The 115,343-nt window shown below is 45.2% G+C and carries 107 protein-coding genes and 7 tRNA genes; 70 read left to right on the top strand and 44 right to left on the bottom strand.

Going from position 1 to position 115,343, the window contains the following annotated elements; translation table 11 throughout:
* Window positions 1–2: 2 nt before the first annotated feature.
* Complete coding sequence (gene nudC / locus JQC93_RS18050) at window positions 3–782, top strand: NAD(+) diphosphatase (protein ID WP_205159753.1); 780 nt, start codon at window positions 3–5, stop codon at window positions 780–782.
* Between the two features lie 247 nt (window positions 783–1,029).
* Window positions 1,030–2,097 carry a uroporphyrinogen decarboxylase gene (gene hemE / locus JQC93_RS18045; RefSeq protein WP_205159752.1) on the top strand — a complete coding sequence of 356 codons (1,068 nt, stop codon included), beginning with the start codon at window positions 1,030–1,032 and terminating at the stop codon, window positions 2,095–2,097.
* A 63-nt stretch (window positions 2,098–2,160) separates the two neighbouring features.
* Here hemE and lpxL read toward each other — a convergent pair whose 3' ends face one another.
* The 3 genes from lpxL to coaBC form a co-directional block, all read right to left on the bottom strand.
* Window positions 2,161–3,105 carry an LpxL/LpxP family Kdo(2)-lipid IV(A) lauroyl/palmitoleoyl acyltransferase gene (lpxL, locus tag JQC93_RS18040; RefSeq protein ID WP_205159751.1) on the bottom strand — a complete coding sequence of 315 codons (945 nt, stop codon included), beginning with the start codon at window positions 3,103–3,105 and terminating at the stop codon, window positions 2,161–2,163.
* Window positions 3,106–3,120: 15 nt separating this feature from the next.
* Window positions 3,121–3,711 carry a nucleoid occlusion factor SlmA gene (gene slmA / locus JQC93_RS18035; protein WP_205159750.1) on the bottom strand — a complete coding sequence of 197 codons (591 nt, stop codon included), beginning with the start codon at window positions 3,709–3,711 and terminating at the stop codon, window positions 3,121–3,123.
* Between the two features lie 139 nt (window positions 3,712–3,850).
* The gene (gene coaBC, locus JQC93_RS18030) at window positions 3,851–5,053 is read right to left on the bottom strand and encodes a bifunctional phosphopantothenoylcysteine decarboxylase/phosphopantothenate--cysteine ligase CoaBC (RefSeq protein WP_205159749.1); all 1,203 of its coding nucleotides are present in this window, start codon (window positions 5,051–5,053) and stop codon (window positions 3,851–3,853) included.
* Between the two features lie 211 nt (window positions 5,054–5,264).
* On the opposite strand from coaBC, the gene radC reads away from it, so the two are divergent.
* Window positions 5,265–5,939, top strand: coding sequence for a RadC family protein (gene radC / locus JQC93_RS18025; protein ID WP_205159748.1), 675 nt, complete (start codon window positions 5,265–5,267; stop codon window positions 5,937–5,939).
* Here radC and trmH read toward each other — a convergent pair.
* From trmH to gmk, 4 genes are all read right to left on the bottom strand, one after another.
* Entirely contained in the window at window positions 5,936–6,622 is a 687-nt protein-coding gene (gene trmH, locus JQC93_RS18020; protein ID WP_205159747.1) for a tRNA (guanosine(18)-2'-O)-methyltransferase TrmH, read from the bottom strand. The genes radC and trmH overlap by 4 nt on opposite strands.
* A 50-nt stretch (window positions 6,623–6,672) precedes the next feature.
* On the bottom strand, window positions 6,673–8,793 hold the full coding sequence (spoT, locus tag JQC93_RS18015; protein WP_205159746.1) for a bifunctional GTP diphosphokinase/guanosine-3',5'-bis pyrophosphate 3'-pyrophosphohydrolase: 2,121 nt from the start codon (window positions 8,791–8,793) through the stop codon (window positions 6,673–6,675).
* 39 nt (window positions 8,794–8,832) lie between these two features.
* Window positions 8,833–9,105: a DNA-directed RNA polymerase subunit omega gene (gene rpoZ / locus JQC93_RS18010; protein WP_084885489.1), complete on the bottom strand. Its 273-nt coding sequence runs from the start codon at window positions 9,103–9,105 to the stop codon at window positions 8,833–8,835.
* A 134-nt stretch (window positions 9,106–9,239) separates the two neighbouring features.
* On the bottom strand, window positions 9,240–9,863 hold the full coding sequence (gene gmk / locus JQC93_RS18005; protein ID WP_205159745.1) for a guanylate kinase: 624 nt from the start codon (window positions 9,861–9,863) through the stop codon (window positions 9,240–9,242).
* Between the two features lie 518 nt (window positions 9,864–10,381).
* Here gmk and JQC93_RS18000 point away from each other — a divergent pair.
* Window positions 10,382–11,389, top strand: coding sequence for a porin (locus tag JQC93_RS18000; RefSeq protein ID WP_205159744.1), 1,008 nt, complete (start codon window positions 10,382–10,384; stop codon window positions 11,387–11,389).
* Window positions 11,390–11,469: 80 nt separating this feature from the next.
* Here JQC93_RS18000 and JQC93_RS17995 read toward each other — a convergent pair whose 3' ends face one another.
* The gene (locus tag JQC93_RS17995; RefSeq protein WP_205159743.1) at window positions 11,470–12,345 is read right to left on the bottom strand and encodes an EamA family transporter; all 876 of its coding nucleotides are present in this window, start codon (window positions 12,343–12,345) and stop codon (window positions 11,470–11,472) included.
* 80 nt (window positions 12,346–12,425) lie between these two features.
* Complete coding sequence (locus JQC93_RS17990) at window positions 12,426–13,769, bottom strand: MATE family efflux transporter (protein ID WP_205159773.1); 1,344 nt, start codon at window positions 13,767–13,769, stop codon at window positions 12,426–12,428.
* Window positions 13,770–14,014: 245 nt separating this feature from the next.
* Between JQC93_RS17990 and JQC93_RS17985 the strand changes: the two genes are divergently transcribed.
* Together JQC93_RS17985 and groL are read left to right on the top strand one after the other, a co-directional pair.
* Window positions 14,015–14,305, top strand: a complete 291-nt coding sequence (locus tag JQC93_RS17985; RefSeq protein WP_205159742.1) for a co-chaperone GroES — start codon at window positions 14,015–14,017, stop codon at window positions 14,303–14,305.
* Window positions 14,306–14,348: 43 nt separating this feature from the next.
* Entirely contained in the window at window positions 14,349–15,998 is a 1,650-nt protein-coding gene (gene groL / locus JQC93_RS17980) for a chaperonin GroEL (protein WP_205159741.1), read from the top strand.
* 106 nt (window positions 15,999–16,104) lie between these two features.
* Here the strand turns inward: groL and JQC93_RS17975 are convergent, their stop codons facing one another.
* Both JQC93_RS17975 and gpmM read right to left on the bottom strand, forming a co-directional pair.
* A complete protein-coding gene (locus tag JQC93_RS17975; RefSeq protein WP_205159740.1) occupies window positions 16,105–17,244 on the bottom strand; it encodes a murein hydrolase activator EnvC family protein in 1,140 nt (379 codons plus the stop codon).
* Window positions 17,245–17,304: 60 nt separating this feature from the next.
* Entirely contained in the window at window positions 17,305–18,843 is a 1,539-nt protein-coding gene (gene gpmM / locus JQC93_RS17970) for a 2,3-bisphosphoglycerate-independent phosphoglycerate mutase (RefSeq protein ID WP_205159739.1), read from the bottom strand.
* 320 nt (window positions 18,844–19,163) lie between these two features.
* Here gpmM and JQC93_RS17965 point away from each other — a divergent pair, with 320 nt between their 5' ends.
* The 6 genes from JQC93_RS17965 (at window position 19,164) to JQC93_RS17940 (ending at window position 24,153) form a co-directional block, all read left to right on the top strand.
* Window positions 19,164–19,604 (top strand): rhodanese-like domain-containing protein, encoded by a 441-nt coding sequence (locus tag JQC93_RS17965; protein WP_205159738.1) that lies wholly within the window; start codon window positions 19,164–19,166, stop codon window positions 19,602–19,604.
* A 58-nt stretch (window positions 19,605–19,662) separates the two neighbouring features.
* On the top strand, window positions 19,663–20,130 hold the full coding sequence (gene secB / locus JQC93_RS17960; protein ID WP_084885471.1) for a protein-export chaperone SecB: 468 nt from the start codon (window positions 19,663–19,665) through the stop codon (window positions 20,128–20,130).
* Between the two features lie 95 nt (window positions 20,131–20,225).
* The gene (gene gpsA, locus JQC93_RS17955; RefSeq protein WP_268980186.1) at window positions 20,226–21,251 is read left to right on the top strand and encodes an NAD(P)H-dependent glycerol-3-phosphate dehydrogenase; all 1,026 of its coding nucleotides are present in this window, start codon (window positions 20,226–20,228) and stop codon (window positions 21,249–21,251) included.
* A gap of 80 nt (window positions 21,252–21,331) precedes the next feature.
* Window positions 21,332–22,150, top strand: coding sequence for a serine O-acetyltransferase (gene cysE, locus JQC93_RS17950; protein ID WP_205159771.1), 819 nt, complete (start codon window positions 21,332–21,334; stop codon window positions 22,148–22,150).
* A gap of 83 nt (window positions 22,151–22,233) precedes the next feature.
* A complete protein-coding gene (locus JQC93_RS17945) occupies window positions 22,234–23,400 on the top strand; it encodes a nucleotide sugar dehydrogenase (RefSeq protein WP_205159737.1) in 1,167 nt (388 codons plus the stop codon).
* Window positions 23,401–23,517: 117 nt separating this feature from the next.
* Window positions 23,518–24,153 (top strand): TetR/AcrR family transcriptional regulator, encoded by a 636-nt coding sequence (locus tag JQC93_RS17940; protein ID WP_205159736.1) that lies wholly within the window; start codon window positions 23,518–23,520, stop codon window positions 24,151–24,153.
* 61 nt (window positions 24,154–24,214) lie between these two features.
* On the opposite strand, the gene asd is transcribed toward JQC93_RS17940, so the two are convergent.
* Together asd and rsgA are read right to left on the bottom strand one after the other, a co-directional pair.
* A complete protein-coding gene (gene asd, locus JQC93_RS17935; RefSeq protein ID WP_205159735.1) occupies window positions 24,215–25,096 on the bottom strand; it encodes an archaetidylserine decarboxylase in 882 nt (293 codons plus the stop codon).
* Window positions 25,097–25,192: 96 nt separating this feature from the next.
* Complete coding sequence (rsgA, locus tag JQC93_RS17930; protein WP_205159734.1) at window positions 25,193–26,251, bottom strand: small ribosomal subunit biogenesis GTPase RsgA; 1,059 nt, start codon at window positions 26,249–26,251, stop codon at window positions 25,193–25,195.
* Window positions 26,252–26,324: 73 nt separating this feature from the next.
* Between rsgA and orn the strand changes: the two genes are divergently transcribed.
* The 8 genes from orn (at window position 26,325) to JQC93_RS17890 (ending at window position 28,284) form a co-directional block, all read left to right on the top strand.
* Entirely contained in the window at window positions 26,325–26,873 is a 549-nt protein-coding gene (gene orn / locus JQC93_RS17925) for an oligoribonuclease (protein WP_205159733.1), read from the top strand.
* Window positions 26,874–27,023: 150 nt separating this feature from the next.
* Window positions 27,024–27,099 (top strand) — tRNA-Gly (locus JQC93_RS17920).
* Between the two features lie 126 nt (window positions 27,100–27,225).
* Window positions 27,226–27,302 (top strand) — tRNA-Met (locus JQC93_RS17915).
* Between the two features lie 32 nt (window positions 27,303–27,334).
* Window positions 27,335–27,410: transfer RNA gene (locus JQC93_RS17910), tRNA-Gly, on the top strand.
* A 166-nt stretch (window positions 27,411–27,576) separates the two neighbouring features.
* Window positions 27,577–27,653 (top strand) — tRNA-Met (locus tag JQC93_RS17905).
* Between the two features lie 117 nt (window positions 27,654–27,770).
* A tRNA-Gly gene (locus tag JQC93_RS17900) sits at window positions 27,771–27,846 on the top strand.
* Between the two features lie 164 nt (window positions 27,847–28,010).
* Window positions 28,011–28,087, top strand: a tRNA-Met gene (locus JQC93_RS17895).
* Between the two features lie 121 nt (window positions 28,088–28,208).
* A tRNA-Gly gene (locus JQC93_RS17890) sits at window positions 28,209–28,284 on the top strand.
* A gap of 557 nt (window positions 28,285–28,841) precedes the next feature.
* Here JQC93_RS17890 and queG read toward each other — a convergent pair.
* Entirely contained in the window at window positions 28,842–29,951 is a 1,110-nt protein-coding gene (gene queG / locus JQC93_RS17885) for a tRNA epoxyqueuosine(34) reductase QueG (protein WP_205159770.1), read from the bottom strand.
* A gap of 180 nt (window positions 29,952–30,131) precedes the next feature.
* Between queG and tsaE the strand changes: the two genes are divergently transcribed.
* The 11 genes from tsaE (at window position 30,132) to motX (ending at window position 41,769) form a co-directional block, all read left to right on the top strand.
* Window positions 30,132–30,587: a tRNA (adenosine(37)-N6)-threonylcarbamoyltransferase complex ATPase subunit type 1 TsaE gene (gene tsaE / locus JQC93_RS17880; protein WP_205159732.1), complete on the top strand. Its 456-nt coding sequence runs from the start codon at window positions 30,132–30,134 to the stop codon at window positions 30,585–30,587.
* A 14-nt stretch (window positions 30,588–30,601) separates the two neighbouring features.
* Window positions 30,602–32,290 carry an N-acetylmuramoyl-L-alanine amidase gene (locus JQC93_RS17875; protein ID WP_328838180.1) on the top strand — a complete coding sequence of 563 codons (1,689 nt, stop codon included), beginning with the start codon at window positions 30,602–30,604 and terminating at the stop codon, window positions 32,288–32,290.
* Between the two features lies 1 nt (window position 32,291).
* Window positions 32,292–34,253 carry a DNA mismatch repair endonuclease MutL gene (gene mutL / locus JQC93_RS17870; RefSeq protein ID WP_205159731.1) on the top strand — a complete coding sequence of 654 codons (1,962 nt, stop codon included), beginning with the start codon at window positions 32,292–32,294 and terminating at the stop codon, window positions 34,251–34,253.
* A 10-nt stretch (window positions 34,254–34,263) separates the two neighbouring features.
* On the top strand, window positions 34,264–35,196 hold the full coding sequence (gene miaA / locus JQC93_RS17865; protein WP_205159730.1) for a tRNA (adenosine(37)-N6)-dimethylallyltransferase MiaA: 933 nt from the start codon (window positions 34,264–34,266) through the stop codon (window positions 35,194–35,196).
* Between the two features lie 149 nt (window positions 35,197–35,345).
* Window positions 35,346–35,606, top strand: a complete 261-nt coding sequence (hfq, locus tag JQC93_RS17860) for an RNA chaperone Hfq (protein ID WP_205159729.1) — start codon at window positions 35,346–35,348, stop codon at window positions 35,604–35,606.
* Between the two features lie 46 nt (window positions 35,607–35,652).
* A complete protein-coding gene (gene hflX, locus JQC93_RS17855) occupies window positions 35,653–36,945 on the top strand; it encodes a ribosome rescue GTPase HflX (RefSeq protein ID WP_205159728.1) in 1,293 nt (430 codons plus the stop codon).
* 42 nt (window positions 36,946–36,987) lie between these two features.
* On the top strand, window positions 36,988–38,202 hold the full coding sequence (hflK, locus tag JQC93_RS17850) for an FtsH protease activity modulator HflK (protein WP_205159727.1): 1,215 nt from the start codon (window positions 36,988–36,990) through the stop codon (window positions 38,200–38,202).
* A 2-nt stretch (window positions 38,203–38,204) separates the two neighbouring features.
* A complete protein-coding gene (gene hflC, locus JQC93_RS17845; protein ID WP_205159726.1) occupies window positions 38,205–39,185 on the top strand; it encodes a protease modulator HflC in 981 nt (326 codons plus the stop codon).
* A 109-nt stretch (window positions 39,186–39,294) separates the two neighbouring features.
* Window positions 39,295–39,480: a DUF2065 domain-containing protein gene (locus JQC93_RS17840; RefSeq protein ID WP_084885445.1), complete on the top strand. Its 186-nt coding sequence runs from the start codon at window positions 39,295–39,297 to the stop codon at window positions 39,478–39,480.
* A 133-nt stretch (window positions 39,481–39,613) separates the two neighbouring features.
* Window positions 39,614–40,930, top strand: a complete 1,317-nt coding sequence (locus JQC93_RS17835; RefSeq protein WP_205159725.1) for an adenylosuccinate synthase — start codon at window positions 39,614–39,616, stop codon at window positions 40,928–40,930.
* A gap of 203 nt (window positions 40,931–41,133) precedes the next feature.
* Window positions 41,134–41,769, top strand: coding sequence for a flagellar protein MotX (motX, locus tag JQC93_RS17830; protein ID WP_205159724.1), 636 nt, complete (start codon window positions 41,134–41,136; stop codon window positions 41,767–41,769).
* Between the two features lie 148 nt (window positions 41,770–41,917).
* On the opposite strand, the gene JQC93_RS17825 is transcribed toward motX, so the two are convergent.
* Window positions 41,918–43,543, bottom strand: a complete 1,626-nt coding sequence (locus tag JQC93_RS17825; protein ID WP_205159723.1) for a methyl-accepting chemotaxis protein — start codon at window positions 43,541–43,543, stop codon at window positions 41,918–41,920.
* A gap of 297 nt (window positions 43,544–43,840) precedes the next feature.
* Between JQC93_RS17825 and rnr the strand changes: the two genes are divergently transcribed.
* From rnr to rplI, 5 genes are all read left to right on the top strand, one after another.
* Window positions 43,841–46,294 (top strand): ribonuclease R, encoded by a 2,454-nt coding sequence (rnr, locus tag JQC93_RS17820; RefSeq protein WP_205159722.1) that lies wholly within the window; start codon window positions 43,841–43,843, stop codon window positions 46,292–46,294.
* 9 nt (window positions 46,295–46,303) lie between these two features.
* Window positions 46,304–47,041 carry a 23S rRNA (guanosine(2251)-2'-O)-methyltransferase RlmB gene (gene rlmB / locus JQC93_RS17815; RefSeq protein WP_205159721.1) on the top strand — a complete coding sequence of 246 codons (738 nt, stop codon included), beginning with the start codon at window positions 46,304–46,306 and terminating at the stop codon, window positions 47,039–47,041.
* 425 nt (window positions 47,042–47,466) lie between these two features.
* Entirely contained in the window at window positions 47,467–47,862 is a 396-nt protein-coding gene (rpsF, locus tag JQC93_RS17810) for a 30S ribosomal protein S6 (RefSeq protein ID WP_084885436.1), read from the top strand.
* Between the two features lie 35 nt (window positions 47,863–47,897).
* Entirely contained in the window at window positions 47,898–48,125 is a 228-nt protein-coding gene (gene rpsR / locus JQC93_RS17805; RefSeq protein WP_000090472.1) for a 30S ribosomal protein S18, read from the top strand.
* Window positions 48,126–48,155: 30 nt separating this feature from the next.
* Window positions 48,156–48,608, top strand: a complete 453-nt coding sequence (gene rplI / locus JQC93_RS17800; protein WP_205159720.1) for a 50S ribosomal protein L9 — start codon at window positions 48,156–48,158, stop codon at window positions 48,606–48,608.
* Between the two features lie 222 nt (window positions 48,609–48,830).
* Here rplI and JQC93_RS17795 read toward each other — a convergent pair whose 3' ends face one another.
* Window positions 48,831–49,556 carry a DUF481 domain-containing protein gene (locus JQC93_RS17795; RefSeq protein ID WP_205159719.1) on the bottom strand — a complete coding sequence of 242 codons (726 nt, stop codon included), beginning with the start codon at window positions 49,554–49,556 and terminating at the stop codon, window positions 48,831–48,833.
* A gap of 220 nt (window positions 49,557–49,776) precedes the next feature.
* On the opposite strand from JQC93_RS17795, the gene JQC93_RS17790 reads away from it, so the two are divergent.
* Window positions 49,777–51,171, top strand: a complete 1,395-nt coding sequence (locus tag JQC93_RS17790) for a replicative DNA helicase (protein ID WP_205159718.1) — start codon at window positions 49,777–49,779, stop codon at window positions 51,169–51,171.
* 5 nt (window positions 51,172–51,176) lie between these two features.
* The gene (gene alr, locus JQC93_RS17785) at window positions 51,177–52,259 is read left to right on the top strand and encodes an alanine racemase (protein WP_205159717.1); all 1,083 of its coding nucleotides are present in this window, start codon (window positions 51,177–51,179) and stop codon (window positions 52,257–52,259) included.
* Between the two features lie 28 nt (window positions 52,260–52,287).
* Here the strand turns inward: alr and JQC93_RS17780 are convergent, their stop codons facing one another.
* Complete coding sequence (locus JQC93_RS17780; protein ID WP_205159716.1) at window positions 52,288–52,707, bottom strand: secondary thiamine-phosphate synthase enzyme YjbQ; 420 nt, start codon at window positions 52,705–52,707, stop codon at window positions 52,288–52,290.
* Between the two features lie 239 nt (window positions 52,708–52,946).
* Here JQC93_RS17780 and pgi point away from each other — a divergent pair, with 239 nt between their 5' ends.
* Window positions 52,947–54,599: a glucose-6-phosphate isomerase gene (pgi, locus tag JQC93_RS17775; protein ID WP_205159715.1), complete on the top strand. Its 1,653-nt coding sequence runs from the start codon at window positions 52,947–52,949 to the stop codon at window positions 54,597–54,599.
* A gap of 127 nt (window positions 54,600–54,726) precedes the next feature.
* Here pgi and JQC93_RS17770 read toward each other — a convergent pair whose 3' ends face one another.
* The 11 genes from JQC93_RS17770 to JQC93_RS17720 all read right to left on the bottom strand — a co-directional run bounded on the left by JQC93_RS17770 (window position 54,727) and on the right by JQC93_RS17720 (window position 66,484).
* Window positions 54,727–55,188: a chemotaxis protein CheX gene (locus tag JQC93_RS17770; protein ID WP_205159714.1), complete on the bottom strand. Its 462-nt coding sequence runs from the start codon at window positions 55,186–55,188 to the stop codon at window positions 54,727–54,729.
* A gap of 500 nt (window positions 55,189–55,688) precedes the next feature.
* Complete coding sequence (locus JQC93_RS17765; protein WP_205159713.1) at window positions 55,689–56,579, bottom strand: acyltransferase; 891 nt, start codon at window positions 56,577–56,579, stop codon at window positions 55,689–55,691.
* 239 nt (window positions 56,580–56,818) lie between these two features.
* Window positions 56,819–57,115 (bottom strand): DNA-binding transcriptional regulator Fis, encoded by a 297-nt coding sequence (gene fis, locus JQC93_RS17760; RefSeq protein ID WP_084885409.1) that lies wholly within the window; start codon window positions 57,113–57,115, stop codon window positions 56,819–56,821.
* Between the two features lie 22 nt (window positions 57,116–57,137).
* Window positions 57,138–58,106: a tRNA dihydrouridine synthase DusB gene (dusB, locus tag JQC93_RS17755; protein WP_205159712.1), complete on the bottom strand. Its 969-nt coding sequence runs from the start codon at window positions 58,104–58,106 to the stop codon at window positions 57,138–57,140.
* A 127-nt stretch (window positions 58,107–58,233) separates the two neighbouring features.
* Window positions 58,234–59,118, bottom strand: coding sequence for a 50S ribosomal protein L11 methyltransferase (gene prmA / locus JQC93_RS17750; protein ID WP_205159711.1), 885 nt, complete (start codon window positions 59,116–59,118; stop codon window positions 58,234–58,236).
* Window positions 59,119–59,233: 115 nt separating this feature from the next.
* A complete protein-coding gene (gene accC, locus JQC93_RS17745; RefSeq protein WP_205159710.1) occupies window positions 59,234–60,577 on the bottom strand; it encodes an acetyl-CoA carboxylase biotin carboxylase subunit in 1,344 nt (447 codons plus the stop codon).
* A gap of 12 nt (window positions 60,578–60,589) precedes the next feature.
* Entirely contained in the window at window positions 60,590–61,042 is a 453-nt protein-coding gene (accB, locus tag JQC93_RS17740; protein WP_205159709.1) for an acetyl-CoA carboxylase biotin carboxyl carrier protein, read from the bottom strand.
* 56 nt (window positions 61,043–61,098) lie between these two features.
* Complete coding sequence (aroQ, locus tag JQC93_RS17735; RefSeq protein ID WP_205159708.1) at window positions 61,099–61,548, bottom strand: type II 3-dehydroquinate dehydratase; 450 nt, start codon at window positions 61,546–61,548, stop codon at window positions 61,099–61,101.
* Between the two features lie 375 nt (window positions 61,549–61,923).
* Complete coding sequence (gene acs / locus JQC93_RS17730; RefSeq protein WP_205159707.1) at window positions 61,924–63,873, bottom strand: acetate--CoA ligase; 1,950 nt, start codon at window positions 63,871–63,873, stop codon at window positions 61,924–61,926.
* A 136-nt stretch (window positions 63,874–64,009) separates the two neighbouring features.
* On the bottom strand, window positions 64,010–64,648 hold the full coding sequence (locus tag JQC93_RS17725; RefSeq protein ID WP_205159706.1) for a 3'-5' exonuclease: 639 nt from the start codon (window positions 64,646–64,648) through the stop codon (window positions 64,010–64,012).
* Between the two features lie 9 nt (window positions 64,649–64,657).
* Window positions 64,658–66,484 carry a putative nucleotidyltransferase substrate binding domain-containing protein gene (locus JQC93_RS17720; protein WP_205159705.1) on the bottom strand — a complete coding sequence of 609 codons (1,827 nt, stop codon included), beginning with the start codon at window positions 66,482–66,484 and terminating at the stop codon, window positions 64,658–64,660.
* Between the two features lie 173 nt (window positions 66,485–66,657).
* Between JQC93_RS17720 and JQC93_RS17715 the strand changes: the two genes are divergently transcribed.
* The 3 genes from JQC93_RS17715 to JQC93_RS17705 all read left to right on the top strand — a co-directional run bounded on the left by JQC93_RS17715 (window position 66,658) and on the right by JQC93_RS17705 (window position 72,593).
* Entirely contained in the window at window positions 66,658–67,821 is a 1,164-nt protein-coding gene (locus tag JQC93_RS17715; protein WP_205159704.1) for a 3-phenylpropionate MFS transporter, read from the top strand.
* Window positions 67,822–67,888: 67 nt separating this feature from the next.
* On the top strand, window positions 67,889–71,320 hold the full coding sequence (locus tag JQC93_RS17710; RefSeq protein WP_205159703.1) for a hybrid sensor histidine kinase/response regulator: 3,432 nt from the start codon (window positions 67,889–67,891) through the stop codon (window positions 71,318–71,320).
* An 85-nt stretch (window positions 71,321–71,405) separates the two neighbouring features.
* The gene (locus tag JQC93_RS17705; RefSeq protein WP_205159702.1) at window positions 71,406–72,593 is read left to right on the top strand and encodes an iron-containing alcohol dehydrogenase; all 1,188 of its coding nucleotides are present in this window, start codon (window positions 71,406–71,408) and stop codon (window positions 72,591–72,593) included.
* A gap of 14 nt (window positions 72,594–72,607) precedes the next feature.
* Here the strand turns inward: JQC93_RS17705 and JQC93_RS17700 are convergent, their stop codons facing one another.
* Window positions 72,608–73,435 (bottom strand): DUF4037 domain-containing protein, encoded by an 828-nt coding sequence (locus tag JQC93_RS17700; RefSeq protein ID WP_205159701.1) that lies wholly within the window; start codon window positions 73,433–73,435, stop codon window positions 72,608–72,610.
* A 220-nt stretch (window positions 73,436–73,655) separates the two neighbouring features.
* Between JQC93_RS17700 and JQC93_RS17695 the strand changes: the two genes are divergently transcribed.
* Window positions 73,656–74,324 carry a sulfotransferase family 2 domain-containing protein gene (locus JQC93_RS17695; RefSeq protein ID WP_205159700.1) on the top strand — a complete coding sequence of 223 codons (669 nt, stop codon included), beginning with the start codon at window positions 73,656–73,658 and terminating at the stop codon, window positions 74,322–74,324.
* A gap of 130 nt (window positions 74,325–74,454) precedes the next feature.
* Window positions 74,455–75,651, top strand: a complete 1,197-nt coding sequence (locus tag JQC93_RS17690; RefSeq protein ID WP_205159699.1) for a threonine/serine exporter family protein — start codon at window positions 74,455–74,457, stop codon at window positions 75,649–75,651.
* A gap of 61 nt (window positions 75,652–75,712) precedes the next feature.
* Here the strand turns inward: JQC93_RS17690 and JQC93_RS17685 are convergent, their stop codons facing one another.
* Both JQC93_RS17685 and JQC93_RS17680 read right to left on the bottom strand, forming a co-directional pair.
* Window positions 75,713–76,552: an isopenicillin N synthase family oxygenase gene (locus JQC93_RS17685; RefSeq protein WP_205159698.1), complete on the bottom strand. Its 840-nt coding sequence runs from the start codon at window positions 76,550–76,552 to the stop codon at window positions 75,713–75,715.
* 215 nt (window positions 76,553–76,767) lie between these two features.
* Entirely contained in the window at window positions 76,768–79,548 is a 2,781-nt protein-coding gene (locus tag JQC93_RS17680) for a glycoside hydrolase family 3 protein (RefSeq protein ID WP_205159697.1), read from the bottom strand.
* A 918-nt stretch (window positions 79,549–80,466) separates the two neighbouring features.
* On the opposite strand from JQC93_RS17680, the gene JQC93_RS17675 reads away from it, so the two are divergent.
* From JQC93_RS17675 to JQC93_RS17650, 6 genes are all read left to right on the top strand, one after another.
* Complete coding sequence (locus JQC93_RS17675) at window positions 80,467–80,682, top strand: hypothetical protein (RefSeq protein ID WP_205159696.1); 216 nt, start codon at window positions 80,467–80,469, stop codon at window positions 80,680–80,682.
* Between the two features lie 261 nt (window positions 80,683–80,943).
* The gene (locus JQC93_RS20525) at window positions 80,944–81,219 is read left to right on the top strand and encodes an AraC family ligand binding domain-containing protein (RefSeq protein ID WP_205159695.1); all 276 of its coding nucleotides are present in this window, start codon (window positions 80,944–80,946) and stop codon (window positions 81,217–81,219) included.
* A 114-nt stretch (window positions 81,220–81,333) separates the two neighbouring features.
* Complete coding sequence (locus JQC93_RS17665) at window positions 81,334–82,131, top strand: hypothetical protein (protein ID WP_205159694.1); 798 nt, start codon at window positions 81,334–81,336, stop codon at window positions 82,129–82,131.
* Window positions 82,132–82,294: 163 nt separating this feature from the next.
* Window positions 82,295–82,738, top strand: a complete 444-nt coding sequence (locus JQC93_RS17660; RefSeq protein WP_205159693.1) for a hypothetical protein — start codon at window positions 82,295–82,297, stop codon at window positions 82,736–82,738.
* A 332-nt stretch (window positions 82,739–83,070) separates the two neighbouring features.
* Window positions 83,071–83,904: a hypothetical protein gene (locus tag JQC93_RS17655; RefSeq protein ID WP_236009657.1), complete on the top strand. Its 834-nt coding sequence runs from the start codon at window positions 83,071–83,073 to the stop codon at window positions 83,902–83,904.
* A 285-nt stretch (window positions 83,905–84,189) separates the two neighbouring features.
* Window positions 84,190–84,336: a hypothetical protein gene (locus JQC93_RS17650; protein ID WP_205159692.1), complete on the top strand. Its 147-nt coding sequence runs from the start codon at window positions 84,190–84,192 to the stop codon at window positions 84,334–84,336.
* Window positions 84,337–84,427: 91 nt separating this feature from the next.
* On the opposite strand, the gene JQC93_RS17645 is transcribed toward JQC93_RS17650, so the two are convergent.
* On the bottom strand, window positions 84,428–85,582 hold the full coding sequence (locus tag JQC93_RS17645) for a hypothetical protein (RefSeq protein WP_205159691.1): 1,155 nt from the start codon (window positions 85,580–85,582) through the stop codon (window positions 84,428–84,430).
* Between the two features lie 1,091 nt (window positions 85,583–86,673).
* Between JQC93_RS17645 and JQC93_RS17640 the strand changes: the two genes are divergently transcribed.
* The 6 genes from JQC93_RS17640 to JQC93_RS17615 all read left to right on the top strand — a co-directional run bounded on the left by JQC93_RS17640 (window position 86,674) and on the right by JQC93_RS17615 (window position 90,795).
* Complete coding sequence (locus JQC93_RS17640) at window positions 86,674–87,303, top strand: LysE family translocator (protein WP_205159690.1); 630 nt, start codon at window positions 86,674–86,676, stop codon at window positions 87,301–87,303.
* 161 nt (window positions 87,304–87,464) lie between these two features.
* A complete protein-coding gene (locus JQC93_RS17635; RefSeq protein WP_236009656.1) occupies window positions 87,465–87,890 on the top strand; it encodes a GNAT family N-acetyltransferase in 426 nt (141 codons plus the stop codon).
* Window positions 87,891–88,031: 141 nt separating this feature from the next.
* Window positions 88,032–89,000, top strand: a complete 969-nt coding sequence (locus JQC93_RS17630; RefSeq protein WP_205159688.1) for a hypothetical protein — start codon at window positions 88,032–88,034, stop codon at window positions 88,998–89,000.
* A gap of 558 nt (window positions 89,001–89,558) precedes the next feature.
* Window positions 89,559–90,041 carry a hypothetical protein gene (locus JQC93_RS17625; protein WP_205159687.1) on the top strand — a complete coding sequence of 161 codons (483 nt, stop codon included), beginning with the start codon at window positions 89,559–89,561 and terminating at the stop codon, window positions 90,039–90,041.
* Window positions 90,042–90,070: 29 nt separating this feature from the next.
* A complete protein-coding gene (locus tag JQC93_RS17620) occupies window positions 90,071–90,373 on the top strand; it encodes a hypothetical protein (RefSeq protein ID WP_328837055.1) in 303 nt (100 codons plus the stop codon).
* Between the two features lie 221 nt (window positions 90,374–90,594).
* Window positions 90,595–90,795, top strand: a complete 201-nt coding sequence (locus JQC93_RS17615; protein ID WP_205159685.1) for a hypothetical protein — start codon at window positions 90,595–90,597, stop codon at window positions 90,793–90,795.
* Window positions 90,796–90,813: 18 nt separating this feature from the next.
* On the opposite strand, the gene JQC93_RS17610 is transcribed toward JQC93_RS17615, so the two are convergent.
* The 8 genes from JQC93_RS17610 to JQC93_RS17575 all read right to left on the bottom strand — a co-directional run bounded on the left by JQC93_RS17610 (window position 90,814) and on the right by JQC93_RS17575 (window position 97,037).
* The gene (locus JQC93_RS17610) at window positions 90,814–91,410 is read right to left on the bottom strand and encodes an HGGxSTG domain-containing protein (protein WP_205159684.1); all 597 of its coding nucleotides are present in this window, start codon (window positions 91,408–91,410) and stop codon (window positions 90,814–90,816) included.
* Window positions 91,411–91,771: 361 nt separating this feature from the next.
* Window positions 91,772–92,608 carry a YagK/YfjJ domain-containing protein gene (locus JQC93_RS17605; protein WP_205159683.1) on the bottom strand — a complete coding sequence of 279 codons (837 nt, stop codon included), beginning with the start codon at window positions 92,606–92,608 and terminating at the stop codon, window positions 91,772–91,774.
* Window positions 92,609–92,749: 141 nt separating this feature from the next.
* A complete protein-coding gene (locus JQC93_RS17600) occupies window positions 92,750–93,010 on the bottom strand; it encodes a helix-turn-helix transcriptional regulator (RefSeq protein ID WP_205159682.1) in 261 nt (86 codons plus the stop codon).
* 4 nt (window positions 93,011–93,014) lie between these two features.
* Window positions 93,015–93,527 carry a hypothetical protein gene (locus tag JQC93_RS17595; RefSeq protein WP_205159681.1) on the bottom strand — a complete coding sequence of 171 codons (513 nt, stop codon included), beginning with the start codon at window positions 93,525–93,527 and terminating at the stop codon, window positions 93,015–93,017.
* 38 nt (window positions 93,528–93,565) lie between these two features.
* The gene (locus tag JQC93_RS17590) at window positions 93,566–93,784 is read right to left on the bottom strand and encodes a helix-turn-helix transcriptional regulator (protein ID WP_205159680.1); all 219 of its coding nucleotides are present in this window, start codon (window positions 93,782–93,784) and stop codon (window positions 93,566–93,568) included.
* Window positions 93,785–93,880: 96 nt separating this feature from the next.
* A complete protein-coding gene (locus JQC93_RS17585; protein WP_205159679.1) occupies window positions 93,881–94,726 on the bottom strand; it encodes a DUF6387 family protein in 846 nt (281 codons plus the stop codon).
* A gap of 25 nt (window positions 94,727–94,751) precedes the next feature.
* A complete protein-coding gene (locus tag JQC93_RS17580) occupies window positions 94,752–95,972 on the bottom strand; it encodes a tyrosine-type recombinase/integrase (RefSeq protein WP_205159678.1) in 1,221 nt (406 codons plus the stop codon).
* 198 nt (window positions 95,973–96,170) lie between these two features.
* Window positions 96,171–97,037 carry a YicC/YloC family endoribonuclease gene (locus JQC93_RS17575; protein ID WP_205159677.1) on the bottom strand — a complete coding sequence of 289 codons (867 nt, stop codon included), beginning with the start codon at window positions 97,035–97,037 and terminating at the stop codon, window positions 96,171–96,173.
* Window positions 97,038–97,191: 154 nt separating this feature from the next.
* On the opposite strand from JQC93_RS17575, the gene rph reads away from it, so the two are divergent.
* Window positions 97,192–97,908, top strand: a complete 717-nt coding sequence (rph, locus tag JQC93_RS17570; RefSeq protein WP_205159676.1) for a ribonuclease PH — start codon at window positions 97,192–97,194, stop codon at window positions 97,906–97,908.
* A gap of 91 nt (window positions 97,909–97,999) precedes the next feature.
* On the top strand, window positions 98,000–98,644 hold the full coding sequence (pyrE, locus tag JQC93_RS17565; RefSeq protein WP_205159675.1) for an orotate phosphoribosyltransferase: 645 nt from the start codon (window positions 98,000–98,002) through the stop codon (window positions 98,642–98,644).
* A 109-nt stretch (window positions 98,645–98,753) separates the two neighbouring features.
* Here the strand turns inward: pyrE and JQC93_RS17560 are convergent, their stop codons facing one another.
* Window positions 98,754–99,680 carry a D-2-hydroxyacid dehydrogenase gene (locus JQC93_RS17560; RefSeq protein WP_205159674.1) on the bottom strand — a complete coding sequence of 309 codons (927 nt, stop codon included), beginning with the start codon at window positions 99,678–99,680 and terminating at the stop codon, window positions 98,754–98,756.
* Between the two features lie 82 nt (window positions 99,681–99,762).
* Here JQC93_RS17560 and JQC93_RS17555 point away from each other — a divergent pair, with 82 nt between their 5' ends.
* Entirely contained in the window at window positions 99,763–100,350 is a 588-nt protein-coding gene (locus tag JQC93_RS17555) for a YjaG family protein (protein WP_205159673.1), read from the top strand.
* A gap of 66 nt (window positions 100,351–100,416) precedes the next feature.
* Here JQC93_RS17555 and JQC93_RS17550 read toward each other — a convergent pair whose 3' ends face one another.
* Window positions 100,417–101,472, bottom strand: coding sequence for a CNNM domain-containing protein (locus tag JQC93_RS17550; protein ID WP_205159672.1), 1,056 nt, complete (start codon window positions 101,470–101,472; stop codon window positions 100,417–100,419).
* A gap of 263 nt (window positions 101,473–101,735) precedes the next feature.
* Here JQC93_RS17550 and hupA point away from each other — a divergent pair, with 263 nt between their 5' ends.
* Together hupA and JQC93_RS17540 are read left to right on the top strand one after the other, a co-directional pair.
* Window positions 101,736–102,008, top strand: coding sequence for a nucleoid-associated protein HU-alpha (hupA, locus tag JQC93_RS17545; protein ID WP_084885339.1), 273 nt, complete (start codon window positions 101,736–101,738; stop codon window positions 102,006–102,008).
* A gap of 40 nt (window positions 102,009–102,048) precedes the next feature.
* Window positions 102,049–102,744, top strand: a complete 696-nt coding sequence (locus JQC93_RS17540) for a DUF1481 domain-containing protein (protein ID WP_205159671.1) — start codon at window positions 102,049–102,051, stop codon at window positions 102,742–102,744.
* A 67-nt stretch (window positions 102,745–102,811) separates the two neighbouring features.
* Here JQC93_RS17540 and purD read toward each other — a convergent pair whose 3' ends face one another.
* Together purD and purH are read right to left on the bottom strand one after the other, a co-directional pair.
* The gene (gene purD / locus JQC93_RS17535) at window positions 102,812–104,101 is read right to left on the bottom strand and encodes a phosphoribosylamine--glycine ligase (protein WP_205159670.1); all 1,290 of its coding nucleotides are present in this window, start codon (window positions 104,099–104,101) and stop codon (window positions 102,812–102,814) included.
* 101 nt (window positions 104,102–104,202) lie between these two features.
* Window positions 104,203–105,795, bottom strand: a complete 1,593-nt coding sequence (gene purH, locus JQC93_RS17530) for a bifunctional phosphoribosylaminoimidazolecarboxamide formyltransferase/IMP cyclohydrolase (protein WP_205159669.1) — start codon at window positions 105,793–105,795, stop codon at window positions 104,203–104,205.
* 307 nt (window positions 105,796–106,102) lie between these two features.
* Here purH and zntR point away from each other — a divergent pair, with 307 nt between their 5' ends.
* From zntR to JQC93_RS17485, 9 genes are all read left to right on the top strand, one after another.
* On the top strand, window positions 106,103–106,528 hold the full coding sequence (zntR, locus tag JQC93_RS17525; protein WP_328837046.1) for a Zn(2+)-responsive transcriptional regulator: 426 nt from the start codon (window positions 106,103–106,105) through the stop codon (window positions 106,526–106,528).
* Window positions 106,525–107,646 carry an SO_0444 family Cu/Zn efflux transporter gene (locus JQC93_RS17520; RefSeq protein WP_205159668.1) on the top strand — a complete coding sequence of 374 codons (1,122 nt, stop codon included), beginning with the start codon at window positions 106,525–106,527 and terminating at the stop codon, window positions 107,644–107,646. Before zntR ends, JQC93_RS17520 begins: the two co-directional genes overlap by 4 nt.
* 133 nt (window positions 107,647–107,779) lie before the next feature.
* Window positions 107,780–108,802 carry a tRNA dihydrouridine(20/20a) synthase DusA gene (gene dusA / locus JQC93_RS17515; protein WP_205159766.1) on the top strand — a complete coding sequence of 341 codons (1,023 nt, stop codon included), beginning with the start codon at window positions 107,780–107,782 and terminating at the stop codon, window positions 108,800–108,802.
* A gap of 178 nt (window positions 108,803–108,980) precedes the next feature.
* Window positions 108,981–109,190: an envelope stress response protein PspG gene (pspG, locus tag JQC93_RS17510; protein ID WP_084885325.1), complete on the top strand. Its 210-nt coding sequence runs from the start codon at window positions 108,981–108,983 to the stop codon at window positions 109,188–109,190.
* Window positions 109,191–109,286: 96 nt separating this feature from the next.
* Window positions 109,287–109,940 carry a TIGR04219 family outer membrane beta-barrel protein gene (locus JQC93_RS17505; protein ID WP_205159667.1) on the top strand — a complete coding sequence of 218 codons (654 nt, stop codon included), beginning with the start codon at window positions 109,287–109,289 and terminating at the stop codon, window positions 109,938–109,940.
* A 112-nt stretch (window positions 109,941–110,052) separates the two neighbouring features.
* On the top strand, window positions 110,053–110,283 hold the full coding sequence (locus tag JQC93_RS17500; RefSeq protein ID WP_084885320.1) for a hypothetical protein: 231 nt from the start codon (window positions 110,053–110,055) through the stop codon (window positions 110,281–110,283).
* 110 nt (window positions 110,284–110,393) lie between these two features.
* A complete protein-coding gene (locus JQC93_RS17495; RefSeq protein WP_205159666.1) occupies window positions 110,394–112,247 on the top strand; it encodes an assimilatory sulfite reductase (NADPH) flavoprotein subunit in 1,854 nt (617 codons plus the stop codon).
* Window positions 112,247–113,968 (top strand): assimilatory sulfite reductase (NADPH) hemoprotein subunit, encoded by a 1,722-nt coding sequence (gene cysI / locus JQC93_RS17490; protein ID WP_205159665.1) that lies wholly within the window; start codon window positions 112,247–112,249, stop codon window positions 113,966–113,968. Before JQC93_RS17495 ends, cysI begins: the two co-directional genes overlap by 1 nt.
* Window positions 113,961–114,737 carry a phosphoadenylyl-sulfate reductase gene (locus JQC93_RS17485; protein ID WP_084885314.1) on the top strand — a complete coding sequence of 259 codons (777 nt, stop codon included), beginning with the start codon at window positions 113,961–113,963 and terminating at the stop codon, window positions 114,735–114,737. The genes cysI and JQC93_RS17485 overlap by 8 nt, the downstream gene beginning before the upstream one ends.
* The last annotated feature ends 606 nt before the right edge of the window (window positions 114,738–115,343 follow it).

The following is a 115,343-nucleotide window of genomic DNA, read 5'->3' as shown; positions in this document are numbered from 1 at the left end:
CGATGTTAAGAAAAAGTAACCATGAGCAATCGGAAAAAGCTTATTGGTTGAGCGTGCTTAATACAGATATAGCAACGCGTGATGGCGAATTGTTGTTTGGGACATCCGATGAGCTGAATATCGATAAGAGCGCCGCAGTAAAACTGGATCACTACCAAGGGTATCAAGTGTACTGGCTACCAAGTGAGGATGCGGAGTCTTTGCCTGAGGTAGAGTATTTGTCTATGCGAGAGTTTTTAACCCTAGATAAACCGCTTTTTCATTTAGCGAGCAAAGCGATGGTGCTCGAAAATATGCTTCATACTCAGCGTTTTTGTAGCAGTTGTGGGGGCCGAACTCACTTTAATCGTCGTGAGCTGTCCATGCAGTGCAGTGACTGTCGCACTCAGCATTACCCACGCATATACCCCTGCATAATTGTCGCTGTAGTGAAACAAGGAAAGATTTTGCTCGCTAAGCACCATAGGCACAAAAAACCGTTTTACACCGTGTTAGCGGGCTATCTAGAAAGCGGAGAGACACTTGAAGAGTGTGTCGAGCGTGAAGTCTACGAAGAAAGCCAAATTAGAGTGAAGAAGATCGAATATGTCGGCAGCCAGCCTTGGGCGTTTTCAAACAGTCTTATGGTCGGTTTTACTGCAGAATATGAATCTGGTGAGATTAAAATAGATCAGCACGAGTTGGTGGATGCGCAGTGGTTTGACTTCAATGACTTACCAGAGATGGCTCCTCCGGGGACTATTGCGCGGGAATTGATCGATCTGGCAACTGGCCAGGGATAACTTATAGGCAAAAAAAAACCCTCCGGTAAGGGAGGGGGTAAGTAAGATGTCGTTATGAGATTTCGAACTCGTTAGAGTTTCAATTATAGTTTTCGCTAGCGAACAAATTTTTAACATGGACAAACTTTAGACGCAAATTGTTATTGCACTCTAAGGCTTAGAACATGATCCATAGCTCAAACCCGCGTTAAAACTGCGTATAAAAAAGTGTTAATATAACGCTTTCGTCAATGGAAAAAGAAGAACAATGACTGAACTAAAAAATGACCGTTATCTACGAGCGTTGCTAAAGCAACCTGTAGATATGACCCCAGTATGGATGATGAGACAAGCGGGTCGCTATCTACCTGAGTATCGAGCTACACGCGCAGTGGCAGGCGACTTTATGTCGTTATGTAAAAATGCCGAGTTAGCGTCAGAGGTGACCCTTCAGCCATTGAAACGTTTCCCATTAGATGCCGCGATTTTGTTTTCGGACATTTTGACCATTCCTGATGCGATGGGTTTGGAACTGCGTTTCGCTCAAGGTGAAGGCCCAATTTTTGATAAACCTATAACCTGTAAAGCCGATGTAGATAAAATTGGCTTACCGGATCCAGAAGGCGAACTTCAATATGTCATGAATGCGGTGCGCCAGATCAGAAAAGATCTCAATGGCGATGTACCGCTCATTGGTTTCTCTGGAAGTCCGTGGACGCTGGCGACCTATATGGTTGAAGGAAGTGGCTCTAAAGCATTCACAAAGATCAAAAAAATGATGTATGCCGAGCCGCAGACATTGCATGCACTGCTCGATAAGCTTGCAGATAGTGTGATCGAGTATCTCAACGCGCAAATTAAGGCGGGTGCACAATCAGTAATGGTGTTTGATACTTGGGGTGGAGTACTCACGCCTCGTGATTACAACCTATTCTCACTTCAATACATGCATAAGATTGTTGATGGCCTTATTCGAGAAAACGAAGGTCGTCGAGTTCCGGTGACACTATTTACTAAAAATGGTGGTATGTGGCTGGAAAAAATTGCCGCGACAGGTTGTGATGCTGTAGGTCTAGATTGGACCATTAACATTGCAGACGCGAAAGCGCGCATCGGCGATAAAGTTGCTTTACAAGGCAATATGGATCCATCAGTGCTTTACGCGCCAAAAGAACGTATTCGCGAAGAAGTAGGTACGATCTTAGAAGGATTTGGTGACGCTGGGACTGGTCATGTCTTTAACTTGGGGCACGGTATTCACTTAGATGTGCCACCTGAAAACGCAGGTGTGTTTGTTGATGCCGTTCATGAACTGTCAAAGCCGTACCATAAGTAGTTGACTGTTCGAGCGTAAAAAAGGGACCAATAGGTCCCTTTTTTGTTGAAGCGTCTAAATGAATTACATATAACGAATCCCTTTCCGCTGGGACTCATCTTGCATTGTTTTATACCGCTTATGCAGCCACATCCACTGATCTACTTGGCGCAATATAACTTGCTCGTAGGCTTTATTCATAATTGCGGCCCCCGCGACTTCGTCTTTCTTGGGGTAATCATCGGAAATAGACGGGGCGAGATTCAGCTCATAAAACCCGTTTTGGTCTCTAAATCCAGTGACGGGCATCATTGCGCAGTCGGTGACACTAAATAGAATGTTAGCACCCGTTGTTGTACAAGCGTCTTGTACAGCAAAGAAAGGCACAAACACCGATTTGTTACGACCATAATCGTGATCGCCAAGATAGAACAGTCTATGGCCTTGCTTAAGCGTTCTGATCATCGCCTTGACGTCTTTGCGGTCAATAAGTTTGTTGCCATTGTGGGTGCGACCCCAAAATTGAATAAAGTCGTAGGCGGGGTTGTCATGTGGCCGATATACGCCATAACCGGGATAGCCTAGTATCGCAAAACCACGTGCACTGATTTCTAAGTTAAGTGTGTGGGGATGGCACAACAGAACGCCGCGCCCTTGTTTGCCGTATTCGATCACTTCGTCGAGGTTGACTGACTTTAGACGTCGTTTCAGTCGCCACGTAGGCCAGAACCATGTGATCCCACTTTCAAACAGTGCGAAACCAGTATTTTTAAAGTTTTGAACAACGATCGATTCGATTTCATCCTGAGGCATGTCAGGAAAGGCCAGCTCTAGGTTACGTCTGGCGATATGGACACGCCCCTTTGCATATCGCATAGAGAGTTTACCTAGGGAGAATCCCATTGCTCTCAAAACCTTATAAGGGAGTACATTGACTATGATGGCTAATAAACCAAAGCCAAACCATACGCTCCAATACCTTGGATGGAGTAATGATAGAGAAAACGTTGGCGGGGCGTATTTGCTCATAGTGTTCCTTAACAATTATTGTAGCTGTTGGCTATATAAAGCCCAAAACTCATCAAAATTTGCGGTTGGTGGCGCGGTGAAGTCCGAGCGAACGAATCGGTTGAGCTTGCCTTCGATATGCGCGAGTAGCGTCGCGGCGATTAAACGCTCATCGATACTAAAGGCTTCACCTTCTCGCAAAGCGCGTTCGCGTAAAATTTGTTTAAGTTGAGATTCAATTTTATCAAAAAACTGATTAATTCGATCGCGTAAACGATCGTTTTCAAACATCAACGCATGTCCAGACATAATCCGCGACAAGCCTTTATTGTGCTCGGCAAAGAGTAAAATAAATGCCATGACCTTCTCTAATCGAGTTAAGGTTTGTTTTTCTACCGCCATAATATGATTAATGCGTGAAAATACAGACTCTTCGATAAACTCGATTAAGCCTTCGAACATTCTGGCTTTGCTGGGAAAGTGGCGATAAAGCGCGGCTTCTGAGACGCCGACTTGTTGCGCTAACTTTGCGGTGGTTATGCGTGACGCACCTTCACTCGACTCCAGCATTTCTGCCAAGGCTTGTAATATCTCTTCTCGACGATTACTTCTACGACTGCCCGACATTATGATTCCTTTACCAATATTGGGTTGATGTTAAGGACATAATTTACAATAAATTTACTTAGAAGACAGGTGATTTGCACAATGCAAAGGCGATGATGAGCACATCTTAAGCAAAATATGTGCTCTGCAGCTTATATCGTTATAGAAGAGTCTCAGAAATGTGGTTGAGGATCTCGGAAGCAAGTTGCTTTTTGGCTTGCAAAGGTAGTGAGCGTTCACCATCTTTCCAAATCAGGTGCAAAGCATTCTGATGACTATTAAACCCTTGCCCTTCGATAGATACATCATTCGCACAGATTAGGTCGAGATTCTTTCGCGTTAGTTTTTGCTTGGCATAGCCAATCACTTCTTGTGTCTCGGCAGCAAAACCCACGGTGATAGGGCGTTGCTGTTGCAAACCCGCTACATCGGCAATGATATCGGGGTTTTTTACCATGGTAATGTTCATGTCATCTTTACCGTCTTGCTTTTTCAGCTTTTGGTCGGCGATGTGTTCTGGGCGGTAATCAGCGACGGCAGCACACCCAATAAATAGGTCTGACTGTTTGGCAAGTTCCATCGACTTTTGGTGCATTTGCATCGCACTGTCGACCCTATGTAGTTGAACGCCAACAGGTGCTTCTAGTTCAACCGGGCCTGATATTAGATTTACTTCTGCGCCAAGATCGAGCGCTGCCTGAGCTAAGGCATAGCCCATTTTCCCCGAGCTGTGATTCGAGATATAGCGAACAGGGTCTATCGCTTCACGAGTTGGGCCTGCTGTGATCGTAACGCGTTTCCCCAACCAAGCCTTAGGCGTAAAAAATCGTTCGCACAGTGCAACTAACTCCATGGGTTCGAGCATTCTTCCTGGACCAACATCCCCACAAGCCTGTTCTCCCTGTGCTGGGCCCCAGATGTTAAACCCGCGCTGGTTAAGCGCAGCAATATTCTCTTGCGTCGCTTGATTACGATACATCTGCTGGTTCATCGCAGGTGCAATGGCAATAGGGGCTTCACTGGCTAAGATTATAGTGGTCAGTAGGTCGTTGCCCATACCCGCTCGAATGCGAGCGATTGAATCAGCGCTGGCAGGAGCAATGACGATAAGATCGGCCCATTTGGCAAACTCAATGTGGCCCATCGATGCTTCTGCTGCGGGATCAAGCAAGCTATCTGCAACCGGTGAACCCGACACGGCTTGCATAGTCAGTGGCGTGATAAACTCTTTTGCAGCGGCTGTCATAACCACTTTTACCGTTGCACCACGTTCGCTAAGGCGACGAGTTAACTCTGCACATTTATAGGCGGCAATTCCGCCAGTAATCCCTAAAACAATGCGTTTTCCAGCCAGGGTTGTCATGCCATTCTCCTCATTCTTCTGCTGCGGCTCACTTTATCACAAATTTATGACCGGATAACCTTTGCGGAAATTTCTTACTCCCTGAATTCATTTCAAATTTGTGTAACAGATGTAACGCACCTAGTGAAAACAGAGCATCGCTCGTAAATTCAGGTTTAGTCGTTCAAACCCTGAGGAGTGAAGAGCAATACTAATTAAAAAAGGAGACTCTATGAGCCTAAAAGCGTTGCCAAATACGCTAAAACCACGAGAGAAACTACTGTCAAAAGGGGCTCATAATTTGAGTGATAGTGAACTGTTGGCTCTTCTATTGGGTACCGGCACAAGAGGCGTCGATGTATTGCAGTTGGCGCAGCAGATCATTGAACAACATGGGTCGCTTCGAAATTTACTCAGTGCGCCGAAGGCGCAGTTTTGCCAAACGAAAGGGCTCGGCGAAGCGACGTACGCACAATTACACGCAGTCGCAGAGTTGATGCGCAGGCAGCTATCAGAAACACTTACGCGGGGTGATGCTTTATGCAGTCCAGAGCAGAGCAAATTGTTTTTGATGTCGATATTACGAGGACGTGAAAGAGAAGCTTTTTATGTGCTGTATTTAGACAATCAAAATCGCATGATCAGCTATGAAATGTTATTCGAAGGCACATTAGACAGTGCGTCTGTTTACCCAAGGGAAGTGGTAAGTCGTGCTTTGGAATGCAGCGCTGCCAGTATACTCGTGGCTCACAACCATCCATCTGGGTTGGCAGAGCCAAGCCAGGCAGATAGAAGGATCACCGAAAGACTGATTAACGCATTGCGCCTTGTTGATATTCGCTTGCTGGATCATTTTGTCATCGGTGATGGGGAGGTTGTTTCGTTTGCTGAGCGAGGTTGGGTTTAGCGTCGCTGCATCTCTGCCCACCATGATTCTGGTGCGTCAATCTGTCCCAATTCATCCAGTGGTGGATAGCTCAGCCCCTTTCTCTTTGCGACTTTGGCTAATACTGGGTGGCCTCGCTCAAATAAGGTTCTATGGATCACTTCGTCAGAGAGCGCAGACTGTTCGCGATCGTAGTATCCGGCCATTTGACGCTGCCTTTGAGCTTCATAGAGTATTAGCGCACTGGCCACTGACACATTAAGTGACTGCACCATGCCGACCATTGGGATAATAATGTCCTGATCCGCTAATGATAGGGCATGCTTTGATATACCGTGCTTTTCCCCACCTAATAATATTGCGGTTGGTTTCGTATAGTCGACGTCCCGATAATCGACTGCACTGTCGGACAAGTGAGTCGCTAAGATCTGCATGTTCTCAGACTTGAGCGTAGCAACTGCATCGTCTATATTTTCGTGAGTCTCTACGTCTACCCAGTTTCTCGCACCCGCAGAGGTATGGCTGAGGGTGCGCATCTTTGGATCGGGCCAAACCGCGTGGATTTTATGTACGCCGGTTGCATCGGCACTACGAATAATGGCCGATACGTTGTTGGGTTTGTGCACTTCTTCAAGGCACAAAGTGAGATCAGGCTGTCTTGATTTAAGAACCTGTTGGATACGGTTGTAACGTTCTAAATTCATGGATTTTGTCGCGTAAAAAAGTAATCCCTAGCGAAGCTAGGGATTATAAGTTAACGTTTTCTTCGTCTGACTCTAAGTACTTGAGGCATCACTCGTATTTTCCTAACGATGCCAGCGAGGTGTACACGGTCTTTCGTCGTCAATGAGACATTCACGGCATATAAGCGGCCATCTTTCTCTTCTGTCGAAATACCATGTATGTTCGAGCCGGTGCGAGAAATGACGTTCGTTAGTGCTGCTAATGCACCCTGTGAGTTTTGCATATCGACTTGCAGTTCGGTGATGAACTCCTGCTCGTGTTCATCAGACCATTGCACTGCCATATATTTGTCTGGCTCTTTTTGGTAGCCACGTATATTTGGGCAGGTCTCAACGTGAACAACAAGACCGCGTCCAGGTGAAACGTGAGCAACAATGTGATCGCCTGGAATAGGGTGACAACAGTTAGCGTATGTCAGCAAGATCCCATCGGCACCTTTGATCGATAGTTTCTTATCAGAACGTTTCTCCACGGAGCTGGTTTCGGTCAGTTCGTCAGCATCACCAAGCAAGCGACGCGCGATGACAATACTCATCAACTCACCTAAACCAATCGCAGCAAGCATATCGTCTACTGATTCGAGTTTGAGCTCGGTAAGCACGTGATCCAGGTTTTGTGGATAAACCGAATCGATGTTATGACGTCCCAACGCATGGTTAAGTAGGCGACGACCCAGCATAATAGACTCGTCACGACGCATGGTTTTGAGCACTTGACGGATTTTTGCTCGGGCTCGAGAAGTCACTACATAGTTAAGCCAAGCCGCGTTAGGGCGAGCGCCTGGAGCCGAGATAATCTCAACTGTCTGGCCATTTTTAAGTGCTTTACTCAGTGGGTAAGGATTTCGATCAACGCGCGCACCGACACAGGTATTACCTACATCGGTATGTACTGCGTACGCAAAGTCTACCGCCGTTGCACCAACTGGCATTTCAACGATGCGACCTTTTGGTGTGAATACGTAAATCTCGTCTGGGAACAGATCTGACTTCACGTTTTCTATAAACTCAAATGAGTTACCGGCACTTTGTTGCAGCTCGAGTAAGCTTTGCATCCAGCGCTGCGCTTTTATTTGTGCAGTGGTACCAGTGCGATCAGAATTACTCTTATACGACCAATGCGCTGCAACACCTTTGTCTGCCATTTGATCCATATCTTCGGTTCTAATTTGAACCTCGACAGGAACACCGTGTGGCCCAACCATTGAGGTGTGGATAGACTGGTATCCATTCGCTTTTGGTACTGCTATGTAGTCTTTCATCCGGCCAGGACGCGGCTTATACAGACTATGGACTTGGCCGAGTACTCGATAGCAAGTGTCTGCGGTATCGACAATGACACGAAAAGCATAGATGTCCATAATGGTATGGAATCGCTGCTCTTTGGTTTTCATTTTATTGTAGATAGAGAACAGGTTTTTCTCACGCCCCACCACTTTTGCATTTAGACCGCATTCAGCCAATCGCCCCTCTAGCTCAGAGTGAATTCGAGCTATCATCTCTTTGCGGTTACCACGTGCCGTTTTCACGACTTCTTTAAGTACGCGATAACGATTTGGGTATAAGGCTTCAAAACCGAGCTCTTCGAGTTCGCTTTTAATGTTATGGATGCCTAAACGATGGGCCAATGGAGAGTAAATTTCGAGAGTTTCGCGAGCAATACGGCGACGCTTGTCTGGGCGCAATGCACCTAGCGTACGCATATTATGTGTACGGTCGGCAAGTTTGATCAATATGACGCGAATGTCTTGTACCATGGCCAAAACCATCTTGCGAAAGTTTTCCGCTTGGGCTTCTTTACGGTCACGAAATTTAAGTTTGTCTAGTTTGGAGACACCATCAACCAATTCGGCAACCGCCGTTCCAAACTGCTCTTGCAGTTCTTCTTTGGTGACTTCGGTATCTTCAATGACGTCATGCAATAGTGCGGCTTGCAGCGTTTCAAGGTCGAGACGCATCTCGGCAAGGATCCGTGCCACTGCGACAGGGTGGATGATGTAAGGTTCACCGCTGGAGCGGGTCTGACCTTCGTGAGCGTCCTTTGCTACCACATAAGATTGACGCAGAGCCTCAACTTGAGGCTCTGAGAGATAGTCTTGGGCAACATCTTTTAGGCTATCGAATAGATACAAACTAAGGCCTTAACTATGTTGTCTTAAAGTATGGTCGGATTAGTGCCCGTGAGTAATGCTGCTTACAGCGGCCAGTTCTGCGGCTTCTTGCTCTTGCTGCTCTTGGCGCTCACGTGCGTCTAAAATGTCTTTTGTGATAAGACCTTCTTCGATTTCGCGTAGTGCGATAACCGTTGGCTTATCATTCTCTTCAGGCACCAATGAATCTTTTCCACCAGTTTGCATCTGACGTGCGCGACGAGCAGAGATCAAAACAAGATCGAAACGGTTACCAACTTTTTCTACAGCGTCTTGAACGGTTACGCGTGCCATGAGAACTCCAAAATTTGATTAATTTACAGGTTGACGGGAAATTATACTCACTTCACAGTAATTCTGCTAGTCATTTGCTAATGAATCTAACGCGCTTTGGTGTTGTGATTGTAATTTTTAAGATTGTTTATCGCTTATTCTGACAGCAGTGCCGTAAGCATTCCGCTGTATTTCGCTGCTTGTTTGTCTTGTTTCAGACGTTCAGCACGGATCACAGCTTTAAGATCGACCAAAGCAGAATCAAAGTCATCGTTAACAATCACATAATCATATTCGTGGTAATGAGACATCTCTGATTTTGCTTCACTCATGCGCTTGGCAATCACGTCATCACTATCTTGCCCACGAACATTAAGTCTACGCTCAAGCTCTCCGTTGGATGGAGGAAGAATAAAAATGCTTTTTGCTGCCGGCATTTGTTCACGAATCTGTCGCGCACCTTGCCAATCAATATCTAAAAATACGTCGATGCCACGTTCAAGGTTTTCTTCAATCCATATGCGTGAGGTGCCGTAAAAGTTACCAAACACTTCTGCGTACTCAAGAAAGCTGTTTTCTTTTATTAAGGCTTTGAAGTTGTCTTTCTCTATAAAGTGATAATGCTGACCATCAACTTCACCTGGGCGAGCTGCGCGGGTGGTATGTGAGACAGACACTTTCATATCATAAGTTGGATTGGTCTCTAATAGAGCCGAGATTAGACTGGATTTTCCGGCGCCGCTGGGGGCCGATACGATATAGAGAGTACCTTTGCTCATGAAATGTTCCACTTAACTAACTGTTGTTTGAAACTGCAACGTCAATATGGCGAGCCAAATGACACAAGCAGTTTTGAAAAGTTGCGCAGCATACCACGCACGCCAATGTTATCACATATTGAATTACTCAAGTTAGAGCACAAACTGAGCGTTTCCTTTGGCTATTACACTCCATTGTCATGACAGTGTCAGAAAAAATTTGACGCTGCTCACTTCCATTTTAGAACAGTGTTTTTGGGAACTTTTTATAACTCTGGTTTTTTAGAAGGTGCGGCAACAGTCTTTTAGAAGATATTTACATTTAAATGCATTTAAATTCAGTCTCTTACATTGTGGATGCTTGGTTTTATATTGTTTTATTTATTTCTTTTATTTTTTTTGTTGGGTTGTAACAAGGTGTTTCTTAATGTGTCCGCAGCGCTGAGGGGCACTTTGAGAACCTAAATACCTCAATTGGGTAATCGCGGCACTTCAGATAGAAAAATAATTTATACGAATCCAACAGTAGGATAACCATAATGAAAAAATTAGCTCTAGCTATCGCAGCGGTACTAGCATCTGGCGTCGCATTTGCAGAAACAGCTGCAACTGACATCTCAAATCTTTCGTCTACTGCTGACGCGCCAAATAATCTTTATGACTTCATCGACAACGACAAGTTAAGCGGTGTTGCTTACGGTGGTGCTGAACTGGGTATGAATGTTCTACTTGGCGATCAAGATGGAAGCATTGACCACTGGGATATGTTCAAAGTGGGTGCTGATTTTACATATGCATACTCTGAAAACCTTTCATTTTTGATCGGTGGTGAAGCGCGTTATGCTTGGGGGGGCGTCGACACTCTAGACGCTCAAAACTATGTTGATCGCTTCCAGTTTGGTATCGAAACTGTTGCAGGTAAAACTACTTGGGGTAAACAGTGTGGTATCGCCGATGTCTACCTTGGCTTTGCTGATATCTCTAAAGAGCACGGTCTAGGCGCTGAAGCTGATGAGGTCGCTTGTACAGAAGAGCAGCTTAACCATCACTACTTTGGTAACAACTTCGATATCGGTGCGGCATACGAGCACACGACTGATGCATGGGCGCTAGGCGGTTCGTACACAGTAGGACCTGTTGTGATTGGTGGTACGTTTGTTGACATCGGTAAAGGCGAGCACTCAGTTGCAGGCGTAGACCACGGTGAGTCAGTTTATACTCTTGGTGCGGTTGTGGTACTGGACAAATTTAACGTAGCGGCTAAATACGCGTACGGTGAAGCGGAGACTGGTGCAGAGACTGAAGAAGTGGCTGGTTATGCACTTGGTGTTGCTTATCAAGCAACGACAAACCTTTCTCTAGCAGCGACTTACAACAACGAAGATTACAATGATGCATACGCAGCAGTAATGAACATGGATTCAGATGACTGGTTCACTCTTGGTGCATCATACCGTCTAAACGAGCACATTGAACTTGTAACAGATTACAAAGTGGCGTCTGAGCAAGACGACAAGCTATTCCTACGCGCGAACGTTTCGTTGTAAGAACCTGCTGACCTTTTTTCTAAGTGAATCATGGATGATGCAGCACGAGCGGCTTGGGCCGCTCGTTTTGTATTTGGCGTTTATTGAAGCATAACTAGCATTGCCGCTATGGCAATTAAGATTAGCCCAATGATGTCTTTCCTAGCCACTTTTTGCCCCAACCAAAAGGTGGATATTAGCAAAGTGAACAGCACTTCAATCTGACCTAAAGTTTTCACGTACGGCACAGCTTGCAGCGACATCGCACTAAACCAGCCTAATGAGCCAATACAACTGGTAAAACTGGTCGCAACGGTGTAGCGAGAATGCGATCGCAAATCCTGCATGGTATTGGGTTCACGTTTCAATATGTAAATCAGCAGCATCAGAGTCTGTAATGAAATCACCACAAACAGAACCCAAGCGGCACGGTGCGGAAAAGGCAGACTCAGGTTTAATGATGCTTCTCTAATCCACAGTGAAGTGATGGCAAATGACCCACCGCAAGCTAAGCCAATTAACAGTGTTTTATAAGATAGGGACTGAATGCCTTTCCCTGCACTCAAGATAAATACTGCGACTCCGCCAATCAATACCCCAATCCAGCCCATGGCTGTTAGTGCGGTGCCAAAAAAGAGTAACCCCAGTATGGCGGCAACTAAGGCTTCGCTTTTAGCAAGACCTGCACCTATAGCGTAGTTTTTTTGTTGGAACAGCTTAACCATTAAGGCCGTTGCGACAATTTGCATGATCGACGCGCCGACGATAAAACTGGCACCTTTAAGGGTGACGCTGGGTAAAGGAGCAGGCTCTATCCAATATAGAATCATTAGATAGAGTAGGGCAATTGGGCTTGCCCAAAGAAATCGGGCTAAAGTGACACCGGCGACGCTAACATGAGCGCTCAATTTACTTTGTAGGGCATTGCGCCAAGATTGCATAAAGGCGGCGAGAAGGGTGAAGCCAATCCATTCCATGGTCGAGCCTAATTATTTAACAAGGCCTTACTATTGATTCATCGTCGTTAGAAAGCAAGCCTTGCATCATTGAGCGTTGATTAACTCTCAGAGGACAAGATAGTTTCTCTGATTCGAATCGCTTCTTTATAGGCTAATACTCCACCGGCAATGTTGCCCATGGTTAGCCCTACAAATAGCCCGTCAACACCCCAAATAAAGGAAAACAGCAGTGCCAGTGGCAGAGTAAATACGAATAAGCGCAATAGACTCCACTTTAGAGCGTTAAGAGGTTGATGCAAAGAATTAAAGGTGCTGACCACCATCATCATGATCCCTTGAAAACCATAACTAACAGGAACTAAGACTAGGTATAGCCAAAGATAATCCGCAACCGCCACGTCACTGGTGAATAGGGTAGTAAAGCTGCTACTGAGCGGCACCATTACAATAAACACAAACAGCTGAAACAATACTGAGAATCGCATTGCCATAAACAAACCATCAAAGCTGCGTTTATCATTTCCAGCCCCAAAATTTTGAGCCATAAATGGATTAAGCACTGAGTTCAACGCCATGGTGGCAAGCAGCAGAACTGACTCGATGCGTTGTGCAGCACCATAGGCAGCAATGGCGGCAATACCGTGGTTTGAGATGACTTTCATCAATATAGCCGTGGAAAGTGGGGCAAGTGCGTTAGACAGTGCTGCGGGTGTACCTAACTTTAAAATATTAAAGCCATCTTGCACTACATACAGCGGGTTGGGGAGTGCAAGCAATTTCTCACGGCGTACTAATATAGTCAGAGACCAAATTACGGCAATCAACCAACTGATGGCACTGGCTATGGCGGCGCCCATAATTCCGTACCCTTCGAAAGAACCAACCCCAAAGATCAGTAAAGGATCAAATATGGCATTGACCAAAGCGGCAACCATCATGATCTGTGCAGGTGTTTTCGTGTCCCCAGTGGCTCGTATTGCGGCATTACCCGTCATCGGGATCACCAGCAGTGGAATGGTGGCAAAAAACACCAGCATATATTCCCGAATGAGGGGAATAAGAGCAAACTCCGCGCCCAGAGCGATAAATAAATTGTCGTGGTAGGTAAAGCCAAAATAGGATGCAATGATCACCAACCCAACGGCAAGTAAAATCCCGTGGCTGGAATAACGAGCCGCTACGGCATGATCACCTTTGCCCAAATTGCGACCCACGTAGGTGGATAAACCAAGCCCCACGCCCATGGTAATGCTGTTGATCCCAAACGTGACTGGAAAGGTGTAGCTGATGGCCGCCAGTGCTTCAGTACCGAGCAGTGAGATGAAATAGGCGTCGACTAAGTTCATCAATAGGATGGCAACGATACCAAACATCATCGGTATCGTTTTATTGGTTAGCACCTGCCCAATGGGAGCCGTGAGTAAACTTTGGTTGTCGCGCATCACACCTAGCCGAGTTACCTTTAGCCAAACAGAATACAAGGTTGCGGCAATGATGCACAGAGAAAACCACGGACATGCTGGCACAAACAGGCTCCAATACTGACTAGCATTTGAATTCAGTCACAAAATTTTAATGGTTGCGCCCTTGGGTTCACTGAAAGCGACCCCACATAGTCTACATACTATGATCGCACAGGCTGTGTGGATCACCCTTAAAAACGAAGAGCAATCAGGAGAATTGACCAATGAACATTCGTCCTTTACACGACCGAGTAATCGTTGAACGCCAAGAAGTAGAATCTAAGTCTGCTGGCGGCATTGTACTTACCGGTTCTGCCGCGGAAAAATCGACTCGCGGTGTTGTGCTAGCAACCGGCAAAGGCCGTATTCTAGAGAACGGAACTGTTCAGCCACTGGATGTAAAAGTTGGCGACACCGTAATCTTCTCAGAAGGCTACGGCACCAAAACAGAAAAAATTGACGGCAAAGATGTGCTGATCCTATCTGAAGGCGACATTCTCGCAATCGTAGAATAATCTCGCCCATCCACGGTTTAATAAGAATTTAAAGGAATTAATCATGGCTGCTAAAGACGTGAAATTTGGTAACGACGCTCGCATCAAAATGCTTGAGGGCGTAAATGTATTGGCTGACGCGGTAAAAGTAACGCTGGGTCCTAAAGGCCGTAATGTTGTCCTAGATAAGTCATTTGGTGCACCGACTATCACTAAAGATGGTGTATCAGTGGCGCGCGAAATCGAGCTGGAAGACAAGTTCCAGAACATGGGCGCGCAAATGGTAAAAGAAGTAGCATCACAAGCTAACGATGCTGCTGGTGACGGAACCACCACTGCGACAGTACTTGCACAGTCTATTATCACCGAAGGCCTAAAAGCGGTTGCTGCGGGTATGAATCCAATGGATCTTAAGCGCGGCATCGACAAAGCCGTTATCGCGGCCGTTGAAGAACTAAAAGGTCTTTCTGAGCCGTGTGCCGATACTAAAGCTATTGCCCAAGTTGGTACTATTTCAGCGAACTCTGATGCGACGGTTGGTAACATCATCGCTGAAGCGATGGAAAAAGTAGGCCGTGACGGTGTTATCACTGTAGAAGAAGGTCAAGCACTGCAAGACGAGCTTGATGTAGTAGAAGGTATGCAGTTTGATCGCGGTTACCTGTCGCCTTACTTCATCAACAACCAAGAAGCGGGCTCTGTTGACCTAGAAAACCCATTTATCCTTCTTATCGACAAGAAAGTATCAAACATCCGTGAGTTGCTGCCAACGCTAGAAGCGGTTGCTAAAGCATCACGTCCACTGCTAATCATTGCAGAAGACGTTGAAGGTGAAGCGCTAGCGACATTGGTTGTGAACAACATGCGTGGCATCGTTAAAGTAGCGGCTGTTAAGGCGCCTGGCTTTGGCGATCGTCGTAAAGCTATGCTTCAAGACATTGCGGTATTGACTGGCGGCACAGTAATTTCTGAAGAAGTGGGTCTAGAGCTTGAGAAAGTGACTCTTGAAGATCTTGGCCAAGCGAAGCGTGTGAGCATCACTAAAGAAAACACCACCATCATCGATGGCACTGGTGAAGAAGCGATGATCCAAGGTCGCGTTGCTCAAATCCGTGGTCAAATCGAAGAAGCGACTTCTGACTACGACAAAGAAAAACTTCAAGAGCGCGTTGCAAAACTTGCTGGTGGTGTTGCCGTTATCAAAGTAGGCGCAGCGACTGAAGTTGAAATGAAAGAGAAGAAAGATCGCGTAGAAGATGCACTTCACGCAACACGCGCCGCTGTTGAAGAAGGTGTAGTTGCTGGTGGTGGTGTGGCACTTATCCGCGCTGCATCTAAGATTGTTGACCTTCAAGGTGACAACGAAGAGCAAAACGTAGGTATTCGCCTTGCACTTCGTGCGATGGAAGCTCCGCTTCGTCAAATCGCATACAACTCTGGTGACGAAGAGTCTGTTGTTGCTAACAATGTTAAAGCGGGCGACGGAAGCTACGGCTACAATGCTGCAACGGGTGGCTACGGAGACATGCTTGAGATGGGTATTCTTGATCCAACGAAAGTAACGCGCAGTGCACTACAGTTTGCAGCATCAGTTGCAGGTCTTATGATCACAACTGAAGCGATGATCACTGACCTTCCGCAAGGCGACGCACCAGCGATGCCTGACATGGGCGGAATGGGCGGCGGCATGGGTGGCATGCCTGGAATGATGTAATCATTCGACCCTTGATGAAAAGCCGAAGCATTTGCTTCGGCTTTTTTGTATGCGTTGTGTAAGAACGCAATCTATCCCAATCTAAGCGAGGTGTTAGGCCTAAGCGCTATTGCAACCACTGTGTCGGGTTTTGCGTTTTGCTGTTGCGTCTTACCTCGAAGTAGAGCGAAGGACGCGTTTGACCACCGGTATCACCCACCAAAGCGATGGTTTCGCCGGCAGTAACCTTATCGCCTTCTTTTTTGGTGAGCACTTGGTTATAACCATAGAGCGTCATATCCCCTTTGCCATGGTCAAGCAGAACGACTAGGCCATAACCTCGCAAATACTCTGCAAACACTACAGTCCCTGAGTAGACAGCTTTTACCGGTTGTTCGTATTTACCGTCAATGACAATGCCTTTTAGGTTGACCTGTCCTTCAAGATTACTTCCATAGCGTTGTAAGACGTTTCCTTTCACAGGCCAAGGCAGCTTTCCTTTGTAGCGGGCTAGTCCGTCCATTGGGACTGCATTACGTTTCGCCGCTTTTGCAATTTCAGCTTTTAGGCGCGTTTCATTACGTTGCAGCTCGGCCAGTTGTGTTTTACTGCCTGAGATGGTTTTGCTGATTTTACTGACCGTCGACTTTCTAGCTTGTTGTGAGCCGCGTAATTTGTCGCGCTCGCTAGTCTGTTTGGCCAATAGCGTCTGTATTTGCTGCTGCTCATTGATCAGCTGTTTGTTCTTTGCCTCTAAACTGGCTTCGGTTTGTTCAAGCTCTGAGATGGCTTTCGCGCGGGCTTTTGCCAAGTGCTGATAATAATAGCTGAGTCGCTGTGCTTCGGGAGATTGATCGCCGTTCCACATTTGCGTGGCACTTTTACCGTGCTGCTGGGTCGCATAAAACGTACTCAATAGCTTTTCTAATGTGTCGGTTTGCTGCTGCTTTGTTTGCTCCAAAGTGGCTTTTTGCTGTTCAAACTCATTTAGGTTGTTGTTCGCTTGGGTAAGTTTCTTTTCTGTGGCTTGAATCGAGCTCGTCAATGAGGAGATGGATAACTCCTCTTTTTTAAGCGAAGCTTGCAGTGAATTCAGTTCTTTTTGCTTAGCTGACAAGCTCTGCTGCTGCTGGCTGATCTGGCTTTTTACACCCTTAAGCTCTTCTTGTGAGGCCGCCACGTTACTCGCAGACAGGCATAGCAAAGCGCCAGTGCAAATCACACTGGCGCTTTTTATCCAATTTGATGCTGTTTTTAACAGATCCATCTAAACAACCGCCAAAAAAAGGAGCGCCTCGAGCGCCCCTTTGTTATCTCTTATTTAGCATTATTTCAGATTTACAATAACCTGACCAGACATCTCGGCTGGGATTTCCATATCTGTTAGGCTCAGCATGGTTGGCGCTAAGTCAGACAGTTTGCCACCTTCAACAAATTCCAGGTCGCGGTTACCGACGTAAACTAGCGGTACTGGTAGGTTGGTGTGCGCGGTATGGATACCACCTGTTTCTGGGTCAACCATCATTTCTGCGTTACCGTGGTCAGCAGTGATAAGCAATTGACCATCCACTTCTTTAATGGCTTCAACGACTTTACCAACACAAGCATCAACAGCTTCAATTGCTTGGCGAGCAGCTTCGTAAACGCCAGTATGACCTACCATGTCTGGGTTCGGGTAGTTACAGATAATGGTGTCGTATTTGCCAGACTTGATAGCCGCAACCATTTTTTCAGTCAGTTCTTCAGAGCTCATCTCTGGCTGAAGATCGTAGGTCGCTACTTTTGGAGAAGCAACAAGTTGACGCTCTTCACCAGCAAACTCGTCTTCTTTACCACCGTTGAAGAAGAACGTAACGTGCGCGTACTTTTCGGTTTCAGAAATACGTAGCTGAGTTTTACCTTGTTTAGACAACCACTCACCGTAAGTGTTTTCTAGCGATGCTGGTGGGAAAGCGATAGCTAGAGGGATGTCTGCAGCGTATTGCGTTAGCATCACAAAGTTACATGCTGGGAATACTTTACGCTCAAAACCATCGAATGATGGAACGAAAGTGCGAGTGATCTGACGAGCACGGTCAGCACGGTAGTTCATGAAGATAACAGCGTCGCCGTCAACGATAGCAGCATCAGCTTGATCATCTGTTTTTAGTACGGTTGCTTTTACGAACTCGTCATTTTCGTCACGTGCGTAAGCGGCTTCTAAGCCAGCAACAGCAGAATCGTAAGTGAATTCGCCTTTGCCTTGAGTCAGCAAATCGTAAGCAACTTCAACGCGATCCCAGTTATTGTCACGGTCCATTGCGTAGTAACGACCTACAAGCGATGCGGTGCGACCTTTACCTAATTTAGCGAACAGCTCATCGAAACGTTTTAGTGAGTTTTCTGCGCTGCGAGGCGGAGTATCACGTCCATCTAGGAAGCAGTGTAGGTAGATATTTTCGGCACCGCGTTCTGCAGCCATTTCGATTGCTGCGTAGATGTGATCTTCGTGAGAGTGAACGCCACCTGGAGACATCAGCCCCATAATGTGTACAGCTTTACCCGCTTTAATTGCGGTATCCATTGCTTCAACAAGCGCTGGTGTCGTTGCAAACTCATTGTCGGCAATTGACTTAGTGATTCGAGTCAGGTCTTGGTATACCACGCGGCCCGCGCCAATATTGGTGTGGCCAACTTCAGAGTTACCCATTTGGCCGTCAGGAAGACCTACATCCATACCAGACGCAGAGATTAGCGTATTTGGTTGGTTTGCAAATAGACCGTCCAATACAGGAGTGTTAGCGTTAGCGATGGCGTTGTTTTGCGAATCTTCGCGATGACCGTAACCATCTAGGATCACGAGCGCCATTGGCTTCTTGTTAGACATAGTTTAAAACCTCAAATCAAATCACTAGTAAAGTAAATTATCGTAATTTTACTACAAAAAGTAACCAATGTAGTGAGCTAAGATCAATAAATTGAATAGGCAATGCCTATTATGTTGAAAGAATTAGTCAAATCGATCAATTTCGTTAAGCAGTGAACAAAAGAATAGTTACAGTCGACCTGATGTGCAATATATGCTGAATAAGTCGACATTGGTCTCACAAACCGAGCGTTATTCAAGAAACGTCGATTGCACCGCTTTACGAGAAACCGCTATACTTGCCCCTTTCCTATCGTAGTAACTGAATAAGAGTACGCAAAATGCAAGACATTATCCCTTTCGTTCAACAGAACTTAATCATGTCGTTGATCTGGGTAGGTGTGTTTATCGCGCTTATTGCAAATATTGTGAAAACCAGAACCGCACAATACAAAGAAGTGGATACCGCTGAAGTGACTCAGCTAATTAACCGCGAACAAGGGATAGTGGTCGATATTCGCTCGGCAGACGAGTTTAAATCGGGCCACATTACTGACGCAGTTCACATTTTGCCATCAGACATCAAAGCAAATAACTTTGGTAAGCTTGAAAGCCAAAAATCAAACCCAATGATTGTTGTATGTAAAACAGGTCAAACTGCAGTAGACATTGCCAACCACATGGCGGGTGCTGGGTTTGAGAATGTTCACGTACTGAAAAATGGCATCGCCTCTTGGAGCGAAGCTAACTTGCCACTGATTCGTGGTAAGAAGAAAAAATAGTACACATACATAGCATTCAATAAACGCGAACAAATTTAATTATTAAAGGACCCTTGTCATGGCTGAAGCAGCAACTCAAGACAACCAAAACTTCACAATTCAACGTATCTTCCTTAAAGATGTTTCATTTGAAACGCCTAACTCTCCAGAGATCTTCCAAAAAGAGTGGCAACCAGATGTAAACCTAGACCTTGATACTAAAAGCCGTGAACTAGGTGAAAATGTATACGAAGTCATTCTACGTCTTACAGTGACTGTAAAGAACGATAACGACACTGCTTTCCTATGTGAAGTGCAACAAGGTGGTATCTTCTCTGCTGAAGGTATGGAAGCAGGCCAATTGGCTCATTGCCTAGGTGCATTCTGCCCTAACATCCTATTCCCATATGCGCGTGAAACCATTTCTAGCCTTGTGGTTAAAGGTACATTCCCACAACTGAACCTAGCACCTGTTAACTTTGATGCGTTGTTCATGAACTACCTTCAAAGCCAAGCTAAACAAAAAGAAGGTCAAGCGGACGCTTAATCGCACCACTTAACTGATTGATGAAGAATGCACATCATCTCAATATGAGGTAATGTGCATTTTGTTTTTCTACTCTCCAAAAGGCAGGAATGGCAATGGTTGAGAAAGTCTCTGTTCATAATAATGTATCGATGACGGTAATTGGTGCGGGTTCATACGGCACATCGCTGGCAATTTCGTTGGCTCGAAATGGCGCCAATGTGGTGCTGTGGGGTCACGAAGCGGAGCACATGCAGACATTGCAAGATGCGCGCATGAACGAAGAGTTTTTGCCCGGAATTACCTTTCCAGAGTCGCTTATTATTGAGTCTGATCTGTCTACAGCAGTCGCGTCTTGTGATGACCTGTTGGTGGTCGTCCCAAGCCACGTGTTTGGTATTGTGCTTAACAGCCTAAAACCCCACCTTACACCTTCACACCGTATCTGTTGGGCGACGAAAGGCCTCGAGCCTGAAACAGGCCGGTTACTGCGTGACGTTGCTCATGATGTTATTGGGCAGAACTATCCACTTGCGGTTTTATCAGGGCCAACCTTTGCAAAAGAACTCGCGGCTGGTATGCCAACGGCTATCTCTGTTGCGTCATCGGACAGTGACTATGCCTTAGAATTACAGAATAAAATTCACTGTGGAAAGACCTTTAGAGTGTATGCGAACGATGACTTCATCGGTATGCAGCTAGGGGGCGCAGTAAAAAACGTTATTGCAATTGGTGCGGGAATGTCTGATGGCATTGGCTTTGGTGCCAATGCACGAACCGCATTAATTACCCGCGGTCTTGCTGAAATGACTCGACTTGGTACGGCACTAGGAGCAAAACCTGAAACGTTCATGGGAATGGCGGGACTGGGCGATCTAGTCTTAACTTGTACTGACAATCAGTCTCGAAATCGACGATTTGGTCTGGCACTAGGGCAGGGCAAAGACGTGGATACGGCGCAAACTGAAATTGGGCAAGTAGTAGAAGGTTACCGAAACACAAAAGAAGTGTGGCTTTTGGCCAGTCGCATGGGAGTAGAGATGCCAATCGTCGAGCAAATCTATCAAGTGTTGTATGGTGACAAAGACGCGCGTCAAGCAGCGCAAGATCTATTAGCGCGCGACAAAAAAGCAGAACGCTAAGTCAAATCTGATGGTAAGGGAGGCGATTCGTGACTCAAGTTGATGAAAAACAAGCGAGTAACTGCTCAGATTCAAAGCAGTTGCTGTGCGAGAAAGATAAAGTATGGAATGAAGTGGTAAAAGAAGCTCGGGAAATGACCGAGCAAGAGCCCATGCTGGCGAGCTTTTATCATGCGACCATCATTAATCATGACAGTTTAGGCAGCGCCCTAAGCTATATACTTGCCAACAAATTGAAAACGGCATCAATGCCCGCCATGGCTGTTCGAGAAGTGATCGAGCAGGCGTTTGATGCGGACCCAAGCATTACTGCTTCTGCCGCATGCGATATTTGCGCCACCGTTTACCGCGATCCAGCGGTAGAAAAGTACTCGATTCCTCTTCTTTATTTAAAAGGCTATCACGCCCTGCAAGGTTATCGCGTCGCCAATTGGCTGTGGAACAATGGCCGATTTGCATTGGCAACTTACCTGCAAAATCAGATTTCTGTCGCTTGTCAGGTGGATGTTCACCCTGCTGCAAAAATTGGCAAAGGCATTATGTTTGACCACGCAACCGGTATTGTCATTGGTGAAACGGCAGTGGTGGAAGATGATGTGTCCATCTTGCAAGATGTAACCCTTGGGGGCACGGGCAAAGAAGGTGGGGATCGTCACCCTAAAATCCGTGAGGGTGTAATGATCGGAGCCGGAGCCAAGATTCTAGGTAATATCGAAGTAGGGCAAGGTGCGAAAATAGGCTCGTGTTCTGTTGTTCTACAAGCGGTCCCTGCGCATACCACTGTTGCAGGAGTTCCAGCCAAAATAGTTGGAAAACCCAAGTCAGATAAGCCTTCACTCGATATGGATCAGCAGTTTAATGGGCGATCTCAGCAGTTTACTGGCGGTGATGGAATTTAATCCAGTATCATATTTAAGGCGCTTTTTTTAGGTTAGAATTGCCAAAATAAGAATCAATAATACTTATATAAGAAGATAACGTTATGAAGATTGCAGTTGCAGGTACAGGCTATGTTGGTCTATCTAATGCGATGTTACTCGCCCAAAACCACCAGGTTGTAGCGCTAGACATCATTCCCGAAAAAGTGGCCATGCTCAATGATAAGCAGTCACCTATTGTCGATACTGAGATTGAATCGTTTTTAAGCACCAAAGAACTAAATTTCGTTGCGACAACGGATAAAACGGAAGCTTATGTGGGAGCGCAATACGTCATTATTGCGACACCGACGGATTACGACCCCAAGACTAATTACTTCAACACCAGCTCGGTAGAGGCGGTTATTCGTGACGTTATGGAGATCAATCCAGACGCCGTAATGGTTATCAAATCTACGGTTCCTGTTGGTTACACAGAAGATGTAAAGCGAGAGCTTGGCTGTGAAAATGTGATGTTTTCGCCTGAGTTTTTACGAGAAGGTAAAGCGTTATACGACAACCTTTACCCATCCCGTATTATTGTGGGCGAACAAACAGAGCGCGCTAAAGTGTTTGCAGGCTTACTCGTAGAAGGAGCAATTAAAGACGACATTGAGGTTCTTTTTGCCAATTCAACCGAAGCTGAAGCGGTGAAACTGTTTTCAAATACTTATTTGGCCTTGCGTGTAGCATACTTTAACGAGCTGGACTCTTACGCAGAGGCTCATGGACTGGATTCTCGACAAATCATAGAAGGCGTTGGTCTGGATCCTCGTATCGGCAATCACTACAATAACCCTTCGTTTGGTTATGGCGGATACTGCCTACCAAAAGACACGAAACAGTTATTGGCCAACTACGAGAGCGTCCCAAATAACATCATAAAAGCCATCGTTGATGCCAACCGTACTCGTAAAGACTTTATTGCCGACTCAATCATTAGTCGCAAACCTCAAGCCGTGGGGATCTATCGTCTAATCATGAAAACCGGCTCGGACAACTTCCGCGCATCGTCGGTGCAGGGCATCATGAAGAGACTTAAAGCGAAAGGTATTCCTGTTGTTGTGTATGAGCCTGTATTAGAAGAAGATCACTTCTACTATTCGCCAGTGATACGTGATCTTGATAAGTTTAAGCAAATGAGTGACGTGATTGTATCTAACCGAATGGTTGAAGAATTAGCAGATGTCGCTGATAAAGTGTACACGCGCGATCTATTTGGTTCAGATTAGGTACTAAATCCATCGTAAAAGATTCGTTAATTGACCTAAGCGGGGTCAGATCTACATAAGTGGATCTGACCCCGCTTTATATTTATACTAATCGGCCAAGTATCAGAAGGTTAAGATATGAAAACGCGCGATAGAATAGTTTTAAAGTCACTCGAGTTGTTTAACGAGCAAGGCGAGCGCAATGTCACCACCAATCATATTGCTGCCCATATGAACATCAGTACTGGGAATCTCTACTACCACTTTAGTAACAAGCAGGAAATCATTCTTGCGATTTATGAACTGTATGAAGGGGAGTTGTTAGAGCGATTTTCACCGCATTATCATCAGCAAGAGAATCTGGCGCTTCTAAAGCACTATTTGGATTCGATTTTTACTTTAATGTGGAAGTATCGTTTTTTCTATGCAAACTTGCCGGAGATTTTGCAGCGGGACAGTGCCCTGCATCAGCGTTACATGCGAACCCAAAAAGAGTTGAGTCGCAACTTGTTATCCATTTTGGATTCGTTTCAGAATATGGATCTTGTCACCTTTACCGATATTCAGAAATCGCAACTGTGCGTTAATTTACACATGGTTGCCGTCTCCTGGATTGCGTATCAATCGAGTATGTCGCTCAATATAGAAATCACCCAAAAGGTTATCTATCAGGGCATGCTACAAATGATTTCAATCATCAAACCGTTTGGTACATCACTGGGTAAAGAACAGATGGAATTGCTAGAGGAAGGTATTCAGGTCATGCTGGCTTGATGGCTTACCGAAAATTAGAAAAGGGCGCTAAATGCGCCCTTTTTAATATCTGTGTTAAGCACTACAAGTCGTCGCTATCCATAGAGCTTTGATGTGCGTAGGCAGTGCCCATTCGTGTTGGCGCCCCGTTTTCCATACTAGCGTCAAAAGTGATGGCTTCTTTAGAAAATACGTTGATGACGGTTGAGCCTAGCTTGAAGCGTCCCATTTCGTCACCTTTCTTGAGGGTAATCGCTTCCTCGCCTTCAGTTGGATAATTCCAGCGATATACCGAATTTCCACGTGGCGGTGTAACTGTACCAGCCCAAATAAGCTCGATACTGCCGACGATGGTTGCACCAACTAAAACTTGCGCCATAGGGCCAAATTCAGTGTCAAAAATACAGACAACACGTTCATTTCGCGCGAATAGGTTAGGCACATTCTCAGCAGTTAAAGGATTGACCGAGAACAGATCGCCAGGGACATAAATCATTTGACGCAGAGTGCCGTCACACGGCATATGAACTCGATGATAATCGCGCGGTGAAAGATACAAAGTAGCAAAACTGCCGTGTTCAAACTCTTCCGCTAAACTGTGGTCGCCACCAAGCAACTCCAAGGCGCTATAGTGATGATTCTTGGCTTGCACCAGTTGATTATCAACAAGTGGCCCAAATTGGCTTACGCAGGCATCTGCAGGATGAGTGAGTACAGACTGACGTTCATCCACCAAACGAGCACCGGGTTTGAGCTCTCTTACAAAAAACTCATTAAACGTTTTAAAGTGCTCGGGATCTGAATGCAGGGCTTCGTCCATATCCACTTTATATTGCTTAATAAACGTTTTGATTACTGCTGTTGTGATGCTTCCTAATTTAGCCGATGCCAGTCTTCCAACAAGGCGAGTCAGTCCATGTTGAGGTAGCCAATATTGCAGATTTACTTTCAGTTTGTTTAGCACGGTCAATCTCTTTCGGTCTATAAAGTTTCTAAGCGCGAATCTTACTCAATTCGTACTCGCTTGTCTAAGTCGCTAGATTCAGCGTTGTGATTGGAGTTACTGATCCAAGCGTTTGTTTTTCGAATATTGTCTGTTGGCTTTATTTTCAGACATTGATTCTAAGATTCGATGATAGCTTTCAAAACGTTGAGTAGAAATTTTCCCTTCTGAGACGGCGTCAGTGATCAGGCAACCGGGATCATCAAGGTGTTTACAATCTCTAAATTTACACCCTCCTAGAAAGGGTTCGAATTCGACAAAAGCTTTAGTGATTTGCTCGGCATCAAGATGCCACAGTCCAAACTCCCTAACTCCAGGAGAGTCGATCAGATCGCCTCCACTTGGGAAGTGATAAAGTCTTGCTGCTGTCGTTGTATGCTGTCCAAGCCCAGAGTTTGTCGAGACGGCGCCTTCTTCAATATTTGCTTCAGGTAATAGTGCGTTCACCAAACTGGACTTCCCAACACCAGACTGGCCAACAAAAATGTTAATTTTGTCATTTAGCTCAGTTTCTAGTTTAGCTAAACCATCGGTGTCTTCTTTACTGACAAACAGCACTTTAAAGCCTAGTGATTCATAGATAGATAAGGCTTGTCGATAACTTTCGCGTTCAGCAGAGTTCAGCAGGTCAATTTTGTTGAGAACTAATAGAGGCGCTATGTCCAACGTGCGTGACGCCACAAGGTAGCGATCGATAATATCCAGTGAGAGTTCAGGCAATACCGATGAGACGATAACCATCTGATTGACGTTCGCAGCAACAGGCTTGAGGCCGTCATAGTAGTCTGGTCGTGTTAATACTGATTCTCTAGGCTCCACGGCTTCTACAACACCAGATATACCCGCCATAACTTCCAGTCCCATGCGCCATAGTACTCGGTCACCGGAGACAAGACTTTCGATTCCACGTCTAAGGTTACAACGATGGATAACACCGCTGTCCAAATCTTCAATATCTGCATGTTGGCCAAATCGTGTGATCACTAAACCTTGCTTAGCGTCACCAAGCATTGCTTCATCCCACTCTACGCTCGATTCAGATTGCTTTAAGCGCTTCTTTTGATTCGAGCGGACTCGGCGAACTTGCCCTTTTGTCAGTTTTTTCTTCTTTGCCATTCAAACAGTGTTGGTCGGTATTGGATTATTCAGTATCATACCTGTTTTCGTTCAAGAATAGGGAATTTCCTCCATGGCGACGAACAACGATAGCAACCTGATTTGGGTTGACCTAGAAATGACTGGACTGGATCCAGAGCAGCATAAGATCATTGAGATCGCCACAATTGTGACAGACTCAGAGCTAAACATATTGGCTGAGGGTCCTGTTCTTGCTATTCACCAGCCAAAATCTGAGTTAGATAAGATGGACGACTGGTGCACTAACACACACACCAATAGTGGTTTGGTGGCTCGTGTAGAGCAGAGCAACGTATCGGAACAAGACGCTATTGAGCAGACAATTGCGTTCTTAGAGCAATGGGTGCCGAAAGGTAAATCGCCGATTTGTGGCAACAGCATTGGCCAAGACCGCCGATTTTTATACAAGCATATGCCTAAGCTTGAAGAGTATTTCCACTACCGATACGTTGATGTGAGCACAATTAAAGAGCTGACTCGCCGTTGGAAGCCAGAAATTTTGGACGGATTTTCGAAATCAGGCAGTCACTTGGCGCTCGATGACATTAGAGAATCGATCGCAGAGTTGAAATATTACCGCCAAACGGTGTTTAAAATTTAGCCATTATTTAGTGAGTGCGGATTAAAGCAGCAACTTTCCGAGGTGAATCGCCTAACATTTAGTCACTTATCTAAAAATGACGTTTTTTTTCGATTAAGACTTGCATCACACAGAAATGCTCTTATAATTCGCATCCCTAAACGGTGAAACGCGACACTAGCTCAGTTGGTAGAGCGCAACCTTGCCAAGGTTGAGGTCACGAGTTCGAACCTCGTGTGTCGCTCCATTTATTGGATTGATTTTACCTACCCAAGGAACCTCGTGCCCTAGCCGGTCGCGTCGCTCCAGTTTTTTAATTAAGACATATTGGTAATGCATCGTTTAGAACAATCATCTAGTTAGATGACATGGACGCGGGGTGGAGCAGCTTGGTAGCTCGTCGGGCTCATAACCCGAAGGTCGTTGGTTCAAATCCAGCCCCCGCAACCAATTTTAAGAATACGTTGTAAAACGGGTTCTTTGCGACACTAGCTCAGTTGGTAGAGCGCAACCTTGCCAAGGTTGAGGTCACGAGTTCGAACCTCGTGTGTCGCTCCAAATTTTAGGATTGCCGCGAAAGCACACGAGGAACCTCGTGCCCAAGCTGGTCGCGTCGCTCCAAAATTTAGGATTGCCGCGAAAGCATACGAGAAACCTTGTTTCCAAGCTATTCGCGTCGCTCCAAATAAAAAAGCCATCATCAGCTTTAAAATGGTGACACGGACGCGGGGTGGAGCAGCTTGGTAGCTCGTCGGGCTCATAACCCGAAGGTCGTTGGTTCAAATCCAGCCCCCGCAACCACTTTTAAGTTCAATGGATGAGGTTTTCATAACCCTCAGGCCGTTGACGGATGCGCCGCCCGGATCAAATCCAGCCCGCGCAACCACATTTAAGAACACGTTGAAAAACGGGTTCTATGCGACACTAGCTCAGTTGGTAGAGCGCAACCTTGCCAAGGTTGAGGTCACGAGTTCGAACCTCGTGTGTCGCTCCAAATTTTAGGATTGCCGCGAAAGCACACGAGGAACCTCGTGCCCATGCTGGTCGCGTCGCTCCAAAATTTAGGATTGCCGCGAAAGCACACGAGAAACCTTGTTTCCAAGCTATTCGCGTCGCTCCAAATAAAAAAGCCATCATCAGCTTTAATGATGACACGGACGCGGGGTGGAGCAGCTTGGTAGCTCGTCGGGCTCATAACCCGAAGGTCGTTGGTTCAAATCCAGCCCCCGCAACCACTTTTAAGTTCAATGGATGAGGTTTTCATAACCCTCAGGCCGTTGACGGGTGCGCCGCCCGGTTCAAATCCAGCTCGCGCAACCACATTCTATACGAAACCGTTGATAAACGGCTTCCGATGCGACACTAGCTCAGTTGGTAGAGCGCAACCTTGCCAAGGTTGAGGTCACGAGTTCGAACCTCGTGTGTCGCTCCAAAATATAAAAAAAGACCACAAATTAGTTTGTGGTCTTTTTTTCTGCTCTTTCATTGCTGTTAGCTATTTTTGCCTGAATTATTCACAGAAGCAAATTTTAGGCGCTTAACTTAAAGCAATATACTTAGCCTCAATTTCTCCCAAATAAGCACAATGCCGCTTACACGAGATTTGTTTGTGTTAGTAACAGAGTTATCCACAAACCATGACTTGTGGATAAGTTGGTGGGTAAATATAATTTCCGCACCGATTCCTGTGATCTTTTTCGTAATCCCTCAATTTTTCAATGGATCAAAAAACAGCAGCTCTTTGTAACTGATTGTTTTTTATCGCTATTAATCTCATGGCGGAGATCGGTTAGTCTTGCGGCGGGATCAAAAGCTAGTTATTTATTGATCTTAATCATTTTATATGGCTGTGCTTAACTTTTTGGGGGATGATCGGCTCAATCCAAAGATGGATTTTTTTCCACATCCAAAAAAATGCGAACTTCGTCAAACATTTTTACTAATCAGTAACAAAAATTAGATAATTGAAGTTTTGGCTTTAAATACACTTTAAGCATCTCTAGGTAAGCCCTTTTCTATTATACGGATCAGGCGTTGTTGTTTGCCGTTTGGTTGAGCTTGCTCTTTTTGACGTGCAAGCGCCCATTCAATATGCGCGTCCCATAATGGGTCAATACCTTGTATTGAGGTCAGTGCCTCAACGATGGCATGAGAGAATGGTGCATTACCCATCGCAATGATGAGATTTCTACGCCACTGCTTGTGACCAATACGGCGAATAGCTGAACCCTGTAAGTTGTCGAGAAATGTCGGTTCGTCCCACTTAAGTAAGTGAACCAAGTCGCTATTGTTAAATACACTTTTTCGTTGGAAATCTGCTTGCTCGGATAGTGGGGATTCACGGTTGTAAGGACAAACTAATTGGCAGTCGTCGCAACCGTAAATGCGATTACCCATCGCAGCTCGAAACTCTTCAGGAATGACACCTTCATATTCGATGGTTAGATAAGAAATACATCGGCGTGCATCAACGATATTGTCGTCAACAATCGCATCTGTTGGGCAACTGGTAATGCAGGAACGGCATTTTCCACACTGCTCGTCGATTTGCTCATCTGTTGGTAAAGGGAGGTTAACCAGTAACTCTCCGAGGAAAAACCATGAGCCTGAATCGGGGTTGATCAACAGGGAGTGCTTCCCTGTCCAACCTAATCCAGCTTTTTGAGCCAAAGGACGTTCTAGAATTGGGGCTGAATCGACAAAAGGACGAAAGTCAGCACCCTCAAAGTGGGCTTCGATCTGTTTACCAAGCTGACTTAACTTTTTTCTAATGAGTTTGTGATAGTCACGTCCTAGAGCATAACGACTGATATATCCGTTTGAGGTATCTCGAAGGTTACTAGCAAATTGCGCGTCTTCAGGTAAATAGTCCATTCTGACACAAATCGCACGAACGGTACCTTGATGAAGTTCTCCGGGTCTTGCTCGCATCATACCGTGACGAGCCATCCACTCCATGTCACCGTGGTAGCCATTATCAAGCCATGATTGCAGATAGGCTTCATGTTGTGAGAGGTCAACATCGGTGATGCCGACTTGCTGAAAACCTAATTCTAGCCCCCATTGTTTAATCATTTCGGCCAGTTTTTGCAGGTCCATATTCATCAAATTATCCAATGTGCTTATGTTTAAGTGTAGTCGGGGTTAAGAATTGGTAAAAAAGAGCCTATTTGCAGCGGTTTAGGCAAATTTCTTCTTGTCTCTCATATTCAGATCTGAATACTATTCCCTCAGTTTCGATTTTTATATAGTTAATTAAGAAAAAACTAAGAGTCCACTATGCCTTCTGCTCAATTTGTTTTAACCGATGCTAATGCAACCGTCGATTTTGGTGCGCGTATCGCACATTTATGTAAGCAGCAAACCACCATATATTTGCATGGTGATTTGGGCGCAGGTAAAACTACGCTAAGTCGGGGATTTATTCAGTCACTTGGTCACGAAGGTAATGTTAAAAGTCCAACATACACGTTAGTGGAGCCTTATCACCTTGCCACATTCCAAGTATTCCACTTTGACCTATATCGCTTAGCGGACCCTGAAGAGCTTGAATATATGGGTATTCGTGATTATTTCAGTGACGATGCGATTTGTCTGGTTGAATGGCCAGAAAAAGGCGAAGGATTATTACCTCAAGCAGACTTGGATGTAACGCTTACCTATCAACAACAACAGAGAATTGTTGAAGTGTCGGCAAATACCGAATACGGACAGGAATTACTAAAACAATTATGAAAATGACGTCATGGATGAGAAAAGTTTGCACTGCCTTGTTTGGCGTTGTGACGCTGCTTGTTTCGGTTACAGCTCAAGGGAATAGCATTGAGCAATTTCGGGTGTGGACATCTCCCAGTGAAACTCGGATTGTAATGGATACTCAAGCGGTGCCAGAGTACAGCTATTTTAGCCTTACCTCTCCCGATCGCTTGGTAATAGATGTAAAAAAGAGCACCAACCAAGCTTCACTGCCCGTTGAGGTCAAAGATAGCCCTGTTCTAAGTAAAATTCGCAAAAGTACGCCACCAGAATCGTCCAGCTATCGACTCGTGTTTGAGTTAAAGTCAAAAGTCACTCCTAAATTGTTTACGCTAGCACCGACGCCAGATGGACAAAAAGGACATCGCTTAGTGATTGATTTGCCTCATGGTGCTGAGACGGCTGTGGCACCAACATCAAGTTCCACTTCAACATCCGCTCAAGTGGCGTCAGCTCCAGTCACTCGAGCTAAAGATGTATTGATAGTCATCGACCCAGGGCACGGTGGGGAAGATCCAGGATCAATTGGTCCAACTAAAAAGTATGAAAAGAACGCGACTTTAGCGATCTCTCGTAAGTTAGAACAACGCTTAAATGCTGTCGATGGCGTGAAAGCGCGTCTAACGCGTAACGGCGACTATTTTGTTAACTTGAATCGTAGAGTAGCACTCGCTCGAGAAAACAACGCCCATCTACTTATATCGATCCACGCTGACGCATTTACCAGTCCACAGCCAAGAGGCGGCTCGGTGTTTGTTCTTAACACTCGCCGCGCCAATACAGAAATATCCCGTTGGATTGAGAATAGCGAAAGACAATCAGAGTTATTGGGTGGTTCAGCCACTGTAATCAATAATGACGATAAAAATGTCAACCAAACATTGCTAGACCTCAAATTTAGTTATTCTCAAAAAGAAGGCTATAAGCTGGCAGAAGAAATTCTTAAAGAGATGGGAAAAGTCGCAAAGCTGCACAAAACCAAACCGGTAAATACCAGTTTGGCTGTGCTTCGCTCACCTCAGATCCCGTCTGTACTTGTTGAGACTGGCTTCATCTCCAATCCAACTGAAGAGAAACTGCTGTTTCAGCGCTCTCATCAAGACAAGTTGGCCAAAGCACTAGCGGATGCGGTTATTACTTACTTAAAGCAAAACCCACCCGAAGGCGTGTCACCAATTCAAAGCGCAGCGCCCACCTACCATACAGTAAAAAGTGGTGAGTCTTTGTCTGTCATTGCCAGTCGCTACGGAACGACGACCAGTGCGCTTCAACGAGAGAACAATTTGAAAAGCTCAACAATACGCGTAGGGCAAAAATTGACACTCCCTTCAGGCAGCACGTCAAGTCAAAGTTCGTTGAAACCAGTCGAAACGGAAACACTGACACACGTGGTTAAGTCAGGCGAGTACTTGGGAAGCATTGCTCAGAAGTATAAAGTGTCGGTAGCGGCTATTAAGCGAGAAAACAACCTAAGAAGCGATACCGTTAGAGTTGGCCAAAAGTTGAAGGTGACGGTTAAGCTGGTGGACAAACCCGTCCGCTACCATACGGTGGCTAGAGGTGAATACTTAGGTAAGATCGCGTCCAAGTATGGCGTGACCATCAGCGCGGTTCGCAGCGCGAATAACCTTCGTTCCGATGAGCTGGCTATAGGCCAAAAACTAGTGATCCCAAATAAATAATATGACAATCAAAATCTTGCCAGCTCGCTTGGCCAACCAAATTGCTGCAGGTGAAGTGGTAGAAAGACCTGCATCGGTAGTGAAAGAGTTGGTCGAAAACAGTTTGGACGCTGGAGCCACCAAGATTGAAATCGACTTGTCTAAGGGCGGTAGTAAGCTCATTCGAATTCGTGATAATGGCAGTGGCATCAATAAACAGGAGTTATCACTCGCCTTAAGTCGCCATGCAACGTCGAAAATTGACTCACTGGACGATCTTGAAGCCATCAGTAGTTTAGGTTTTCGTGGCGAGGCCCTAGCTAGTATAAGTTCGGTCTCACGTTTAACGCTAACCTCACGGACGGCGACGCAAAGTGAAGCGTGGTCTGCGTATGCAGAAGGCCGAGAAATGGCGGTGAAGTTGGATCCAGCGGCGCACCCCAAAGGCACGACAGTTGAAGTCGCTGACCTCTTCTTCAACACACCGGCTCGGAAAAAGTTTCTAAGAACAGACAAAACAGAATTTTCGCACATTGACGAACTGCTTAAGCGAATTGCATTAAGTCGATTGGATGTGACTATTATGCTTCGACATAACGGCAAAATGGTCCGTCAGTATCGTGCGGCCAAGAATGCACAGCAAACAGAAAAGCGCATTCAAGCCGTATGCGGCAATGCCTTTGTCCGTCATATGGTCAATGTAGAAGTTGAGCATCAAGGCTTAAGGCTACATGGATGGATCACGGCACCTGAGGGCGCGAGACTCACTAACGATTTTCAGTATTGCTACGTGAATGGTCGAATGATGAAGGATAAACTCATCAATCATGCGATACGCCAAAGTTATGAGCGAGCACTGTCCCCAGAACAATACGCCACGTTTGTTCTGTATATAGAACTCGATCCTTCACAAGTTGATGTGAATGTTCATCCAGCGAAACATGAAGTGCGTTTTCATCAAGCACGATTGGTGCACGATTTCATTTATCAAGGGTTGTCAGATGCTCTGCAACAAGCCGACCATGTCGATGTCACTCCAAAAACGGCTTCAGCGTTCCATCAAGTGGATACAGAAAGTAACGTTCAAGAAGAACATGAATCTGTTGCAGCGAAAAAAACTCAACCTTCTTATCCATCGTACCCTAATCAGGTGCATGAGGGTTCAGAGCGCAGGATAAGTGATAGTGCCACAGGAACTCAGTGGCAAAAAGCAACAGAGCCAAGTAAAGGGCAACTGACAAATAAAACGTCTTCTTCAAAACCAAATACAGGCTCTCAGCCTGTGGTGTCCAAGGCTTATCAAGAAGCATACAGCGCCCTTATGACACCTTTACCGTCGCAAACAATCACCAATGGCGCAGTGTCTAATACTGTGGAAGGTGTTGTGGACGCAGCGCCTAGCCCGTCGCTACCGCTATCTGCACTGCGAATCGATAAGTCGATTGCCATTGTCGAAGAGGTGTATCTGTTGGTGATGCTGGCCGATAAAGCCGGGTTGGTGAACCTTCACTACTTAGAATGGCTTAGAAGCTATTCACAACTTGGTGGCGGCGTAACAGCTCAATCACCTAAACCTCAACCCTTACTTATCCCACTTAAGATAGGGCTAGAGCAATCAACCGTTGCGGGCATTCAAACACATGAAAACGAGCTATCACAGCTTGGATTTCAGTTTAAGTTTTCAGCATCGTCTATCATGATTATGGCCGTGCCAGGACCGCTCAGGGAAAAGAATTTGACGGATGTTATGTCTGCGTTAGGAGGGTGGCTGGATGATCAAGCGGGGCAGAATGACCTAAAATCACTTACCGGCTGGTTAGCCCATCAAGCTGTATTGGTTAAGCCGAGCTATACTTTATCTCAAGCGGTGCAGTTACTTGCTGAAGCCGAAAACCTTTGGCAAGAAAAGTTGCCGTTAAATGACTCGCGCCTGTTACAGCTGGTGGACTTTTCCGCTACCATTGCGGCGTTTAATGCAAAGTAGATAAGTGATCATGACTCAACAGCCCTTGGCGCTCTTTTTAATGGGCCCAACCGCATCCGGTAAAACGGATCTTGCAATCAAATTACGTCAAAAATTTCCTGTAGAGATTATTAGTGTTGATTCAGCTCTGATCTACCGTGGTATGGACATTGGCACGGCAAAACCAGAGCCCTGGGAATTAGAATTAGCGCCTCATCGATTGATCGACATATTAGATCCTGCCGAATCTTATTCCGCTGCAGACTTTCGTCGCGATGCTCTTCGAGAGATGGATGAGATCGTGAAGCAAGGAAAAATCCCGTTATTAGTCGGGGGCACGATGTTGTATTACAAAGCGCTGATAGAAGGTCTATCGCCGCTGCCCGCCGCGAATCCAACTATTCGAGCAGAGATAGAAGCTCAGGCACAACAATTAGGTTGGGATGCAATGCATGAACAGCTCGCCAGCATCGATCCGGTTTCGGCAAAACGAATTCACCCTAACGATCCACAACGCCTTTCCCGGGCTCTTGAAGTGTATCGAATTACCGGCAAAAGCTTGACTGAGCTAACCGCTCAAAAGGGAGAACCAATCCCTTACCGTGTAAAACAGTTTGCGATTGCGCCTAAAGAGCGCTCTGTACTACATGACAGAATAGAGCAACGTTTTGAAAAAATGATGGCGGCTGGGTTTAAGCAAGAAGTCGAAAAGTTATTTGTGCGTAAAGACTTGCACAAAGACTTGCCCTCTATTCGCTGTGTGGGCTATCGTCAAATGTGGGAGCACCTCGACGGTGACATTTCATTGGATGAGGCCGTTTTTAAAGGCGTATGTGCCACTAGACAATTAGCCAAACGACAGATTACATGGTTGCGATCGTGGAAGGATCTGACGTGGCTTGATAGTGATCACACAGATCTTGCTTTAGAAACGTTGTCAAATGCCGTAATATCTAACACTTGATCACTTTTTGAGTGATTATTTGAATAACCTCTGCATGGAAGTAGTACTTAAAGAGGTATTTACTGTTTAGCTCGGGTGCAAAATTTGCGCTAAATGCTTACAACCACTAGCTAAATTAAAACTATTACAAACAAATAAGGAAAATAACAATGGCTAAGGGGCAATCTTTACAAGACCCATTCTTGAACGCGCTACGACGTGAGCGTGTGCCGGTGTCTATCTATTTGGTCAACGGTATTAAACTTCAGGGTCAGATCGAGTCTTTCGATCAATTCGTGATTCTTCTTAAAAACACAGTTAATCAAATGGTCTACAAACACGCAATTTCTACTGTTGTTCCTGCTCGTGCGGTCACGCATCACAGCAGTAACGAGCGCGGTGGCGATCGCCCAGACAAGACCGAGGAATAAAGCACCTCCTTGAACAATCTAGTTGTATTAAAAAGGAACACATCGCTTGTTTGACCGTTATGAATCCGGTGAACAAGCGATTCTTGTTCACATCAATTTTACCCAAGAAGGTGAGTGGGAAGACTTAAATGAGTTCCAAATGCTCGTCTCTTCTGCTGGGGTAAATTCATTGCAAGTGGTGACTGGCAGTCGCCAAGCACCGCAAGTTAAATATTATGTCGGAGAAGGTAAAGCGCAGGAGATCGCAGAGGCGGTTCGCTTACACGAAGCGGATATTGTTATCTTCAATCACGCGTTGTCACCGGCACAAGAACGAAACCTAGAACAACTGATGCAATGTCGAGTTTTGGACCGTACCGGTCTGATTTTAGACATCTTTGCACAGCGCGCTCGAACTCACGAAGGTAAATTACAGGTTGAATTAGCTCAATTACGCCATATATCTACAAGACTGATACGTGGTTGGACCCACCTTGAAAGACAAAAAGGCGGGATCGGTCTGAGAGGGCCGGGCGAAACTCAGCTTGAAACCGATAGACGTTTGTTGCGTGATCGAATTAAGGCCATTTTGCGTAGGTTAGAAAGAGTAGCCAAGCAACGTGAGCAGGGAAGACGAGCTCGTAACCGAGCTGAAATTCCTACGGTTTCTTTGGTAGGTTATACCAATGCGGGGAAATCAACACTGTTCAACCGTATTACCGAAGCAGGGGTTTATGCCGCAGACCAATTGTTTGCGACCTTGGACCCAACACTTCGAAAAATTGAGTTGGACGATGTGGGCCCGGCCATTTTGGCGGACACGGTTGGATTTATCCGACACCTACCGCACGATTTGGTTGCCGCATTTAAGGCAACCTTGCAAGAAACGCAAGAAGCTGACATTTTGTTACATGTTGTGGATGCCAGTGACGACAGGTTTCGTGAGAATATCGCGGCAGTCGACGAGGTTTTGCTAGAGATTGACGCCCATGAAGTTCCGACTTTGTTGGTGATGAATAAAATCGATAGCATGGAAGACCAAAAACCGCGTATCGAGTTTAATGATGAAGGTGTGCCGACCCGAGTTTGGGTATCGGCGATGGAAGGCGAAGGAATAGACCTATTGTTCGACGCGTTGACTCAACGTCTAGCGAGCGAAATGGTTAGCCAGAGCTTATGCATACCACCGAGTCATCAAGGTAAATATCGCAGTTTGTTTATTCAAATGAAGTGTGTGCAACAAGAAGCGTATGACGAGCAAGGTAACCTGCGCATCGACGTACGTATGCAGCAAGCCGATTGGGCTAGACTGACAAAAAGAGAAGGAGCAGCGTTCGGTGACTTTATAGTGATCGATTAGACTGTTACATTATATCGTCAAACTCAATAATGGAGTTTTCTGATGGCGTGGAATGAGCCTGGAAATAACAACGGTAACAACGGTAATAATGGCCGCGATAATGACCCTTGGGGAAATAACGATCGCGGCAACCGCAACTCCGGTGGAAAGAATCAAGGACCACCGGACTTGGATGAAGTATTCAGTAAGCTGAGCCAAAAGCTCGGTGGACTAGGCAAAAAAGGCGGCAGTGGTGGCGGTGCATCTTCTGGCAATGGCGGCTTTATTGGAATAGGACTTATCGCAGCAATCGCGGTCGGTGTATGGGGTGCCTCAGGTATCTATACAGTAGGCGAAGCGGAGCGCGGTGTAGTTTTGCGCCTAGGTAAATTTCATTCGATAGTAGATCCTGGTCTTAACTGGGCACCTACTTTCATTGATGAAGTTCAAACGGTTAACGTACAAGCGATTCGTGCATTGCAAGCTTCTGGCACCATGCTAACTAAAGACGAGAACGTCGTTACAGTTGCAATGGGTGTGCAATACCGAGTGGCTGATCCATACAAATACCTATATCGCGTAACCAATGCTGATGATAGCTTACGTCAAGCGACCGATTCGGCGCTACGTGCCGTTATTGGTGACTCTTTAATGGACAGTATTCTAACTAGCGGTCGTCAACAGATTCGTCAAAGTACTCAAGAAGAGCTGAACCGAATTATCGATGTGTACGATATGGGCTTGATTGTAGTCGATGTAAACTTCCAGTCTTCACGACCGCCAGAGCAAGTTAAAGACTCTTTCGATGACGCTATCGCGGCGCGAGAAGATGAAGAGCGTTACATTCGAGAGGCAGAAGCGTACAAGAACGAAATCTTGCCTAAGGCAACAGGTCGTGCTGAACGTCTCAAGAAAGAAGCTTTGGGTTACAGCGAACGTGTAACAAATGAAGCGTATGGTCAGGTTGCACAGTTCGAGAAACTGTTACCTGAATACCAAGCGGCTCCAGAAGTGACTCGTAATCGTCTGTACCTAGACACAATGGAAGAGGTGTACACCAACACTTCTAAAGTGCTGATTGATTCGGAATCTAGCGGTAACCTACTGTATTTGCCAATCGATAAGATTGCCGAACAAGGGTCGGCTACGCAATCAAAACGCGCTACCCGTTCAGATTCTAGCTATGATCAAATCGAACTGGATTCTTCTTCGACAAGCTCAAGCAGCACTAGTACGTCTAGCTCAAGCTCCACGTCTACTCGTCAAGGGAGATTCTAATTATGCTTCGTAAATTATTTGTCCCAAGCATTGTAATCCTAGTGATCATTGCATTGATGTCTCTGTTTGTCGTTCCAGAAGGTGAGCGCGGTATTGTGATCCGATTCGGTCGAGTGCTTAAAGTGGATAACACTGAGGCCTCAAGAATCTACGAGCCAGGCATTCACTTTAAGATGCCGTTGTTTGATACAGTGAAGCGTTTAGACGCACGTATTCAAACTATGGATGGTCAGTCAGACCGTTTCGTAACCTCTGAGAAAAAAGACGTTATCATCGATTCTTACGTGAAGTGGCGTATCGAAGATTTCGGTCAATACTACCTAGCGACAGGTGGTGGTAATGCACTGACGGCTCAGGCTCTACTAGAGCGTAAAGTGACTGACGTACTTCGTTCAGAGATTGGTTCTCGCGACATTAAACAAATTGTTTCGGGCCCTCGTAACAAAGACGTATTGCCAGACGATATTGAGCTCGATGAAACCGTTACAGAGGCGGCTAAACAAGCAGCTGAAATTGACGGTGAACGCGACAAGATCATGGAAGAAGTACTGAAAGATACTCGCGAAAGTGCTATGAAAGACTTGGGTGTGTACGTAGTTGACTTCCGAATGAAGAAAATCAACCTTCCTGATGAAATCAGTGAATCGATTTATCAACGTATGCGTGCAGAGCGTGAATCGGTGGCTCGAAAGCACCGTTCACAAGGTCGTGAGAAAGCGGAAGTAATTCGTGCACAAGCGGAGCTAGAAGTAGCGACTGTATTGGCAGAAGCGGACAGAACGGCTCGTGTAACGCGAGGTGATGCAGACGCAGAAGCGGCTTCCATCTATTCGACGGCTTACAGCAAAGATCCTGAATTCTACAGCTTCCTTCGTTCACTCAGTGCCTACGAGAAATCATTTGCAGAGAAAAGTGACATTCTTGTCCTTGATCCAAACAGTGACTTCTTTAAGTACATGAACGATGCTAGCGGCGCTAAATAGTCTCCGTTGATCGTCAATAAGGACTCCCTAGGGAGTCCTTATTTGTTTATAGGGCCATTTAATTGCTAGTTAGCTCAAATGGGCCGTTTGGTTCAAGAAGAGGGAAGTCATGTCAGAATCAATTTGGATCGCATTTGGAATAGTTTTAATCGTCGAAGGAGCGGGTCCCTTCATCCATCCAAAGGGGTGGAGAAACATGGTTGCCCAACTTGCCAGCCAAGACGATAACCAGTTAAGACGAATTGGTGGGTGCCTATTTGTGGCGGGAGCCGTGATGATCCTTATGTTTGGCTGAATTTCTATTCAGCAAACCGATCTCGGTTTTAAACATTTACTCAAGCATTTTAGTATTAAATGACTAAAAAATGACTGCAAAGTCACTTTTTCGGTGCTAGAATCCTTTTTTAACCACTATTCAGATTGGAAAAATGGGAAATAACGTAGTCGTTCTTGGCACCCAATGGGGTGACGAAGGTAAAGGTAAAATCGTAGACCTTTTAACAGAAGATGCAAAATATGTGGTTCGCTACCAAGGCGGACATAACGCTGGGCATACTCTTGTCATTGACGGTGAGAAAACCGTTCTCCATCTTATTCCTTCAGGTATTCTTCGCAACAACACAAAATGTGTTATTGGTAATGGTGTTGTATTGTCACCAGATGCACTGCTTAAAGAGATGAAGCCTCTTGAAGAGCGTGGCATTCCTGTTCGCGAACGTCTATTTATCTCAGAAGCATGTCCGCTGATATTGCCTTACCACGTTGCTCTCGATCAAGCTCGTGAACTTGCACGTGGTAAAAAAGCTATCGGTACTACAGGTCGTGGTATCGGTCCTGCGTACGAAGATAAAGTATCTCGTCGTGGTCTACGTGTAGGTGATCTTTTCGATAAAGAAGCCTTCGCAGTGAAGCTTAAAGAAGTTATGGAGTACCATAACTTCCAGCTAGAAAACTACTATAAAACCGATACTGTTAGCTACGAAGAAGTGCTTGAGCAAGCAATGGGCTACGCCGATCTATTGACCTCAATGGTTATCGATGTAACCGACGAGCTCGACGCGGCTCGCAAGCGTGGTGACAAAATCATGTTTGAAGGTGCTCAAGGTACGCTTCTAGACATTGATCACGGTACTTACCCGTACGTAACCTCTTCAAACACTACCGCTGGTGGTGTTGCTGCAGGCTCTGGCTTTGGTCCAGCACACCTAGGTTACATCCTTGGTATTGCGAAAGCGTACTGTACGCGCGTTGGCTCGGGTCCATTCCCAACAGAGCTATACGATGGTCTAGATAAACAAGATCCAGTAGGTAAGCATCTGGGTGATGTTGGTCATGAGTTTGGTGCGACAACGGGTCGTTTACGCCGTACGGGTTGGTTTGATGCTGTCGCTATGCGTCGCGCAATCCAAATTAACTCAGTGACTGGCTTTTGCTTAACCAAACTAGATGTTCTTGATGGTCTTGAAGAGCTTAAGATTTGTACCGGCTACAAAATGGCCGATGGTTCAGTTCTTGAAGTTTCGCCAATGGCTGCTGAAGCTTTTGAGCAAGCGACTCCTATCTACGAAACAATGCCTGGTTGGCCTGAAAAAACATTCGGTGCGAAATCACTGGATGAGCTACCTCAAGCAGCATTGAACTACGTTAAGCGCATAGAAGAGCTTACAGGCGTACCTGTTGACATTATCTCAACCGGCCCAGATCGCCTAGAAACCATCATTAAAGTACACCCATTTGAAGTGTAATCAAGCGATGGTCTCTTGATGCTAAAAACCGGCTTAGGCCGGTTTTTTTGTGCCCGTCTGTTGAGTTACAATGTGGAACAAAGGATCCTCTAGGATCCTTGTGTGGCAAGTATTTGCCTCTATCGCCCATCAAAGTGTAAAAATTGCTAAAGCTAGGACAAAGATTGCCGCTAAATAAGAACAGTCAGTAAACAAGGTGCGTAATGAAATTAAAAGCGATCACCGCAAGTGTATTATTGGCGATAAGCTCATCTCTAAGTCATGCGAATATTGCAGCTGTGGGGGAGCCTGTCCCCATATACAGTGAAGCGGAACTGATAGATTGGATAGAGCAGGGTAAACATTTAGAGCAAGTGAAAGCCGACGGTTGCCAGTTGGTTGAAGATATTGTGGCACGCGCTACGCGGATCAGTCTGCCATCGTACGAGTTTTTGTATGGTGACATGCTTGCTTGGGGAGTATGTGTTCCGCAGGACGTTGAGCTCGGTATTTACTATATGGAAAATGCCGCACATCAAGGTTTGCCTACAGCACTAGAGCAGTTAGGACGCTACTATTCTCGAGGGACATTAGTCCAGCAAGATAAAGAGCGTGCGATTCCGTATTTACGTGAAGCCGCCTCAATGGGGAACTTACGCGCTCGGATCCAGTTGGCCGAACTGCTACTGCACGATTATGGTAGCCCATTAGATTATGAAGATGCGTACCGTTGGCTCTATAATTCTGTAACAGCCGATAAGCAAACTCACCGTAGGATTGCGATGCTACGCGAAGGTCTTGAGCAAAGAATGCCGCAAAATATAGTGGCCAGAGCCAAGCGGCGAGAAACATTTTGGTAATCAATAAAGTCCTTCATAAAGAAGGACTTTTTTATTGGATAATTGATCGGGTCAATATAAGAAAGACCATGGTGCAATGACGCTCTTTTCACGGTGATAAGTCGCCGAGCCTCAACGGTGCGCTGTCGAGAGTCGGCTTTTTAGCAGCTTAACTTGATTTTGAAAGCTTTTGGATAGCGAGGTTGAGCGTCGCGTTTGACTGCTCCAGTTCGATTGTTTGAGCCTTCATAATGGCAACTTGCTGGCTGTTTTCATCCGCGGAGTCCTTAATCGACACAATGGACTGACTGATTTCATTACTCACTGAAGACTGCTGCTCTACAGCCGTTGCAACCTGAAAGTTGAGGTCGGAAACCGTAGACACTACATCCGTAATGTTTTGAATCTTTTCGACCGCGTCTTGTGAGATCCCCGTTGCTGTTTTTGCCATATCGAGTGTACTTGCTATTGACTCTTTGGTGCCGTCAACTTTATTGAGTAATGAGTTGAGCATGCTCTGAATTTCGTCGGTTGAGTCTTGAGATCGGGTCGCAAGCGTTCGAACTTCATCGGCAACCACCGCAAATCCACGTCCTTGCTCGCCCGCTCGAGCCGCTTCAATTGCCGCATTTAGAGCCAACAGGTTGGTTTGCTCAGCAATAGATTGAATTGTCTCAACGATGCCGGATACATTATGTGCTTCACTGGCTAAGTCACTCATATCAATATTCATCGATTCTGCTTTATTCGCGATTTGATCTATGATTCGACTGGTGTCAGTGACCGATGATTTGCCCGTTTCTGCACTTGCGTTCATCTCGCTCATCAAGTCGCTCGATTGTGTGGCATTTGCGGTAATCTCAGCAATTGACGCACTCATTTCGTTGGTGGCTGTTGCAACGGTGTCGAGTTGATGGGTGATGTTCGAGCTATTGGTATTTATTTTGGTGTAAACATCTTGCTGCGCGGTGATGTTCTCAGTGAGAGCCACTGACGAACGTTGTATATCGCTAAGCGTTGAGGTTAACTTGTTATTGATCCTATAGATACTGCCTGCAATTGTTTCTGGGTTTGCTGTGTCGGGTGTGTCCGTTTGATAGTGCCCTTGGGCAATATTTCCTGCCAGTTGTGTGATGTCGGTAGGTTCGCCACCAAGCTGTTTAATCGTGTCTCCAAATACTTTGCTTAAGGTAATCATCGCTACGGACAAAATCAGCAGTACAATGCCACCAACTTTGATCTCGGTGCTGAGCACTTGTGCATTGATGTCATCGATGTACAGACCTGTACCCACGATCCAGTCCCATTTGTCCAAATAGACAAGATAAGAGAGTTTTGGGTATGAGCCTTCTGGATCATCAGGTTTGGCCCAGTAATACTCTAACGCCCCATTTTTTATTTTGGCCATTTCAATAAACAACGCCAGGCCATTTTGATCGGTTATGTCGCCAAGAAAACGGTCATTTAATGCCGGCTTAAGTGGGTGATCAATCATGGACGGAGTCGAGTCTTGTATCCAGAAGTAACCATCTAGATTCTCACCCCATCGAGATTGGTTTATTAATTCAATAAATTGAGCCTTTGCTTGCTCATCCGTGAGTTTACCTGATGCCGTCTCTCGAACTAAATTGTCATAGGTTTGCCTCACTTGCGCGACTTCGCTTTTTAGTAGAGCTTCGCGCTCGCTATAGATTACGCTGGTCATCTCAGAAAATAGCGTGACGATAATGGCGAGTCCTGCAACGGCCATCGCAGCTAAAACGAGATAGAGTTTTCTCTGTAGGGTTAGATTCATTCGTTCTTCCTTGATGTGTGGCAAAAGGCTCATTGATTTAATGAGTGACTAAATAATAATCAACTTTCATGCCATTTATATAACATGGCGTTCTATTTTTAAGGGATGTGTTCAAAGGATAGGGTATTAATGGCCTAATGTTTGAGCGTCATCTCGATTATCACCAGCTGAGGAAGAACGACGTGATGCTACAGGCGTTGTGCAGTATCAACAGAGCAAAGAAATTGCGCTATCGACAATCATTTTGTGCCTAGGTTGGTTATACTAAGCATATCAACATTTTGCGAGCGACCTTCTATGTCTGACTCTAGCCATCTCGACCCTCACGCCGAGCGTGAATCCCAGAACTATGAAAACCCAATTCCGAGCCGAGAGTATATTCTTTCGTATTTGGAGGCTGCGGGTGTCCCCATGAACCGCAACGATCTTTTTGATGCGCTAAAACTGACAGGCGAAGACCATTATGAAGGCCTACGTCGACGCCTTCGTGCCATGGAGCGCGATGGTCAACTCGTGTTCACTCGACGCCAATGTTACGCACTTCCAGATAAACTGGAGATGATTAAAGGGTATGTTATTGGTCACAAAGATGGACACGGATGGGTTCGACCTGAAGGTGGTAAAAAAGAAGATGACATCGTCTTGCCACATCATCAGATGCGCACAGTAATCCACGGTGACTTCGTTCTGGTTCAACCTACAGACAACAGTAAGCGAGGTCGCAAAGAAGGTCGGCTTGTACGAATTTTAGAAGAGCGAAAAACCCAAATAGTCGGGCGCTTTTTCTTAGAGTATGGATACAGCTACGTTGTTCCAGATGACTCTCGCATCAGCCAAGACATCCTAATTCCTGTAGAACATAAGTCTGGCGCCAGAATGGGCAACGTGGTGGTGGTTGAAATTACCGATAGAGGCAGCCGTTCTCGCGGAATGATGGGCAAAGTAGTGGAAGTACTGGGTGAAAATATGGCACCTGGAATGGAAACAAAAATTGCTATCCGCACTCATCAGATCCCACACGAGTGGCCTGTAGAGGTGAACAAGCAGATCGCAAACTTGGGCGAAGAGGTTCCAGAAGAGGCCAAAGTGGGCAGAGTCGATTTACGTGACTTACCGCTAGTGACCATTGACGGAGAAGACGCGCGCGACTTTGATGACGCAGTGTTTTGTGAAAAGAAAAAAAGCGGCGGCTGGCGACTATGGGTGGCCATTGCTGACGTCAGTTATTATGTTCGACCTGATACCGCACTGGACAAAGAAGCCATTCATCGTGGTAACTCGGTGTACTTTCCATCGCAAGTTGTCCCAATGCTTCCTGAAGTGCTATCGAACGGTCTCTGTTCCCTAAACCCGCAAGTTGACCGACTGTGCATGGTGTGTGAAATGACCATTTCTGCTACCGGTAAACTCTCAGGCTACAAACATTATGAAGCGGTGATGAACTCGCATGCTCGTCTTACCTACAATAAGGTGAACGATATTTTAGAGGGCAACGCCGAGCTCATAGACCGTTATCAAACGGTCGTACCGCATCTAATTGAACTGCACAATATGTATCAGGTGCTTAAACAAGCACGTGATCAGCGTGGAGCCATAGAGTTTGAAACGGTTGAAGCGAAGTTTATTTTTAATGCGGAACGTAAGATTGATCGCATTGAACCAGTAGTACGCAACGATGCACACAAGATCATCGAAGAATGCATGATATTAGCCAACATCGCATCCGCCAGCTTGGTCGAAAAAGCCAAAGAGCCGTCTTTGTATCGAATTCACGAAACTCCAGGTGAAGAGAAACTGCAAGGATTCAAAGACTTTTTAGGTGAGCTGGGACTCACCATCGAAGGTGGCTTAGCTCCGTCTCCCACCGATTATGCAACGCTAATTCGCAAAGTGGGTGAGCGTCCAGACAAAGAACTCATCCAAACCATGTTGTTGCGCTCGATGAAGCAAGCGGTGTACAACCCTGATAACGTTGGACACTTTGGCTTAGCACTCAAGCGATACGCGCACTTTACATCGCCAATTCGACGCTACCCTGATCTGTTGCTACACCGTGCAATTAAGTACTTGATTGCTAAGCATGAAGGGCGTGCTACGGATCGTTGGACACCAACCGGTGGCTATCATTATTCGTTCGATGATATGGACGGATTTGGTGAGCAGTGCTCCATGACAGAACGTCGTGCCGACGATGCAACTCGTGAAGTGTCTGATTGGCTCAAGTGTGAGTATATGCAAGACCATGTTGGTGAAGAGCTTGAAGGGGTGATCGCTAACGTGACCGGCTTTGGCTTTTTTGTTCGGTTAACCGATCTTCACATTGATGGTTTAGTCCACATTTCAACATTAGCCAACGACTATTATCAATTCGATCCTATTGGTGCGCGCCTAGTTGGGGAAAGCTCCGGCATGGTGTATCGATTGGGTGATGCCGTGAAGGTGAAAGTCTTGTCTGTGCACCTCGATAGCAAACAAATAGACTTTGAAATGGTCGACAGTGAGCGAAAACCGAGAGGCAAAGGCAAAACTGCAAAAAAACGCGCGGCAAACGCTGATAAAAAAGCCCGCTCGAAGAAAAAGGGCCAAATTAAAGCCAAACAATCGGGTAGTAAGCCTTTTGTAGAGCCGACCAAGCGTCCTGATGGACAAGAGATGCAACAAGAAGGTCATAGTAAAGTGAAAAATGCGCGTAAAAAGGCTAAACTGCGCCGCGCAAATCGAAAAGCGGATAATCCGTCGTCCAAAAATTAGGCAGGTAACATGAGCAACGAATTTATATATGGCATTCACGCAGTCAAAGCAGTACTTGAACGTGATCCGTTACGCTTTAAAGAAGCCTACGTGCTCAAAGGTCGACAAGATGACCGTCTGCTGCCATTGATAAACGAATTACAAGCCATCGGTGTGTCAATACAGCAGATGGGCCGAAAAGCTCTTGATGACAAAGCGAAAGGAGCCAACCATCAAGGTGTGATTGCTCGTGTCACCCCTGTTAAAGCGTTGAATGAGAATGACCTTGATGACTTGCTTGCTGGTCAAGAGTCTCCATTGCTGCTTGTACTTGATGGTGTCACCGACCCTCATAACCTAGGTGCATGTCTGCGTAACGCTGATGCGGCCGGAGTCGCGGCTGTGATTGTCCCTAAAGATAAATCTGCACCAATGACTCCGACAGTAAGTAAAGTCGCGTGTGGCGCTGCTGAGACCGTCCCTTTAGTGCGAGTGACTAACCTTGCGAGAACCATGCGTGCGTTGCAAGAGCAAGGTGTATGGTTTGTCGGCACTGCGGGTGAAGCCACTCATGATATTTACCAAGCAAAACTCACCGGGCCGTTAGCCATTGTGATGGGAGCAGAAGGTGATGGCATGCGTCGTTTAACGCGTGAAACCTGTGACGATTTAATCAAGATTCCAATGGCCGGGTCTGTGTCGAGCCTGAACGTGTCGGTAGCGTCTGGTGTCTGTTTGTTTGAAGCGGTACGTCAACGTCTAAGCTAGTGGTCTATTGAAGTGTAAAAGGTGGCGTATTCATTTAGTGAGTGCGCCATTTTTGTTTTTACTATCAGTGATATAAAAATAACAAGCGTTGCTTATACCAATCGAAGTAATTAACTGATCAGAAAATTGCGATGGAAAAATCGCTGAGAACAAGGCAAAGATTGCCGTAGGTAGTTGTTCTACCAACAAAATCTTTAACGCCGTTATCAGTGATTTTAACGAGCAAGAATGATCAGGTAATTGCTTTGGTTGGTATTAAACCACTGAGATAAAAATAACCTTCGATTAAACCTATTCTCTCCTTGATCTTAGCGCACGCTTTCTGTACTATTTGCCGTCCTTAAAACTCAGTCAATTCATTAAGTTCCTTGCTTCCTCAGGACGACTGAGCCTATCTGGAAGCTACTAATCCGTAAGGAGCAAACATGCGTCATTACGAAATCGTATTCATGGTGCACCCTGATCAAAGCGAGCAAGTTGCTGGCATGATCGAGCGTTACACTAACACTATCACTGAAGCTGGCGGTACTATCCACCGTCTAGAAGATTGGGGCCGTCGTCAACTGGCTTACCCAATCAACAAGCTGCACAAAGCACACTACGTTCTACTAAACGTAGAAGCTGAGCAAGCTTCAATTGATGAGCTAGAGACTGCTTTCCGTTACAACGATGCAGTTCTACGTAACATGATCATGCGCACTAAAGCAGCTATCACTGAGCCTTCTATCATGCTTAAGCAGAAAGAAGAGCGTCAAGAGCGTGCTCCGCGTCAAGACCGTCAAGATCGTTCAGAAGCAGCTCCTGCTGCAGATGCTGAATAATCATTAGTCCTAACAATTAGATCAGGAGATAGCCCATGGCTCGTTTCTTCCGTCGTCGCAAATTCTGCCGTTTTACTGCAGAAGGCGTACAAGAGATTGATTACAAAGACGTAGCAACTCTTAAAAACTACATCACTGAAGCTGGAAAAATTGTACCTAGCCGTATCACTGGCACAAGTGCAAAATACCAACGTCAACTAGCGCGCGCTATCAAGCGTTCTCGCTACCTAGCACTACTACCGTACACTGACAAGCATCAGTAATCGGTCGGTTTATTTAAAGAGGATTAAACAATGCAAGTTATTCTACTTGATAAAATCGGTAACCTAGGTGGTCTTGGCGATACTGTAAACGTTAAATCTGGCTACGCTCGTAACTTCCTTATCCCTCAGGGTAAAGCTGTTATGGCGACTAAAGGCAACGTTGAAATGTTCGAAGCTCGTCGTGCTGAACTAGAAGCTAAAGTTGCTGAGCAACTGACTGCTGCTCAAGCTCGTGCTGAGAAAGTTAACGCTCTAGAAGCTGTTGTTATCGAATCTAAAGCCGGTGACGAAGGTAAACTATTCGGTTCTATCGGTACTCGTGACATCGCTGATGCAATTACTGCAGCTGGCGTTGAAGTTGCGAAAAGCGAAGTTCGTCTTCCAGAAGGCGCTCTACGTAACACTGGTGAATTCGAAATCAGCATCCAACTTCATTCAGAAGTTTTTGCTGCAGTGAACCTAAACGTAGTTCCTGCTGAGTAATTCGTTACTCGATAAAGCATTTAAAAACACTCGCTTCGGCGGGTGTTTTTTTTTGCTTATACTAATCGAAGTTATTAACTGGTCAGAAAATTGCGACGGAAAAATTGCTGAAAACAAGGCAAAGATTTCCGTAGGTAGTTGCTATGCCTGCAAAATCTTTAACGACCTTATCAGTGATATTAACGATCAAGAATGGTCAGGAAATTGCTTTGGTTGGTATTATTAGAAAATAAACAATAAGTTCGCAGAGAAGACAGAATCGGTGTCTTCTAATCCTTCAGGGACGCGGCTGTGCTTTTGGCGAGTGTGTACCAGCTTTAACGCGATGTCATCAGTAATGGTGTTTGTTAGACCAAATTGGGTGTCCATCCGGGTGTTACTTTCACCGGCCACCAAGGTGACATTCCCATCCAAAGAAAGTGATTTAACTACCTGCCATCGAACTGACGCATTGCCACGAAAAATGGGTTCGTTAACCGTTTCTGGAAAGACGAGGTCATCATCGCCAATTTCTTCTAAGTTAGGATCTTGAGAACGAAAACCAGGACCCGCTTCGACTTCAAGACCAAATTTATCAGTATTGGTGAGCTGATAACCGATACCGCTAGAGAGCGTATAGTCTTTATAGTAAGCGCTATAGCGCGAGTCATAGCCGGTAAAACTGGTATAGAAATAGGTTCGTTGACTTAACTTGTAGTCCGCTTGCAAGTCATAGCTAGATTGGCGTTTGTCTTCTTTGTCGTCTTTATAGAGCTGATAATATGTCCACTCCCCTTTGAAACGATAACGACCGGTTAAATACTCACTGCTAAGTCGAGCATTGAGCGATTGCGAATCGGAGTTGCCAGAGTGCGCCTGATAGCCAAACTCGACCTCAGTAGTAAATGGACTGATTTCTGGAGGGGGAGCATCAATATCCATATCAAGCTGCTCGTCCGCATATAACATTGTGCTGCTACACAAGCCTATGCAAATAAGCCATTTATTGGACACAGACACCTCATAGAGTAGAAAACTGCAGCGAATTGTAATCGCTCATCAACCTTAAGAGTCAGCATCATGTTAATTTTTGACCAACTAACTCAACAAAGATTTTAGCAAATGGGTGACACGTGTTAAAGAGCAAACGTATAATGGTGGGTCTAGACAAGGGGCATTCCTAAATATCATGGCTGAACAACGTAGCAACCAAATTCAAGACTCTCAAGTCGACGCAATCAAAGCACCTCCACACTCTATTGAAGCCGAGCAATCTGTCATTGGCGGATTGTTATTGGACAACGAGCGCTGGGATAGCGTTGCTGAAAAAGTGATTGCACAAGATTTTTATAGCCGCCCACATCGCGTAATTTTTGAGGGTGTGAAAGCACTGCTTGAAGAAAGTCAGCCGCTCGATCTGATCACCCTATCCGAGTATTTGGAAAAGCGTGAGCAATTGGAAGAAGTGGGGGGATTTGCCTACTTAACCGATCTCGCTAAAAACACACCTAGTGCGGCAAACATCAATGCCTATGCCGACATTGTCGCAGAGCGTGCGTTAGTCAGAAGCCTTATTGGTGTTGCCAACGAAATTGCTGATGCCGGTTACGATCCACAAGGCCGTAGCTCCGAAGATCTGCTAGATTTGGCTGAAAGTAAAGTTTTTGCGATTGCTGAAGCGCGCACCTCAGAAAATGAAGGTCCTCAAAACGTCGACTCCATTTTGGAGAAAACACTGGAACGCATCGAGATCTTGTTTAAAACGCCGCAAGACGGTGTGACGGGTGTGACCACTGGCTTTACCGACCTAAATAAAATGACCGCAGGTCTTCAAGGGTCTGATCTCATCATAGTAGCTGCGCGTCCTTCTATGGGTAAAACCACGTTCGCCATGAACCTGTGTGAAAACGCCGCCATGGCATCAGACAAGCCCGTCCTCATTTTTTCTCTGGAGATGCCCTCAGATCAGATCATGATGCGTATGTTGGCATCGCTATCACGCGTTGACCAAACCAAAATCAGAACCGGCCAGCTAGAAGATGAAGACTGGGCCAAAATTTCGGCCTCTATGGGATTACTCATGGAGAAGAAAAACATGTACATCGATGACAGTTCGGGCTTAACACCAACCGAAGTACGTTCGCGTGCACGTCGAATTGCGAGAGAACATGGCGGATTGTCGATGATCATGGTCGATTACCTGCAGTTAATGCGTGTCCCGTCGTTAACCGAAAACCGAACGTTAGAAATCGCGGAGATTTCTCGCTCTCTCAAAGCATTGGCCAAAGAGCTAAATGTCCCTGTAGTCGCTCTGTCACAGCTAAACCGCTCGCTTGAGCAGCGAGCCGATAAGCGCCCGGTAAACTCGGATTTGCGTGAATCGGGCTCTATCGAGCAGGATGCCGATTTGATCATGTTTATTTACCGAGATGAAGTCTATAACCCTGACAGCCCCATGAAAGGCACGGCAGAAATCGTATTGGGTAAACAACGTAATGGTCCTATTGGTTCGGTTCGATTGGTGTTTAATGGCCAGTATTCTCGATTTGATGATTACGCTGGCCCTGCGTTCGACGAGGATTAATCAGGATGGCGTATATGAAAGCCGCCATTGCGGAGATCAATGTTGAGGCTCTGGAGCACAATCTTACTCAGATAAAGCACGCAGCACCGGAAAGCAAAGTGTTGGCGGTTGTGAAAGCCAATGGCTATGGACATGGGTTGTTGGAAGTCGCCAAGCACGCCACTCACGCAGATGCTTTTGGTGTGGCTCGAATTGAAGAAGCGCTGCAACTGCGCGCGGGTGGTGTCGTGAAACCGATATTGCTGTTGGAAGGCTTTTACTCTGCGTCCGATCTGCCTATTTTAGTCACCAACAACATTCAAACTGTAGTGCACTGTGAAGAGCAAATGCTAGCACTGGAAGAGGCTGCTCTCGATGTGCCTGTGATTGTGTGGTTAAAAGTCGATACAGGTATGCATCGTCTTGGAGTGAGTGAAACTCAGTTTGATGACTTCGTAGAGCGTCTGCACCGCTGTTCTAATGTCGCTCAGCCACTTCGCTATATGAGCCATTTTGGCTGTGCGGACGAACTCGATAATCCAGTTACAGAGCTACAAATATCTCGATTTAATGCGTTGACGGACAACGCCCATGGTGAACGCTCACTCGCAGCATCGGCGGGCCTTCTAAAGTGGCCGACGTCTCGATACGATTGGGTGCGCGCGGGTATCATCATGTACGGAATTTCGCCTTTTGCGCACGAGTATGCAGCAGAGCTTGGCTTTCGGCCGGTGATGACCCTAAAATCGCATCTAATTGCTGTACGTGATGTCAAAGCGGGTGAAAGTGTCGGCTATGGTGGGATTTGGACCAGCAGCAGAGACACCAAAGTAGGTGTTATTGCGATTGGCTATGGCGATGGTTATCCTCGTACAGCGCCCAATGGTACGCCAGTCATAGTCAATGGACGAAAGGTGCCACTCGCTGGGCGTGTCTCAATGGATATGCTAACGGTTGATCTTGGGCCAGACTCAACCGATAAAGTAGGCGACCAATCCATTTTATGGGGAGAGTCGTTGCCAGCCGAGGAAGTTGCCTCGCACATTGGTACTATCGCCTATGAACTAGTGACTAAACTAACGTCACGAGTCGAAATGGAGTACGTTTAACCAAATCGTCACTGTTATCTGTGACGATTTACTCCCCCTGTAATGTCGCGACGATCGTTCGCGATCCAGCATGATCTCTATGTTCGCCTAAATACACTCCCTGCCAAGTCCCTAGTGCCAATCGGCCATTTGTGATGGGTATACTTATAGAACACCCTAATGTGGATGCTTTGATGTGAGCAGGCATATCATCCGAGCCTTCATAGGTGTGGCGATAGTAAGGTGCGTCTTCTGGAACAAATCGATTAAAGTGCGACTCAAAATCTATCCGAACCGTCGGGTCGGCATTTTCATTAATAGTTAGGCTGGCAGAACTATGTTGGATAAACAGGTGTAATAGCCCAATATTAAGCTGTCGAATTTCAGGTGTTGCCTGTTCTATCTCATCAGTGATCAAATGAAATCCACGCTTTCTTGGTGCAAGTTTTAGGGTGGTCTGGTACCACATAAGTCGAGTTCCAATGTTGTTTTTTTACATTTTAGACACATCGAGCGAGAAGATAGGCAAAAAACGCCTTTTTACGTGACGGGACTCAAAATGTGTGTAGTAAAATTACGGCATAATTCCCAGTTATAAAGTATAAGAATAACCAGCTATAAAAACTCATTTTTTACTTCGGGGGAAACAACAAAAGTAGAATTTGAACTACTTTTAGTTGTGCAAAACCTAAAAAATAGGAAATTGATATGTTGAAAAACATCAACCCAACGCAGACCAACGCGTGGAAAGCGCTAACTGCGCATTTTGAAGCAGCTCAAGATGTTGAGCTCAAAGACCTGTTCGCATCAGACACAAACCGTTTTGAGCAATTCTCAACGCGTTTTGGACAAGATATGTTAGTCGATTACTCAAAAAACTTTGTCACTCAAGAGACAATGGATTTGCTGTTTAATCTGGCGAAAGAAACCGAGCTAGACACCGCAATCAAAGCGATGTTCTCTGGTGATAAAATTAACCAAACCGAAGGTCGTGCTGTACTGCACACAGCGCTCCGTAATCGCAGCAATACGCCTGTTATGGTTGATGGCAAAGACGTTATGCCAGCGGTAAATGCCGTACTAGAAAAAATGAAATCGTTCACTGATCGTGTGATTGGCGGTGAGTGGAAAGGCTACACAGGGCAGGCAATTACTGATGTTGTAAACATTGGTATTGGTGGTTCAGATTTGGGTCCGTACATGGTGACCGAAGCACTAGCACCATACAAAAACCACCTAAATCTTCACTTCGTATCTAACGTCGATGGCACTCACATTGCTGAGACGCTAAAGAAAGTAAACCCAGAAACAACCCTATTCTTGGTGGCTTCTAAAACATTCACCACTCAAGAGACGATGACCAATGCACACTCTGCGCGTGACTGGTTCCTAGAGTCAGCACAAGACGAAGCACACGTTGCTAAGCACTTTGCTGCACTATCAACTAACGCATCAGCGGTTTCTGAGTTTGGTATCGACACCGATAACATGTTCGAGTTCTGGGACTGGGTCGGTGGTCGTTACTCACTATGGTCAGCGATTGGTTTGTCTATCGCTCTAGGGGTTGGCTACGATAACTTTGTTGAGCTTCTTGCCGGCGCTCACGACATGGATAACCACTTCGCCTCTGAGTCTTTAGAGAGCAATATCCCGGTGATCCTGGCGCTTGTTGGCCTATGGTACAACAACTTCTATGGCGCAGAGTCAGAAGCGATTCTACCTTACGACCAGTACATGCATCGTTTTGCTGCCTACTTCCAGCAAGGAAACATGGAATCCAATGGTAAGTACGTTGACCGTGAAGGCAATGCTGTGACATACCAAACCGGTCCTATCATTTGGGGTGAACCTGGCACAAACGGCCAGCATGCGTTCTACCAGCTTATTCACCAGGGTACTAAGCTTATCCCATGTGACTTCATTGCTCCGGCAATCAGCCACAACGCGATCAGCGACCATCATCAGAAATTGATGTCTAACTTCTTCGCTCAAACAGAAGCATTGGCATTTGGTAAAACGGCAGAGACAGTAAAAGCAGAATTTGCCGCAGCGGGTAAAACAGACGCTGAGATGGCTGATCTTGTACCATTTAAGGTATTTGAAGGTAACCGCCCAACAAACTCGATTTTGGTTAAGCAGATTAACCCACGTACATTAGGTAGCCTAATTGCTATGTACGAGCACAAAATCTTTGTTCAAGGTGTTATTTGGAACATCTTCTCGTTCGATCAATGGGGTGTGGAACTTGGTAAGCAGCTTGCCAATCAAATACTGCCAGAGCTAAGTGATGACTCTCCAATCGATTCACACGATGACTCTACAAATGGCTTAATCAATGCGTTTAAAACATTGCGTGGCTAAACCGAAAGGTTAAACAATACGCTATTAAGGGGTGATGAAAATCGCCCTTTTTTTATGAGTTTTGGTTTCGGTATAGCTAAAAAAACGGCTCACTAAATAGTGAGCCGTTTTAAGAATGTAGTGATGTTTACTCGAAACAAATTTCGATGAATGCATTACCCCAAGGCGACTGAAACGGCATGATAATAATCGAGCCTTCGCACTTGTGACGGATAGTATGGCCTTTACCAGATACCACTATAGGCGTTGCCATATCGAAATCAAAACCACTGTCAGAGAGTATCCGTTTGGCACCACCAGTAACCATATTGGTGATTTCGCCTACCATGTCAGTGACTTCTTCGTTGATACCGTTGGGACGTTCGCCCAACATATTCTGCATGATTTCTAATGCAAGCTTTTCATCAAAGGTGATCGACATCGAACCTTTGGTTTGTTGGCCAACCATACCAATCAGGCCAGAAACATCACCTCGAGCAATCTCATCTTTTTTAACACGTGGCTTTTGTGGAGTGAGCTCCATCGACGCCATAGTTTTCAAGACATTCATGAGAGATGCTAAAAATGGGTTTACAAATTCTGCGCGCATAAGAGTTACTCTTCTTCCATCTGTACGTTCTATCGCCCCGGTAGTTTACAATAAAATACCGTGTTCCATACGAAAAAATATCAATTTTTGATAATTCAGCGATGTAATATATATTCTAATGCAAGTAATATGCCTACAAATATCTGACAGTGTCAGTAGTTTTACACTATTTCTTACAAAAGATGTCGGAAAATGCGGCAAAATTTTGTCACAAACTATGGGTTTTTCCTAAGTTACGGTAAACACGTAGGAAAGTTCATGCCCGACAAGGCAATGTACTATTGGAAACGTGTGTGTCTATATTGAATAAACGAACAAATGCTGTCAGCCAATTTTTAGGTTTACTTTTAATGTGTTAGTAAATGTAACTGCAAGGGTTGTTTGTAGTGATTCAGTTGATTTGTTGTTTAATAAAATGACTGCTTATCCATAAAATCACATATTTATCCATGCGACCCCAAAGTAAGCAATGCTAATTTGGGGCGTCAATCTACACCAAATTAGGTTTTGTTGTCGTTGTAGAGTGCGTCTAGATAGTCGTCTTTTTCTTGCCAAACATCGTTCAGCCAGTGATGGAAGCGGCGCTTAAATGCTTTATCTTTGAAGTAGTCACCATTCAAGTTTTCATCAATTTCATGAACCCTAATTTTGACCACCACACGAGTTAACTTGCCCTGCAGTAGGTCTTTAAATGGTTGCTGCCTATTCTCTGGGTACGCTATGGTCACGTCGACGACACCGTCGAGTAGTTGACTCATTGCATTGAGAGTAAATGCCACGCCGCCCGTTTTAGGCTTCAACAAGTGTCGGTAAGGGGTTTTTGCTTGAGAGAGCTTCTCTTCAGTGGCACGGGTACCTTCCGCAAAGCTGACCATGGTTGTCGGAACATACTTGAATTTATCACAGGCCTTTTTAATAGCGTCAAAATCATCATTGCGTCTTTCAGGGTGACGAATGAGGTACTCACGTGAATGGCGCTTCATAAATGGCATATCGAGTCCCCAGCACGCTAAACCAACAAAGGGTACATAGAGAAGGCTTTGCTTAAGTAAAAACTTAACCATGGGCATCTTGTCTTTCATCACAGAAGACAGTATGACGATGTCTGCCCAACTTAAGTGATTAGAAAGCAGCATGTACCATTGCCTGCGTGAGAGGCTCTCACCGCCTTCAATTTGCCAGTCGACATTATTGTTGACGTTGAGCATCCAAAGATTGAGTGTTGCCCACAACCAGGTTTGCTTATTGGCTAATTCACTCATTGTGGTCTGTATGACACGAAACGGTAGGATGATTTTAATTAGAGCCAAGCAGCAAACGACAACACAGGTCCATGCCGTATTTAGTGTAACAAGTAGGACGTTAATGCCCATTTGGATGTTTTTTAGCATGAAAATCACTCAATCAATCGTTAGTGTGTCGAACTGAACCGTTAGTTCATTAGATGCGGTTGTGCTTTGCGCTCGAGCTGTGCGACATAGATTAACAGATTGGTAATAGAATGCATCGCATCAAAATTGGTAATCACTACAAGACTATCGAGTTAAAGACGCTTACCTAGTGAGCAGCCAACAAAAAGCCCAGCTGTAATTAGCTGGGCTTTATCAATCAATAGACTAACTAATCGAAATTAGTTCATGCCATATTTTTTCAGTTTCTTACGTAGCGTACCACGGTTGATACCCATCATGTTCGCAGCGCGAGTCTGATTGCCACGCGTGTACTGCATGATCATATCTAGAAGAGGTTGTTCAACTTCAGCCAGTACCAACTCGTAAAGGTCGTTTACGTCTTGGCCGTTAAGCTGTGCAAGGTAGTTTTTGACAGAAGCTTTGACTGAATCACGTAAAGGCTTTTGTGTGATTTGGTCTTGTGAAGTAACAGTAGTAACAGTTAGTGCTTCTGAATTTAGATTTTGTTCGAACATATTCGGTCTAGCTCTTCTCTAATTATGATGCAACGTTTTCAAAATACGCTTCAAGGACATCAAGTTGCTCGTTGGCAGCCTCAATACCATTGAAGGTACGGCGAAACTCAAGCGCTGTCTCATGCTCTTTTAGGTACCATCCCACGTGTTTGCGTGCGATACGTGGTCCTAAAAACTCTCCATAAAACTCATGCAGAGCGGCAACATGATCCAACATAATGCTTTTTACTTCCAACGTTGGAAGCTCGGGCATATGAGTGCCGTGATCCAAAAAATAACGGATTTGGTTAAAAATCCACGGACGACCTTGTGCAGGGCGTCCAATCATTAGGGCGTCTGCTCCAGTAGTCTCTAGAACATACTTGGCCTTTTCTGGGCTATCGATATCTCCATTGGCGATAACCGGGATCGAAATGGCCTGTTTGACGGCACGAATGCTGTCGTATTCGGCTTCCCCTTTGTACATACAGGTTTTTGTTCTGCCATGCAGAGCGAAAGCTTGAATGCCACATTGTTCTGCCAGTTTGGCGATCTCGACACAATTTTTATTGTCGGGATCCCAACCAGTTCGAGTTTTGAGGGTCACAGGAACCTCAACCGCGTCCACTACTGATTTGAGAATGCTCTCAATGATATCCGGATACTTCAGTAGTGCCGAACCGGCTAACTTCTTGTTTACTTTCTTGGCCGGACACCCCATGTTGATGTCGATGATTTGCGCACCGTTTTCAACACTAAATTGAGCTGCTTCAGCCATTTGCTGTGGATCGGAACCCGCAATTTGCACAGAGCGAATACCAGATTCACCTTCATGCACCATACGTTGCTTCGACTTCGATGTTTTCCACACTTTGGGGTTTGAGGACATCATTTCACTGACGGCCATCCCCGCACCATATTGAAGGCACAATTCACGAAACGGTCTATCGGTCACACCTGCCATAGGTGCGACGATGAGATTGTTTGGCAATGTGTACGGTCCAATTTTCAAAACATCGATCACAGTTTTGAGTAGTAAGGGCGCGCATTTTACGCATTTTTTCGGTGCGTGAAAAGACTAATATTTAGTCAATTGGCAAATGTTTGCTATTTTGTATAAAAATCAGTCAATTAGTGGGTTAAGCTTTCTTCCCAGAGATGCGGCACCATTCACTTTGTTCGGCAATTGGGTCAAGTTTGAAGCTATCACGGTAATGATTAGCAACATCTTCGGCCTGTGTATCCAGTACTCCAGACATGGCCAAGTCGCCAGAGGGTTTCACCAGTGAAGTAATCACTTGGTTTAATTCTCGTAATGGCGCAGCCAAAATGTTGGCCACAACAACGTCTGCTTGAAGGGATTCAGGCTGATTTTCTGGTAAGTAAAGTTCTAATTGGTCGGCAACACCGTTTCGTCCAGCGTTATCTTTAGAGGCAAGTATTGCTTGAGGATCAATATCAATACCGATCACTTTGGCTGCGCCTAATTTGATTGCAGCGATGGCTAAGATGCCCGAGCCACATCCAAAATCGATGACGGTTTTACCTTGTAGATCGAGGCTTTCTAGCCATTCGAGACACAGTGCTGTGGTTGGGTGTGTTCCCGTGCCAAAGGCAAGACCAGGATCCAGCATCACATTGACGGCATCAGGCTCTGGGATATCGCGCCAGCTTGGGCAGATCCATAGACGCTCTCCAAACTTCATCGGGTGGAAATTCTCCATCCATTCGCGCTCCCAATCTTTGTCTTCAAGCTGCTCAACTTTATGAGCAAAGCCGGCTGCAAGCAGATTAGTTGCTTTAATCGTCTCCAGAATCCATGAGGTATCGGCTTCTGCATCATAGAGGGCTAGGATGTCTGTATCACCCCAAAGTCTTGTTTCGCCTGGCAGAGGCTCAAATACAGGGGTATCTTTCGCGTCTAGGAAAGTCACCGATAGTGCGCCAGTTTCTTCCATTAGCATATCGCCAATAATTTCTGCGTTGTCGTCGGTCGCGTTCAGTTTTATTTGGATCCAAGGCATGGCATTCGCCCTCTATAAATAATTTGGCAGGAGTGTAGCAGGAAAGGGGGTTTTGTTCATCTTAGTAAAAACAAAGCCCGCACGAGGCGGGCTTAGAAGTCTTTATAGCATCGAATTAATGAATACCGAGTTTTTTCTCTAGGTAGTGGATGTTCGCACCACCGTGCTGGAAGTTTTCATCATTCATGATTTCAACTTGCAGTGGGATGTTGGTTTTTATGCCCGTTACGATCATCTCACCCAATGCATTTTTCATACGAGAGATAGCAACGTCACGGTTTTCACCGTAAGTAATCAGCTTACCAATCATCGAGTCGTAATGCGGAGGGACCGTGTATCCCGTATAGATATGAGAATCCCAACGAACGCCCATACCACCTGGCGCATGGAAGCGATCAATTTTACCTGGGCAAGGTAGGAATTTCTCTGGGTCTTCTGCGTTAATGCGGCACTCAATCGCGTGACCACGCAGCTTGATGTCATCTTGTGTGAAAGACAGTGGCTGGCCCGCAGCAACACGCAGTTGCTCTTTGATGAGGTCGATACCTGTCACCATTTCGGTCACAGGGTGCTCTACCTGAATACGGGTATTCATTTCAATGAAATAGAATTCGCCATTTTCGTACAAAAACTCGAACGTACCTGCACCACGATAACCAATTTCAATACAAGCTCGCGTACAGCGCTCACCGATGTACTTACGCATTTCTTCGGTAATACCTGGTGCTGGCGCTTCTTCGACAACCTTCTGGTGACGACGTTGCATTGAGCAATCACGCTCACCAAGATGGATTGCACCACCTTGACCATCGGCAATTACTTGAACTTCAACGTGACGAGGGTTCTCAAGGAATTTCTCCATGTACACGATGTCGTTGTTAAATGCCGCTTTGGCTTCGGCACGTGTCATAGCAATGGCTTCGATAAGCTCAGGCTCACTGCGTACAACGCGCATACCACGACCGCCGCCACCGCCAGAGGCTTTGATGATCACGGGGTATCCAATGCGCTTAGCGTGAGCTTTGTTAAGTGCGTCATCGTCGTTGAGTGGACCATCAGAACCAGGAACACAAGGTACGCCTGCTTTTTTCATCGAGTTGATGGCGGACACTTTGTCTCCCATCAAACGGATGGTATCAGCGGTTGGGCCAACAAAAATGAAGCCACTTTGCTCGACCTGCTCAGCAAAGTCAGCGTTTTCTGACAAGAAACCGTAGCCAGGGTGGATCGCAACAGCGCCTGCAACTTCAGCGGCAGAGATGATACGTGGAATGTTTAGGTAGCTATCGATACCGCGAGCAGGACCAATACAGATGGTCTCATCCGCTAGCAATACGTGTTTAAGGTCGCGGTCTGCCGTTGAGTGAACGGCAACGGTTTTGATGCCTAGTTCTTTACAGGCACGCAAAATACGTAGCGCGATCTCACCACGGTTGGCGATGACAATTTTGTCTAACATAATTAAACCTTATTATTCGATAACCACAAGAGCTTGGTCAAACTCAACAGGTTGACCATCTTCAACCAAAATAGCGGTGATCACACCAGACTTATCCGATTCGATTTGGTTCATCATTTTCATCGCTTCTACGATGCACAAAGTGTCACCTTCAGCAACGGTTTGGCCAACTTCAATAAATGGCTTCGCTTCTGGCGTTGGAGCACGGTAGAACGTACCAACCATTGGCGAAAGTACTTGGTGACCAGTCGGTGCTGCAGGGGCTGCTTCAACCGCAGCTGCAACTGGTGCTGCTGCCGCTACTGGTGCCGCGGCTACCGGAGCTGCCACTTGAACAGGAGCAGCAGCGGGTGCTGGGCTGTGACGGCTGATACGTACCGACTCTTCACCTTCAGCAATTTCTAGCTCGGCAATGCCAGACTCTTCCACAAGTTCAATCAGTTTTTTTATTTTACGAATATCCATGATCTGTTCTCTAATGTTTGTTATTGGAGCTATGGATTCCATAGCAAGCCTAGTTGTTATTTGGCGTGCAGCTGTTTAATTGCTGAACGCAATGCCAATTCGTAGCCCTGAGGGCCGAGTCCACAAATCACACCTACTGCCACATCGGAGAGATAGGAGTGATGACGGAATTCTTCTCTTGCGTGAACATTCGATAAATGCACTTCAATGAATGGGATTGAGACTCCCAACAATGCGTCTCGAAGGGCCACGCTAGTATGAGTAAATGCGGCGGGATTAATGATGATAAAATCCACGTCGTTTTGTGCATTATGAATTGCCTCTATGAGCTCGTATTCGCGATTAGATTGTATATGAGACAACGAAACTTGCTCAGAAGTTGCAAAATGCTCAAGATCTTCAATGATTTGTGCCAGTGTGTGTTGACCATAGACGCCAGGCTCTCTTGTGCCGAGCAAATTTAGATTTGGACCATTGATAACCAGAATGTTGAATTTTGCTGCCATTGTGCTCTTAAAATCCTTTAACGTGGGTACAAAACCTAAAGTGGTGGTTGTACTGACAAAGTCGCGTTGAAACTAGTGGCAATTTTGGTACATAACTGCATTTTTTGCAATATTATAGTGAATTCGCAGCAAATCTCAGCAAAATACTGGTCTTATCAGCTAAGTTATCAACCCGAGCCCAGTATTAATCAACCTTTGGCTATATAGGTTAACTGCCAACTTTTGATGCGAAAGCAACCTAATATTGTTCAGTTGCCAATCTTTTGACCTATTTCCACTCTCTAAATTAGATGCAATTTTGATGCAAAAAAAGGCTCAACCAGAAGTCGAGCCAAAAAGGATGCAAATTGTGTGAACTGGATTTACAAAGGGGGGTTAAGCCAGTTCTGCTTTCTCTGCAATTAACTTCTCTACCACGCTTGGATCCGCGAGTGTTGAAGTATCACCAAGGTTGCTCGTATCACCGGTGGCAATCTTACGTAAGATCCGGCGCATAATTTTACCTGAACGTGTTTTTGGCAATGAGTCTGTCCAATGCAATACGTCAGGAGTGGCGATTGGACCAATTTCTTTACGAACCCAATCTTTAACTTCTTTGTGCAGCTCAACTGATGGGATTTCTCCATCATTAAGAGTGATGTACGCATAAATAGCTTGGCCTTTAATATCGTGAGGAATACCTACGATGGCGGCTTCAGCAATTTTATCAAAGGCAACTAAGGCCGATTCAATCTCTGCGGTGCCCATACGGTGCCCAGACACATTAAGAACATCATCGACGCGACCGGTGATCCAGTAGTATCCATCTTCGTCACGTCGAGCACCGTCACCGGTAAAGTACATGCCCCTGAAGGTCGAGAAATAGGTCTGTTCGAAACGCTCATGATCGCCATAAACAGTGCGCATTTGACCAGGCCACGAATCGAGGATCACAAGATTACCCTCTGTTGCTCCATCAATTACGTTACCCATGTTGTCGACAAGCGCGGGTTGAACGCCAAAGAATGGGCGAGTTGCCGAACCAGGTTTAAGGTCTGTTGCACCTGGCAGCGGTGTGATCAAGATGCCGCCTGTTTCGGTCTGCCACCAGGTATCGACAATCGGTGAATCTTCGTTGCCAATTGTGCGGTAGTACCATTCCCATGCTTCAGGGTTAATGGGTTCACCAACCGAGCCCATAATGCGCAAACTACTGCGAGTTGTACCTTCAATGGCTTCGTCACCTTTGGCCATCAAAGCGCGAATTGCGGTAGGCGCGGTATACAATATGTTGACTTGGTGCTTATCGACCACTTCGCTCATGCGGCTCGTTGCAGGGTAGTTTGGTACACCTTCAAAAAGAATGGTTTGTGCGCCATTTGAGAGTGGGCCGTAGACTAAGTAAGTGTGGCCAGTGATCCAACCCACGTCAGCAGTACACCAGAATACTTCGCCGGGTTGATAATCGAACACGTACTTGAAGGTCATTGTTGCGTATACCAAGTAACCGCCAGTGGTGTGTAGTACGCCCTTAGGTTTACCGGTTGAACCAGAGGTATAAAGAATAAACAGTGGGTCTTCGGCGTTCATTGGCTCCGGTGGGCAGTCATCGGATACATCAGCAATGGCTTCGTGCCACCACACATCACGGCCTTCATGCCAGTCAACGTCACCACCAGTGCGTTTGAATACGACCACAGAGCTGATGCTGTTAACGTCAGGGTTTTCTAATGCTTGGTCGACATTTTTCTTAAGAGGAACTGCGCGACCTCCACGAACCCCTTCGTCCGCGGTAATGACAACCTTGGCGTCAGAGTCATTGATGCGTCCAGCGAGAGCTTCTGGAGAGAAACCACCAAATACAACAGTATGGACAGCGCCAATACGCGTACAGGCAAGCATGGCTACCGCAGCTTCAGGGACCATTGGCATGTAGAGACAAACAACATCACCTTTCTTAACCCCTTGAGCTTTTAGTGCGTTTGAAAAGCGACATACATCTTTGTGCAGTTCGTTGAAGGTGATTTTTTTATCATCGTTTGGATCATCACCTTCCCAGATAATGGCAACTTCGTCACCACGTTCAGCCAAATGACGGTCGATACAGTTAGCGGATACATTCAGTTTGCCATCTTCAAACCAGCGAATATCTACATGGCCAGTGTCGAATGAGGTCTGCTTCACTTTGGTAAAGGGTTCGATCCAATCAACAATTTTTCCGTGCTCGGCCCAAAATCCTTCAGGGTCGCTGACCGAACGCTGGTACATGTCTAGGTAAGTATCGTTGTCTGCATGGGTCTGGGCTTGAATCGACGCTTTAACAGGGTAAATGTGGGCTTCACTCATTATTCTCTCCTTGTGAATAGGTCGCAAGTAACTGCTATGTGACTTGCTAGTGGTATAACTTTCAATGACTGGGCGCGTTTCGACAATTAGACTTTAGGATGAATGAGCGTTAGCTCACTGCGATAAAGACCGTGAATTACTTAGATGGATAGGTCGAGTGAGCAAAAGTTGGAAAGCTACCATGGGTTAATCTGACATAGATTAGCGCCGCTACAATTGCATCAGCTAAGGCGTTATGCTTATTGGTAATAGGAATGTCTAGATGCCGACAAATGGCGTCCATACTTAAGTCAAAGTAGCCATTTGGAAGCTGCTGTTCCAATTTGTCGTGGTAGATATCGGCCACTTCGATAATGCGATTGGGGAGTGGGAATCCTTTATGTTTGATACAGGCTAAATCTAAGATTTTTTTGTCGTACCGAATGTGATAGCCCACAATGGGGCGGTTTCCAATAAAGCTTATCAGAGCTTCGAGAGCCTCTTCTTCTGTGGCTCCTTGCACCAAATCTTGATGGCGTATTTGATGCACTTTTACCGAGTCTTCTGCCAGTGAGTCGGGTGGGAGCAACTTGATTTCAAAAGGCTGACTGGTTAAGACGCGGTTACCCACAATTTTAGTCGCGGCTATAGAAACCAGCTCGGCATGCAGTGGGTCTAGGCTTGTGGTCTCGCAATCTAGTGCAACGTACTCCTCGCCACGATGCGGCTCAAATAGGTGCGCATAGGGAGACTCTTTAAACTTGTGTTTCCACCAAATTCGCGTCAACCAATTCATACTGGGTACCTAGTCTCTAATTTGATAGTGAAAGCCAAGCAACTGCTTAAATTTCTTCACTACGTGTAAGGCATGTCTAAGTAAGTCTCGTTCTGTACGTTCCAGGTGCTCAGTGTGCACCAATGAATCGGTCTGCTCGGCATCCATCTGTTGAGCAAGACGCAATTTAGTCAGCAGTTTGAACGCTTCACTAAGGTTATCTGCGGTGTCGGGTTCAAGCATTTTACGCTCTTGTAGTGTCTCAATGCGCTCAAAGGTATTTCTGGCGGTGATCCCATACTCTAATGCCAGTGTTCGAATCCCGTGCACGATGGGGAATATGCCGCCTTTTTTTAAATCGAGTCCCTGTTTGTTCTTTTTCACATTACCAAACAAGGTGAGCGGCACCGAGAATTGCAAGGCTGGACGAACAAATTCTTGCAACATCAGCATGTTGCCTTTGAGCTTCTGTTGGGTTGGTAGCAAGACATTCTCTAGCATCGCTTTGTCACCTGCGACGGCATGCGCATCGGCAAAGATGGATAAATTCATCGCATCAGTTGGCTGAGCTGATGCAATCCATTTTGCTAATGTGTTCTTCCATGCGCTCTCGTTTCGCACCCAAAATTCGTTATTCACCATGACTCGGCCTGGGCAAGGCGGATAACCTAATTTTAGTAGTGTTTGACTGAGCTGCTCCATAATTTGGTCGCACTGATGCCATTCTAATCCGTCTTTTATGATCAGCGCGTTGTCCTGATCGGTCTTCAATATTTGCTCGCCTCGTCCTTCAGAGCCAAGTACAACCAAACATATTTGGTCGTGAAGCGCTGGGGGCACCACTAGTTCAAACGCTTTCTCTATAATCTGCTCATTGACGGCCGAAATGAGCTCCATAATGAATCGCGTGCGGATGCCGCGACTGAGTAAGCTGTCGACCAATTGCTTCTGTTTGTTGGAGGCGAGAGCGAGCTCATCAATCGTATTTGCACGAGCAATGGCGAGTGTAAGGACGTGAGAGTGAGTCGAGAATGTACTCAAAATTTGAGTCATGTCGAGCATGCCCACCGCTTGATTGCCATCACACACCATGAGGCGCTTCATTCGCTGGCGGGTCATCATGACCATGGCGTTAAATAAAAACTCCCCCACATCGACATGTACTACAGGGAATGTGGCAATTTTGCCGATCTCAACATCTAAGGGTAAGCGATCGATGGTGAGCGCATGCAGCATATTAGTACGAGTAATGATGGCATACGGGTGAGCATGTGGGTGTGCCTTGACTCTGGGATCTTCTGGGTCCAGTTCGACTAAGGCACTATCCACTCCTTGCTTCTTAAGAGTTTCAGAAACTTGGTCGAGTGGGGTCGTTGCGCTCAGCAACACTGGAGGGGAAAATATTGAATCGTCGACTTGAGTCAGGATGAACTCGGCAATGTTTTTCTGTTGCTGCGCCTCTTCGATCAATGCTTGTCGCTTGGCCAAGTTGTTGTCAAAGTAGGCGGCAAACTCCCCATTTTGCTGATAAAACTCGACAAAGACTTCTTTAGGCAGCAGGTAGACCAGCGTATCTTCTAATGCCACATAGTTGTGCCTAGCACTCTCCTCGAACATCGCTCTGAGATCAAAAAGATCATCATTACCATAATGGGCAAAGACTTCGTCACTGCCTACATCACGCTCTTCTACCGTCCCTTTTAACATGATAAACAGAGCATTTTGAGGCTGATTGGCGCTGATCAGTTCATCACCGTTGCGGTAATAGGCAACATCTAGAGAGGCTTCCAGCTTAGACTGCTGCGATGCGTCCAATCGATCAAATGGAGGGGATTGCATGTCGAAATTATCAGGCATAAGCAAACGGACCTTGTGAAAAGTGCATACCTCCAGTCTCGCAAATTCCCCATTATCCTCCAGACGACTTTGGTCTAATGGGGAAAGTCTCTCAGCAATAAACCTTCCCTATTTATCCAACGGATTAGGCGTATAATTGTTGGGTCCTTCTGTCATTACTGGTTTCGCCCTCTATGCAACGCTCTAGTCCTTACGCTTGGTTATCCACCTATTTGGTCGGCTTTTTCTTCACTTATGGCGTCTATTTGCCATTCTGGGGACTGTGGTTCGAGTCGCAACACGTGGATGCAAGTGACATTGGGGTACTGATTGGTTTAGGTTTGGCTTCTCGATGCGTTGCTAATCTATTTATTACTCCTCGATTTTCACGCATGGAAAGAATTTTACCGGCACTACGGTGGATGACTATCGGTGCATGTATTACCCTTGGCGCGCACTTATTTACTGGCCAAAGCTTTTGGTTAATGGCCACTGCCACCGTTTTGTTCAATCTCTTCCTCGGACCCATCACCCCGCTATCGGACTCTATGGCGAATTACTACGCCAAGCTAAAAACCTTGGATTACGGGCGAACTCGTTTATGGGGTTCTATTGCCTTTGTGGCGGGCTCAACCATTGTTGGGTATTTAGTGGCTAACTTTGGTTCGCAGATGATTTTGTATACGGCACTGCTCGGTTTGGCTGTGTCTTACCTGCTAGTGCTAAGAACCCCCGCCGTGTTGCCGACGTCAGAAACTCAAACCCATCAATCAAAAGTGAAGCTGCTTGCGCTGCTAAGAAAGCCAAGTGTGCTTCGATTTATTGTGTTGGTATCGCTGATTCAAGGGAGTCATGCTGCCTACTATGGTTTTTCGGCTATTCACTGGAAAGGGGCAGGGATCTCTGAGGACATTATTGGGTACCTTTGGAGCTTAGGTGTTATTTCGGAAATCTTGGTGTTTGCCATGAGCCGACGATGGTTTTCCGGCTTAGGGCTACAAGCTTTGTTCACCATGGCCTCGATTGGCGTGATGCTGCGATGGGGACTTACAGCCGCCACGACCGATATTGTCGCGTTGGTGGTTGTGCAGTCATTACACGGTGTCACTTTTGCGTTGGCGCACATCGCCGCAATCCGCTATATCCAAATGGCACCAGAAGTAGAAATGGTGCCGCTGCAAGCACTCTATAACGCTTTGCCAATGGGGGCGGTTTTAGCTCTAATGACTGCGGTGAGCGGCTGGGGCTATCAGCATTATGGGTCGCAGGTGTTTTGGGTGATGGCTGTAATGGGGCTGATCGCAATGGTGATTAAGGTTTCACCTAAAACTAAGCCTGTAGCACAGAATGCGAGCTAAACATTTGAGTTTACTTACATTCATCGCTTAAATTGTAGGTAGGAGTCAATCACACAGGGACGAGGTGATGGAAGGCTGGATAGTGATACCGGTATCACTCACCTACTTAGGTGTGCTTTTTTTGATCGCATGGTATGGCGATCGACGCCCCAATTGGTTGTCAAAATGGCGCCCATGGATCTACAGCCTATCGATCGCGGTGTATTGCACGTCCTGGACCTTTTTCGGGACTGTTGGCCAAGCGACCAGTAACCCTTGGTCGTTTTTACCTATCTATATTGCTCCCATTATTGTGTTTGTATTTGGCTGGCGCCTGCTCGCTAGATTGATCTTAGTGGCCAAGCGAGAGCACATTACCTCTATTGCCGATTTTATCGCGGCGCGTTATGGAAAGTCTCAAGCTTTAGCGGTTACGGTGACACTGATTGCTGTGGCAGGCATTCTTCCCTATATATCACTGCAGTTGCGTGGCATCACTATGGGGCTCAATGTCATTGCGCCCGATTTAAGTGAACAGTTAGGTTACCAGCAGGCGCACATCTCTTGGTTTGTTGTTGCCGGCCTTGCTCTATTTACAATGCTATTTGGTACAAGGCACATTGATAGCACAGAGCACCACCGTGGAATGATGATGGCGATTGCCTTTGAGTCAATCATTAAACTGGTGGCGTTTCTGATTGTTGGTGGTTTTATTTGGATGGTCGCCATCGAACGCCCAGACATTCGTCTGGCTGACGTTGCGTCGCAAACCTATCAATCGCCAAAATTGGCGTCTATGGCGATTCATACTTTGCTGACGATGGCGGCGATAATCTGTTTACCTCGTCAGTTTCACACCATGGTGGTTGAGAATGAGCGGCCACAAGATCTCCATACCGCGCGATGGCTGTTCCCACTCTATTTGGTGTTAATGGGCATATTTGTATTGCCCATCGCGTGGGCAGGTCAGGCGTTGTTGACTGGAGAGCCAGCTGACTCGTACGTGATCAGTTTGCCGCTGTCGTTGGGTGCTCACGATATGGCCCTGCTGGCGTTCTTAGGTGGGACCTCCGCGGCCAGCGGTATGGTGATTGTATCGACCATTGCTCTTGCCATTATGGTGTCAAATGATCTAGTACTGCCGCTATTGCTGCGCCGACTTAAGCTGAGCCAGCGAACCTACGCGCACTTTTCGGGATTGCTGCTTAATATCCGTCGTGGCTTGATTTTATTGATGCTCATGGGGGCATGGGCGTTTTATATGGCGCTCGATAGCATCACCTCGTTGTCGGCCATTGGCCTACTTTCGTTTGCGGCCATCGCGCAATTTGCTCCAGCACTGATAGGTGGCCTCTACTGGCGCTATGCCAATAAGAAAGGGGCATTTGTAGGGCTGTTATCTGGTTTTGTGGTGTGGTTAATCACACTGATGAATGAAATGTCGCTGTTGGCAGGAGACTCGGACAGCAACCCGCTATTGTGGCTGATAACGCCGCCTAGCTATATCGAGTCATGGCAGATCACATCGTCTGACTGGGGCATGTTGATTAGCCTCGTCATTAACACGACCTGTTTTGTATTGGTTTCTCTCTTTACTCGTCCCAGTTTAAGTGAGCGGCTTCAATCTGCGTCCTTTGTTGGAATGCAACTTGAAGAAGCGGAAAACGTCACTCTCTATCAAAGCCGCGTATCGGTTGCCGAGCTAGAGATGCTTGCGTCTCGATTTGTTGGTCGTAGCCGAGCGAAAAGTGCATTCATTACTTTTTGGCGCCAGCACGGCACACAGCTCATGCCAAGCCAGCAAGCTCCCGCGACTTTGATTCGACATACTGAACGGTTATTGGCAGGTGTATTTGGCGCGTCATCTGCGAAGTTAGTACTCACTTCGGCCTTGCAGGGTAAAAACATGCAGTTGGAGGAAGTGGCCACGATCGTTGATGAAGCCTCAGAGTTATACGACTTTAGCCGAGGGTTATTGCAAGGGGCCATCGAACATATTGGCCAAGGCATTGCAGTGGTGGATAAGCAGTTGAGGCTGGTGGCATGGAATCAGCGCTATTTAGAGCTGTTTGACTTTCCTGCTGGGTTAATTCGCGTTGGTCGTCCTATCGCCGATGTGATTCGACACAATGCGCAGCAAGGATTGTGTGGTCCCGGTGATCCAGAAGTACATGTGCGCAAAAGGGTTTATCACTTAGAACAGGGCACGCGACACACTTCGTCGCGGATACGACCAGACGGTCGAGTGATTGAGGTTCAGGGTAACCCAATGCCTGGCGGGGGGTTTGTAATGAGCTTTACCGACATCACTGTGTTTAGAGAAGCGGAGAAAGCCCTTAAGCAATCTAATGAGCTGTTGGAAACTCGCGTGTTAGAAAGGACTAGAGAGTTAGAGGAGCTGAATAAGCGATTGGTCTCGGCCACTCAGCGAGCAGAGCTAGAATCGCACTCCAAATCCAGGTTTTTGGCCGCGGTAAGTCATGACTTGATGCAACCGCTAAATGCCGCTCGACTGTTCGCATCATCTCTTAGTGAAATTGCGCCGCAAAACGACATTAAGCAAATGTCGAACAAAGTGGAAAGTGCTCTAGAGTCTGCGGAAGATCTAATTGGTGATCTGCTTGATATTTCTCGCATTGAGTCAGGAAAAATGCAGGCGCAAATCACTCAATTTAAGCTAGATGATGTGATGAGTACGCTCGCCAATGAGTTTGAGCAGTTGGCGATCGGTAACGACATAGAATTCCATTGTATTTCCACTGACATGATTGTTGAATCAGACCCTAAATTATTGCGAAGAATCTTACAGAACTTTCTTACCAACGCATTTCGCTATTCGCCCAAAGGCAAAGTTGTATTAGGGGCAAGACGTGATGGAGAGTGTGTTCGCATAGAAGTATGGGACAACGGTGTTGGGATACCCCATAACAAGCAGCAAGAGATTTTTGAAGAGTTCACCCGAGTGGAGCAGGTTAGAGCAGAGCAAGGATTGGGCTTAGGACTGGCGATTTCCAAAGGGCTAGCGCAACTACTTGGGCACACGATTTCTCTGCAATCATGGCACAACTTGGGCAGCGTATTCTCTGTTCAAGTCGCAAGAAAAGAAGCGGTTGCCCCTATAGTGGCCGAGACGGTTTCGCCTGTGAAAGAGCAAGACCTCTCTCATCTCAATGTCCTGTGTGTAGACAATGAAGCCGACATATTGGATGGCATGCAAACCTTGCTGGCTCGCTGGGGTTGCCAAGTAGCGTTGGCCGCAGATGTTGTTCAAAGTATGAAACACATCGAGGAAGGCTTTATTCCTGACGTTGTATTTTCTGATTACCGTTTGGATCACGATCGAACAGGATTAGAAGTACTGCAGCAATGCCGTTTGAGGTTGGGCGATAGCTTCGTCGGCGTAATCATTAGTGCAGATCGTACTGACGAGATGATGAGCGGGATAAAAAGCAATGGATTCAGTTTTATGCCTAAACCCGTAAAACCGTTGAAATTGCGCGCGGTACTTAATCGCGCCTAGAGCGAAAATAGTCATTGGAAATATTCATTAAGAAGCATCGATTCGGTAGGCAGGTTAGTCGTTTGTTTGCCCGCTAGGAGGCGTCATGTTGCATCAAGTATTGGTCACTCTTCGCAAGCCATTTATTAAAATGGTGCCAATTCCTACCCCGTCAAAAGTTGAGGGGGAAAATGCCCTCGATCAGTTAGGGGAGGTGTGTCAAACATTTGGGCTCTCTCACCCACTGATCGTAACCGATCCTATGCTGGTAAAGTTAGGGCTATTGGAGTTAGTGACTCAGCAACTCTCGGAGTGTGGCATTGGCTTTTCGGTGTTTTCTAAAGTGACACCCGATCCAGATTTTGAAATAGTCAGAGAAGGGGTTATCCAGTTTCACACCGAGCAGTGCGATGGTGTCATTGCACTGGGCGGAGGCTCTCCTATGGATTGTGGTAAAGCCATCTCAGCCAGTGCTAAGACCGGTAAAGACGTGGCTAAGCTACTTGGTATCCTAAAGGTAAGGCGCCGGCCTTACCCCGTTATCGCTATCCCAACAACCGCAGGCACCGGATCTGAAACAACGGTGGCCGCAGTGATCAGTGATCCTGTGTCACGCACTAAGCCTAACATTACCGATCCCTTTATTGTTCCGCGTGCTGCGTTGCTCGACCCAAGCTTAATGATTGGTTTGCCTGCAAGCATAACAGCGCAAACAGGTATTGATGCCCTTACTCACGCCATTGAGGCCTACATTAGTGGGTACAGCAATACTTATACCCGCTCGCTGTGCGTGCAAGCGGTGAAACAAATTCTTGAATCCTTGCCGGTAGCGTTTCACGATGGCCAGAACCTTAACGCTCGAGCAGCGCTTGCCCAAGCAAGTTTTGATGCAGGATTGGCGTTTACCAGAAGCTATGTCGGCTATGTTCACGCAGTGGCTCATCAATTGGGCGCGTTTTACCATGTGCCCCATGGTCTGGCCAATGCTATTGTGCTGCCTAAAGTTCTCCGGTTTACCTTACACCGAAATCCCACACCCATTGCTCAATTGGCCGATGAGGTCATGGGGCGACAAGACGGAACCGATACTGAACGTGCCATTCAATTTATCGAGTCTGTTGAAAGCCTACTCGGTCAACTGAACATTCCACTCACCGTTCCAGAGCTGTTGGAAGAAGATATCTCTGCGCTAGCTAAACAAGCGATCGCTGAAGCGTTTGGTCAATATCCAGTCCCAGCCGTAATGACGCAATCACAATGTGAGCAATTGCTTTTGTCTTTAGTCGAGAGATAGAGACGTGCTATAGACTAGCGTCTATGAATATCAATTAACGATACTAGGTTATTCGTTGCATCGTCGAGCGCAGAAATGAGCGAACCGTCGGTATGGCACTGCTCTGTGATATTGATAGACTCAAACAGCGACTCAAGCGTTTTCTTAAAGTTTATAGGAAGAAACTCGCAATGTTCTTCGGCAAAATCTATGAGCCGCTTTTCACCAGGGTGAGGGATCTTATTGAGTGCGAATAACACGTCAAAATAGCTAGCTAGGTATTCGTTTGTTCGGTGAAGCACGCTGAATGAATCTTGTCTAAGCAGCGCCTTTTTAATCTGCTTTGGGTAATTTGGGAACGCATCGCACAGCAGTGGTAGGTTTTTCTCAATAATTGCGTTTGCAAGAGCGTCTGGGTAAGGCAGTCCAAATGTTTGTTTCAGTTGACTGAGCTTATTGTCTCGCTCAAACAGAATTTGGCAGTTGAGGAGGTTAGCCCAAAAGCACGTAGTGTATCCAAGGGAGACTTGGTGCTGGTTAATTAATGCGTCTAAATCTTGCTCCATATCGTCTAAATTGCGGTAGATTATTTCTACTTCTGTGCCGCTTTTGAGTACTCCGTCATCTTCGGTTTCCCAAAACGTCTGGTTAAGCTCCATCGATTGACAGTATTTGTCCGTGATCTGTTTACGAAGTTGAACAGACAGTGGCTGGTTGAGGTACACATAGAGATCGAAATCGGACCATTTGTCGTTCATCGACAGGGTGTGTGATCCCCCCAAAGCGATACATTCAACTTCAGCTTGCTGGGTAAGCTCTTCAATCAGACCTTTTAGAAAGGGATCGGTCAGTGTGCTGGTCATTTATAGACTCCGAATAATGAATTTTTATAAGAATAGACAACTTAGGTTACGCAATGTGAGCGACAGCTCTAGAAATGTTCATTTGTTGGACAGCGACACCGATTGTGTAAAAATTCGCATTGTTGAAAACCCGAAGCTGATGAAAACTCTTTACTCTTAGTGATATCGGCACCCGAAGTAGCGGATGTGTACCAAACGGACGTAAGGAACAGGGCAGGGCATGAACAAATATTTATGGCTACATATTAGAAAAGCAGGTGGGACTTCACTGAAAGAAATTTTGGGCCCAAGTTACGCAGTGTCTGAGTGGAAATATGGCACGCCGTTTGTCGCACTAGACAAAAGCCAGTGGAATAACAACCTCAATAATCACTTAGTGTCACTGGGTGAGTACGAATATAAAAGAATGTTGTTTGCACAGAAATTTTTATATACCGAGCAAGAATTTGCAGAGATGTATAAATTTGCCATAGTACGTAACCCCTATTTTCGTGCTGTTTCGTGCTGGAAGTACCTGACTAAACACTGGACGCTAACCAAACCAAGGCTAATGATGGCTAAGCGAAGCTTCCCTTACTTTCTCGATATGTTGCCAGAGTTTTGGGAAACGCGCTTTGACCGACATGTGAGTACCCATACCGCACCAATGTGGCAAGACATCACCGATGAACACGGACTTGTACTGCTTGATGATGTGTTTAAGCTCGAGAACATTCACAATGATATTGTGACCATTTGCGATAAGTTGGGTGTGGAGCAGCACGCTCTCAAAAAGAAAAACTCGAGTAATATCAATAATTATGATGAGTACTTAACCCCCAAGAATATAGCCAGAATTGAACGTCTATACCACGAAGATATTGAGCACTTTGGTTATACGCCAAAATGATGATTGGTTGCCACTCTAGGTAACCTAATTCATCAAAGAGTAGTGTCGTAAATATGCCGTTAAAAATAGTTCTATTTTGCTAAGAAAAAGTCGCTACAATACGCTCGCTATTACACCTAGGGAGCGCGCCGTGACCATTCAATCTAAAGACAAGCAAGCGATACAAACCACCCTCGACTTTATTGATCGCTTGCACAGTTCAGGTTGCCCTCCGCACTCCGTTGTTAAATATACCTACCGTTATGCGCATGCAAGAATGCAGAAAGTCGCTCTCGATATCACGCCCACCAAAGTGATGGCAGTGTTTGAAGAGCCAGAGCATGTGACGGTGCTGCAAAAAAAACCACTTCCGGTCATCAATTTAAGAATGCTAGTAGAGACTATTTCTGCTTTAAAACAAAGCCGACAAGCGATACAACAGCATCCTTACTCTTTATGGTTGCAATGCTTAGCTTTTATATTAATTCCGCCTAGCTACCTATGTTTGGTTGGCAGTACATTGCCTGCTGTAGGTATATCGGCGATTTTGGGATTATTAGTTTGGGTAGTATGCCGTGTGTTTACCGATGAACGGGCAATTATCGTGGAGTTTGTCGCGGCATTTTTGGTGGCCTTTATTGTCGGGTTGCTGTCGTCGCTAGACCCCGGCTTACCTGTTTATGCGCTGTGTATTTCCGCCATAGTATTATTCGTACCTGGGCTCACTGTAACCAATGCACTGGAGAGTTTGGCTCATAATGACTTTGGGTCAGGGATAGAGCTTCTGGCGCAAAGTTTACTCATCATATTAAAGCTATTTATTGGCATTGTGCTAGGAATTAGCCTGGCGAATACCGTCCTACCACACCCTTCTGAAACGCACTACATTAATGAAGTACCGCTACTTTTGCATGTCTTTGGTTTAGTAGGCATTTCCGCAGCCCTAGGGGTGGTATTTAATGCTCGTTGGGTCGATATAGTATTTGCATTCCCTGCAGCCATTGTTGGGATGTGGGGGCCGCTTTACATAACCAACGATTGGGTTATTGGAACCTGGATCAGTACCATGATCATCACTTGTTATGGCTTGGTGATGGGCAAGGTTAGGCAAGTGCCTCCCTTGGTGTACATCATGCAAGGGATTATCATCTTAGTTCCAGGTAGCCGTATTTTGGTGGGGGCAAGTGAATCGTTTTTCTCTCAAGCAATTTTGCCTATTCCCAATATTGGGTTATCGGCAGTATTGATGTTTTGCGCCATTGTGGCGGGACAGATCATCTCATACAGCCTATACATCACTCTATTTAAGAAAAAATCGACCGACTCCTCCAGTTATTGGATTCAATAACCAACCGGGTAAACGTAAAAAAGGCCACGCTAGTGGCCTTTGGTCTTTATAAGGTACCTACTTATATGACACCTAGCTCACGTAGGCGCTCCATCAGGTAGCTGTGAGCGGTATGTCGCTCGGAAAGAACAACTTCAGGGTTTGGATGCAAAAATAGCGGCAGAGAAATTCGCGATTTACTTTTGTCCGCTCCTTCTGGATTGATGACTCTATGAGTTGTCGATGGAAAGTAGCCTTGTGATGCTTCTTGTAACATATCACCAATGTTGATGATTAAGTTACCGTGATCGCAAGGAACATCTAACCAGCTGCCGTCTTTGGCTTTTACTTGCAGGCCAGGTTCATTTGCCGCTGGCAGAATGGTTAGCAAATTGATGTCTTCATGGGCTGCGGCGCGTATTGCACCAAGCTCCTCATCACCGCTTAATGGTGGGTAGTGCAATACACGTAACAATGATTGTTCACTGCCGTCAATCATGCTGGAGAGTGATTGGGAGTAATGCTCAACCACTTCTTTAGGAGAATGGTCTTCAACCCAAGTTAGTAGGGTTGCGGCCAAATCTGTTGCGTTGGCGTAGTAGCGACTTAGCTCCGCTTTAAGATCGACAGGGCACTGTCCCCACGGGTAATAATGAAAATACTCTTTAATGTCTTTAACACTGTGACCCTTTGCTGTTTCGGAAATCTCTGCAGGGAAAAACCCGTCTTGAGTGTCGACATTGAAGCGATAGTTATCTTTGCTACTATCGTTAAAAAAGGCATACCAGTTTTGATAAATGCTCTGCACATCGCGTTCGAGAATGGGATGGTTTTTAAGAACCCCAAATCCAGTCTCGCGTAATGAGGCAACAAATCGCTCAGCTGCGTCACTGGCATGAAAGTCAATCGCTTCTAGTTTCATGGTATAGCCTGTCGTCTAGTGTGGTGTTACGCACATGTTAATGGAATCGACGTCAATTACACCTATAGAGTTCCATTTCGATAGCACCATCACGCCGAAAACGTTTGCGCAAGGGTTTTACCGCTCGCACACCGCTCAAATTAGTGCCTTAGACAGTTTTCCCGACTCAAAAAAATGCCCCAGCGAAGGCTGGGGCTAGGAATCGATGATTTTATCTAAGATTGAACCAGCGTTAGGCTGTCCAAATACAGTCCTGGTTTAACAAAGTTAAATTGAAGGTGGTAGTCACCCACTTCCAGTCTAATCGGCACACCTTCTACGGTTTGAGTTTTTCCTTCGGTTCCATTGAGCGAAAAGGTCATTGCAAAGTCATCATTGATCAGCAGTGAGCAGGTTGATTGGGCGAGCGAATCTTTCTCATAGCTTGCTTGAACACTACAGCGATACACACCCGCTTGAGTTACGCGGATCGTTCGAGTTGTATTGTTCTTTGTGCCCAATGGCGTATTAGACTCTAGTAAAATCGCGTGCTCATCAGCTTGTGACTTAGGTGAAAACGGCTTAATAGGCTCATAGGCTTTTAGAGGCCTTTGCATGACAGGCGCATCTATGATGAAGCGACAAATGTTCATCGCGCATCGCTGAAGTTCACCAATAGTGAGTGTCCCGTTGTCTAGAGCTGCGAGAGTATCGTCGTTGTGCCCACCGTGTTCGGCTTTGTCGTTTTCGACCACCATATAGAGATCGTTTTGAGAGCGAACCATAAAGGACGTAAAGCTTATGGACTCTTCACCACCAGAGACGCAATGGTTCATTTTTGCCCACCAGTCACTCATTACTATGCCGGTATAGCCCCATTCCTGTCTCAAAATCGTGGTGTTTAGATCGTAGCTAGAGGCAGTCCAGTGACCGTTTACAGGGTTGTAAGTGGTCATTATGGTTGAGGCCTCGCCCTCTTTCACCACCATTTCAAACCCTTTTAGATGGATCTCTCGAAGTGCACGCTCTGACATCACGCTATCAACGTGGTGCCGACCGGTTTCTTGGTCGTTGGCCGCGAAGTGCTTAACGGTACCCGACACTCCAGCATGCTTTAGACCAAGCGTCTGGGCGCAGGCCATTTTACCCGTTAAGAATGGGTCTTCTGAGAAGTACTCAAAATTGCGCCCATTGAGCGGGTGACGATGAATGTTCATGCCAGGACCTAACAAGGTGTCAATTTCGTTGGCTTGCATTTCTTTACCCACCAGAGTGTATAGCTGGTGATTTAATTCCGTATTCCATGTACAAGCGAGCAATGTACCAATAGGGACTTGTGACGCAGGGTGGCCACTGTCCATGCGAATGCCTGATGGGCCGTCCGATGCGGCGGCTACAGGAATGCCAAATTGGAACAGTTCATCACTCACACCACCAAATGCTGCCGCCGTGCCTGGGGTAACTTTAGGGCTACACATACCTTCACCACGTACAATGGTCGCGAGTTGATGTGCGTTGAGCTGCGCGATAAAGTCTCGCATCTCAGCGCGCCCCTGTTTCACATCTTCTAAACGAATCCCTTTGTCTCCAGTAATGGTGTAACTGGTAGGTAGGTTGTCGATGATGCGCTTTTCAAGATCAATAGAGCGTGTATTAACCGCTTCTAACCCGAGGCTAAATGATCCCTCTGATAGTTCTGGTTTTATACGTTCAAACGCAATGACCGGTGCTAATGCTTCACTGACTTGATCAATAATTAACGTTGATTTGATTGACCAGCATGCATCTATGTGTGCTGCCTCTCTAACACTACCGCCAAGACTAAACTGGTAATCGCCGGCCTCTAATAACCAACAACTCTTGTGTCCCGTTACGCCAGAGTCATCGTATGAACTTAATACATGAGCTGGAACGCGGATGGTCAAAATCTCAGACTCACCAGGCGCTAAAGTGCTTGTTTTGTTAAAACCAACCAGCGCTTTAATTGGCTGCCCAAGTTTCCCTTGAGGGGCGGTCACGTATAATGAAGCGACTTCCTTCCCTGAATATTGATTGCCAGTATTAGTGACCAATACGTCAAAGTGAAGTACTGCGTCAGCAGCGCTGCCTTCAACGGTGTATGAGTTTAACTGTTTAGAGAATGAGGTATAAGACAGGCCAGCTCCAAATGGGAAGCGGATTTTTTCTGGAGCGAAGGTTTCGAAGTAGCGATAGCCAACATAGATATCTTCAACGTAAAGGTTGCGCACATCACTACCAAAGTTTTCATCAGAAGGATGATCGCTAAGCTGATAAGCGATGGAGTCGGTAAGACGTCCACTAGGAGTGACATCTCCGCTTAGAATATCGGCTAACGCGTCTCCGCCTTCCATACCCGCAGCCCACGAGTACAGCACGCCTTTAATAGAGTCTCGATTTTCACCTTCGTCCAACCAGGACATATCGATAACGTTGGTGACGTTAAGCACCACAATCACCTGATCAAAGTGAGCACACACCGTATCAATCATCTTTTGCTCGGTGTCCGTGAGCAAGAAGCTGCCTTTAGTTAATGCGTTATCTTGGTCTTCACCCGCGGTTCGCCCAACAAATACCACGGCTTTATTTGAGATACTCTTAGCACGTGACACGAGGTTGTCATCAAGTGGCATTTCGTGCTGGAACCATGGTTCTGCCGCCCAACCGCCACCGCCATCGTCAAATGGGTTATTTGCTAACCAGTCTTGATAAATCGCCACAAGTTCCTGATTCAGATTGATGCTCTGGTTATTTTGCATACCTTGCACAGCATTGACGGTGTAAGGCACGTTAACCGCACCACCAGACCCTGTACCACTACGGTAATAATCCACTTGGCAACGACCAAACAGAGATACTTTGTCGCTTGGTAGTAGCGGTAAAACGTGTTGATGGTTACGCAGTAATACAATCCCTTCTGCCGCGGCTTGTCGGCTAACAGGAGCTAATATTTGTTGCGCTTTGAGTGCGTCATTGGCGCGTTGTATAGGGTCAGACATGAGCATTTTCCGTTAATGTATCACCGCTGGGCAGTGCAAGGTTGTTAGCGCTCTTTTTGCGATGAAGGTTCATGATCATCAATGAACCAAAACTCACAGCCAAAAAGGAACCGGTTTCTATTGTGCAATGTACTACGGTTTTTTTGGGTTTTGTGAATAAAGTATTGAGTATTTGAAAGCGCTCTCAAAACTTTCATGGGCTGTGAAAGTTTCACAGAAAGGTGACCTTGGTCACCCCTTTGTCTAGTGGGGAATTATTTGGCAAAGAACGGATAAAAATCCACGTCGTGTATATTGTGCGCGATATCTCAGCAGTAGTCTTAAACGTTTTTATCAGTGGTACTAGGAATGATCAATCGTATGTATGTGCGTACCTTCGTAAGGCATTAAAAAAGCCTCTTAAACAGAGGCTTATGTCATTTATGTTAGAGAGCTAGACTACTGAATCGGTTATTCAATATTCTGGATCTGAATGTTGATTAATAAAACTAAAGTCAATTAAAACAATAATTTAACTTGGCTTGGTTGTTTGTTTTTGATTTTTGTCACCACCTATGTCACCAGTTGGCTGGTGGCTGGTGGCTGGTGGCTAAAGGGTAATAGTCTAAAAATTGATTTCGTTGGTACTAACGATTCTGGTCATAATAACACGTATTTGCCCCAAAACGAGTTAGCATTGGAGTTACTATGGTTTCAGTTACAGCAGTTTGCATTGCCACTACTTATCATACTTCCCAAACATTGCAGTCCTGTTCTCGGGAAGAGGCAAGTTAACACTTCTACCGGCGAACGCTACTAAACCGGTTATAACTATGACCGCCATAATCATGTGCTTTTGGGGAAGTTGAGGTGAATAGGCCATGTGGGGAACATCAAGTCGATGCATGGTAGCCAAACCTACTTTGGGAGAACTAGCTATTGATTGAGAGCCCAGCCCGAATCCGCGGCGAAATTCCACCCGCTGGTGGACCCGAATCGCGGCTTCGCGTCGAACCAGACTCCCACTCAACAACTCAAAGTTTACTGGCTGAGCAAAGTTTAAGCAATAGCATGGGAGTTGATAAAGACTGCTTACGTCAAAAAGTAGAGCCATATACGGCCGAATATAACTTTACCCAAGTCACGATTAATTAGTTGGTCGCTGCTAGCGTTAATTTTTTAAAATAGCAGCCTATATATCGACGAGCCATTTACCCTATGGGGCTTGCTTAACCATAATGCTTCAAGGGGATTGAGACCATTCATTTGGCTAGCTTGAACAAGCTAAACACGTTTCTGCCCCAATTCGTGCTTCACTCTTTCTGAGTTGTCAAACCACAGTCGAATTTTTGACTTAGTTTATGTAATGTGGAAATCTCGATACGGCAAAGATAAGTACAAAGGTGATTTGATAGCATGGAGAGCAAAATAAGGGACATTAGACAGGACTATTGGACGAGCCGACTCACACCGTATTTGACGGTAAGGACAACTCGAGATAGTGCTCAAGGCTACAAAGCCCATTATCATCCCGAGCTATCTATTGGGAGCATGCTTGACGGTCAAACATGCTTGTCTCTTTACAATTCCAATGTAATCTTAAATGAAGGTGATGCGATTTTTATTGAGCCTATTGTGGTTCACGCCTGCAATCCTGTAGACAACACTCCGGCGCTGCTTTGTGATTGGTAAGTTTGTCGAACAGAAAGATTGGCAGTCACTCTGGGTGAATGATTAGCCTTCATAATACCTTGCAATGTATGTACTCAATACGTTGCAAGGTAACTTTTTTTAAGTGGACGAAAGATGTTGAAAAACAGAAAAATAGCACTTTTTGTGGGATGCTTTGCTGTCTTAGCGTTAATGCTACAGTTCAATCTTAACAATAAGCTTGATTTTCCAACTTGCGAAGACAAAAAGTTACTTGTAACAGACATTGCTTTTTTTGTTGATATTGGTGTTCTTGAGCGCAACAAAAAAGTGGATGTAGAAAATCGAATTATCGACATGTTAGGTGTAGCTAATAGTACACTCGAAAACAGTTGTATCAACCTACAACGAAGGCTTGATACGGTGTATTACGAAGATCTACAGAACATACCACAACAGGGTACTGAATATGCTTTAAAGCATGACGAGCTTATATGGAAAATGGACAGCAAAAAACGAGAACTGTTCATCACCAACCCTACCAAATACATAGTCGCGATCTACAAGCAACTTCCCGGTGATGTCATTGGTTATACTCACGCTGCTCACGCAAGTAGGTTTGTTGTTCTGTCCTATGAAGCTAATAATTTCGCTCTGGAGCACGAACTTGGGCATTTGGCGCTGGCGGGTCACGAAAGCAATGATGAACCCAGGTTATTTGGCGGCAGCGCTAAAATTGCTCACGCGTATAGGTGCGGTAACGTTAGAAGTATAATGAACGAGGATCGATCCAGTGGTGATCTCGCCCCATTCTATTCAAGTCCAAACATTAGGTTTAAGAATGAGTCCTGCGGTCTTCTTAACGACGCGAATAACACTGAACAACTTATTCGTTGGACAAGACTCTTAGAAGCAAATATCGATTTATACCAATCATTAGGAGTTATAGATTAATGGTCCAAAGCATGCAAAGGATAACTGAGCTATTTGATTATTGGATTTCGATAGATAGAGAGGATCAAGTTCGTAGCTTCATTCTCAAAAATAATGCTAACAAACGTATTCCTGTTAATACTATGTATACCTTAAAACATATTGACTCCACATGGATGGCATCATGAAGTACTACATCTTACTACTTCTCATACTTAGCTCATTGTCTGTGAGAGCTAACGGAACCAATGATGAGAATCCAATTATCGGAACGTGGAAATGTTACGACCACGGTCTCGAACGCTCGATGTTTTCAGTTGCCAGCTACAGCAGCAATACGTTTCATCAGAAAATTCAATCATCAGTGATGATAGTTAGCACTGGTGAGGTGCTAACCTTTGAAACAACGGTTTCTGGGAAATGGAATTACGCGGAAGACAGGTTAGAGCACACTATAGAAGCAAAAGATATCAGTGCGTCAAACGAACTTTCAGAAAAATACTTAGCTATTGTTAAAGAGGATCTAAACATCAATTCCACATCAGTTTCTCATTTACATAGCCTTGAAGATCGCACAATGAAATTACGAAATAGTAGAGCTGGGTTCACTTACTGTTTTAAACAGTAGCTCAAATTTACTATTTGTAGTGGCCAACTAAGTTTGGCCACTAAATTAGAGTTTCTCATACCTCACCTAATCCGTACTTTGCTAAATTAAGTAAATGTGCTCTAACACATTTTGTCCAGAAACTCGTTGGTGCTACTGTCGCTAACTCGTCTTTGCCCCAAAGTTTGTTAGCCTGCCAAAAAGCACTTCACTGATGTAACACAATTTGCATACATATATTCATGCTTAAACTACTAGAGTTTTGATCTTAGTTATTCTCGAAAACCTACGCATATAAAATTAATTTGCTAATTTTCAGACACTTGTACCTATATGTGTTAGGTTGACAGGAAATGGTGTTAATCGTCGTCCCTGTCAATAAAGCTATTAGCTATTTTGAGGTAACAATGAAATTTCTACGAATACTATTCCTGTTAAGTATCACGATCGCTGGTTCTGCACAGGCTGGTACGTTAGTGTTACCAGAGTGTGTTCCATCTCCTAAGATTGAAACGGAAATCTATTTTTATATCGACAATAGTGTGCTCGTTGAATACTCAGCAGAGTTTGTTGAGTCAAAAATTGATAGTTGGGTAAAGTATTCAAATCTAACGTTAAAAAACTCATGTGTACCAATGACACGAAGAGTCTCTAAAATTGAGTACCTTGCTACCGTTGACAGTACATGGTTTCAAGATGTGGAACTAGCAAAAAATCTCCTAAATTACTACTCTGCTTATGAGATACCAGAAGTCAACTCTTCAGGAATACCAATATTCAAAGCGGTTTTATTTGCAAATACTACTGATAGTTTTAAGTCGCAATGGTGTGGTGAGGCATCTTTAAGTTCTAATTATTTTGTAATTGGCCTAGATTGCTATGACAGCACAATGGAACATGAGATTGGTCATTTGAGTGGGGCTGGGCATGATATGAAAACTCTGCTTGAGTACAACCCTGAATTTGACTCAGATAATTATCTTCAAAGTAGATACCCTGCTCAAAAATCATACAGCTTTGGTGCGGTGTGCTCAGGAAGAGGGACAGTTATGTCATATGAACGAGATAGCTTTCCAGCATATTCAAGCCCGGACATTAGCATTGATGGCGAAGCTTGTGGCAATTTAGAATCTGCAAATAATGCCCAGGTATTACGCGACTTTGCCAAAAAGCATGCACCTAAATAAAAACATAGCTAACAAAAAGCTCAGGATGGATTCGCTAACGCATGCTGATTTCACTCCGCTCCATTTTAGCACGCATCGCTCACCATTTAGCTTGGCTACTAGAGGATAATTGGGTCGTACCTTTCCTTTTTCCGTACTTGAGGTTATCTGAATCTTCATCACGTCTGAAACTTCCAAACACGGAATTGTCCAAAAGTGAGTTTCAAGCTTTAGTGTCCTCTGAAAGTAAACCGTAGTTTTTGCCTTGGAGTTTTGTTCATGTTTGTATAACGTTCGTTGTTGCAGATGTTCAATTCACACAGTTCAAGTATCTATTTCGAAGATTCCAAATCTACAGAATGGCCGACACTAACCGCAGCAGAGCGGTACCGCATCATTAAACACAACATTGTCGCTGAACTAGCAATGTTCGAAAGTGACTTTGAAGAATAAAGTAAAAGGGCTGAGTTCTAATAGACTCAGCCCTTTTATTTGCCAAAATAGTCAGGGAAATGGACTATCTCGACACACAAAGGCGCAACAGCTACTGCGCTGACATTCTCTTAAACTGTTGAACCTTCTCTAGTAGAGCCGATCTGGCGTCATCGATTTTCATCGCATTAGTTTTCTTGCTTAGGCTGTCTTTACTCTTCTCATTTAGGAAGTAAGAAATACGCTCAGCATTAGCTCCAGACGGATGAGGTAGGCCACCGAAAACATTCTCGTCACTAATGACTCCGCGAGCTACACAGTACTCAAGAGCTTCTTCGACCTTCGAGCCAAGTGGAATGTATATGGTATCGTCACTCATTGCTTCAAGCTCAGGGATTAGGTTTTGTTCGACCTGCCTGCGTAGCACAGGTGTTTTTAGCATAGATGGAGAACCACTGTAGTTTTTCCCCTCCATCAATACTGGATAGCGAAGAGCCGATGTGTAATGAACCAATTTGGTACTCCTACCAAAAAGTTCCGATGTAGATGTTACGTCTAGAAGTTCATTGATACCCACATAATCAAGAAGGCGAACTAGATTTGAGCGAATTGGCCCGCTGAAACTACCGGTGTTTTTTGCTGCGAGTGAAGCTTCACTAGAGCTGCCCCCATTGTTCAGTTGGATGCAGGCTTCTTTTAAAGCATTGTCGGCTTGCTGAATGCCAGGAGTGATACCAACAATTACGATCTTTGCCCGTTCATTGATGTGATCAAAGGGCGCATAGTAAACAGATAGCTTACCTTCTTTTTCGAGTAAAAGGGCTTCGGGGAGTTCTCCATTAGAGGTGGTTGTATCATGCGTTTTCATCACATCTACAAAATCTTCAAATTTTGTGTTCACTCGAATATTGGTATCTAGCTCTCCTTGGTTTCCCCCATTTGGCTTTACAGGCTCTATCGATGCTTTCTCTGAGCTTGATGCTGGTGGGAAATAGTCCACTTTGACTTTGCTTAATGAGCGAAGGGCACGGCTGCCGGTTGGGCTAACAAGGTTAATGACGTAATCATCAGTTAGGAGCAAAGCATAGATCTCGTCTAAGGTATCTCGGTAGACTTTGTTAGCTGCCTTGTTTGTAGGCGAGCTTGTTGCGCTAGAGCGCTTACGGTTCGCTACATATCGGCCATGGCGATCGCGTTTGGCGACAAACTCAATTCCTTTTGCTTCACCGCTGGTACCGTAGGCATAAATTTTCGAGATCTTTTCCATTTGATTTCTCCTGTTTTGATGTAGGGGGCTGATGCTTTCGCTACCTAACTCAGACACACTGCGACACACTCACACACTGTTAGTTCACGAAAGAATCAGCCAAATCACTGAGTTACTTAGTTGTTCTGTTTTTAATCTAGGCTTCGCGCGTAGGAAATCAATAGAAAAATAACTTTCTTGCGAGAAGTCGGCAAATGATGCGAAAAAGTAGTCATTTGTCATTATCGTGCTGACAAAGTGTTTTTTTAGAAATGGTGTGTTTTTGTGATATATCGAGTCTTGCTCAAATACAGTCAAACCATCTAGCTTTTGACAGAAAAGCTAGTAGAAAACTTCAATTTCAAAGAGCCCGCAGCCAACAAGCGCTGAGAGGGTGTTTGCTTAGTTAATATCTCGAAGTGTGACCTGGATCTCGTTGGGTTTCAGGTGTCAGATGTACGAGATTCTAATCTTGACCAACATTTTTATTCCGTACCATTTCAGTCTTGTATTGTGTACCTGAATTAGAAGTTAAGGAACGAATAGGAAGCGTCATGAGTGTTCAGTCAACGTAGCAGCCTCTGTGCGAAGAGCTTGAAATTTGGAAGGGCTTTTTCCTACAATCGATGCATACATTAAGACCGTGTTGGTTTGCGCAAGGTACTGGAATAATCAGAATGCCAGTTTGCGAGAGCTTTTCTTCTTCATGTGAGAAGCGACATCGAGTAGTTTGAGAGCTGATAAAGGTATTAATGACCCCCGTGCTCGTCTATATGCAGACCTGAACTCAGTAAGACAGAGTCTCTACACATTGGCTAACAAGCACGTTACTTTTGTCCAAAGGCGTGTTGACTAGCGTTAACTCGCTTTTGCCCCGAACTTTGTTAGACACGTAAATAATAGTTCACTGGTGTAACACTATTTGGATTACATATATTTATACTTGAACCACTAAAGTTTTGGTCAAAGTGGTTCCCGAAAGTTCGGCATACGTCAAATCTAACTGATAATATTCAGTTACTTAAAATTCTATGTGCTAGATTAGCAGGAAACGGAGTTAGTCGTCGTTCCGGTTAATAAAGCTGTTATATGCACCTCGGAGTATTGTCGTAATGGAAATGAACACCTTAGTATTGTTTGTAATTGCAGCTCTATCTATAAACCTGATACCTGGACCTGATGTAATTTACATTGTAACGAATACAATGAAAGGGAAAATGAAGTCAGGTATTAAAGCTTCACTGGGTTTAGGTGTTGGTTATTTGATTCATACATTAGCTGCTGTTTTAGGTCTTTCTGCATTAATTCTTAGCTCCGCATTTTTATTTACGATAATCAAGTATTTAGGTGCGGCTTACTTACTCTATCTTGGCGTAAAATCAATTATTAATTGTTACCGTAACAATTCTAAAATTTGTGTGGAAAGTTCAGATGAAAAACAAAGTAATGTTTTCAAGCAAGGCGTCATCGTTAGTGTATTAAACCCAAAGGTCGCAATGTTCTTTTTAGCATTCCTGCCTCAGTTTATTGATCCAACGGCAGTTAATGCTACAAGTGAATTGCTGACTTTAGGTTTGTTATTTAGTCTGTTAGCAACAGGTTGTAACTTGTTCTATGCCAGTTTAGGAAGCATTTTGTTTAGCAGTCCTAAAGCTCAGAAATACTCAAGATCGCTTGAAGGAGTATCAGGTACAATCTTAATTGGTTTAAGTACAAAGATAGCCTTAAGCAGCAATAAATAGTGCATATAACAAGAAATTTAAGTCGGAACTCCAACAGTTGGCTGAGTTTCGCTGCGCTGCACATTATAGCCAACTGTTTCCGTCCGCTTAATATGGGCGTTATGTTCCCACGAGGAAATATGGAAGTTTGTTGCAAAAAATTGAGTTCTAAAGACAGTCGTATGTATCGTGATTTACGATTGGAAAGTCTGAAGTTGTATCCCGAGTCTTTTGGTTCATCTTACGAAGAACAATCACAACTTCCTAAGTTGTTCTTTGAAAAGCTTATCGAGGAACATAGTGAGACTCATGTGATGATCGGTGCTTTCGCAAATGATCAACTTGTTGGGCTATGTGGCTTAATTCCTACCGATTGTGGTAACGCTTTAGAAGTGGTTCAAATGTATGTATCAGGAAGCGCTCGTGGAAAATCGGTAGGGCGGCAACTGTTGTCAAAAGCTTGCTCGATTCTAAGCTCGAGGCTTGAAAGCAAGTTAGAATTAACAGTTTACCTTAGCAATGATGCCGCTATTAATGCATATGAGAAGTTTGGCTTTCAACAGGCCTCTATGACCGAACACGAAATGGTCATGAATTTTGAGCCGTGAACATAACAATCGCTTCAACCTGACTGCCAACCTATGGCATTTTTGGTTCAGTTTGGTTTTTGTGATTACGGTGACGGTGGCCTGCTTGAGTGCTGTGCAGTTGGCAGCAAGTTAAGCGGGCGTTAGCCTCCATGGAGACTTATGAGTAAGCCTTTAATTTACATCGATCAGAATATCATCGGTCTGCAGTTGCAGGGCATTATCAGCCTAGCTAAGCGGGATGATGTAACTTGGGTTTACTCAAAGGAACACTTTGCGGAGATTAGACGTTCTGATGAACCCGAGAAATATTTAGATGTACTCGATGTTATAGACGCAAAATTATTGGATCTTGTTCTCGACGGGAACTGGAAGATTAGTGGTGAAGCCCAGTTAAATGAGAGCGGAACCCCTCATCAGCATTATGATGCCTATATTGAGGCAAACAGAGATGTGGATTTCGACGATACTCTTTTTGACCCATTTCAGGTTTGGGTTAACGGTGGCGGAGACGAAGGGCCCTTAAAGGATCTTTCCGAAAAATTCGCACACCAAATTCTCAGCCTAACTTCTGAGTTGCCTTTTGATACTACCGAAATGATCGGCAAAGTTAAGTCTATAAAGCCCAAATTTGATTCCATGATCGATGAAATGATCTCGAATGGAAATGATATAGGGAAAACTAGGGCGGCTTTTGGCGATGAGAAAGGCGCTATCGGTAGCGTTTCAGGAGAAAAGGAGATCGAAAAAATATGGGAAATAATATCTCCAACAATGCAGGGAGCTGAGATTAGTTGCGATCAATTTTTTGGCTTTGATCCTATTGAAAAGCAAGGTTACGAGTCCTGGCCGATGTATCTCGGAATAATCGGATGCAATGCGGTACTTGATATATTAGGTTTTCAAGCAGAGAAAAAATGCCGAAAACTAAATAAAATTCATAACGTAAGAAGCGATGCCGGCCATATAGCAATGGGTGCGTACTGCTCAGCAATCCTATCAGAGGATAAGCGTTTGATAAAAAGAGCAAAAGCCATATACGGATATAAAAGTATAGGAACTTCCCCCATTTTGGTCACACGAGAGGCTAACAAGTCAATCCAGCCGACCGCTGACGCGTCGGCTGATTGAAGCGTTACTCTGATTTTTCCATACTTCCGCTAATCCGAAACACATTTTAAAGAGTGGCCCCCAAACACGGAATTGTCCAGAGACGTGTTGGTGCGACTGCCGCTAACTCGTCTTTGCCCCATTGGAAGTTAGCGACGCTTAACCTCTCAATCCACAGTGATACGGTTTACCCTAATTTTCCTCATGCCGGAATTGCGATAAGAGTCATAGTAATTAGTCAATGAATTTTGCATTGCTGATGTTTTATACAGTCTGTTGTTCTTCGGCTGCCGTAAGACATACAAAAGAGCGAAAACTAGGTATTCAAGCCAGCCCGTTTCGTTGCCTGTACGATACCAGTCAACAGTAAATCGATGGCTTAGTAAGATAAATGGCTCGGTTTTGTGGGCTGGATATATCGAAAAACCGAGCAGGCTTGCTTTTTCTGTCACGTAGACTGGTTGCTGAACTAGTTTTCTGTGATTATTGAATGAGTTAAAAAAATTATATCGGTTGGATGCTCTCAGAGAAAACAAGCCGGCTTTCCAACAAAAATGTTATAACTATTCAGAGGAAACAATGCAGAAACTCGAAATAAGAAACCCTAGAAAAGACTGGGTTATATCGGAATTATCTTCTTTAATCTCAGAATGGGAAGAGTGGAAAGAAGAGGTCGCTCAAATTGAAGATTACCCATATGATCATAATGTTCAGTCGTCTGTGTTCGCTGATGGAGAGGAAAATATGGTTAAGCACTCCATTATGCAAATGAAAACCATAACCTTTCTAGACAACAATATTTCAGGACACTGGTTCATAAATGGTCGTGACCGTGAGTGTTGCGATCGTACAGATCTTCGTCTCAACATTAGGGTAAAGCATCGTTTACAGGACTTGCATGAAATTGCTGCTTCATTGTCATATGCTCTTTTAGCAGATTCATACTGGATGCAAAAAGGTAAGGAAATGATCGACAAAATAGCGGATAAGTCGCCTGAAGTAGCTTTGGAGATTGTAGCAGGGTATCTTAAAAACCCCATGAACATTGAGCCAAAGGTATAATGCGGCGTTATATTTCAGTAGGAGGCGTCGTGAAGCCATTAGTAGTAACCCTTTGTGGGAGTGTGAAATTTAAGCAAGCGTTTTGGGATGCCAACTTCAATGAAACTATGGCAGGTAAGATTGTACTAAGCGTTGGTGGTCTAGAGCACGATGACCATTTCGATCTAACAGAAGAAGATAAACGAATGTTAGGTGACTTACATAAACGCAAAATAGATATGTCTGATGAAATTCTTGTTTTAAATGTGGGTGGCTATATCGGGAAAAGTACCGAAGGTGAAATCGAGTATGCTCGACAACACGGTAAAGGTGTTCGGTTTCTTGAAGAATAATCAAGTTAAGACTAAGTGCAGTGGTTCACCAATACTGGCCACTCAGATAGAGCTTTACCATACATTTGCTCATGCAAATTGGATTGTTGCCGTCTTCACTCGTAACACGAAATTGTCCAACTTCGATCTAATAGCACTGTTTAGCTCAGATCGGACTTAGTAAATACCAGTACTCCAATGAGCAATAACTTAATTTAGATTGGCTTTTTATAGGGAGTGAAGTGACTGAAAGCTCAGCTTGTGCTCAGGGTGGAATCTTGTGCAAAAAGCCCGAATCCTGCCTGACAGAACTAAACTTTCAGTCGGCGATGAAAGACGTAAATGGCATACTGCTAAGCAGTTTGCACAGCCAGTATAGTAAAATCATCACCTTCATTGAAGGTACAGTGAGGTACCGTCGTAAGTCAGTATTTAATGGTTGAAGAGGTTACTCACGGCATCTATTTTTGGATTCGCTCTAACCTCTTCTCCAATTTTCGCATCTCTCTTCCAATAAAGTCTTTCTTATGCAGCCACTTATCTGCATATGCAGTCTGAGCCTTACTTTCAGGTCTGTAGTACATTGGTGAGCTAATTAGAGGGTAGTAAACATGAAACTCTATATGAGTAGAGTTTATATCTTGATAGTAATGATCTAAAGCTCCCTGAATAGTAATGAACATTGCAGTTCCGTGGACCTGTAGAATGGCATACTTCATCACTTCCAGTGCAATCTGGTGTTTCGCCACAAGCTCGTTTATTGCAGCGGGGTTCTGCTGGTGGCGCATTAACTTATGACAGCAACTCGTTGCTTCATCAAGTAGAGGGTTATCGAGCCATTGCATTTTAAAAGGTGCCCAAAACCAATCCGGAATACTTTGCCTGGCATTTAAACTCGAAGCCCTCTTACCTTGGGCTGTTTTGGCGCCAGTAGACTTACCTCCATGAAGTTTACAGCGTCCGTTAGTCTTGCTTCCTCTGCGTTTGCATGTGCCGCCAGAACGAGTTTTGGCTCCGCATAGTGGCAGTGTGTCTAAATTAAATCGCTTTGTTGTCATGTTGCCTCTTAATAATCATGTATGGGTGGTTAACGGCTCAATGGATCACTATTCCCGATAAATTGCGCATATATGTAGAAAAAAGGTTAACAAACGGCGGGTTTTGCGCAGATTGAACCGAAAACATCCCAAGCTTTTCTTCGCTTCATAGGCTTCATTTCAACAAATCTTTCAGTGAGCACGGATATACTCTCTTCATGACTGACAGGAGAACACGAGATAGGGATTCGGTGTAACTCATTGTATTTGCAATATGCTATCTTTAAAGAGATGAGCGGTTTGCTCGATAAGTGTACAAAAATGCATCCGGTTCGCGTGTAAAAGTGATCACTTTGCTGTGTGAAATGCGCAGTTTTCCGAACTATGGAGCTCGCGCAACCGAAGGAAAGAGCCATTTTTTTATCGGTTCATGGGGTTTGTTTATCAAAACAGCGCAGCTTAAGGAATTACAAATACCAGTTGTGCGCACTAAAGTGAGTTTATTTAAAACGGATGTTGGCTCTGCGACGTTACAAGTCAGTTCTAGTTTTGAACTTAACCATTCATTACCTAAATCCGTAAGGCTAGTCATGCAGTGCTCAGGGTTCCACGTTGAAGCTGTCGATGGTTTATGTTGACTAGAACCAAAATAGCGAACGCCTTTCACCGTATTCTTTCCGGCGTTTTTCGCTAGATAGCTAAGTCGAAAAATGACGCGTTGGCGCTGCATCATATCTCGTGTATTTAGGTTGTAGTAAGGGTGAGGGATTTTAGGAACATTACCATTGGTTGACTTTGACCAAATGGTCTTTATCCATCCTAGGATATTCGTTGGGTTATTAAAAAGATTACCGTCTAAGATCAGTGCGCAATGGTAATGCTGTGCTTTGCTAGATATCTGCTCTCTAGCCCAAATTAGAGCTTTACGTTTTTGGGCTACGACGTAGTTTCTTTCTCTTGATTTGATGTTTTGTTCAATATGTTCATAGAGCCTATCTCGTAGGTCACTGATATGGGTATTTAACTCAGTGTACTTTGGTAAGTGCAAATCAAATCGAAGAACAAATAACTTAATAGTTTGCTCTGAGAGAGCGTGAAGAGTAGCGAAAATCTTATCAAGGTAAGTATCGTTTAGACCACCAGCACAGTCATAAACATTCCATACAGTATTGAGGTAACAATACTGCTGGGTGCTTTTATGTTTGAGTGTGGAGGTCATAGTAGTATTAGTTATTACCTGTAAGTTTGGCGGTGTGATTTATGGCGAAAGCCGTTACTACACCGTGTCTGTTGGTTGTTTAGGCTTCCGGTAATTAGCTTCAATCAAGTCATTGGTATTAAAAAAAGCGGCATTTAGCCGCTAGTGATTAGTAAGGTTGGTTTGTATAAGCCAATCTTCATAGTCATCTCTTCGCCAGCCGAGAATGCGGTTCTTTTGCATATGAGGGGTAGGGAAGTGTCCTTGCCTTACCCATGCCATCAATGTCCGTTTCTTTTTCGAAACTAACAATTCCATTTGAGTTACAGGAATTAAGTCCGTTGGCGGTCTTTTGCAAAACAGATAATGCAGCACATCTTTGTTGTGTTTATCTTGTTTATTGGAGTGAAGCCTTCCAGACACAGTGTTAATCCTTGAAATCTTCTACGTTTGTAAGTCGACACAAGGCTAACTCGTCATTCAGTTCACTTAGTATTGCTCTTCTCTGCTTTTCAAAATGAACAAGTGATATGTCATTTAGCTTCAAACTCTTTAGTAGTGCTTTTTGGCGAAAATGTAGTTCCCAGAGCCCAGATATTTCTGGGTTGGTTTTCAGGGAACTAAAGTTGCGTCGCAAAATTGAATACGGAATGTCATGACTCTTCGCAAAATCGATTGGAAAAATATCAGGGTCGTGTATTGAGGAGATGAGATACCTTTCCAACAAAACTGGCCAATTATGCTTCTTATTTTCAGCAGCACTACCATATGGGGAGGTTGAGTGATGAGAAAGATTAAATTGGTTAAGTTTTATATGCCTTCTTGCAGTGTTGTAATGCATACCGTTTTGTTCACAATACTCGCGAATAGTTAGACGCGGAGTTTCTAGGCGCAAACTGTTGAAGGCTTTTTGGTGCGATAAATACTCTTGTTTAGTCACAATGTTACATCCTACTTTTTTGTTAGTTTGCTGGGTTTTTATGAAAATCTAGATTGGGTTCGGCTCTCAACCCATGCAATCAACTCGGATAAGCGCCAAGCTACAGACCTTGTCGAAAGTTGTACACGCTTGGGGTACTTATTGGCTTTCTCAAGCTTGTATGCCTGACTACGCGATACTTGAGTGATTTGTTTTCGTTCGGCTTCTTTTACAAAGCGATCTTGAAAGGTTGGAGATGTAAATGATTGATGATGCATAGTTCCTCACGTCTCTGAAGGTTTCTTAGTGTGAGGAACTATATTTATGCGGGGTTAGTACGGATATGAGAGATAAGAAATATTATTCCTCACGCCCTAAGAGCATTGCAGCAAAGTTGACACTTTCAGGCTCATCATTTCTTGATCCTGTCTGATTTGGATGCTGATTCTTTCAAACCAATTGGACTTAGTTAGCTTTGGTGAGTAAAAGTCTCGTTTCCAAGAGCGTATGTTGCTTGCGCCAATATCCTCATCATCAGTATCGAGTTTATGTATGTTTAAAGCGGAGGCGATTTCATTGGCCGTTATGATGCTGGGAATATCATCTATGCTATCGAGTTTGTGCTCGTGTATAAGCCAAATGAGTATGTCCAGATAGATTATAGCTCGGTAGCTAATCAGACTGCGAATAGCACCGCTTTTCTCCGTTCGCTTTTCTACCGCAATTGGCTCTTGTATTTTTACTTGGTTTCTTACATCTTTTTCAAATGCAACAAAGTCTTTGTGAAGTTGTTTGCTGGTATAAGTGGATAGGGGGATGTAAGCAAAAATCCCCTGCTCTCCATCTGGCAATGTAACAAGGTATTCATCAAGCATTGTTGCGTGAGCAACATTAGCTTCCATTTCAAGTAACTCTTTAATACCCGTTTTTTTTAAAAGCTGGCAGTGAGTGCCGACAGTTGTGCTTAGAATGACTGGTGGCAAGTCTATTAGATTTCTTTCATTTAGTTGTCGCCATTGAATGCAGTTGGATATGTTGCCTGAATTTAGTAACGCATGAGCAATGAAATCCAACCTGATTTTAGTTTGTTCAAGTAGCTGGGAAACCGTCCATTCAGTCAGGGCTTCATTATTGGTATGCACTGAACTCCAAATTTGAGAGTAGGACTTACTCTCAATCCACTGATCTAACGTTTTTTTGTCTTCTTGTGCTTTGTTCATTCGATTCTTGTCATTGTGCTTATGTTTATAAAAAGGGAGCAACTAAAGCAGACAGATTTCTTAATGCTTCTTGTCGCTCATTAAAGTAATTATGGCGGTCATAAATGCCCACCAGCCCTTGTACTTTATGATTCAAGCAACGTTCGGCAATATGTTCTGGTGTTCCTAGTTCTGCTAACAGACTTCGACACGTTCTTCGCAGATCATGCACAGTAAAAGGCTCGATTTTAGGTAGCATGTTGGGATATGGCTGTTTGTTGCCATCGACTTTCGTGCCAAACATTTTTGCTAACGCATGGTTAAGAGTGTCGTCCGAAATGTAAGCTCTGCGTTTGCTCTGTCTACGTGACGGAAATACATAGTCTGACCCAGCTGCACGAACCTTTAACTCTTCAAGCCAACTTATGACTTGTGGTGATAAAGGTATATCAATAGGCTCAGTTGATTGAGTTGATTTACGCTTGTTCGGGATGCAGCTCCAAATGGCTTCTTCAAAGTCGAAGTCTTCCCATCTAGTTGAAATTAGCTCGCCTTTACGACACCCAAGACATAGCAATAAGCAGCAAGCCAAGTAGTTATCTCTGGTGAAGATATGATGCTGTTCCCTGAAAATTTTAAAAGCGTACTCAATATCACTTAATGATAGAGCGCGTGTTCGGCTTCGTTCAGAGCCACCAGCATCTTTCGGTGTGAATGCTTGGGCTGGGTTGTAAGAGGTCAGGTTGAGCTTGATTGCATGGTTAAACATCTGTTTTGCGTAAAGTAGGGTCTTGTTTGCAATGCTTAACCGATCAGAACTAACAATGTCATCAACGATTCTTCTTATATGTTGGGGAGTAACGTCTTTGATCGTCATCACACCAATATGGCGCTTCATTTCCTTGCGATAGTAACGCGCTGGAATTTGAGGGTTCTTGAAATGCTTTAATAGATAAGATTGATACCAGTCTTCAAAAAGCTGATCTACGGTGCGAATTTCTGCTAACTCTGCTTTCTTGCGTTCGGATTTCGGGTCTATGCCCTGCTTTGCATTCTCTACGATCTCCAAGGCTGCTCGTTTAGCATCTCGAATAGACATTCTAGGGTAGGCTTTTGGCAAGGCTATCTGGGATCGCTTACCTGCGATAGTGTACCTCACCACCCATGAAGGCGTTTTGCACGCAATGCGGAAATACAGCCCACCGCCTAATGCTTCTCTTACATCGTTCCCTGCACGGATTAATGCATCTAACTGTTTATTGTTCATATTAGAAATGGTCTTCTACCAGTATCAACTTTTGTCACCAATTTTCTCGTATTTGGTGACAAGATGATTTCTGTCACCGCTCTTGTCACCACTTAGAATGATACTATAGGAAACAAATAAGAACATTAAAAAACTAAAAAAGCCCCATTTACGGGGCTTTGATAGTGGTTTGAAATCCAGTGGAAACAGGTGGAAATCTTATTCTATGTTCTGGATCTGCTCACGCATCTGCTCAATCAATACCTTAAGCTCTACACCAGAAGCGGTAATGTCCGTACTGATTGACTTAGACGCTAGAGTATTCGACTCACGGTTAAACTCTTGCATCATAAAGTCTAAACGACGACCACATGCGCCACCTTTTTTCAAAATGCTGTTCGCTTCTTTAACGTGTGAATCTAAGCGGTCTAGCTCTTCAGCAACATCCGATTTCTGTGCCAGAACGATCAGCTCTTGTTCAACGCGTGATTCATCAAGTTCAATTTTGGCTTCTTCAAATTTACCCAGCAGGCGATCACGTTGCCATTGTAGGATTTCTGGCATGCGAGCACGTACTTTAACGACTTCATCCGTAATTGCGTCTAGGCGTTGAACAATAAGAGCCTTCATGTTTTCACCTTCACTGGCGCGCGCCTCGATGAAATCAGTCAGAGCATCATTAAAACCAGCAAGTAGGTCTTTGTTGATGGCATCCATATCTTGCTCAGGGGTTTCCATCACACCTTGCCACTGCATGACTTGGAATGGGTTGATTCGACTTTCTTCGCCAGTAATGGTCATGATTTTTTTCGCAGCATCAACCACTTGTCCAGCAAGTGTTTCGTTGATGATCAAATCACTTCCCGCAGCTGTTTTTGATTCAAAGCGTAAGTGACACTCTACTTTACCGCGAGCCAAGCGCTTACGAAAACGCTCACGCAGTGATGGCTCTAGGCCTCTAAACTGTTCAGGTAAACGGAAAAACGTTTCTAGATAACGCTGGTTAACAGAACGAATTTCCCACACTGCGGTGCCCCAATCGCCTTTAGTTTCTTTGCGCGCGTAGGCGGTCATACTGTAGATCATAAATGTCCTTTGAAAATCGAATATTGAGCGACGAAATAAGTCAAAACTGCGGCGAAGTGTAGCATAAAAACGCAAGCAACCCTAAGGTCGCAAAACGTCACTAGTTTCGTTATAATCGGCGCCCAACCCCATACCCCTAAGATAGGATCTCCAAATGCGTCCTGATAATCGAGCGCTTGACCAAGTGCGCAGCGTAAAAATGACTCGTGACTACACCGCTTATGCTGAAGGCTCAGTATTGGTAGAGTTTGGCAACACCAAAGTACTGTGTAATGCCACTGTCGAAGAAAATGTACCGCGCTGGCTCAAAGGCCAAGGCAAAGGGTGGGTGACCGCTGAATACGGTATGTTGCCACGCTCAACGCATTCTCGCATGCGCCGTGAAGCAGCGTCTGGTAAGCAAGGCGGACGTACAATGGAAATCCAGCGCTTAATCGCTCGCAGTCTACGTGCTGTGGTTGATCTAGAAGCTATGGGTGAAATCATGGTTACCGTTGACTGTGATGTTATTCAAGCCGACGGTGGTACACGTACTGCCTCTATTTCGGGTGCGAGTGTGGCTATGGCTGATGCATTTGAAAAGCTTGTAGCCGCAGGCAAACTAAAAGCAAACCCAATGAAAGGGCACGTAGCTGCAGTTTCTGTCGGTATGGTTGAAGGTGAAGCGCGTTGCGATCTTGAGTATGTTGAAGATTCTGCGGCTGATACCGACATGAACGTTGTTATGACCGAAGAAGGCAAGATGATCGAAGTGCAGGGCACTGCCGAAGGCGAACCGTTTAGCCACGAGGAGCTTCTTGAGCTTCTGGCATTAGCAAATAAAGGGATCCGCGACATCGTCGAGATCCAGAAAGAGACCTTGTCTCAATAGTTGATAGCTCCTTCGGGGGCTATTTTTTTGGGTGCCGTTTACCCAACTCAAACAGCCAATAGATAAAAGATAAAATAGAGAGAGAAAACACATGAAAGCCTATCAGCGCGACTTTATTGAATTTGCTCTAGAAAAGCAGGTACTTAAATTTGGTGAGTTTACGTTAAAGTCTGGACGCACAAGTCCGTACTTCTTTAATGCTGGTCTGTTTAATACTGGAAGCGATTTGGCGCGCTTAGGCCGTTTTTATGCTGCGGCGCTGGCGGATTCGAACATCGATTTTGATGTGCTGTTTGGTCCTGCATACAAGGGTATCCCTATTGCTACTACTACTGCGGTAGCGCTCGCGGATCATCACGACATTGATACACCCTATTGCTTCAACCGAAAAGAAGCTAAAAACCATGGTGAAGGTGGCAACTTAGTGGGCAGTGACCTCGTTGGCCGTATTATGTTGGTGGATGACGTGATCACTGCAGGAACAGCGATTCGTGAATCGATGGAGCTTATCCAAGCGAAGGGTGCGGAGTTAGCCGGTGTGCTAGTCGCGATCGACCGTCAAGAAAAAGGCAAGGGGGAGCTTTCAGCCATTCAAGAAGTTGAGCGTGATTTTGGCTGCGCGGTTATTTCTATTGTAAGCCTGACAGACTTGATTGCTTACCTAGAAGAAAAAGGCGACGCTACTGAGCACTTGGAAGCCGTACGAGCGTATCGCGAACAGTTTGGTATCGCTTAAACTAAGATAAGGTTAAAAGTTAGCGAGCATGCAAAGCGTCGCTAACTTTGCCTTTATATAGATGCGGCATGGTCAGTGATTCTGCATCGCCGCATTTCTATAGTTTTCCCTAATACCCTTTCTGAAAATCAATCACGTTGACTAGTGGTTCATCATTGATCCATTTAAGGTAATTCTTCTCAAACGTTTCCAGCACTTGCTTTGGAAAACTATACGCAGCTACATGTGGCGTCACAGTGACGTCAGGGTGATTCCAATAAGGACACTCTTGCGAAATAGGCTCATTTATAAACACATCTAAGTAAGCATGCGCTACTTTTCCTTCACTCAGTGCGCTGAGCAGAGCCGATGTATCGATAACCTCTCCACGCCCTACATTAAATAGCAGTACCTGTTCGCACGCTTCGAAAAAATCGGCGTTGAGCAGTTGATGAGTGGCATTGGTGCTAGGAAGCGTCGACACAACAACGTCTGCATTAGCAAGTATTCGCGCTAATTCATCGACGTGATAGACACAATCAAACTCACTGTTTTTGGGAGGGATGCCTTTGGTGTTGACTCCCATGGTGGTAAACCCGAATACACTGGCGGCTTTAGCCAGGTGATTGCCAATACTGCCGGTGCCTAATATCACCATTTTTTTGTCTAGCAGCGTCTGATACTCCAAAGGTTTCCAGATTTTTTGAGCTTGCTGTTCTTGGTACTCATTAAAGTGACGAAAACGAGCAATACAGTAGCCCAACACGTATTCGGCGATTTGTGGACCAAAGATATCTTTAATGTTCGTGAGCTGGTAATGCTTGGGCAGCGTATCGTCCATTAATTGGTTTACGCCAGCAGCCACCGACTGAACCCACTGAACATTCGGGTAAAGATGCAACTCTTTAGAAAGCGTTGAAGGTGAGGCCAGTAATATCGTGGCTTCTGAAATGCTTTGGGTTATCTCCAGTCCGGGCAGGCGCATTTCGCTAAGGAGCTGTGTGAACTCAGCCTCATGCTTTGTGACGATTTTAACTTTATGTGTTGCCTCTGCCATGCAGATAACTCCTTTATCCAGTTTATGAAAGCGATTAAATACAGTACACTCTCGGGGACTTTTGATAAACCATTAAGCGACTATGTTACAAAACCCTTTGCAGATTCGATTAGAAAAATTCGCACCTTGGCAACAAGTGACGTTCATGACCTGTTTGTGCGAGCGCATGTACCCAAATTACGCAATGTTTTGTGAGCAAACTGAGTTTGCTGACCCACAGGCTTTTAGAGCTATCCTCGACCGGATTTGGGAATCGCTTACGGTAAAAAATGCCAAAGTAAACTTTGAGAATGAGTTAGAAAAGCTTGAAGAGCTTTTCCCAAATACTTCTGAGTATGAATTCTATGGCGTCTATCCTGCGGTGGATGCATGTGTTGGTTTATCGACCCTTTTGCACGCACTATTAGACCGTGACACTTTGTTCGAAGCGATGATTGAGTTGAGTCAGCATTCAATATCGACGGTTGCTCAATTGGAAGTGGCGCAAGGCAGTGAAGAGATCACCAACGACAATCAAAAAGATAATCAAGCGGTGTGTGAAGAGTGGGACGTTCAGTGGGCGATTTACCGTCCTATCAAAGAGTCTGAAGAGCGAGATGTTCAACTGATTAAGGATTTGCGTACAGAGTTGCGTGATGACGGTGTCAGTAATATTGGCGTAAGCCTTTAATAACGAGACAACAAAAAGGGAGGCTCTAGCGCCTCCCTTTTTACGTTTATGATATGAACAAAATAATTAGTCTGTATCGTTGTTCTCTCGGACGTTCTTATTTTTCTTCCACTGTTCCCAGCGTTCGTAAGCAAGCTCCTGCATGTCCGTATTGCGATCCGCTTCATCAATGATTTGCTCACCGAGCAAGTTTTCAAAGATATCTTCCAGCGTCACCAAACCTTGTACAGTGCCATATTCATCGACGACAAGTGCGAGCTGCAGGCGCTTGGCGATCATAGTACCGAACGCTTTAGGCAAGTTTACGTTATTCAAAAATACGTGCACAGGGCGCATTACCGCGCCGAGTTGACGGTTGCCTTGCCCGGCTTGCTGCATTTTGAATAACTCTAAACGGTGTACAAAACCTAAGATATTGTCTTTTTGGTCGCTGTATACCAATGGCCTAGAGAACGGACTGTCAGTGTGCTGCTCCAAAAATTCATTAATGGTCAGTTCTGCATTCACTCGAAACAAAACCGGACGTGGTGTCATAACTTTAGTGACAGGGACATCGGGCAATGAAAGTAAGTTGTTTAATATTCGGCTTTCACCCTCAGCAAACTCATCAGATTCTTTGGCCATTAACGCCATGGCAGAAATTTCATCTCGAAGTTTAGGCTCAACGCTGCCGCTGGATAGACGTTTTGTTATTTGCTCAGAGAACCAAACAAATGGACGCAGTGCCCATACCATCCATTCGAGCAATGTCGCGGTCATTGGAGCGAGACGTCGCCAATAGGTGGCACCAATTGTTTTTGGAATAATTTCCGAAAACAGCAAAATAGCTAAAGTTAATACTGCAGAAAATACTCCCAGCCATTTACTGCCAAATACAACAGCAGCTTGAGCACCTGCACTTGCAGCACCGATGGTATGTGCAATGGTATTGAGTGTCAGTATGGATGCTAAAGGTCGGTCGACGTCTTTCTTTAGGCCTTCAAGTTTTGCAGCACTTGGGTGGTTTTGTTGTTTAAGTTGAGCGATATAACTTGGTGAAATACTAAGCAATACAGCTTCTAAAACAGAACAGATAAATGATATGCCAATAGCAACAGTGACATAAATAATTAACAGTAACATAGCGCCTTTTTTAAGATACTCGCAGTGCGATGGAAGCCCTAGTATGGCAGGCAGTGCGGGCTTTTCCTAGTTTTCAGTGTCACGATGGTGTGATTAAAGCGTTAATTTAGTCGCCCAAATTGTGAAGCGGGACTCATTCTGGCGTTAAAACTGGTTTTTTTGCGCGCAAGAACGCTCTCAACCCTTTGCCAGACGGGGGGTTTATGCATTAGAGTGACTTTCGAGTTCACTAACAACTTTAAAAAATCAAGAAGGGAATACAGATGAACAAAACCCAACTCATCGATGCTATTGCAGAAAAAGCAGATCTATCTAAGGCTCAAGCAAAAGCTGCACTAGAAGCGACTTTGGACGGTGTAACTGACGCACTTAAAGATGGCGACCAAGTTCAACTTATCGGTTTCGGTACTTTCAAAGTAAACCATCGTGCAGCACGCACTGGTCGTAACCCAAAAACTGGTGCAGAGATTCAAATTGCCGCAGCTAACGTTCCAGCGTTTACTGCAGGTAAAGCGCTGAAAGACGCTGTAAATTAATGTAAGATACGCCGAGTGGATTTCTACTCGGCGTATTTTTATGAAAAGACTTCTGTTTGGTGTCGTAGCTCTATTTAGCTTAGCCGCCTGTACATCAACTTCCAACTCTCTTCAAAATCAATCTCAGATCACTGAATATTCAGGTGGTCAGATCCAAGGTGATGCCACCAGTTTGTACTGGTACACCGAGCGCTTAAGTACCCCCGTTTCTGCCTCTGACTATGTCACTTCCGGCGATTATGGTTGGTATCAATCAGAATACATTTGGAATGGCCAAAAACTCCACAGCGTGCTGCGTGAAGGTGAAAAGCTCGACGCTAACAACCGATTAGCTACTTACTCTGTAGAAGTTCGCTTTAGCGATGCTGGAGAAGCGGTGTATCAAAAATATCAGGTTGGCCGAAAAGTGATCCCGTTGACGCAACCGCAGATTGAGCAATATAAATCCGAAGCACAGTCCTTGGTTGAATTCACGACCAAGCAAGCTGGAAATCAGTACGAACTTATTCAAGGTTATTGGGATGGTAGCAAGTTTGTGACCTGCAACGGCAACACCTTTGAGCGTTTGTCATTCAATCAGACTTTGCCTTCTTTCGTGATCAGTCGACTCTCTGAGTTTGACAGCTACATGGCGTTTGTCGGAAAGCTCAAACTAAAAACGGTCGAAGTTGACGATCTGTTGTTAATCCAAAACGAGAGCTACGATTGTATCGCTCGCCCCCAGTTGGCTGATTAGCCAATCCATAAGCATTAAAAAAGGGCCTTCAAAGGCCCTTTTGTCTATTTAGCTTGTTAGCTTGGACTTACTCGCCTTGCTCTCTGGCAATGGCGCGGTAGCCAATGTCGTTGCGGTGGAACATGCCATCCCAACTGATCTTCTTCGTTAACTCATAGGCGCGAGCTTGAGCTTCCGATACGGTGTTACCCAATGCAGTGGCACACAATACGCGCCCACCGTTAGTAGTTACGTTACCGTCTTTGTCAGCGGTTCCTGCGTGGAAGACTTTTTCACCTTCGACTTCTGCTGTTGGCAAGCCAGAAATGACATCACCTTTATTGTAAGAAGCAGGGTAGCCACCAGCAGCTAATACGATACCGATAGACGCGCGAGGATCCCATTTTGATTCTGCGGTATCCAGCTTTTTATCGATAGCCGCAAGGCACAGTTCAACTAAGTCAGATTGCATACGCATCATAATAGGTTGTGTTTCTGGGTCGCCAAAGCGGCAGTTGTATTCGATAACTTTTGGCGTACCGTCGCTATCAATCATTAAGCCGGCGTACAAGAAACCTGTATATGGATTCCCTTCAGCGGCCATGCCACGTACAGTTGGGTAGATCACCTCATCCATAATGCGGTTATGAATCTCTTGGGTCACAACCGGCGCTGGTGAGTATGCGCCCATACCGCCTGTGTTTGGACCGGTGTCTTTGTCGCCAACGCGTTTGTGGTCTTGGCTGGTTGCCATTGGTAGTACATTTTCGCCATCAACCATCACGATAAAGCTGGCTTCTTCACCATCGAGAAACTCTTCGATTACTACGCGACTGCCTGCTTCACCAAACGCGTTGCCTGCAAGCATGTCTTTGATTGCATCTTCAGCTTCTTGTAGCGTCATTGCTACAATCACGCCTTTACCTGCGGCAAGACCATCGGCTTTCACCACAATAGGAGCACCACATTCGCGTACATAAGCGAGCGCAGGTTCGATCTCAGTGAAGTTTGCATAGGCGCCAGTTGGAATTGCATGACGTGCCAAAAAGTCTTTGGTGAACGCCTTGGAGCCTTCTAGCTGCGCTGCCGCTTCTGTTGGCCCGAAGATCGGTAGCCCAGCGCTGCGAAACGCATCGACAACACCAATCACCAACGGTGCTTCAGGACCTACGATGGTAAGTTCAATGGCTTTATCTTTTGCAAATGCAACCAACGCATCAATATCTTCAACGCCGATATCAACGTTTTCTAGTTTAGGTTCAAGTGCTGTACCTGCGTTACCTGGTGCGATGTACACGGTATCGACATTGGTGTTTTGTGCTGCTTTCCAGCCAAGTGCGTGTTCACGACCACCTGCACCGATGATTAATACGTTCATGTTTAATCCTCAAGTTTTAAATTCTCAAAAGCCCCTCATAAATGAGAGGCTTGATACTCAATTTGTTCATTTAACGTCTAGATCGATTTATGCCGCATCGATTAGTGACGGAAGTGGCGCATACCCGTGAAGATCATTGCCATGCCATGTTCATCTGCAGCTGCGATAACTTCGTCATCACGCATTGAACCGCCCGGTTGGATCACACACTTGATTCCCGCTTCTGCCGCAGCGTCAATACCATCACGGAATGGGAAGAATGCGTCGGATGCCATTACACAACCTTCAACTTGCAAACCTTCGTCAGCGGCTTTAATACCAGCAATTTTTGCAGAGTAAACGCGGCTCATTTGTCCAGCGCCTACACCAATGGTCATATCGCCCTTCGAGTAGACGATAGCGTTAGACTTCACGTACTTCGCCACTTTCCAGCAAAACAGTGCATCTTTTAATTCTTCCTCGGTAGGCTGGCGTTTTGAGACCACTTTAAGGTCTGACGCATCGACCATGCCTTGGTCACGATCTTGTACCAGTAAGCCGCCATTGACGCGCTTAACATCGAAGCCCGTTGTTTTGCTGCTCCACTGGCCACACTCAAGAAGACGTAGGTTCTTCTTAGCTGCAACAATTTCAACCGCTTCGGCTGAAACAGACGGTGCGATAATCACTTCCACAAATTGACGCTCTGTGATGGCAGTAGCCGTTGCTGCATCAAGCTCACGGTTGAACGCGATGATGCCGCCAAACGCTGATGTTGGATCCGTTTGATATGCACGGTTGTACGCTTCTAGGATGTCTTCACCCAGAGCAACACCACAAGGGTTAGCGTGTTTGACAATCACACAAGCTGGCTCATCGAACTCTTTAACACATTCCAATGCAGCGTCTGTGTCAGCAATGTTGTTGTACGAAAGCGCTTTACCTTGAATTTGAGTCGCTGTAGACACTGACGCTTCTTCTGGATTTGCTTCCACATAGAATGCCGCTGCTTGGTGGCTGTTCTCACCGTAGCGCATATCTTGTTTCTTCTCGAACTGCTGGTTAAAGGTGCGAGGGAACTTAGACTCTGCATCACCTTCTTTGTTGTCACCGTAAGATGGGACCATAGTGCCAAAGTAGTTAGCAATCATTCCGTCGTACGCTGCAGTGTGTTCAAATGCCGCAATAGCTAGGTCAAAACGAGTATCGAGAGTCAGAGACTTGTCGTTTTCGTCCATTTCGGTGATTACGCGGTCGTAATCCTGTGCGTTAACCACAATCGTCACATCTTTGTGGTTTTTAGCGGCAGAGCGCACCATGGTAGGTCCACCGATATCGATGTTTTCTACTGCGTCAGCCAGCGTGCAGCCTTCTTTAGCCACAGTCTCTGCGAATGGGTATAGGTTTACCACTACCATATCGATTGGGTTAATGCCGTGAGTTTCCATCACGTCATCGTCTTGGCCACGACGACCTAGCACACCACCGTGCACTTTTGGGTGCAGTGTTTTTACACGGCCATCCATCATTTCTGGGAACCCTGTGTAGTCAGACACTTCTGTGACTGTAAGTCCTTTTTCTGCCAATAGGCGAGCAGTGCCACCAGTGGATAGGATGTCTACACCACGCTCAGCCAAAGCTTGAGCGAATTCTACAATACCAGTTTTGTCTGACACGCTAATAAGTGCGCGACGGATAGGACGAGCGATAGTCATGCTGCCATGTTCCTCAAAGTCATCGAGTTAGAGATAAAGATAGTTGCCAAAAATCAAATTGAATCAAGTCATTAGCTAAACTTGAATATGCTTTAATCTTTGGCAAATAGCCTTACTGTTTAAAAATCGCACCCGTTTATGGCGCGTATTCTAACCAAAAGAAAATTAAAAAGCTCGCGCAATCGATTGCTAATTTGGATTTTATATTTAAAGCAATGATTTAACGGCCAAACAATCATTTTTCATCTAACTCTTGACCTTGGATGTAACTCTAAGGTTTATACTTTAGGCAGAATCAACGAGGGATATGATGATGTTGAAAATAGGTGAGCTTGCCAAGCGTCATGCTATCAAAGCAGATACATTACGGTTTTACGAAAAGAATGGGCTGTTGCGCGCAAGTCAGCGCTCAGAAAGCGGTTATCGCAGTTACACAGAATCTGACAGTGAGAAACTGGCGTTTATCATTCGAGCCAAACGCGTAGGTTTTTCGCTGCAAGAAATAGCGGATCTGCTTGAGATTCAGGTAGACAGACAAAACCATCACTGCTCTGAGACTAAGGCGATAGTGGACAGTAAAAAAAAGGACGTGGAAGAGCGCATTCAGGAACTGACGCGCTTTAAGCACTCACTGGAGCTGCTCGGTGATTCGTGTTGTGGCGGAGAAGAGCCTGCGACGCACTGTTCCATACTCGAAGCATTAAACGGCGTAGATAAAGGAGTGACACTATGAGCTTTTTAAATCACTTTTTCGATCTCTTTTTAGAAGCAGCGCCATGGATGCTATTGGGTTTGGTGATCGCTGGACTGTTAAAAGAGTGGATCCCAACGGATCTATTGACGCGTCACTTGGGTGGGAAGGGTGCCGGGACCACAATAAAAGCCGCATTTATTGGCGCGCCACTGCCGCTGTGTTCGTGCGGCGTGATTCCCGCGGCTATGGGATTGAGACGAAGTGGTGCTTCTAAGAGTGCAACGACGTCGTTTCTGGTTGCAACACCAGAGACCGGCATCGATTCAGTTTCAGTCTCGTACGCATTAATGGGGCCCTTTATGGCCATCATCAGGCCAATAGCGGCAATATCGAGTGCCATTGTGGCCGGTCTACTGGTTGGCAAAGACGAGCAGCGCCAGCAAATAAAACAACAGCAGGCCTCTACATGTTCAAGTTCAGCCAAAAGCAGTTGTTGCAGCAGCAAAAACACAAAAGATGTTTCAGTTCCTCAGCAAGCAAAAGCAACCAGTTCATGCTGCAGCAGCCAATCAACACCAGCCAAACTTACCGCACTGCAAAAGCTCTCAAGAGGGTTAAAATTTGCGGCGACTGATCTAGTCAAAGATATTGCAACTTGGTTGCTGATAGGGCTCTTTTTTGCTGCCCTAATTCAAACCTATGTTGAAACCGATTATTTAGCCCAATGGGGCGGCTCAATTTGGAGCATGCTGCTTATGGTGCTGATCAGTATTCCTATGTATATCTGTGCGACGGCATCCACCCCCATAGCCGCTGGTTTATTAATGTCGGGCATTAGCCCAGGCGCTGTACTGGTGTTCATGTTAGCTGGCCCCGCAACCAATATTGCGACCATTGGAGTAGTGCGTAAGGAGTTAGGCAAGAGAGCGTTATGGGCTTACCTAATAGGGGTGATCGGCACAGCGTTAGTCTTTGGATTTTTAACAGACTATTTAGTCGCTCAGTTTGGATTCAGCGTGGTATCGATATCACAGCTGCATGAAGAGTTATTGCCTGCATGGCTGACGATAGGTTCTGCCGTGTTATTGGGTGGATTAATGATTCGAGTCTATATTCAAAAAATGAGTGCTAACTTACGCCCCGCAGCGCATTCTTAACCTAGCAGAAGTTTTGTATATCTCACGCTAGAGGTGTAGTATGCGCGCTCGGAAAATTCATCATCTGCACCTGTGGATGATGAACACCAAGTTAGCAAATTAAGGGTTCGGGTCTATGACACAACAAACGATGATGCCTTCACAATCGGCAAACAACATTATTCTGAATTCAGATAAGTATCTTCACCACCGTTTTAGTGTCGCACCCATGCTCGATTGGACGGATAGACATTGTCGCTACTTCCATCGACTGCTGAGCTCGCAAACTTTGCTGTACACCGAGATGGTCACTACCGGAGCGATCATCCATGGTAAAGGTGACTTTCTTAAGTTCAGTGAACCAGAGCATCCCATAACGCTTCAATTAGGTGGCTCGAATCCACAAGATTTGGCGACCTGTGCCAAGCTAGCGCAAGAGCGTGGCTATGACGAAATAAATCTCAATGTTGGTTGTCCGTCTGATCGCGTTCAAAATGGAAAGTTTGGCGCAATCTTAATGGGTGAGCCCGAGTTGGTTGCAGATTGTGTCTCGGCAATGAAAGCCGAAGTGGATATTCCTGTTACCGTGAAAACTCGTATTGGCATCGATGACCACGACAGCTATGAGTTTCTCACTCACTTTATTCAGCTTGTTAGCGAAAGAAGTGGCTGCGATCAGTTTACTATTCACGCGCGCAAAGCCTGGTTAAGTGGATTGAGCCCAAAAGAAAATCGCGAAATCCCGCCGCTGGACTACCCAAGGGCTTATCAACTTAAGCAAGACTTCCCTGAGCTTACTATTGCTCTTAATGGTGGCATTAAGTCACTGGATGAATCGCTAGAGCATTTACAACATTTGGATGGAGTGATGGTTGGCCGTGAAGCGTATCAGAATCCGTATATTTTGGCCGATGTTGACCAGCGTATCTTTGGACTAGAGGCGCCAATTAAAAAGCGTAAGCAAGTCGTTGAAGAGATGTACCCATACATAGAGCAGCAGCTGGCAAATGGTTCCTATTTAGGGCATATCACACGACATATGTTAGGTTTATTTCAAAATATGCCAGGAGCGAGACAATGGCGACGCTACATTAGTGAAAACGCGCACAAGAAAGGGTCGGGTTTAGAAGTGGTGCAAGCTGCACTGGCCAAAATCCCCGCGGAACTGGATGTGTGATTTTCACCACTAGGTGGTAAATTTTGCTCGACTATTTATGAGCCCAGAATGCTAACCTTTAGCTTTCTGGGCTCTTTTATTTTTAATTCAATGACTTATGTGTTTTTAAGATCTTGGCAGGCTTCGTGCAATACCTCTATTCAGAAACTAGAACAACAAACTCAATATGGAGGAAAGCATGTTTGAATTTCTTTTTCTTATGGTATTTGTTGGCGCGTTGATGTTCACCGGTTTAACTGCCATGACGGTGTTTGCGGCCTTTGGAATAAGCCTAGCGATATTTTTCTTATTCGGGATGGTGGGGCTAGTCTTTAAACTATTGCCTTGGTTAATTGTTATTGGTGTGGGTTACTGGTTTTTTAAAAACTATGTGTATTGTCCACGATAACAGTGAGATGTCTCACCTTCGCAGATGATGTGATAGGGAAATGTGTTACTATTTAAAGAACGCATGCAACCTATCACTCATTACACGGAGTTTTCGATGAAGTACTGGTCTACCGGTAGCGCACTGTTAGTCACCCTAACATTATGCAGCTTCAATAGTTTTGCCGAACAACAGAAATCATGGAGCGTAGAACTTGCCGCTGATGCTATATGGGCAAGCACGAAAATTAACGACGTTAGAGATGAAGATGATACCTTGCCTTCTTTTTATGCCGATATTGAACACGATATTGCCTACGTACCAAACTTTCGCTTGCGCTACACGGGTATAGATACTGCAAAACTAAAACACGATAAGACGGACTTTACGTTTTATTGGCGTCCACTTCGCACCGAAAACTTGTTGTTCGATGCGGGTTTCACTCTGTCAAACTACGCAAACAGTTATTTTGAGTACAGCGACTCTAGCAAGGGTGACTTTGACGATACTGTGTTCAGTTGGTTTGCGGCCATGGGAGTGCGCGTTCCAAGTACCAATTTGCACTTCATCTCAGAGTTTGATTTTGCCGACACCAGCAGTATGAAAAGCACCGACCTAACAGTAGGGGCGCATTATGATATTCCTCTCGACAGAGTAAGCCTTGGATTACGTGGTGGATATCGAGTGCTGGATTATGTGTTAAAAGACTTTGGCGAAAAGCCCTATGGCTTTGCACATGGTTGGTATGCAGGTGCGTCAATTAAGTTCTAACTATGCCTCAAGCATTGGAATTCTATGAGCCGTCCCATCTGGGGCGGTTTTTTTTATGTGCAAATTCGAGATTTTCTACCATGCTTAATTTATAGCAGGGAAGAGCATCATTATGACTATAAACGAATTGCGAAATTTATATCGCCACAGTCAGTTGGTGGAAGCCATTATTGAGCCTTCAAGCACCGAGGGGCAATGGCTTGTCGAGTTTCGTCATGTACATGGAGGCTTTGTTCATCTCACCGATAATCACGGAGAGGAGTGCAGTTACGTCGATTTGGACAGTGCGTCAAAACTCGCAATGGCTGTGGGTTTTCAACATGTTAGGGTTGAAAATGAGTAACAAAGATCGGTTTTAGAAACGAATAGTTATAAAACATTCACTTCTATTCTTTATTGTTATTAGCTGGGTTGGTTAATCTATCGTCACGCAATGTATAAGGATGTCGTGACATGTCTTCTAACGGAACAACCAATCAACTTGAAGCGCCAGCGCTAGCAAGTCCACTCAGTGATAACCAACTGGGCAATTTACAACAAACGGTTTCCGAGCTGTCACCTCAACAGCTGGCGTGGGTCAGCGGATACTTTTGGGGATTGAGCCAAGCTCAAGTTACTCCATTAGCACGAGGTGTCGCCGAACCAACTCCAGTTGCTGCTGCCGTTGCAGCTGCCGCGCCTGCACCTGCAGGTAAGCTGACCATTATTTTTGCATCTCAAACTGGAAACGCCAAGGGTGTTGCTGAAGCGCTAGAGCATCAAGCAAAGGCGCAAGGTATAAAAGTTGAGCTGTTTGATGCTAGCGACTACAAGGGCAAGAACCTTGCTAAAGAGACACACGTCATTATCGTTGCATCAACTAACGGTGAAGGTGAAGCACCTGACAACGCCATTGAGTTGCACGAGTTCTTGCAATCGAAAAAAGCCCCTAAGCTACCCAATCTAAAATTTGGTGTTGTTGCACTAGGGGATTCAAGTTACGAGTTCTTCTGCCAAACAGGTAAAGACTTTGACGAGTACTTAACTAAATTGGGTGCAACGTCATTTATCGATCGAATTGATTGTGATGTTGACTACGAAGATGCTGTCAAAGATTGGTCTAACCAAGCCTTGGTTAAGGTGAATGATGAGCTATCCAGTGACGTGCAAGCTGACATCGTACAGTTACCTGTAGGACAAGCTGCCACGACATCAATTTACTCGAAGCAAAATCCTTATACGGCTTCTTTGCTAACTAATCAGAAAATTACCGGTCGTGATTCTGGTAAAGATGTCCGTCATATCGAAATTGATTTAGAAGGCTCAGGCCTGACCTATCAACCTGGTGATGCATTGGGCGTTTGGTTTGAAAACAGCAGTGATCTAGCCAAGTCGATACTCTCAAAAGTCTCTCTTTCTGGAGCAGAAAGTGTGGAAGTGGACGGTGAAAGCTTATCGGTTCATAGTGCGCTTGTGAGTAAATTTGAAATTACCTCTTCAAACCCACAATTGGTCACCAAGTTCGCAGAGCTCTCTGGCAGTAAAAAACTTCAAAAGCTTGTGGCAGACAAAGACAAACTTCGAGATTATTCCTCAAATACTCAGATTGTTGATGTGTTGAGTGAGAAGAAAACCAAGCTATCAGCCACTGAGCTAATTGGCCTGTTACGTAAATTAACGCCTCGTCTGTATTCCATCGCATCAAGTCAGTTAGAAGTGGAAGATGAAGTACACCTAACTGTAGGCGTCGTCGAATATCAACAAGGTGACGAGTCACGTGTTGGTGGAGCGTCTGGATTTTTAGCGCAGCGACTCGAAGAAGGCGATTCAGTTAAAGTGTTCATTGAGCACAACAATAACTTTAAGCTACCAGCAGATGATTCAGCACCTGTGATTATGGTCGGCCCAGGAACCGGTATTGCTCCTTTCCGCAGTTTTGTTCAAGAGCGCGAGAACCGCGATGCGGAAGGTAAAAACTGGCTGTTCTTTGGTGACCGTACCTTTACTCAAGATTTTTTGTATCAGGTGGAATGGCAAAAATTCCTCAAATCTGGTGTCGTGTCGAAGTTGGATTTAGCCTTTAGCCGAGATCAGGCAGAAAAAATCTATGTGCAAGATCGCCTGCGTGAGAACGCTCAGCAAGTGTGGGAGTGGTTGCAGCAAGGTGCCTATGTATACGTTTGTGGAGACGCAACAAGAATGGCTAAAGATGTTCACCAAGCACTAATCGATATTGCCGCGTCTGAAGGTGGACTCAACGACGAACAAGCCGAACAGTTTATTAATGATCTTCGCAAACAAAAACGTTATCAAAGGGATGTGTACTAATGAGCCAGCAACAAGAAGTATTAGGTGAAGTATTGGGGCCATTGTCCGATAACGAGCGCCTTAAAGGTCAAAGTAATTTCTTACGTGGAACGATCGAAAATGATCTTCAAGATCGTATCACCGGTGGGTTTACTGCCGATAATTTCCAGCTGATCCGTTTTCACGGTATGTATCAGCAAGATGACCGTGATATTAGAAATGAACGAACCAAGCAAAAATTGGAGCCTCTTCACAATGTGATGCTACGTGCTCGTATGCCTGGTGGAGTCATAACGCCTAAACAGTGGTTGGCGATTGATAAGTTTGCCACGGAAAGCAGCCTGTACGGCAGTATCCGTCTGACCACACGCCAGACTTTTCAGTTTCATGGTGTTTTAAAGCCGAACATTAAGTTGATGCACCAAACCCTGAACAGTATCGGTATTGATTCGATTGCAACGGCAGGTGATGTAAACCGAAACGTGTTGTGTACGACTAACCCTGTAGAGTCAGAGCTTCATAAGGAAGCTTATGAGTGGGCAACAAAAATCAGTGAACACTTGCTGCCGAAGACACAAGCCTACGCAGAGATCTGGTTAGACGGTGAGAAAGTTGAAACGACCGAGTTTGAAGAACCTATTCTAGGGAACAACTATTTACCGCGTAAGTTTAAGACGACGGTTGTTATTCCTCCGCAAAATGATGTGGATGTGCATGCAAACGATCTAAACTTTGTCGCAATTGCTAAAGACGGGAAGTTGATTGGCTTTAACGTGTTAGTGGGTGGTGGTCTTGCCATGACCCATGGTGACACTTCTACATACCCAAGACGCGCGGACGACTTTGGTTTTATTCCACTAGAAAAAACGCTCGATATTGCTGCAGCAGTAGTCACAACCCAGCGAGATTGGGGTAATCGTTCAAATCGTAAAAACGCAAAAACTAAGTACACCTTAGATCGTGTCGGTATTGATGTCTTTAAAGCAGAAGTCGAGAAACGCGCAGGAATTGAGTTTGCTGAAAGTAAGCCTTACGAATTTAACGAGCGAGGCGATCGCATTGGTTGGGTGGAAGGTATTGATGGTAAGCATCATCTCGCTCTCTTTATAGAGAACGGCCGGATACTCGACTTCCCAGACAAGCCACTTAAAACGGGTGTTGCTGAAATCGCTAAAATCCACAAAGGGGATTTTCGCATGACAGCCAACCAAAACTTGATTGTTGCGGGCGTATCTAAGTCTAACAAAGCCAAAATCGAAAAAATTGCGATTGAACACGGCTTAATGGACCCCGCAGTCTCAGAGCAACGCAAAAATTCGATGGCATGTGTGGCGTTTCCAACTTGTCCGCTTGCGATGGCAGAAGCAGAACGCTTCTTACCAAGTTTTGTTACCGATGTAGAAGGGCTTTTAGAGAAACATCAGTTACCAAAAGATGACAGCATCATCTTGCGCATAACAGGTTGTCCAAATGGATGTGGCCGTGCGATGTTGGCTGAAGTTGGCCTAGTAGGTAAAGCACCTGGGCGTTACAACTTGCACCTAGGTGGTAATAAAGCGGGTACTCGTGTTCCTAAGATGTATAAAGAGAACATTACGGACAAGCAAATTTTAGAAGAACTTGATCATATGATTGGCCTTTGGGCTGCTGGCCGACAAGATAACGAAGCTTTTGGTGATTTCGTTATTCGTACGGGCATCATTGAAGAAGTCTTCATCTCTAAGAGGGATTTCTATGCTTAACTCTGTAGCTTCAAAACCGAAGTTAGCAGAGCTGCTCTCGATGACCAAGACAATGCAAAGCATCAGTCTTGCTCAATTGAATGTTGAACTGGAGCAGCTATCTGCTAGTGAACGGATCCGATGGGCGTTTGAAAACCTAGAGGGTGTCAGTGCGGTATCCTCCAGTTTCGGGGTGCAGGGAGCGGTGATGCTTCATTTGCTCACACAAGCGAAACCCGATATCCCAGTTATTTTGACTGATACTGGATACCTATTTCCAGAGACCTATTTGTTTATAGACCAGCTGCAAGAGCGTTTGGGGTTAAACCTGAAAGTGTATCGCTCACAATACAGCACGGCTTGGCAAGAAGCGCGATATGGAAAGTTGTGGGAAGAGGGGACTGAAGGTCTTGCCCTCTATAATAAACTCAATAAAGTCGAACCGATGCGTCGGGCTTTAGATGAGTTAAATGTAGCAACTTGGTTTTCGGGTTTGAGGCGTCAACAGTCTAGCTCTCGAAAAGAGCTTCCTATATTGTCCATTCAAAACGGTGTCTTTAAGTTTCTGCCAATCATAGATTGGACCAATGACGATGTAGATAACTACCTAGAGCAACATGATCTTCCTTATCACCCGCTTAAGGAAGAAGGGTATTTGTCTATTGGTGATACTCATACGACTCAGAAGTGGCAACCAGGCATGAAAGAAGAAGAAACACGATTCTTTGGACTAAAGCGTGAATGTGGGCTTCATGAGGATGACAATGAGCAATATGGATCCGGTATTTGATCCTCAAAATCATCAATTGTGGATAACTCAGTGGAAAACTTGGTATTAAGCTGAGTGAAAATATGAATAAAAATGGCTTTCATGCAATATCTGCATTGAAAGCCATTTTTTTGCATTTTTCTTCAAAAAACACTTGCCAATGTGATTCGGATCTCTATAATGCCGCCTCACTAACACGGTAGAGCGCACAACGCTTCAGCCGCATCAGTAGGCCAAGTGGCTGAGTCATTTGAGTTTAAATTCGGTTTCGAAAATAAATTCAAAAAAGTGTTTGACACTGAGACTCAAATCGCTAGAATGGCCGTCCACTTCGAGGGAGACCTCAGTGGCGTTCGAAAGGACAACGCTCTTTAACAATATAAACCTATCAATCTGTGTGGGCACTCGTTGATGATAATCAAAATAGATTCCTCGGAATCAACTTGATTTCAATGAACTGAGTGACCAATACGAATGGCTCTTTCTTTAATAGATAGTAGTCGTTTGGCACAGTCAATTCATTATCGTTCTGTTGGAACGATAATAGCTTTAAAATTACTTCTTACTTTCGAGTAAGGACAGTTTTGAAGTCAGTATTCATTGAGTCACAAAAAACTTTAAATTGAA

The sequence above is a fragment of the Vibrio ulleungensis genome, assembly GCF_016900875.1.
In the GTDB taxonomy this organism is placed as follows: domain Bacteria; phylum Pseudomonadota; class Gammaproteobacteria; order Enterobacterales; family Vibrionaceae; genus Vibrio; species Vibrio ulleungensis.
Note: the sequence above shows the minus strand (reverse complement) of the source record. Positions and strands in the feature narration are given on the sequence as shown.

Bases quoted from the DNA above. Each gene is read 5' to 3' on its own strand.
- orn (WP_205159733.1), top strand. From the start codon at position 26,325: ATGGCGACGAACAACGATAGCAACCTGATTTGGGTTGACCTAGAAATG.
- lpxL (WP_205159751.1), bottom strand. From the start codon at position 3,105: ATGAGCAAATACGCCCCGCCAACGTTTTCTCTATCATTACTCCATCCA.
- JQC93_RS17765 (WP_205159713.1), bottom strand. From the start codon at position 56,579: ATGCTAAAAAACATCCAAATGGGCATTAACGTCCTACTTGTTACACTA.
- JQC93_RS17990 (WP_205159773.1), bottom strand. From the start codon at position 13,769: ATGCGCGACAACCAAAGTTTACTCACGGCTCCCATTGGGCAGGTGCTA.
- JQC93_RS17945 (WP_205159737.1), top strand. From the start codon at position 22,234: ATGAAGATTGCAGTTGCAGGTACAGGCTATGTTGGTCTATCTAATGCG.
- JQC93_RS17640 (WP_205159690.1), top strand. From the start codon at position 86,674: ATGGAAATGAACACCTTAGTATTGTTTGTAATTGCAGCTCTATCTATA.
- rpsF (WP_084885436.1), top strand. From the start codon at position 47,467: ATGCGTCATTACGAAATCGTATTCATGGTGCACCCTGATCAAAGCGAG.
- JQC93_RS17835 (WP_205159725.1), top strand. From the start codon at position 39,614: ATGGGAAATAACGTAGTCGTTCTTGGCACCCAATGGGGTGACGAAGGT.
- motX (WP_205159724.1), top strand. From the start codon at position 41,134: ATGAAATTAAAAGCGATCACCGCAAGTGTATTATTGGCGATAAGCTCA.
- JQC93_RS17715 (WP_205159704.1), top strand. From the start codon at position 66,658: ATGCAACGCTCTAGTCCTTACGCTTGGTTATCCACCTATTTGGTCGGC.
- hemE (WP_205159752.1), top strand. From the start codon at position 1,030: ATGACTGAACTAAAAAATGACCGTTATCTACGAGCGTTGCTAAAGCAA.
- acs (WP_205159707.1), bottom strand. From the start codon at position 63,873: ATGAGTGAAGCCCACATTTACCCTGTTAAAGCGTCGATTCAAGCCCAG.
- JQC93_RS20525 (WP_205159695.1), top strand. From the start codon at position 80,944: ATGGAGAGCAAAATAAGGGACATTAGACAGGACTATTGGACGAGCCGA.
- accC (WP_205159710.1), bottom strand. From the start codon at position 60,577: ATGTTAGACAAAATTGTCATCGCCAACCGTGGTGAGATCGCGCTACGT.
- tsaE (WP_205159732.1), top strand. From the start codon at position 30,132: ATGCCTTCTGCTCAATTTGTTTTAACCGATGCTAATGCAACCGTCGAT.
- JQC93_RS17700 (WP_205159701.1), bottom strand. From the start codon at position 73,435: ATGACCAGCACACTGACCGATCCCTTTCTAAAAGGTCTGATTGAAGAG.
- JQC93_RS17495 (WP_205159666.1), top strand. From the start codon at position 110,394: ATGTCTTCTAACGGAACAACCAATCAACTTGAAGCGCCAGCGCTAGCA.
- zntR (WP_328837046.1), top strand. From the start codon at position 106,103: ATGATGATGTTGAAAATAGGTGAGCTTGCCAAGCGTCATGCTATCAAA.
- queG (WP_205159770.1), bottom strand. From the start codon at position 29,951: ATGGACCTGCAAAAACTGGCCGAAATGATTAAACAATGGGGGCTAGAA.
- JQC93_RS17660 (WP_205159693.1), top strand. From the start codon at position 82,295: ATGAAGTACTACATCTTACTACTTCTCATACTTAGCTCATTGTCTGTG.
- JQC93_RS17790 (WP_205159718.1), top strand. From the start codon at position 49,777: ATGGCTGAACAACGTAGCAACCAAATTCAAGACTCTCAAGTCGACGCA.
- groL (WP_205159741.1), top strand. From the start codon at position 14,349: ATGGCTGCTAAAGACGTGAAATTTGGTAACGACGCTCGCATCAAAATG.
- rnr (WP_205159722.1), top strand. From the start codon at position 43,841: ATGTCTGACTCTAGCCATCTCGACCCTCACGCCGAGCGTGAATCCCAG.
- secB (WP_084885471.1), top strand. From the start codon at position 19,663: ATGGCTGAAGCAGCAACTCAAGACAACCAAAACTTCACAATTCAACGT.
- JQC93_RS17975 (WP_205159740.1), bottom strand. From the start codon at position 17,244: ATGGATCTGTTAAAAACAGCATCAAATTGGATAAAAAGCGCCAGTGTG.
- JQC93_RS17610 (WP_205159684.1), bottom strand. From the start codon at position 91,410: ATGACAACAAAGCGATTTAATTTAGACACACTGCCACTATGCGGAGCC.
- JQC93_RS17585 (WP_205159679.1), bottom strand. From the start codon at position 94,726: ATGAACAAAGCACAAGAAGACAAAAAAACGTTAGATCAGTGGATTGAG.
- JQC93_RS17625 (WP_205159687.1), top strand. From the start codon at position 89,559: ATGCAGAAACTCGAAATAAGAAACCCTAGAAAAGACTGGGTTATATCG.
- JQC93_RS17505 (WP_205159667.1), top strand. From the start codon at position 109,287: ATGAAGTACTGGTCTACCGGTAGCGCACTGTTAGTCACCCTAACATTA.
- JQC93_RS17575 (WP_205159677.1), bottom strand. From the start codon at position 97,037: ATGATCTACAGTATGACCGCCTACGCGCGCAAAGAAACTAAAGGCGAT.
- JQC93_RS17825 (WP_205159723.1), bottom strand. From the start codon at position 43,543: ATGAATCTAACCCTACAGAGAAAACTCTATCTCGTTTTAGCTGCGATG.
- JQC93_RS17665 (WP_205159694.1), top strand. From the start codon at position 81,334: ATGTTGAAAAACAGAAAAATAGCACTTTTTGTGGGATGCTTTGCTGTC.
- hflC (WP_205159726.1), top strand. From the start codon at position 38,205: ATGCTTCGTAAATTATTTGTCCCAAGCATTGTAATCCTAGTGATCATT.
- hfq (WP_205159729.1), top strand. From the start codon at position 35,346: ATGGCTAAGGGGCAATCTTTACAAGACCCATTCTTGAACGCGCTACGA.
- JQC93_RS17560 (WP_205159674.1), bottom strand. From the start codon at position 99,680: ATGGCAGAGGCAACACATAAAGTTAAAATCGTCACAAAGCATGAGGCT.
- JQC93_RS17485 (WP_084885314.1), top strand. From the start codon at position 113,961: ATGCTTAACTCTGTAGCTTCAAAACCGAAGTTAGCAGAGCTGCTCTCG.
- gmk (WP_205159745.1), bottom strand. From the start codon at position 9,863: ATGAGCAAAGGTACTCTCTATATCGTATCGGCCCCCAGCGGCGCCGGA.
- mutL (WP_205159731.1), top strand. From the start codon at position 32,292: ATGACAATCAAAATCTTGCCAGCTCGCTTGGCCAACCAAATTGCTGCA.
- JQC93_RS17685 (WP_205159698.1), bottom strand. From the start codon at position 76,552: ATGAAACTAGAAGCGATTGACTTTCATGCCAGTGACGCAGCTGAGCGA.
- JQC93_RS17605 (WP_205159683.1), bottom strand. From the start codon at position 92,608: ATGACCTCCACACTCAAACATAAAAGCACCCAGCAGTATTGTTACCTC.
- radC (WP_205159748.1), top strand. From the start codon at position 5,265: ATGAGCCTAAAAGCGTTGCCAAATACGCTAAAACCACGAGAGAAACTA.
- rph (WP_205159676.1), top strand. From the start codon at position 97,192: ATGCGTCCTGATAATCGAGCGCTTGACCAAGTGCGCAGCGTAAAAATG.
- JQC93_RS17720 (WP_205159705.1), bottom strand. From the start codon at position 66,484: ATGCCTGATAATTTCGACATGCAATCCCCTCCATTTGATCGATTGGAC.
- JQC93_RS17630 (WP_205159688.1), top strand. From the start codon at position 88,032: ATGAGTAAGCCTTTAATTTACATCGATCAGAATATCATCGGTCTGCAG.
- JQC93_RS17795 (WP_205159719.1), bottom strand. From the start codon at position 49,556: ATGTTATATGCGGACGAGCAGCTTGATATGGATATTGATGCTCCCCCT.
- JQC93_RS17770 (WP_205159714.1), bottom strand. From the start codon at position 55,188: ATGCGCGCAGAATTTGTAAACCCATTTTTAGCATCTCTCATGAATGTC.
- purD (WP_205159670.1), bottom strand. From the start codon at position 104,101: ATGAACGTATTAATCATCGGTGCAGGTGGTCGTGAACACGCACTTGGC.
- JQC93_RS17635 (WP_236009656.1), top strand. From the start codon at position 87,465: ATGTATCGTGATTTACGATTGGAAAGTCTGAAGTTGTATCCCGAGTCT.
- JQC93_RS17655 (WP_236009657.1), top strand. From the start codon at position 83,071: ATGGTGTTAATCGTCGTCCCTGTCAATAAAGCTATTAGCTATTTTGAG.
- fis (WP_084885409.1), bottom strand. From the start codon at position 57,115: ATGTTCGAACAAAATCTAAATTCAGAAGCACTAACTGTTACTACTGTT.
- rpoZ (WP_084885489.1), bottom strand. From the start codon at position 9,105: ATGGCACGCGTAACCGTTCAAGACGCTGTAGAAAAAGTTGGTAACCGT.
- aroQ (WP_205159708.1), bottom strand. From the start codon at position 61,548: ATGGCAGCAAAATTCAACATTCTGGTTATCAATGGTCCAAATCTAAAT.
- rlmB (WP_205159721.1), top strand. From the start codon at position 46,304: ATGAGCAACGAATTTATATATGGCATTCACGCAGTCAAAGCAGTACTT.
- JQC93_RS17500 (WP_084885320.1), top strand. From the start codon at position 110,053: ATGACTATAAACGAATTGCGAAATTTATATCGCCACAGTCAGTTGGTG.
- JQC93_RS17875 (WP_328838180.1), top strand. From the start codon at position 30,602: ATGAGAAAAGTTTGCACTGCCTTGTTTGGCGTTGTGACGCTGCTTGTT.
- JQC93_RS17725 (WP_205159706.1), bottom strand. From the start codon at position 64,648: ATGAATTGGTTGACGCGAATTTGGTGGAAACACAAGTTTAAAGAGTCT.
- pspG (WP_084885325.1), top strand. From the start codon at position 108,981: ATGTTTGAATTTCTTTTTCTTATGGTATTTGTTGGCGCGTTGATGTTC.
- JQC93_RS17520 (WP_205159668.1), top strand. From the start codon at position 106,525: ATGAGCTTTTTAAATCACTTTTTCGATCTCTTTTTAGAAGCAGCGCCA.
- rplI (WP_205159720.1), top strand. From the start codon at position 48,156: ATGCAAGTTATTCTACTTGATAAAATCGGTAACCTAGGTGGTCTTGGC.
- hupA (WP_084885339.1), top strand. From the start codon at position 101,736: ATGAACAAAACCCAACTCATCGATGCTATTGCAGAAAAAGCAGATCTA.
- cysI (WP_205159665.1), top strand. From the start codon at position 112,247: ATGAGCCAGCAACAAGAAGTATTAGGTGAAGTATTGGGGCCATTGTCC.
- JQC93_RS17710 (WP_205159703.1), top strand. From the start codon at position 67,889: ATGGAAGGCTGGATAGTGATACCGGTATCACTCACCTACTTAGGTGTG.
- JQC93_RS17695 (WP_205159700.1), top strand. From the start codon at position 73,656: ATGAACAAATATTTATGGCTACATATTAGAAAAGCAGGTGGGACTTCA.
- hflK (WP_205159727.1), top strand. From the start codon at position 36,988: ATGGCGTGGAATGAGCCTGGAAATAACAACGGTAACAACGGTAATAAT.
- JQC93_RS17995 (WP_205159743.1), bottom strand. From the start codon at position 12,345: ATGGAATGGATTGGCTTCACCCTTCTCGCCGCCTTTATGCAATCTTGG.
- alr (WP_205159717.1), top strand. From the start codon at position 51,177: ATGGCGTATATGAAAGCCGCCATTGCGGAGATCAATGTTGAGGCTCTG.
- nudC (WP_205159753.1), top strand. From the start codon at position 3: ATGTTAAGAAAAAGTAACCATGAGCAATCGGAAAAAGCTTATTGGTTG.
- JQC93_RS17940 (WP_205159736.1), top strand. From the start codon at position 23,518: ATGAAAACGCGCGATAGAATAGTTTTAAAGTCACTCGAGTTGTTTAAC.
- JQC93_RS18000 (WP_205159744.1), top strand. From the start codon at position 10,382: ATGAAAAAATTAGCTCTAGCTATCGCAGCGGTACTAGCATCTGGCGTC.
- accB (WP_205159709.1), bottom strand. From the start codon at position 61,042: ATGGATATTCGTAAAATAAAAAAACTGATTGAACTTGTGGAAGAGTCT.
- JQC93_RS17580 (WP_205159678.1), bottom strand. From the start codon at position 95,972: ATGAACAATAAACAGTTAGATGCATTAATCCGTGCAGGGAACGATGTA.
- purH (WP_205159669.1), bottom strand. From the start codon at position 105,795: ATGACTATCGCTCGTCCTATCCGTCGCGCACTTATTAGCGTGTCAGAC.
- JQC93_RS17680 (WP_205159697.1), bottom strand. From the start codon at position 79,548: ATGTCTGACCCTATACAACGCGCCAATGACGCACTCAAAGCGCAACAA.
- JQC93_RS17780 (WP_205159716.1), bottom strand. From the start codon at position 52,707: ATGTGGTACCAGACCACCCTAAAACTTGCACCAAGAAAGCGTGGATTT.
- rpsR (WP_000090472.1), top strand. From the start codon at position 47,898: ATGGCTCGTTTCTTCCGTCGTCGCAAATTCTGCCGTTTTACTGCAGAA.
- JQC93_RS17965 (WP_205159738.1), top strand. From the start codon at position 19,164: ATGCAAGACATTATCCCTTTCGTTCAACAGAACTTAATCATGTCGTTG.
- slmA (WP_205159750.1), bottom strand. From the start codon at position 3,711: ATGTCGGGCAGTCGTAGAAGTAATCGTCGAGAAGAGATATTACAAGCC.
- pyrE (WP_205159675.1), top strand. From the start codon at position 98,000: ATGAAAGCCTATCAGCGCGACTTTATTGAATTTGCTCTAGAAAAGCAG.
- trmH (WP_205159747.1), bottom strand. From the start codon at position 6,622: ATGAATTTAGAACGTTACAACCGTATCCAACAGGTTCTTAAATCAAGA.
- JQC93_RS17590 (WP_205159680.1), bottom strand. From the start codon at position 93,784: ATGCATCATCAATCATTTACATCTCCAACCTTTCAAGATCGCTTTGTA.
- JQC93_RS17540 (WP_205159671.1), top strand. From the start codon at position 102,049: ATGAAAAGACTTCTGTTTGGTGTCGTAGCTCTATTTAGCTTAGCCGCC.
- JQC93_RS17555 (WP_205159673.1), top strand. From the start codon at position 99,763: ATGTTACAAAACCCTTTGCAGATTCGATTAGAAAAATTCGCACCTTGG.
- gpsA (WP_268980186.1), top strand. From the start codon at position 20,226: ATGGTTGAGAAAGTCTCTGTTCATAATAATGTATCGATGACGGTAATT.
- JQC93_RS17985 (WP_205159742.1), top strand. From the start codon at position 14,015: ATGAACATTCGTCCTTTACACGACCGAGTAATCGTTGAACGCCAAGAA.
- coaBC (WP_205159749.1), bottom strand. From the start codon at position 5,053: ATGACAACCCTGGCTGGAAAACGCATTGTTTTAGGGATTACTGGCGGA.
- prmA (WP_205159711.1), bottom strand. From the start codon at position 59,118: ATGCCTTGGATCCAAATAAAACTGAACGCGACCGACGACAACGCAGAA.
- miaA (WP_205159730.1), top strand. From the start codon at position 34,264: ATGACTCAACAGCCCTTGGCGCTCTTTTTAATGGGCCCAACCGCATCC.
- JQC93_RS17705 (WP_205159702.1), top strand. From the start codon at position 71,406: ATGTTGCATCAAGTATTGGTCACTCTTCGCAAGCCATTTATTAAAATG.
- JQC93_RS17650 (WP_205159692.1), top strand. From the start codon at position 84,190: ATGTTCAATTCACACAGTTCAAGTATCTATTTCGAAGATTCCAAATCT.
- gpmM (WP_205159739.1), bottom strand. From the start codon at position 18,843: ATGTCTAACAAGAAGCCAATGGCGCTCGTGATCCTAGATGGTTACGGT.
- JQC93_RS17645 (WP_205159691.1), bottom strand. From the start codon at position 85,582: ATGGAAAAGATCTCGAAAATTTATGCCTACGGTACCAGCGGTGAAGCA.
- rsgA (WP_205159734.1), bottom strand. From the start codon at position 26,251: ATGGCAAAGAAGAAAAAACTGACAAAAGGGCAAGTTCGCCGAGTCCGC.
- JQC93_RS17550 (WP_205159672.1), bottom strand. From the start codon at position 101,472: ATGTTACTGTTAATTATTTATGTCACTGTTGCTATTGGCATATCATTT.
- JQC93_RS17840 (WP_084885445.1), top strand. From the start codon at position 39,295: ATGTCAGAATCAATTTGGATCGCATTTGGAATAGTTTTAATCGTCGAA.
- dusA (WP_205159766.1), top strand. From the start codon at position 107,780: ATGCCTTCACAATCGGCAAACAACATTATTCTGAATTCAGATAAGTAT.
- pgi (WP_205159715.1), top strand. From the start codon at position 52,947: ATGTTGAAAAACATCAACCCAACGCAGACCAACGCGTGGAAAGCGCTA.